Origin of the sequence: Amycolatopsis sp. lyj-108, assembly GCF_046549005.1 — a bacterium.
Classification (GTDB): domain Bacteria; phylum Actinomycetota; class Actinomycetes; order Mycobacteriales; family Pseudonocardiaceae; genus Amycolatopsis.
On record NZ_JAJPWQ010000014.1, the window covers coordinates 56414 to 171756 of the forward strand.

A 115343-nucleotide genomic window follows, 5' to 3' on the forward strand; every position below is an offset into this window, starting at 1 on the left:
GAAGACACAGAGATCGGCTTCCGCGATCCGGAGGAGCCTCGCGTGCTCGGCGATGTTCGCGGAAAGATCCGCGGGGACGGTGAACGGCTGCACGATCGCGACACGCATGGCGCGAGCCTAACCTGTGGACGTCCCCAGATACCCCCGTAATCCGTTTTGCCCTCGTCGCATCATGAGCGCGTGGTTGATCCGGAAAACCGGCCTCGCGACACGGTCGAGCTTGCGCAGCAACGGTTTCCGTGCCTCGACCTCCTGGGTGATGTCCAGCCTGGTGCCGCTTTCCACCGCGACGAGAGCGCCGGCCAGCGTCCCTTCCAGATCACCGCTGAGCAGGACCCGGACCCGGCCCTCCCGTTCGTCCTGCCGATCTCGGTGCATCCGCACGGTCAACGCGTACGGCAGCCTGGACCGGCAAACGAGCTCGGCGGTGTCCTCGTCGACCTGGCTGACCGAACGGACGTCACGCCACCACAGCGGATAAGCGGCCAGGTCGACGACGGCGTCGAACACCGCCTGGGGTGAGGCGGGGAGCAGCCACGTGTCGCGGAAGCGGTACCAACCGCCTCCGCGACCCGTGAGCGAACCCGTCATACCTCCGCCGACACCAGGTTCCGGCCGTCCATGGTCACGACCTCGACCGAGGCCACGTCGTCGGGGGCGACCAGTGCCGAACCGTCGACCCCGGTGCCCTCGCGCTGTCCCTTCTCCGAAACGAGCCAGCTGCCGGCGTTGACCCGCTCGCCGCTCCTGGTCACCACGACGAGCGCACATTTCTCGCCTTCGCGGACCCCTGTCGCCTTGGCGTGGAGCCGTACCCAGCCCGCGGCCGGGACCACCCGGACCGCCAGCTGTACTCCGGTGATCCGGTTGGTGGCCGCGAGATCGCGGGTGCCCGGCACCGGGGCGGTCACCGCGGGCACCGGCAGGGCCACCGTCGACGGCTCCGGTGTGCTCTGCCTGCCGACCAGCACCCCGGCGCCCAGCGCCACGACGACCAGTACGGCCGCACCGGCCACGGCGAGGAACCGGCGAGGCTTCCGCTCCTGCGCGCCTTCTTCGTCGCGGACCTGACGCAACGTGCGCTGCAGCAGCAGATCACCGCCGTCGGGAGGACCTTCGAGAAACGCCTCCGGCGGCACTTCGTCGAGGTCATACCGCAGCTCCGACAGCTCGCGAACCTCACGACGGCACGTGGCACAGTTCGCCAGATGTGTCTCGAAAGTGGCCGCTTCCGCCGGGGTCAGCCCACCGAGGACGTAGGCGGCGAGCTGGCCCTGGTCATGTCCGACCGCACTCATCGCGCCACCTCCTTCCCTGGTCCCGACATCACGGCTCTGAGCGCCCGTAACGCGTAATAAGATCTCGACTTAACGGTACCCGGGGCCACGCCCAGGGATCTCGCCGCTTCGGCCACCGTGCGGCCCCGGTAGTAGATCTCCACCAGTACCTCACGATGTTCCGTGGAGAGGCCGTCCATCGCCCCGAGCACGGCCATGGAGTCCACGACGCTCTGCGCGTGGTCCCGCTCCACCGCCGGGGTGGGCACGCCTTCCTCCGGCTCCGCCACTTCCGGCGGCCGTGCCGCCCTGGCCCGCGCGCGGTCGGTGATGATGTTCCGGGCGACCGTGAGCAGCCAGCCCCGCACCGATCCCTTCGCGTCGTTCTGCAGGTCTTCGGCGTGTTTCCAGGCCCGGACCAGTGTCTCCTGCACGACGTCCTCCGCGGCCGCGCGGTCCCCGGTCAGCCTCGTCGCGTACGCCAGCAGGCTTCGCCCGTGTTCGGCGTACAAGTGCCGGACCAAGTCCTCGCCTTTGGCCTTTTTGGGCCGCCAGCCTCCGATCGCCACTCGCGTCCTCCCGACGGTCTTCTGGGTCGGCGAGGACAGTACTGCAACCCGCATGGGCAGAGTGGATCGTTCGGCGCGCGCCGCGATCGAACTGTGCATCGGCACCGGCCTCTCCTCGGTTCTCCATGGCCGCCTCCTCTTGCCTCCCACACGGACGGCATCGCGGAACGGTTCACCCGGGGCCTTGTCGATCACCGGACGCGCTCGTATGCTGACGCCTCCGGATTCCGCCGCCGCCTGATTCCCGGGAGGGTTCGAGGCGTGCCAAGGAAACTCGCGGCCGTTCTGCTGGCCGTCGCTTTCGTGTCGGGATGCGGGGAGGAACCCGGTTTCAGCGCGACGCTGACCGATCCGGTGAACGTCGACCTGAGCTGGCCCGACGACGATCCGAACGTCGCGGGGCGGATCGTCGAGTACACCACCGATCCGCACGGCGAGTACACGATCCTGCGGTTCGTGCCGCCGCGGCAGACGACCTACCGGCATCCGGACCTGATGCCGGAAACGCGGTTCTACTACCGGATCCGGCCGTTCTACGGCGCCGTGTCGGACGCCGTCACCGTCTCCGGCCCCGCTACTCCGGCCGCGTCCGGGCCCGCCGGGTCACTGCGGGCGGGTGACCGATCGGCCGCGCCGGCCTCGTTCCGTGCCGAACCCGCGCCGGAGGAGATGGTGCGGTTCGGCTGGACGGACCACTCCACCGACGAGGACGGTTTCCTCGTGGAGATCAAGAAACCCGGCGCGGCCGAGTTCGTACCGGTCGAGGTCTCGGATCCGGGGACGACGTCGGCCGGGCTCGCTTCGATGCCGGGCGAGGAGGGCGCTTCGTACCGGCTGCGCGCGTTCTACTACGGGCCGGCCTCGCCGGTGCTGGACCGGACCACGGGGAAGGGGTAGTTCTCCCTCCGGATGCTATGAAAGGTCCTTTCCTTGCAAATTTTGCAAGGAAAGGACCTTTCATAGCATTGGTGACTCAGGCGAGAACGGTCTTCAAGAACTGCCCGGTGTAGCTCTCCTCGACCGAAGCGACATACTCCGGCGTGCCCTCCGCGATCACGGTGCCACCGCCGGAACCACCCTCGGGGCCCATGTCGATGATCCAGTCCGAGGTCTTGATGACGTCGAGGTTGTGCTCGATGACGATCACCGTGTTGCCCTTGTCCACCAGGCCGTTGATCACGCCGATCAGCTTGCTGATGTCCTCGAAGTGCAGACCGGTGGTCGGCTCGTCGAGGATGTACACCGTCTTGCCGGTGGACCGCTTCTGCAGCTCGCTGGCGAGCTTGACGCGCTGCGCCTCACCGCCCGACAGCGTCGGCGCGGGCTGCCCGAGCCGGACGTAGCCGAGGCCGACGTCGACGAGCGTCGCGAGGTGCCGGTGGATCGCCTTGATCGGCTCGAAGAACTCGGCCGCCTCCTCGATCGGCATGTTCAGCACGTCCGCGACGGTCCTGCCCTTGTAGTGCACCTCGAGGGTTTCGCGGTTGTACCGGTCGCCCTTGCAGACCTCACACGGGACGTAGACGTCCGGCAGGAAGTTCATCTCGATCTTGATCGTGCCGTCACCGGCGCAGGCCTCGCATCGGCCGCCCTTGACGTTGAAGGAGAACCGGCCCTGCTGGTAGCCGCGCACCTTCGCCTCGGTGGTCGCGGCGAACAGCTTGCGCACGTGGTCCCAGACGCCGGTGTACGTCGCCGGGTTGGACCGCGGGGTGCGGCCGATCGGCGACTGGTCGACGCGGACCAGCTTGTCGACGCCCGCCAGCCCGTTCACCCGGGTGTGACGGCCAGGGACCTGACGCGCGCCGTTGAGCTTGTTCGCCAGCACGGTCGCGAGGATGTCGTTGACCAGCGTGGACTTCCCGGAACCCGAGACACCGGTGACCGACACGAGGCAGCCGAGCGGGAACGACACGTCGAGCCCGCGCAGGTTGTGCTCGCGCGCGCCGACGACGGTCAGCTGACGCTTCTTGTCGATCGGGCGCCGGATCGCCGGGATCTCGATCTTGCTGCGGCCCGAAAGGTACGCGCCGGTGATCGAGTCCTTGTTCCGCAGGAGCTTCTTGTACGGTCCACTGTGGACGATGTGACCGCCGTGCTCGCCGGCACCGGGGCCGATGTCGACCACCCAGTCGCTGGAGCGGATGGTGTCCTCGTCGTGCTCGACGACGATCAGCGTGTTGCCGAGGTCACGCAGCCGGACCAGCGTCTCGATCAACCGGTGGTTGTCCCGCTGGTGCAGCCCGATCGACGGCTCGTCCAGCACGTACAGCACGCCGACCAGACCGGAACCGATCTGCGTGGCGAGCCGGATGCGCTGTGCCTCGCCGCCGGACAGCGTCCCGGAAGCGCGGTCGAGTGAGAGGTAGTTGAGCCCGACGTCGAGGAGGAAACGCAGCCGCGCCTGAATCTCCTTCAGCACCGCGCCGGCGATCACCGTCTCGCGTTTGCCGAGCTCCAGCTCGTCGAGGAACTGCGACGCCTCCGCGATCGAGAGGGCGCAGACCTCGGCGATCGACCGGTCGCCCTGCGTCTTGTGCTCCAGGGTGACGGCGAGGATCTCCGGCTTGAGCCGCGTGCCCTGACAGGCCGGGCACGGCACCTCGCGCATGTAACCCTCGTACCGCTCACGCATGTACTCGGACTCTGTCTGCTCCTGGCGCCGCTCGAGGAACGGGATGACACCCTCGAAGGCCGCGTAGTACGAACGCTGGCGGCCGTAGCGGTTCTTGTAGCGGACGTGGACCTGCTCATCGACGCCGTGCAGAACGGCCTTCTGCACCTTCGCCGGCAACTTGCGCCACGGGGTGTCCATCCGGAAGCCGATGGTCTCCGAAAGCGATTCGAGCAGGCGGATGAAGTAGTCCGCGCTCTGGCCGCCCGCCCACGGCGCGATGGCGCCCTCACCGAGGGACATCTCGTCGTCCGGGACCACGAGCTCCGGGTCGACCTCCTTGCGGACGCCGATACCGCTGCACTCGGGGCAGGCGCCGTAGGGCGCGTTGAAGGAGAACGACCGCGGCTCCAGGTCCTCGATCGCCAGCGGGTGGCCGTTGGGGCAGGCCAGGTTCTCGGAGAACCCGCGCACGCGATGCGGGTCGTTCTCCGGCAGGTCGACGAAGTCGAGCTCGATCAGGCCGTCGGCCAGCCGGAGCGCCGTCTCGACCGAGTCGGTGAGCCGCTGCCGCGAACCGGTCTTCACCGAGAGCCTGTCGATGATGACGGCGATCTGGTGCTTTTCCTGCTTCTTCAGCTTCGGCGGGTCGGTGAGCGGGTGGATCGTCCCGTCGACAACGACGCGTGCGTAGCCCTGCTGCTGCAGGTTCTCGAAGAGGTCGAGGTACTCCCCCTTGCGCCCGCGCACGACCGGCGCGAGCACCTGGAAGCGAGTGCCCTCTTCCATCGCGAGCACCTGGTCGACGATCTGCTGCGGGGTCTGCTTGCTGATCGCCTCGCCGCACTGCGGGCAGTGCGCCTTGCCGGCGCGGGCGTAGAGCAGACGCAGGTAGTCGTAGACCTCGGTGATCGTGCCGACGGTCGAACGCGGGTTGCGCGAGGTGGACTTCTGGTCGATCGACACCGCGGGCGACAGGCCCTCGATGAAGTCGACGTCCGGCTTGTCCATCTGGCCGAGGAACTGGCGCGCGTACGCCGACAGCGACTCGACGTACCGGCGCTGCCCTTCGGCGAAGATGGTGTCGAAGGCGAGGCTCGACTTTCCGGACCCGGACAGACCGGTGAACACGATCAGGCTGTCGCGGGGCAGGTCGAGATCCACACCGCGGAGGTTGTGCTCGCGGGCGCCGCGAACAACGAGGCGATCAGCCACGCCAGGGTCCCTTCAGGTTTCATTCTCAGCTGCGGTCGCCGACCCGGTCGATAGCTGCACGGGCGGCCGCCTCCATGCTACGAGGCACCACCGACAGAAACTGGTTCCGAGTCTTTGACCTGCGGTTTTCCAGGCTTATCGCGTCGATCCCGGCGAGCGGTGAGCCACCGGTGAACCGGTCGTTCCACGCCCGCGGTGATCGCCCAGCCCCCGAATACGGCGGCGGCCAGCACGATGGGGAGACGCAGCCAGCCGGGGACACCGACGTTCAGCAGGGCACGGGCCAGGATGTAACCGAGTTCCTGGTGCACCAGATAAAGACCATACGAGATGCCCGCGAGCCAGGTGACAGCCGGGGCGATCCGGGACAGACCGGGGAACCGCCAGTCCGGCCCGCGCGCGGCCAGGCACACCAGCAGCAGCATGATCGCGAACCCGACCGCCGACGGCCAGCGCTCGGGATCGTTCGGCAGGGCCTGATGGAACGGGAAGACCTGCAGATCCTGCGCCGCGCAGGCGGCGAGCACGAACAGCACGAGATGCCAGTGCGCCAGCCGTCGTTTCGCCCACAGCCAGATCGCGATCCCGATCGCGAAGACATGCACACGATGCAGGCCGAGCCCGTAGTAGAAGGTCTCGACGAGCTTCGGCGTGGAAACCGGGTCGAATACGGCGAACCGGATGACCAGCGGGACCAGGATCAGCGCCCACAGCAGCCCGACGGTGAGCCGATAGGTGCGCCACCGGCGCGGCCACAGCAGGGCCGCGGCGGTGAACGCGACGAGCTGGACCGGCAGCGTCCAATAGGCGCCGTCGAGGTAGTAGAAGAGTTCGTACCGCCAGCCCCATTCCTGGACCATGCCCAGGTTGGCGAGCAGATCGGCGCCGGTGGGGACGTACCAGGGCGACGGATCGGACGGCGGACCGTGCGGAACGCCGAACAGGAATCCGGTGAGGCCAGGCGGGAACGGCAGACCGCTGAACCGGATCGTCGCGTACCGGGCGATGACGTAAGTGACGAGCACCGCCACCAAGTACGCGGGCACCAGCCGTGCGACCCGGTTCCACAGCCACCGCCCCGGCCGCCCCTTGCGGAGGCTCGCGCAGACGAAGAACGCGGAAATCACCAAAAGGATGGCCGCGCCGAACTGAGCGGTTACCCGAAAGGGGTACCCCACCAGTTCCGGGTGCAGAAGTGCCCCCTGATGGGTGACGTGCCCGAGCATGACCGCGAAGACGGCCACAACGCGAAGGACGTCCCAGCTGATCTTGCGCGGGGCGCGTGGCGAGGCGTCGGGCACGAGCGTCCTGTGGTTCGGCTGGCGGGGCGACGCGAGCCTACGTCCTGCCCCTGTGCGTCACCTGTGCGGGTGGAACCGATTGCAGGCGAACGACTACCGTGTGCGGTGTGAACATCGTCGAGACCTACACCGGGCATGTCGACCCCGGCGGCGACGCCGCCCGCCGCACCCTGGACGCGCTCACCATCACGAAGCTGTCGGTCGGCCCGATGGACAACAACGCGTATCTGCTCGTCTGCCGCGCCGAGAACGAGGCGCTGCTGATCGACGCCGCGAACGACCCGGAACGGATCTCCGACCTCATCGGCCACGGCCCCGACCGGCCCGCGCTGAAGACCGTCGTGACCACCCACCAGCACCAGGACCACTGGCAGGCCCTCGGCGCCGTCGCCGGCGCGAACGGCGCGAACACCGCCGCCCACCCGCTGGACGCCGAACCGCTGCCGATCCCGCCGGACTTCCTCGTCGAACACGGCGACACGGTCAAGGTCGGGCAGGTCACCCTCGAGGTGATCCACCTGCGCGGCCACACCCCCGGCTCCATCGCGCTGCTGTACCGCGACCCGGCCGGGCACCCGCACCTGTTCACCGGCGACTCGCTGTTCCCAGGCGGCGTCGGCAAGACGAACTCGCCGGAGGACTTCAAGTCGTTGATCGACGACGTCGAGTCGCGGATCTTCGGTGAACTGCCGGACGAGACGTGGTTCTACCCGGGACACGGGGACGACTCGACGCTGGGTGAGCAGCGCGGGCATCTGGTGGAGTGGCGCGAACGCGGCTGGTGATCCGAAAGCGTTCCCGAATGGGGCTGCTGGCTCCGACATCAGCGCGGCTTGGTGGGCACCTTTCGGACGAACAACTCCCCCGGCCAGAAGGTGTCGCCCAGCGTCAGTTGATCGAAAAGCACGCAGACGGCTCCGGGCGTGTCCTCGGAGTCCCAGACGGCTGACACGCTCCGGCCGCGTTCGTTCCCGTACCGGCTCAGCCAGTAAATCCTGTCGCCCGGCCTGAGCTTGAAGGCCGATACCAACTCCCGGTTCGCCGACCTGCGAGTACTCGGTTGTCCGACCCGCGCGCCGAAACCGTATTCCGCAGTCGGCCGCGGGCATCGCCAAACGATCCGGAACTGCTCGTCGACCGGCAGCGCAGGTGAACCCACGCACACCTCTTTGACCAGGTAGAACGTGACGATACGACGCGCCTTTTCCGACATTTCGCGCCACGGTTTCGAGAGTGCCTCGGCATACGCTTCGGCATCCGACTCCAACTCCTTGGCGATAGCAATCAAATCGTGGTCGGCTGTGGTTTCGGCGCGGAACTCCTGGATCGACCGGGTCAAGACGTCGGGTTCAATCCGAAGACGGCGTTCAACTCGCCTGGCCACGTAGTTGTCACGTGCGTCGAAGTTGGTGTGAAGCGGTGGATCGTCGGCGGCCGGTTTGCGAGCCCACTGAGCCGCGTCGAAGCAGGCCGCCAGCCACTGTGCTTCGGCCGTGTCCAATATCGTGTCTGCCACTACGGACATGCCGGGAAGCAGGCCTGGTCGACCGTTAGGGTGGAAATGCTCAGGGCCAATGTGCTCCGGGTACCAGTCGAGGTCGCTGTGGAGCAAGGTCGCGAATCCCTCACCCCTGCGCTGCCAGAAGATCAGATCCTCGCCGTACACGTTCACATAGTGCTGCACGATGTCCGATGGACCGAATTCGACGCCTGCCATCTCACCTAACTTTGCCTGGATTATCCGGTTGCCCCGATAGCGGCTCAGGTAGCGTCTGACCTCGGCGACGAAGTTCGCAATGGATTCGTCGTCCAACTTCTGATCCGAGCTGATGGTGATCGTCTTGAGCACCTCGCCTTTACGCCGCGCCGCCAGCAGTTGCTTGGTGGCATTGGCCCAGTAGAGGCCATCAGTGTCCGGGTCGTGCACAACGCAGAGCACCGGGATGTTGCCGTCGGCCCAGGTGCCACCGTGGTCACCGATCGGCACGGCATACCAGTCGGCCCTGCGCCACGAACGGCCACCTTTAACCTGGATCTTGACCAGGTCGCCGGTGACCTCACCGTCCTCGGTGAACGTGACGTGTTGGTCCTCGCCGAAGTCGTTCTGACCGTCCACCTCCTGAACGATGTGATTGTGCCGCTCCAGAAGCGTCCGCAGAGCGTTGACCGCCGCACGGCTGGGTCTGCGAGCGTCAGGCACCTTAGGCAATGGCCCCCCCGAATCATGGCGTACGGAAGCCGGGAAGTTGGTCCGCGACTGGTTGGGCGCAGTCACAGGATAGTAGCCAGTGGCTCATTTCAGTACTCGCTCGACCAGGTTGGGATCCATTACTCGGCCCAAGATTGTGGAGACCATTTGCTCGCTGACAACAGATCAAGACGCCGCGGCCCCGCCCGCACGCATCAGGTCGCGGATAAGCTGAAACGCCCATAGGCGACCGGACCAACAAGTGACCGAAGCCGCTCAGACGGCGATGACCTCGATCATGTCCAGCCCCTTGAAGTCGTCCGCGCTTCGGTGTAGAGCGGCAACTCCAGCGAAGACACGATAGCGGCGATCATTAGATCAGTGAGTTCCGAGTAAGTGCAGGTGTCGAGCACACCCGTTTCACGACGGTCAGCCACGGCTTTGGTTCCACGGATAATCGGCGCCGACACGGTCCTCGGTACCGAAGAATTCGTCGGCTTCCTCGTGCATCCGGCCGACGTCCACTTGAGGCGACCTTCGGTGTCGCTCCACCAATTCCGCAACGGTAAAGCGACGCCTGCGCGATATGGGCCGCACCTCGGCGACCTCGACGCCGTTGCGTGTGACGTGGTACGTCTCGCCCGCCTCGACTGGGTCCATGACGGCAGCAGAATTGTTGCGTAACTCCCGCTGCGTGATCACCTTCACGAAACCCAGCGTAGCCACATGTAGCCCCAACGAGCTACGCCGTCCATCAGCCGCTGGCGACCTTCACGGCCGCGGCCAGTGAAAGGCGATCCCGTACTCCCCTCGCGGACGACACGGCTCCACGAAGGTGTGTTCGACGACGCCTCGCCTGATCTCCAGCAGATGCCGATCACCGGCGGGCGGCCGGACCACGCGCTCGCAGTCGGTCTGTTCCGCGTACCACCAGCAGGCCTCGGGGACGCAGTCGTCGAAGATGACACTGATGCTCAAGCCCCCGGTCACCTTGCCTTCGCCGTCGACCACACGCGGCGCGATTCCGTGATGGTCGACTTCGACGTTGACCCAATGCCGCTCGGCGTCGAGGTCGTCATCGCAGGCGAGGGAAATGAACTCGTGACGATCGCCCTCGCGTAGCGGTTGCGGGAAGCGCAGGTCTACGACGTCCGGCTCCCCCGGCCAAGTCTCGACACGGCAACCGAAGATCGCTTTGACGGGAATGGATGCCAGATCGCCGTCCCATCCGGTCAGGGCCCGCGCCGTGTAACCGTCGACGCCGTTCTCGCAAGCGACGACGTTCCTCACGGTCAGCCGGCGATGTACAGTCCGGCGCCGCATTTCCACGGCTATCAGCTGACGTTCCACGAAAACGGGTTGTGTGTCGTTCGAAGACGGCCGGCCGCCGGACGCACGAGGCTCCGAAAACGAGGCCCTGGCGATTTCCACATAGGGCCGCCAGGCTTCACCATCACCCGCGAGTGCCGCCAGCTTTCCCGACAGGACAGGGGAAAGCTTGTCGCTCACCACACGCCGCCAGGTTCTGTGCATCGGCGTCGTCGTGGTCGGCGGCGGTACTTCGAACCCGCCCGGCAAGTTCCTCAACTGCCTGAAACGATCGTCGAGGGTCGACCGCCACTCCACCCCGCCGAGCCGGAACGCGGCGCTCAAAGTGTCACACCGGATGGCCGCTCCGATCCGGCCGATCTCGTCCAGGAGCAATCCCCAGACCGCGAGCGCCCGCGTCTCCGGGGTCGCCCTCATCATCGACGCGGTCGGCCGGATCAGGCAACCGAGCACGGTGGCCGATTCACCGCCCGGGTCTTCGATCGCGTGGTGCAGGAACCTCAGCGGCCCGCCGTCCTTGCGGACCGCGAGCCAGCGCAACGCGGCTTCGACAGCCGCGGCGGAACAGGAAACGCGCTCGCCGGCCAACTGGATCGTCACGACGCCCTCCACGAGCAGTGGCGACACCCGGAGAGCCTCGCCCTACGGTGTACTAGTACACCACTCGGACGAGTTCGACAATGGTCACGACGATCCTGACAAAGAGTCGCTGGCGCAGGGCACGTTAAAAACCATTTTCCCGCCGACTTCGAGATCGTTCGACGCGAATTCGGCGATCAGTAACGATGACGCGATGAATACAACCTCCTCCGCGTCCGGACGTCTTCAAGGAATCAACTCTCCGTCAGGAGGTCATCGCCATGACCATCACCCTACGACGCGCACTCGCCGCCACCGCACTGATGTTGGCCGGCGCCCTCGCCGCGGTCACACCGGTTTCCGCGGCGGCACAACAGATTCCCACGATGACGAACATCCGCACCGGCCAGAACCCCGGGTTCGACCGGGTCGTGCTCGACCTGACCTCGGGTCCGGCTCCCGCCGTCCGGTACGACCTCGTCGACGAGTTGATCGCCGACGGATCGGGCGAAATCGTCTGGCTGACCGGGGAATACTTCGTCGCGGTCACCGCGACTCCGGCGGCCGCGCACGACGACGCCGGTAATCCGACCTATCCCGGCCCGCAGAAGTTCCGGACCCGCGCCCTGCGCAACGTCATGGCGGTCGCGGTCACCGGCGACTACGAAGGCACCTTGTCGATCGGTCTCGGCGTCCGGTCGAGGACACCGGTCACGGTGTTCACCTTGACGTCGCCGAACCGGGTCGTCATCGACGTCCGCCATTGATCACGGGCGGGAATCCGTGAATACTTTTCGCCGGTCGCGTGCTTTCCGGTGATCAAAGTCCTTTTCGGATTCCCGCGGTGAAAAACCCGGACCGCCCCAACGGGCGATTTTCGGAAAATCAGGTATCTGGCGTCCGGTATCGCGTTCCTTCCTTCCGTCAGCATCAACGCCGCTGCGAAGGAGAACCTCATGCCGACCCCACGCAATCCCGATACCCCGTCCTTGGGTTCGGGTGGCGACAATCTCGAAGCGGGCCCGGGCAGTTCGGGCCTGGGAAGCTTCTCGAACAGCGAAATCGGCGAACTGGTCACCCAGGCCGCCGAAACCATGGCCGCGTCCGGCGAGGACGCCGAACGCAATTACCAGCGCAGCCTCGACAGGCTTCGCGAGCGGGCGGACGACGTCGTCCCCGCGCTCGGCGCGCAGTACGACGCCCTGTCGGAGGAGCAGTACCTGGAGCGCTGGGGCCTGGTCCAGTTGCTCACCGACGTGCGGCACCCGGCCGCCGTCCCGGCGCTGGAAAACGTGCTGCGCCAGCCGATCCCGCCGGAGCGTTCCGACGACCCGGCACACGGGATCAGCACCGTCGGCGAAGAGGTGATCATCCGCACCACCGCTGTGGAAGCGTTGGCACGGCTGGCATCCGCCGGCGACGACGCGGCCAAGGAGCTGCTGCTGCGGCAGGTCCGGCACGAGGTGTTCACGGTACGGCGCGCGGCGGTCCAGGCCATCGCCGAGACCGGTGACACCGACCTCACCGCCCGGGTGCGCGAGGCGCTCAGCGGCACCGAGGACGAGCGGTTGCTGAACATCCGGCGGGTCGACGTCCGCGGTGTCCCGCAGGCGGTCGGCGGACGGTACGTGAAGGACTCGCGGACCGACGACGTGCCACCGCCGGAGCCCCCGCGCTCCTGAATCAGAACGAATTCCTTCTACGGACAGGTGATCTCCGATGGCCACTTGCAGTTACACCGTGCCGGACAAGAACGTGACCGGGGACAATTTCTACGGCGCCTCGATCTGCAATCAGACCTACATCGACTATTTCTGGAACACCTACGGCTTCGCCGGCAACAAGGACTACTGGGACGACGGCTTCGGCTGGGAAGACGCGTGCAACACCGACAAGCCGCTCGCCCGGACGTTCAACGCGTGCTACCTGCTGACCTATTCGGCACAGGACTACGCGAACGACGCCTATTCCGGGGCGATGCTGAACTGGGCGCGCCGCTACGTCCGCGACAACTGCGACGACCTCCGTTCGCTGTGCGGCGACGGCAGTGCCATCGCGCGCTCGTTCAGCGGGGCGTTCGTCGACGACCGGATCGAGGTGTACCTGGGTTTCTGGTACTCCAAGGACGTTCCCGGCCGGGCCGAGACGCTGATCCACGAATCTCGGCACCAGGGCGGGAAGCCGCACAACGCGAACTTCCCGGCGGGTTCGGTGTTCGGCGCCGGCAAGAGCGGCGCCGACTCCACCTGGGGTTACGAGGGCGCTTGGATGTACGGCGCGCTCTACCTGTGGTGGTTCTACGCCCAGGGCGCCCGCACGACGTCGGCACTGCGTGAACGGGCCCGCCAGCGCGGGAATCTCGTGATCGACAACGCCTTCGCGACCCACCCCGGCTTCAACATCTGAAGCACGACCGGCAAGGCCCTCTCGTACTGCAGACGAGAGGGCCTGGTCATGCGATACCTCCGATGACTTGGACTGCGTCCCACTCAATGGGGCTTGACCACCGGCATATCTGGCGCAATCATCGGATCTCTCGGTTACCACGCCCTGGATGAGAGCGGATGGTCATGAGAGTTCGAGCGCACCGCACCGCCTGGCTCGCCGTTGTCCTCGCCCTGGTGGCGGGCCTGCTCACCACGACGGCGGCGAGCGCGGAGGTGCACCATCCCCGCCAGCAGTGGCTGCGCGAGGCCACCGCGGGACTCTTCCTCCACTGGGGCATGTTCACCGCGCCACGCCAGACCGACTGCGCCGCTTGGGAACGCGCCGTCACCGACGGCGGCTGGAGCGCGGACTACTGGGTGGACGAGGCCCGCAAGCTCGGCGCCTCCTACATCGTGCTCGCCACCTTCCACAGCAGGCTGGGCTACGCGCGGCCGTGGCCGTCGGCGATCCCCGGCAGCTGCGCCACACGACGCGACCTCCTCGGCGAACTCGTCAAGGCCGGCAACGCCAAGGGTGTCCGGACGATCCTCTACATGACCGACGATCCCCAGTGGCACAAGGAAACCGGTGTCGAGTCGCTGGATTCCGCCGCGTACTCCGCCTACAAGGGCAAGCAGGTCGACCTGACCACCCGTCCCGGCTTCGGCGAATACAGCTACGACCTCTTCCACGAGGTCATGGACCGTTACGCGGACCTCTCCGGGTTCTGGATCGACAACGACAACGACTACTGGGAGAAGAACAAGCTCTACGAACAGATCCGGGAGAAGCGGCCGTCCTGGTTGCTGAGCAACAACAACGAGGACACCCCGATCATGGACACGGTCAGCAACGAGCAGAAGACCGGCATCACCCCGCCGTACGACTACCCGCAGGCGGCGTTCACCCCGATGCCACGGCTCACCGAAGCCGACTACAAACTGCCGACCAACGGCGCCTGGTGGTACGACGGCACCGATCAGGCCGTCGACTTCCGGCTGTCCACCGGGCGCTACATCGCCAACGCGGGTTCGTCGATGAAGTCCTTGATGGCCGAAACCCCGATGGTGAACGGGAAGTTCCCGCCGCGGCAGGAGGCGTACAACAACTTCATGGCGAGCTGGGTGCCGCCGATCAAGTCCTCCCTGCAGGGCAAAGAGGGTGGCGGGTACATGTACGGCGGCATGCAGCCCGGGTTCTGGAACGACGGCGCGCACGGTGTCATCACCGTCGAGCCCGGCGCCCGCACGCAGTACCTCCACGTGGTCACCCGGCCGAGCACCGACCTGCTCCGCTTGCGCGACAATGGCTACAAGGTGACCGGGGTGTCCGACGTACGCACCGGAAAACCTCTGCGCTTCAGTCAATCCGGCGGCTATCTGACCATTGTGGACATCAAGGACTGGGACACCTACGACACGGTGTTCAAGGTGGAGACGGCCGGGCAGCGGTACTTCCACGACTCCGGCACGATCAAGGCGACCGCTTCGTCTTCACGCGCCGGACATCCGGCGTCGAATCTCGTCGACGGGAACTTCGAGAACTACTGGGACGCCGACGGCAAGCAGCCGGTCTCGCTGACCTTGGACCTCGGCAAGCGGCGGTCGGCGACCTACCTCGCGGTGAATCAGCGCGAGATGTCGCCGACGCACGCGCGCGAATCGTTCGGCAGGCCGGAGGATTCGTCGCGGATCAAGGACTATCGCGTCTACGTCAGCGACGACGGGCGGAACTGGGGCAAGCCGGTCCGCACCGGCGCGATGCCGAGCGCCCGCGGTGTGCAGTTCATCGACTTCGGCGAACGGCAGACCCGGTTCATCAAACTCGAGGTACTGAACACCTGGTCCGGGCCGCAGGCGAAACCCTTCTACCGGCAATTGGCGATCGACGAGATCAAGGTGGCCTACGGCTACCCGAATTCGGTCTTGGGCGCGCAGGTTCCGCTGGAGGCCGAGTCCTTCCGCAACGACCACGACGGCCGCGCCCGCCTCGGCCGGTGTTCGTCCTGCTCCGGATCGTTCCAGGTCACCGGACTCGGTGGCGGCGCACGCAACTCGGTCACCTATCCGGGCGTGACGGTCGCGGAAGACGGCGACTACCGGCTCCAGCTCGACACCACAGGTGGTCCCGCCACTTCGGCGGTGGTGAGCGTCAACGGCGGTGCTCCCATCGAGACCGCGATCGACGCCGGCACACCGGGAGTCGTGACCTCAACGGCGATCCCCGTCGCACTGAAGGCCGGCGCCAACACCGTCAAGGTCTTCAGCAACGCCCCCTCGGGGCCGGGCCTCGACCGGATCGCGGTCGCTCCCCTGCCTCCGCCGTCCTACACGCCGAAGACGACCCTGACCGTCGAACCCGGTGGTGTCCAATGGCTTTCACCGGGACGGCAGTCCCTGCGCGTGACCGCGAAACTGCGGCTGGACGCCGACGACACGATCGGGAAGGTCACCATGGCGCCGGTCGTCCCGGCGGGCTGGACCCTTCAAGGTGCTCCGGCCGCGGCGGCGTCCATGCGGGTCGGAGACGAGCTCGAAGCCTCCTGGACCCTGGCCTCCCCCGAAGGCGTCACCGCGGCCGACATCCCGGTCACCGCGTCGTTCGACCTGCTCGGACGGGCGAAAACGGTGAGCAAGCCGGTGCGGGTGAGCCCACGACCCGCGGATCGGGTCTTCATGCGGGAGGCCGAAGACTCGGCGAACGACGTCGGTGACGCGGGCGTCACGAACTGCGGGGTGTGCTCGGGCGGGCAGAAGGTCCGTAACATCGGCGGCGATCCGGACTCGTCCGTGCGGTTCGACGACGTCATCGTGCCCGAGACCAGGCGCTACACCCTGTACATCGACTTCACCGTCAACGGGCCGCGCTCGTACTTCGTCACGGTCAACGGCGGCACGCCGATCGAAGTGAAGGTCGACGGCGCGGGCAACAACACCCGGCTCACGACGTCGGTGCCGGTCGAGCTGCGAGCGGGGGCGAACACGATCAAGCTGCACAACGACCACGCGTCCGCCCCGGATCTCGATCGGCTGTCACTGGGGTGAGGTACCGGCTTGACCCTCTCCCCGGGAGAGGGTTCAGGCTGGTCCCATGACGACCTTGATGCCGATCGGCGTGTTCGCGCACGCCACGAGGCTGTCGGTCCGCGCGCTGCGGAACTACGACCGGATCGGGCTGCTGGTGCCCGCGGAGATCGACCCCGGCACCGGGTACCGCCGGTATTCGCTCGACCAGTTCGCCCGCGCGAGCCTGATCCGGCGGCTGCGGGAGCTGGAGGTTCCGCTGGCCGAGATCGCCGAGATCCTCGACGCGGGTACGCCGGACGAGGTGAAGGCCGCGATCAAACGGCATCACGACCGGGTGGCGGCGCGGGCCGCGGAACTCGCGGCGATCAGCGGCAGGCTCGACTCCGTGCTCGCCGAACCGATACGGTGGCTGCATGTCTACGAACGCGTGCGCACGCCGCAGCCGATCGCCCGCCTGTCGATCCGGACGCCGCTGAGCGGCCTGGCCGAACTGATCGGCCCCGCGTACGGGCGGCTGTTCGCGGCGCTCGCCGCGCAAGGAGTCATGCCGTCCGGCCCGCCCGGGACCCGGTACCTCACCGATGATCCCGATGAGTTGACCGTCGAACTGTTCGTCCCGGTGAACGGGCCGGCGCGGGATGACGGCGAGATCGGCGCGGGCGAGCTTCCCGGAGGCCTGCTCGTCGCGACGATCCACGAGGGTGATTACGACGACGTCGAGACCGCGTACCGATCACTCGGTCGCTGGATCGCCGAACGCGACCTCGCCCCGGCCGGGCCCGCCGAGGAGCTGTACCTCGTGGCGCCCGGGCCGTCGGTCGCACCCGAGTCCTACCGCACCGAGATCGCCTGGCCGGTGACCTCGTGATCCTCGACGGCATCGACACCGCGGGCGGAGAGCACTGCGAGACCAGCACGCTCGACGTCCTCCTGCGGCACGCCGGGGTCGAACTGTCCGAACCGATGCTGTTCGGACTCGGCGAAGGCCTCGGCTTCATCTACTGGGACGGGAAGAATCTGCCGTTCCCTTTCCTCGGAGGGCGCAGCAAACCCTTCGAGATCACCCGAAGGCTGACCGACCGTCTCGGCTTGACCTTGCGGGTCAAGGAAACGACGTCGGCACGCACGGCGTGGCGGAACGTGGCCGAGGAGATCGACTCGGGTGCGCCGGTCGGGCTGCAACTCGACTCTTACCACCTGGAGTACTTCACGTCGAAAGTCCACTTCGGCGGGCACTTCGCCGCTTTATACGGCTACGACGAGGAAAACGCCTTCCTTGTCGACACGGCCCAGCAGGGTGGCTCCGAATCGACTTCACTGGAGAGCTTGGAACGCGCCCGCGGGGAGAAAGGCCCCATGACGGCGAAGAACCGCTCGTTCGCTCTTCGCGCCGACGAGCCTCTTAAGCCGCTTTCGGGCGTCATCCGGGATGCTGTGCGGGCCAACGCGGCGGAGTTCCTCGCCCCGCCCATCGCGAACCTCGGGTACCACGGGATCGGCAAAGCCGCCGTCCAGGTGCGGAAGTGGCTGGACCGCAGCGGCGATCCGGCACGCGACCTGCCGCAGGCCGCCGTCCTGATGGAACGCGCGGGCACCGGCGGCGCGCTCTTCCGCCGGATCTACCGCGACTTCCTCGAAGAATGCACAGCCTTCGTCGACGACGCCGGTCTCCGGACCGCGTATGAGAAGTACCGCGAGATCACTCCACTGTGGACCGAGGTCGCGCACTTGTTCACCCGGGCAGGGGAAACCGGCGACGCCCGGCACCTGGCCGACGCGTCCGCCGTCCTGTCCGAGCTGGCTCAGCGCGAACAGGAGGCGATGACGGCGCTCGCGACGGTTCAGCGTGGGCGCTCGTAAGGCAGTTTCTCCCCCGCTTCCACCGCGAACGGCAGATCGTTGCCCGCCGGCGGCAACGGGCAGGTGGCGAAGTCGGTGAACGCGCACGGCAGATTCGTCGCGCGGGTGAAGTCGAGGACGACGGTTCCGTCCTCGGCGGGCGGCGGCACCGCGAGCGACCGGTTCGCCGCGTAAGTGGTGACGCCGCTCGTGGCGTCGGTGAACAGGATGAGCAGGCCGTCCTTCTTGCCATTGAACGCGGTGAGCGTGTGCTCCACGCCGTCGTGCTCGAAACGCACGATGCCCGGCGAGACGTAGACGTGGCTGAGCCCTTCGACGACCGCTCCGACCGTGGTCGGCCGCGGCTCGTCGAAGGGCTCGAAGGTCCCGGACAGCACCCAAGCCGCGTCGGGCTCGTACGCCGGGACACCACGGAAAGCGTTCAGCACCGGTGCCTTCGGGTCATGCGTCCGGATCAGGTACCCGCCGCGACGCGCCACCTCGATCTCGATGTCACCGGCGACGACCCGGGTGGTCGCACCACTGTTGACCAGTTCGAAGCGACGAACTCCGGTGACCCGTTCGCCGTCGTGCGAGAGATCCGCGCCCTGCGGATCGAGGTACGCCGCGTCGGCGTCCTGCCACCACACGCCGGGCAGCCCCTCATACGCGCGCGGCTTGTCCTCGAGCCAGTCGAGCGAGACCAGAGCGAGCCAGCCGAGCGGGTCGGCGAGATCGCGCTCGCGCTCGGTCTTCCAGCCCTGCCAGTCCCGCGTGAACGTGTCCAGGCTTGTGCTCATCGCCGATCCCTTCCGTAACCTTGCTCGTTCTCCCAGGTCAACGGCTCGACGGCGACGATATTTCCCGTCCCGGCATGTGGGCTAGGCGTGATAGTCGCCGGTAGTGCCCTCCTCGGCCGAGACCAGCTCTGCGATCGGCGCGAAGAAGGCCTTGATCCCCGGCAGATTCGCCCCCTTCTCCCGCGACGCGGCGAAATCCTCGGAGGAACGCCACCACACGACGTCGAGCCATGTCTCGTCGTCGACCCGGATCAGCTGGGCATCGAGGAACCCTTCCCGGTCGGCCCGGAAGTCGGCGAGCATCGCGGGGCGGGCCTGGAGTAGTTCGTCCGCGCGGCCGGCCGGGACCTTGAAGCGGGTCAGTTCCACTGTCGTCATGAGGCCGATGCTAGGTGACCGCCGTTGTCGGCCACTCGGGACGTCTGCGGGGTCGATTCGGTGACGCAGACGTGGGCTCATTATCGGCGCTATCACCCTTCAGTGTTGTTCGTTCAATTTCATTGTCGCTTAAAATTACGAACGCGTGTTCGATTGTTTGCGGTATTCTTGTGGGGTGTCCGAGACTTTCCTTCCTGAGTTGCCGCAGGAGTTGTGGCGTGCCGGCAAGCTGGAGCTTGCTCATGGTGTGCAGCAGTCGTTGCAGGTGATCAGGATGGCCACTGCCGGTTTGGGGCGGTTCTTGGCGGAGGTCGAGTCTCGTGGTGTCAAAGACTTGTACGGGTATGGCCGTACGGCGAACTGGTTCGCTGATGTAGCGGGGTTGTCGGTCGGTGAGGCGGGTGCGGTGGTGAACCGGGCCATCGCCCTGAACCCGACCCGCGCGTTGGACGGCACGGAGGTTCCGGCTGTCGCGCCCGCTACGGCTGCTGTCGCTGCCGAGGGGCTGGTCGGGGATGAACGGATCGACCAGATCCTGGACATCTTGAAGAAGCTCCCCGCCGACACCTCTGTTGAGGACCGGGCGAGTGCGGAGAAGATCCTCGCCACCCTCGCCCGCGACGCGGGTCCCCGGCAGCTCGCCGACGCCGAAGCGAACCTGCTCGCCTGGCTCGACCCCGACGGCAACGAACCGAAGGATCCCGAACCCGCTCAACCGCGCCGCGAGATCACCCTGGAGCGCCGCAAAGACGGCTACTGGAAACTCATCGGCCTCCTCGACGACGAAACCGGTGCCCGCACCGCGGCTGCTCTGGAGGCCTACGCGCAACCGCGGCCGGTCGACGAGTTCGGCCAGGCGGATCTGCGGATGGCATGCGAACGCATGGGTGATGCCTGGGTCGACATCCTCGACCTGGCGATCGCCTGCCCCGACCAACCCGGCACCAGCGGCTACCGCACTCTGCTGCATGTCACCGTCGGACTCGACGCACTGCAATCCGGTCTCGGGACCGCGTGCCTCGACTTTGTCGGGACGATGACCGCCCGCGAGGCCCGGCTGGCGGCCTGCGACTGCCTGATGCTGCCGGTCGTGATGAGCGCCGCCGGTGAGCCGCTGGATGTGGGGCGGTTGCGACGGTTCGTCACTCCCGGTCAGCGGCGTGCGTTGAACATCCGTGATGGCGGCTGTGCGTTCCCCTGGGTGTCATCGGCGGCCGAAGCATTGTCACGCACACCACATTCATCACTGGGCAGACGGAGGCCCTACGGATCTCCGGAATCTGGTGCTGCTGTGCGGTTTCCATCACCGGTTGATCCACCACGGTGATTGGCAGGTCCGGATGGCGGGTGATGGGTTACCGGAGTTCATCCCGCCCCAGTACCGAGATCCGCTCCGACAACCTCGCCGCAACACCCTGCATCACCGCTGAACCCGAGGAGCCCGCCAGCCACACCGGCGACGGGCCCTTCGGCATGCCCGCACCTCGATGCTCTGTGAAGGCCTCCTTGCCTACCCTGAGGGTAGCGAAGGAGGCCCTCACTACCTGCCGATCCCAGCGGGCCGAAGTACATGCAGGCCCCTTCCTTGCGCCCAGGTACCTGGTCACGGTGAACCCTTTATCACCTCTGAGAACTGTTCGGTACCGGCGGAAACCCGAAGACCGATTGCGCCGTTCGGGCGTATTAGCGCAAGAGTTCTCGATTCCTCCGCAAAACCCGGAGCAAGATCGGCCGTTCCGGACTTGGGAGGGGACGGAGTACGTCATGGTGAATCAACCACGTGGCCCGGACGGTCGCTGGATCAAATACAAGTACGGTGCGGGCGCGCCGGCCACCGCGGGTGTGGTCGCGGCAACCACCAACGGAATAGGCGGAGGCACAGCCGCCTCCCTGGATTCCGCCGCGAGCCAGGCCCTCAAAGGCAAGGGCTCCAGCAAGAAGTCCGCGCAAAAAGGCCGTCACTCCGAAGCTTGGCAGCGCCTGGGCCGGCGTCAGCTCAAGAAAACCGCGAAACGGGAACTGAAATGCGGACCGCATTCCTTCGGTGAGGTCCAGCGTTTCTTCCTGCGCCACCCTTGCGTCGATCTCGATCGTGCCGGCAACACCATCATCGTGTCCGTCGCGTGGGTGAAGATGCCGGTGGCGAGCGAGGCGAGCGATCTGAGAAGGCTCGTCGACAGGGACGACACCGGCAACGTCGCGCTTTTCGGCGAGGTGCGGCACGGTAGCCGCTTCACCGGCAAGAACTACGACTCCCTTCTGGCCAGGAAGCTGGGCGTGATCGCCGAGTCCGCTTCCGAGGCCGGTCGGCCGAGTGAGGCGACGCTGGAGACCGCTGTCGAAGTCGCCGTCCAGGTTCCCGCGCCTTGACCCCGCATCAGCGGTCCACAATGGAGGCGACCACGACAGCCACTGACCGAAGAGGACCCATGGACGACCAGAGCGACCTGCCGCCCGGCATCGGCAAACCGGCGACGCGGGCCTTCACCGGCGCCGGTTACACGCGCCTGGAGGACTTCACGCGCGCCACCGAGGCCGAGCTCGCGAGCCTGCACGGCGTCGGCCCCAAAGCGCTCCGCATCATCCGCGAAGCCCTGGAAACGCGAGGTCAGACATACAAACCCACCGAATAATTTTTTTGTCTTGACAACTTGAACCATCGGCCGGTTAGCTGAACGCGGCACACCGACCGAAGGAGATCCAGTCATGGCCAAGTTCGCGAACGTCGACGACTACATCGCCGCTCTGCCCGAGAACCTGCGGGAAGTCGCCACCACACTGCGCCCGATCGTCAACGCCGCCCTGCCGGGTTCCGTCGAGGCGATGTACCACGCCTCCCCGACCTGGAGCGCGGGCGAAGCCGTCGGCAAGAACCTCGTCTGCCTGATGAAGGCGTACTCGTCGTACGTCACCTTCGCCCTCTGGAAGGGACAGCTCATCGACGACGGGTCCGGCAGACTGGAGGCGAGCGCGCGGGAGATGGCGCACGTCAAGCTGCGCTCCGTCGAGGATATCGACGCCGACCTGTTCGCCGGCTGGCTCAAGCAGGCGCGAGACCTCGAAGTCACCGCGACGGCGCGATGACACAATCGGCGGCGTGCCTGTGATCACCGACGGATCCCGCTGCCCGTGCGGTCTTGGCGAGCCATACGGCGTTTGCTGCGGCCGCTTCCACCGGGGAGCCGCGACCGCGCCGACCGCCGAACTCCTGATGCGGTCGCGGTTCAGCGCGTTCGCCGTCGGCGACACCGCGTATCTCACGAAGACCTGGCATCCGAAGACCCGGCCCGACGACCTCGAGCTCGATCCGGGACAGCGCTGGACATTCCTGGAGATCCTCGGCAAGACCGGCGGCGGACTACTGGAGAACGAGGGCACCGTGGAGTTCCGGGCCCACTACCGGCAGGATCGCCGTCCCGGCAGCATGCACGAGGACAGCCGCTTCGTCCGCATCGACGGACAGTGGATCTACGTGGCGCCCGTCAGCTGAGGAAGCGCTGACGAACCCGGTGCAAGGGTCTGTTCCCGGCGCGGAGTGGCGGCTACTATCTCCCCCAATATTGTTAGGGAACTTTCTTAACGATTTCCGCCCAGGTCCGCCGCCGTGTGCCCAAGGAGGCGCGCTCGTGAGTTTTCGGCAGAAGAGAACACGGATCCCGTTACTGGCTTTGACCGTCACCGCGCTGGCCGCCGCGGTCTGCGGGGTGACCACCGCTCCCGCCGCCACCGGCGCGGAGGTGGCCGTGCCGCTGTCCGTCGGCGCCGCCGCGGGCAACGCCACCCCGATCCCCGGCTACGTGATCCAGTCCTCGGCACAGGTCAGCGACGACTCGGCGGTCTCGAAGCCGGGCTTCCCTGCCACCGGCTGGTACCCGGTGTCGTCGCGCTCGACGGTCTACGCCGGATTGCTGCAGAACGGCAAGTACGCCGACCCGTTCTACTCGACGAACATGAAGAACGTCCCGGCCGCGCAGTTCGCCGTGCCGTGGTGGTACCGCACGGATCTGAACGTCGAGGACACCTCATCTCGCACCTACCTCGACTTCAGCGGCGTGCTCTCCAAGGCCGATGTCTGGGTCAACGGCACCAAGATCGCGACGAAGGACCAGGTCAACGGCGCCTACACCCGCCACGACCTGGACATCACCGCGCACGTGCGCCAGGGCGTCAACAGCGTCGCGTTCAAGGTCTACCCCAACGATCCCAACAACGATCTCTCCATGGGCTGGATCGACTGGGCGCAGACCCCGCCGGACCAGAACATGGGCATCGTGCGGGACGTCCTCGTCCGGCGCAGCGGCCCGGTCGCGCTGCGCAGCGCGCACGTGGTCCAGAAGCTGAACTCCTCGCTCGACCACGCCGACCTCACGGTGAAGGCCGACGTACGCAACGACTCGGCGAACGCGGTGCAGGCCACCGTCGCCGGCACGGTCGCGGGCAAGCCGATCACCCAGACGGTCTCGCTGGCCGCCAAGGAACGCAAGACGGTCACCTTCGGCCTGGTCGGCCTCGACAAGCCGAATCTCTGGTGGCCCGCCGGGATGGGCGGCCAGCACCGGTACGAGCTCGACCTGACCGCGAGTGTCGGCGGCACGCCGTCGGACACCTCCAAGTCGAAGTTCGGCGTCCGTGATGTCAAGGCGCCGCTGAACTCCAGCGGCGGACGGCAGTACAGCGTCAACGGCAAACCGTTGCTGATCCGCGGCGGCGGTTACACCCCGGACCTCTTCCTGCGCTGGAGCGAGACCGCGGCGGCCGACAAGCTCAAGTACGTGCTGAACCTCGGGCTCAACACGGTCCGGCTGGAAGGTCACATCGAGCCGGACGAGTTCTTCGACATCGCCGACGACCTCGGCGTGCTGACCATGCCCGGCTGGGAATGCTGCGACAAATGGGAAGGGCACGTCAACGGCGAGGAGAAGGGCGAGCCGTGGGTCGAGTCGGACTACCCGATCGCCAAGGCTTCGATGTTCTCGGAGGCCGAGCGCCTGCGTGACCACCCGAGCGTCATCTCGTTCCACATCGGCAGCGACTTCGCGCCGGACAGGCGGATCGAGCAGGGCTACCTCGACGCGATGAAGGCCGCCGACTTCCAGCTTCCCGTGATCCCGTCGGCGTCGAAGCGACCGTCCCCGATCACGGGCGCTTCCGGCATGAAGATGAACGGCCCGTACGACTACGTGCCGCCGGTCTACTGGTACGACAAATCGCAGAAGGACCGCGGCGGCGCATGGAACTTCAACTCGGAGACCAGCGCCGGCGTCGACATCCCGACGATGGACACGTTGAAGCGGATGATGTCGGCGAGCGAGCTGGAAACGATGTGGAAGGACCCGTCGGCACCTCAGTACCACCGTTCTTCGTCGACGACGTTCGCGAATCTGAAGCTGTTCGCCAACGCGCTCACCAAGCGCTACGGCGCGCCGGCCGACCTGGACGACTTCGTGCGGAAGGCGCAGCTCGCCCAGTACGAGAACGTCCGCGCGGAGTTCGAGTCGCACTCGCGCAACTACACCGACTCGACCAACCCGTCGACCGGGTTGATCTACTGGATGCTCAACAGCCCGTGGACTTCGCTGCACTGGCAGCTGTTCGACGCCTACATGGACCAGAACGGCGCCTACTACGGGGCGAAGAAGGCCAACGAGCCGCTGCACATCCAGTACTCGCACGACAATCGCTCGGTCGTGGTGATCAACCAGACGTCGAACGCGGCGAGCGGGCTGACGGCGACCACGAAGCTGTACAACCTCGACGGCACCGAGAAGTACAGCAACACCAAGACCGGCCTGTCGGTCGGCGCGCTGGGCGCCAAGGCCACCGCGGTCACCGTCCCGGCGGTGAGCGGGCTTTCGACGACCTACCTGGCGAAGCTGGTGCTCACCGACTCCTCCGGCAAGGAGGTCAGCCGGAACGTGTACTGGCTCTCCACCAAGGCCGACACGCTGAACTGGGCCGGCAGCGACTGGTACTACACGCCCCAGTCGGGCTACGCCGATCTGTCCGGGCTGAAGAACCTCGGGCAATCCGCGGTCAGCGCGACGGCGAAGTCGGTCGCCGGTGCCGACGGCACCACCACGACCACCGTGACGCTGAAGAACACCTCGGGCGGCAAGCTCCCGGCGTTCTACGTCGACTCGAAGGTCGTGGACGCCGCGGGCAAGCCGGTGCTCCCGGTGGAGTGGAACGACAACGCGGTGAGCCTGTGGCCGGGTGAAACGACCACGCTGACCGCGAAGTACCGCACCGCCGACCTCAAGGGCTCCAAGCCTTCGGTGCGGGTCTCGGGCTGGAACACCGGCACGCAGACCGTTCCGGCCGACGGCTCCGGACCCGGCAACCCGGTCGACTACCAGGCCGAGGACGCCTCGATCGCCCAGGGCGCGGTGGAGTCCAACCACGCCGGGTTCACCGGCACCGGGTTCGTCAACTACGACAACGTCGCGGGCAGCTCGGTCGAGTGGACCGTCAACGCCCCGGCGGCCGGCACCTACGACGTCGTCGTCCGGTACGCCAACGGCACCACGGCGAACCGGCCGCTCGACTTCTCGGTCAACGGCACGATCAGCGCGTCCGGTGTCGGCTTCGGCGGCACCGGGGCCTGGCCGAACTGGACGACCAGAACCGTCAAGGTGACACTGGCGGCGGGTGTGAACAAGATCAGGGCGGTCGCCACCACGGCGAACGGCGGTCCCAACGTCGACAAGATCACCCTCTAGCCCGGGGAGTCGCCTGAGGCCCCCTTCGCCGCCTGGCGAAGGGGGCCTTTCCCGTACTCGCGTGGGTTACGCTTTCCGGGTGACCGGCAAACCCGACCCGCGCCTGCGGGACCTCGCGATGCTGCGCCGCGTCCGCGACCGGATCGATCGCGACTACGCGCAGCCCTTGGACGTCGAGGCGCTGGCCCGCGGCGTGCACGTCTCCGCCGGGCACCTGAGCCGCGAATTCCGGGCCGCGTACGGCGAATCGCCCTACAGCTACCTGATGACCCGCCGGATCGAGCGGGCCATGATGCTGCTGCGGCGCGGGGACATGTCGGTCACCGAGGTCTGCTTCGACGTCGGTTTCTCGTCGCTGGGCACCTTCAGCACGCGGTTCTCCGAACTGGTCGGCAGCTCGCCGAGCGCGTACCGCAAACAGGCGGCGGAGGACGGCCGCGGCATGCCCGGCTGCGTCGTCAAACAGGTCATGCGACCGATCAGGAATCGAGAAGCGACCCCGCCGCGCGCCGACCTACCTTGAGTCGCATGACCCTCTCGATTCGAGCGTCCTACCTCCCCGCGGACGATCTCGATGCTTCACTTTCCTTCTATCGCGACATCCTGGGCTTCGAAGTACGTGCCGAAAGCCCGCTCCAGGCCACGGTCGGCCCGCCAGGGCGGCCGGAGACCTCGCTCGTGCTCCATCCCCCGGCCGGCGGCCCGGAGATCACCGACGAGGAACGCGCCACGATCGCCGAACTGATGGCCAAGGGCGTCCACGGGATCATCGTGCTGTCCACCCCGGATCTGATCGGGACCTTCGACCGGGTCCAGGCGGCGGGCGCGGACGTCGTCCAAGAACCGATGAAGCAGTCCTACGGCGCCTTCGACTGCTCTTTCCGTGACCCGGCGGGCAACCTGGTGCGGTTCGAGGAGCGGTAAGCCCGGCCTCGGTGCGCGCGCACCGAGGCTCCCGGGTGATGATGAGCGGCGTGGAGATCGCGGTAGAACTCGTGGCACTGGTCGTGGCCGTCCTCCTGGTCACCGCCGCGGCGCGGAAACTCGACTGGTCGGCGCCCCTGTGCCTGATCGCGGTCGGGGTCGTCGCCTCGTACGTGCCGGGCGTCCCGGAGTACGAACTGGATCCGGAGGTCGTGCTGCTGGGGCTGCTGCCCCCGCTGCTGTACGCCACCGCGATCCGCACGTCGCTGATCGACTTCCGCCGCAACCGCGGGCCGATCCTGCTGCTCTCGGTGGGGCTCGTCATCTTCACCACGGCCGCGGTCGGCGTCGTCGCGTGGCTGGTGATCCCCGGTCTGCCGCTGGCCGCCGGGCTCGCGATCGGCGCGGTGGTCGCACCGCCCGACGCGGTCGCCGCGTCCGCCGTCGCCCGCAAGGTCGGGATGCCGCGCAAGCTCACCAGGCTGCTGGAGGGCGAAAGCCTGTTCAACGACGCGGCCGCGCTGGTCGCGTTGCGGACCGCCATCGCGGCCATCGCGGGCTCGGTGAGCTTGCTGCAGGTCGGCGGGGATTTCCTGCTGGCCGCCGGTGGCGGGCTGGCGATCGGGTTCGCGGTCGGCGCGCTCGCCGCGCTGATCCGCACCCGGCTCGAAGATCCGGTCACCGACACCGCGCTTTCGCTGGTGGTCCCGTTCGTCGCCTATCTGGCCGCCGAGGCGATCCACGGTTCCGGCGTGATCGCCGTGGTCGTCGCGGGGCTGATCCTCGGGCACAAGGCGCCGAGCATGCTTTCGGGCAGTTCCCGGCTGGCCAGCAGGCTGAACTGGCAGACCATCCAGTTCCTGCTGGAGAACATCGTCTTCCTGCTGATCGGGCTCCAGGTCCGCCGGATCATGTCCGAGGTCGGCGACAGCGGGCTGACCGCGCTGGAACTGGTCCTGATCTGCGCCGCCACCCTCGCCGCGACCATCGTCACCCGGATCATCTGGATGGCGGGCATCGGCTTGGCACGGCGGCTGTTACGCCGTCACGCCTGGCCGTGGCGGTACTCGGCCGTGATCGCCTGGGCGGGCATGCGCGGGGTCGTCACGCTCGCGGCGGCGTTCGTGCTGCCCGCGGACACCCCGCAACGCGCCGTGCTGGTACTGGTCGCGTTCGTCGTGGTGGCGGGAACGCTGCTGCTGCACGGGACGACGCTGCCGGTGCTGGTCCGCCGCCTGAAACTGCCGCCGCCCGATCCGGCCGAGGACGCGTTGCAGGAGGCGGCCGTCCTCCACGACATGACCAGGGCCGCGCTCGAAGAGCTGGAGAGGATCCGGACTCCCGAAGACCCGGAAGACATCGTCGAACGCCTGCGCAGCCGTCTCCAGCACCGCTCGGACTCGGCTTGGGAAGAGCTCGGCAGGCAGAGCACGCTGACCGAAACCCCGAGCGACGCCTATCGGCGGCTGCGGTTGCGGCTGCTCGAGGTCGAACGGGAGAAGTTCCTGGAGGCGCGCGACTCCGGGATGGCCGATGATGATGTCCTGCGCCGGATCCTCGAACGCCTCGACATCGAGGAATCCATGCTGGACAGGGAGGAGGAGGCCGTGCCGGACTCCGATCGCGAACTGCGCACCCCCGCCGCGACGGCGGGATCCTGCAAACACCTGACCAAGGAGTGGCCCGCGGTAGAACCCAGCTCTCCTGACGAATGCGCCGTCTGCGTCGAGAAGGGGATGACCTGGGTGCATCTGCGCGAATGCGTCAAATGCGGGAACGTCGCCTGCTGCGACTCCTCACCGGGCAAGCACGCGACCGAGCACTTCCACGACAGCCTGCACCCGGTGATGCGCAGCCACGAAGCCGGTGAGACCTGGCGCTGGTGCTTCGTGGACAAACAGCTGGGCTGAGTCGGTATCGTCGCGCTCATGAGCACGCCTGAGCAGGAAGTCGAATACCGCCAGCACCGGTTCTCACCCCCGCCCGGCGCGACCGAGATCTTTCTTGTCCGCCACGGAGAATCGGCCCCCGCGAAGGGCAGCACGCCGTTCGACCTCGTCGACGGGCAGGCCGATCCGGACCTCGCGCCGGAGGGCGGGGACCACGCCGAGCGGGTGGGCCGCCGTCTGGCGGACGAGCGGATCTCCGCGTTGTACGTGACGACACTGCGCCGGACGTCGCAGACCGCCGCGCCGCTGGCCGCGAAACTCGGGCTCACGCCGGAACTCGAAGCCGACCTGAGGGAGATCCACCTCGGCGACTGGGAGAACGGGCTTTTCCGGCGCTACACCCACGAAGGCCATCCGATCGTCGAGCAGCTGTGGCGCGAGCAGCGCTGGGACGTCATCCCCGGCGCGGAGACGATGGAGTCGTTCGGCGGCCGGATCAGGGGCGCGATCGGCAGGCTCGCGGCGGCCAATCCGGACCGGAGGATCGCCGTGTTCACCCACGGCGGCGTCATCGGCGAGGTCTTCGCGCAGGCCAGCGCCGCGAAGAACCGGTTCGCGTTCCTCGGCGCGGACAACGGCTCGATCTCCCATCTGGTGGTTTCGGGCGACGACTGGATGGTGCGGCGGTTCAACGACACGTCGCATCTTCAGTCGCCTTTCGGCTGATCCGGCCCGCCGCGACGAGGTGCACGACGACCAGCACCGCGACGGCCTCCGCGGCCAGCAGCCCGATGAGCACCAGCACCTGGGTCACCCCGGCCTGCACCGGCCCGGCGCCACCGAGGAGGACACCGACGTAGGCGCCGGGCAAGGTCACCAGGCCGACCGTCCGGGTCTGGTCGAGGGCGGGGATCAGCGCCTGCCCCGCCGAGGGGCGGCAGATCTCCAGCGCGGCCGGGCGGCGCAGGAATCCCAGTGCCAGCGCGGCTTCGTACTCACCGTGCCGGGACACGAGTTCGTCAAGGGCGCGCCTGGCCGCCTGGGAGGTCGCGGACATCGCGCCGCCGATGACGATGCCGGCGATCGGCACGACCGCGATGGGCCGCCACGGGACCACCCCGGTCGCGAGGACGAGCGTCAGCACCGGCACCACACCGGAGGCGATGGCGAGCGCGACCCACGCCAGATCCTTCGCCACCCCGATCCGGCGTGCCGAGGTGACCGCCGCGATCACGAACATCAGCAGTACGAAACCGCCGGTCAGCCAGCCCGATTCCAGGATCCCGACGATCACCAGCGACACGGCGGCGAGCTGCACGACGGCGCGCGCGGCCGCGAACAGCACCGCCTTGCCCTGTCCCAATCGGCCGAACTGCACCACGGCCGCGCCGAAGATCGCCAGCACGGCCAGGACCACGGCGAGCACCGGGCCGAACGCGATCGCACCATCCGTCATGCGGATGATCCTGCCGCAGGGCCGGGGTCAGGCCGTGCAGGTCACCGAAGCGCCCGCGGCGGGGGCGGTGCGGTCGCTGACGACCTCACCGTCGACGAGGATCCGGCATCGCAGCGCGCCGCTGCCCGACCCCTGCGCGGAGACGCTGTAGAACTCGTCGCGGCCTTCCTGGCTCTCGCGCTCGAAGGTGGTGCTCCACGGCGCCGTCACCTCGGTCTTCTGCATGAGTTCCGAGCCCTGCGCGACATAGGTGACGTTCTGGGCGCCCTTCGCGCCGGAAAGTTCGTAGACGACCGAGTGGAGCACGGTGCGCACGGCGGCCGCGGCCTGTTCGACCTGCGGCGCGGGCGGGCTCTGCACCGGCCGCGACGAGGCCTTCGGCAGCACATAACCGGTCAGCGTGACGGCGACGGCCATCACCCCCAGCACGACCACGACCGTCCCCAGCGGCTTCAGCCTGCCGGGGGCACCCTGCCCCGGCGCCGATGCCGGAGGGGTCACGGTGGGAACACCCATGGAGAGGTCTTCTCTCGTCCGAGCGCACTCCCGTCGAGTGCGTCGACTACTTCTCGTTCGAAGGTGACTCCGCGTTAGCCGTTATCGGGAAGAAACCCGATATTCACCCTATTGGGTGTCCCAGTGAGTGGACAGTACCTGGTCATGGGGCGATCAGCGTAAACGTAGTGAGCCGAACAGCTCACTTTGAGTGATCCGGCCTCAGTCGACGAGACCCGCGTCGGCGAGCAGACCGAGCACCCGCCTGCCCGCCGGCGGGCAGCGGTGCGCGTCGGCGGAGGACAGCCAGGCGGACTCCGCGATCTCACGGCCGGGCGCGGGCTCCCCGCGATGGTCGGCGGTGTAACAGGTCATCCGGACGCGGCGGCCGTCCGCGTAGCCGTCGGCCTGCTCGTTCAGCACCGCGAAGAAGCGGAAGCTCAGCGGGTCGAGCTCGACTCCGAGCTCCTCCCTGATCTCCCGGCAGAGCCCGGCGACGTCGCCCTCTCCCGGCTCGCGTTTGCCTCCTGGCAGGTAGAACTTGACCTTTCCCTCGGTCCGCACCGACAGCAGGCGGCGGTCGCGGACGTGGATCCAGGCCAGTGAATCGATCTCTCCTTCGGACACGTCCCGATTCTGTCGTAGCCCGGGTGCATCATGGCAACCGTGTATCGGGAGACGACGACACCCGGCGAGCTGGGCGGCGTGGTGCGCTGCCTGTGGGAGGACGCGGGCGAGGCGCCGAAGCGGATCGTGCCCGACGGCTGCGTGGACCTGGTGGAATGCGGCGGCGAGGTGTTCGTCGCCGGGCCGGACACCACGGTCTGGACCTGGGAGACGCCACCCGGCGCCAAGGCTCGCGGCGTGCGGTTCGCGCCCGGCAGGGCAGGCGACGTCCTGGGGCTGGGCGCCGACGAGCTGCGCGATCAGCGTGTCCCACTCGGTGACCTGTGGGGAGGGGAAGGCGAACTGCTGGCCGAGCGAGTGCTCTCCGGCGCCGCTTCGCTGACCGACGTCGTCAGGGAACGCCGGGCCGGCCGAGCCGACCGGGAGATCGCGGCGTTGATCGCCAGGCTGGACAGCGGCGTTCCCCGGGTCTCGGCCGCGCTGGAGCGCTTCACGACCGGGGAACGGCAGTTGCGGCGACGGTTCACCCTCGCGGTCGGCTACGGCCCGGCGACGTACCTGCGCGTCAGCCGGTTCCAGCGCGCCATCGGCCTCGCGGAAACGGCGCCGGATCTCGCCTCGCTGGCGTTCTCGGCGGGCTACGCCGATCAAGCTCATTTGAGCCGGGATTGCCGGGAGTTCTCCGGGGCGAAGGCGAGCGAATTCTTCCGCGCCAGGAAGTGAGCGGTGTCCACTGTGGACTTGTACAACATTCGGTAGTGCGGGTAGAACTCGTCGTAGACATCGGCGTCCGCGCTCGGGCGGACGATCTCGGCGACGGGGTTCCAGGCTTCGACATCCGGCTCGCGCCCGATGGCGAAGGACGCGAGGACGGCGTCACCGAACGCGGCGCCGATGGTCTCGGCGGGGATCTCCTGCTCGATCCGCGCGACGTCGCTGACGATCCGCGTCCACACGCCGCCCCGTGTCCCACCGCCGACGGCGACGAAGCGGCGCGTGCCGCCACCGGCTTCCCGCATGGCTTCGAGGTTGTGCCGCACCCCGTACGCGGTGCCTTCCAGCGCCGCGCGATACAGATCGGCGCGATCGTGGGAAGTCGTGAGCCCGGCGATGATGCCCCTCGCGTCCGGATCCGGCACGGGTGTCCGTTCTCCCGCGAAGTACGGGAGCAACAGCAAACCGCGGCTGCCCGCCGGGACCTCGCCCGCCGCCGCGGCCAGTTCCCCGAAGTCGCCGCCGACGAGATCCCGCAGCCAGTCGGTGATCGCACCGGAGGTGGCCATCCCCGCCGCGAGCGAATAGGTGCCGGGGAAAGCACCGCGGGTCGCCCACAACCCCGGCGCGGGACGGGGATCGGCGAGCGTCTGGATCAGGAACATCGTGGTGCCGTACATGAGCATCGTGTCCCCGGGTGCGGCGACACCGACACTGGTCGCTTCGGCCCAGGCGTCCACCGTGCCCGCCGTCACCGGGATTCCTTGCGGCAGGCCGGTTTCCGCGGCCGCTTCGGCGGTGACCGAGCCGACCACCTCGGTCGGCCACGCTAGCCGGGGCAGCTCGATGCCGGGGGCGATCGCGGCGACCCGGTCCGGCGCCCAGCGGGCCTCGCGCAGGTCGTACATCGGGTCGCATTGGCTCGCGGAATGGTGGTCGAGGACGTATTCACCGGTCAGCCGCAGCACGAGGAACGAACTCGCCATCAGGAAGAGTTCCGCCCGTTCGAGCACCTCCGGCTCGTTTTTGGCGAGCCAGCGCCATTTCGGCCCGACAGCCTGCGAGCCGAGTGCGCTCCCGCCGCGTTCCACAATGGATTCTTCGCCGAATTCCCGGTTCAGTTCGCGGATTTCGTCGAATGCGCGGGTGTCGACGCCGTAAAGAATCGCCGGGCGCAAAGGTTTTCCGGAAGCGTCGGCAGGCAACAGCACCGGCCCGATCCCGCTGACCGACACTCCGATGATGGGATGATCCCCGGCGCCCGCGGAAAGCTCTCTTGTCAGCGTCAGGAAGTCATGCCACCACACGGTTTCGGCGTCGTGTTCGTACCAGCCTGGCCGGGGGCGGGAAGTGTCGTGCGGCTGGGAAGCCCGTGCCACCACGGTGCCCCGGGAATCGACGAGAACGCCTTTGGAGCTCGAAGTGCCGATGTCGATGCCGAGCACCAGGCCCGGATCCCCCACGGCACGTCCTCACTCCTCCGCGCGAGTAGCGCGATCAGCGGATGGTAACGATTGTCGGCCAAGCTATTCTTCCCGTGCGAAGGTGTCAAGACACCTGCAGAAGGGGAGGTCACGGTGGCCACCATCAACGACGTGGCGGCGAAGGCCGGGGTTTCGACGGCGACCGTGTCGAGAACACTCAACGGGAAGTCCACTGTGGACCCGGTACTCGCGGCACGGGTGCAGGCGGCCGCCGCGGAATTGGGCTATCACCCGAACGGGCTCGCGAGGAATCTGCGCCGTCAGGAGACCGCGGTGCTCGCGCTCATCATCTCCGACGTGGAGAACCCGTTCTTCACCGCGATCGCCCGCGGCGTGGAGGACATCGCGCAGACCGCGGGTTATTCGGTGGTGCTGTGCAACGCCGACGACAACGAGGAGAAGGAGCGGCGCTACATCGACGTCGCCCTCCAGGAGCGGGTCGCAGGCGTGGTGCTCTCCCCCACCGGCCGGGCCACCAACGTCGACCGGCTGACCGAGCGCGGCACGCCCGTGGTCGCCGTCGACCGGCCACTGTTGAAGAACACCGGCGACCAGGTGCTGGTCGACACCCGGCTAGCCGCCCGGGACGCCACACGGCATCTGATCGACGGCGGGTACCGGCGCGTCGCCTGTGTCAGCGGGCCTGCCGGGGTGCGCACGGCCGAAGACCGGCTGGCGGGCTACACCGACGCCGTCGGCGAGGAGAACGCGCTCACCCGGCGGGCCGAATTCCGCGCCGAGGGCGGCAGGCTCGCCGCGCTCAGCCTGCTCGACGAACCCGAGCCGCCGGACGCGCTGCTGGTCGGCAACAGCACGATGGCGATCGGTGTCCTGGAGGCCCTGGCCGCACGCGGCCTGCGCTCGGGGCAGGACGTGGGCATTGTGTCGTTCGACGACGCGCCGTGGACGACACTGATCGACCCGCCGCTGACGGTGGTCGCCCAGCCCGCGAACGAGGTGGGCAGGGTCGCCGCCGAACTGCTGCTCGCCCGGATCGGCGACAGCACGCGCAAGGCCACGACGACCACGCTGCAGGCGAAGCTGATCGTGCGCCGGAGTTCACGGCGCGGCTGAAACCGGAGATCCCGGTGCACGACGTGCCTGGGCGACCGGTTCGCACCGGCCGCCCAGGAACGCCCCACCCCCTTGTTCCCCCAAGCCGGCCCCACGCCAGCCGGGTTCTCCGAAGCGGTGGGAAGAAATCGTTTACCTTCCGGACGGTAAATTCCTACTTACGACCTGTCAAGCCGAAGCCCTGGACAAGGTCGCCCGACCCGGGCAAACTATGGCGACATTGCCTACTGCACGTGTTTGATTCCGTGCACTCTGTGTTCATCTCTGGTGAATTCCCCCACGAAACCGAGATGAGACCGCACGAACCCGCACAGACGCGTTACCCTAGGCGCTATGTCGATAGCGCTCGAGAACGTTCTCGCCAAGGCGGGCCTCAAGGTCGACGCCAACGAGTTCCTGAACCTCGTCGAGGACGCGGCGCGGAGGCTGACCCCACCGAACCCCGATCCGTCGCATTATTTCTCGGCGGACCAGCGCGCCGCGCTCACCGACGTCGGCCTGGACCTCTCCCCGCGCGAGGAGGACGAGCCGGACTTCCGTGCCCGCACGGTCGCCGCGCACGCCGTACTCGCCGATTCGGCACTGAGCGTGCTGGAGGCGGCGAAAGCACTCGGCGTGGACGACAGCCGCATCAGACACCGCTTGAAGGAGGGCAGGCTCACCGGCTGGAAGGACCAGGGCTGGCGGCTGCCCGCCTGGCAGTTCGCCGGCTCCGGGGTGCTGCCCGGCCTGGAGGTCGTGCTGCGCGCCGTCCCCGAGGACCAGCCCGCGCTCGTCGTCGCCGCGTTCATGAGCACCCCGCAGGCCGATCTGGTGATCAACGACCATCCCGCCACCCCGCGCCAATGGCTCCTCTCCGGTGGCGATCCCGAGCACGTCGCCAAGTTGGTGGCCATGCTCGGATCCCCGTTCTAAGGTGCTCTGCCCGACGACGGAAAATTTCAGTCGGGGGTAGGCCGTAGGCTGACCCCACCGAGCAAGATCACCCGACAAGGACGGACGACTCCCGAGGTATGGCCCGGCTCCCCCTGCCGCCCGCACGCTCTGTCCTGGTCAAGGAGCTGCACCGCACCAGCGACGTGGTGACGGTGCACCCCGGCACCAGGCTGGTCAGGATCTTCACCGCGCACGGCAACCACCCCCAGCAGTGGAACTCGTTCCGCTACAGCGGCCCGCTCCCGCACGGCCGCTTCGACCCGCAGACCCCCGGTCGCGGCGGTCGCCCGGTCACCGACCCCGGGAACGGCGTCCTGTACTTCGGCCTCACCGTGCGCACGAGCATCGCGGAGGTCTTCCAGACCACGTCGACGGTCGACCGCAAATCCCGCGGCCCGCGCCTGGTCGTCGTGCGGCCGACCCGCACGCTGCGGCTGCTCGACCTCGCCGGCCTGTGGCCGACCCGTGTCGGCGCCTCGCAGGAGATCTCCAGCGGCCCGAAGAAGATCACCCAAGCCTGGGCGCGTGCCATCCGCGCCGCCTTCGGTGACCTCGACGGTGTCTGGTACCGGTCGTCCATGGACTCCGGCGGGCCCGCGCTCGCGCTGTGGGACCCGCCCGCCGGGAACTCGCTGCCGGTCGCGCCGGACGTGCTGCTCCCGCTGGACCATCCAGGGCTCGACGTCCCGCTGGGCCGGGTGTGCGAAGAGCTGAACTACACGCTTCTCAGCTGACCTCTCGTGGTCCCGGCGAAGTCGCACAGCCACTGGTCAAGTGTGTGGCGAGTGACGCCTTCGGCCTCGGACGGCGGGCTCGACACGACACGTTTCATGACGGGGTCGTGAGTGACCAGGAGGGTCAGAACCGCCCTGATCACTCACGACTCCGGCCAAAATCGTACATATACGCATCAAGTGGACATCATCCCTCGCGTAACTCGCGACCCTGCCCCGGAGCGCCACCGGCCAGCGGTCCTGCGACTTTGCCAGGACCCTGACTGATCCCAATGCTATGAAAGGTCCTTTCCTTGCAAAATTTGCAAGGAAAGGACCTTTCATAGCACTACAAGGACCGAAAGATCAGAGGTGCCGCCCCCACCACTCCAGTACGGCGTCGAACCGCTGCACCCGGTGCCGCGGCAGCCCCGAACGCGTGAGTTCGTGCCCCTCGCCGGGGAACAGCAGGAACTCCGCCGGGACGCCGTTCTGCCGCAGCGCCACGTACATCCGCTGCGCCTGCTCCAGCGGGCATCGCCAGTCCTGTTCGGAGTGCGCGACCATGAACGGGATGTCGATCTTCCCCGCGTAGGTCAGCGGGCTGCGCTTGCGCTGCTCGTCGAGGTCGTCGCCGACGTAACCCCCGGCGAAGAACCAGCCGATGTCGGAACTGCCGACGAACGAGTCCCAGGCGTTGACGGCGCGCTCGCTCCACGCGGCGCGGAACCGGCCGCCGTGGTGCGCGGCGAGCCAGCTGGTCATGAAACCGCCGTACGAGCCGCCCATGACGCCGACGCGATCACTGTCCAAATTGGACATCTTCAGCGCTTCGTCCAGCAGTGCCAGCAGATCGTCCGCGTCCACGGTGCCGAAGCCGTGGACGATGCTCCGGCCGTGGCTTTCGCCGTAGCCCGCGGAACCGCGCGGGTTCCCCAGGATGACGGCGTAGCCCGCTTCCGCGAGCACCTGGGCCTCGTCGAAGACCTTCCATTCGTACGGCGCGAACGGTCCACCGTGGATCATCAGGACCACGGGATGCGGCCCCTCGCCCTCGGGCCGGACGACCCAGCCGTGCACCGGGTAGCCGTCGGGCGCGGTCGTGTCCAGCTCCTCCAGCGGCAGGATCCCGGTGTCCCGCAACGTCTTCGAGTAGTCGGTGAGCACGCGGGGGCCCTCGTCCGACAGCAGCACGACGTCACCGGAGCTCTCGGGCGTCCCGATCACCGCGACGATCCGCGTGCCGTCGACGGCGAACGACTTCACCGCGGCGCGCTCGCCGGCCAGGCAGCGCAACGACTTCAGCTCGGCGAGCTCGGCGTCGAGGGGAACGGCGTGCAGTTCGGCGGCGCCGCGGGTGCGGACCACGACGAGGACCTCGTCGCCGAGGACGACCGGAGGGCTTGCCGCGCTGTCGCAGTCCACCGTTTCGACGTCGGTCAGCCGCCGCGCGGGCGAGGGCTCGTCGCCCGAAGGCCACGGCGCGTGCCAGAGCCCGGTGTTGCGGGCGACGTCCTCCAGGCCGGGGAATTCGGTGCCGTAGAACAGGATCGAACCGTCCGGGGCGGCGACCGGCCGGTCCGCGGTGCCCGGGGTCCGGACCAGGAGCCGGGGTTCGCCACCACCGGCGGGCACGGCGTAGACGTCCGTGCGAACGGTGTCTTCGGCGGCCCAGTCACGCGGCGCGGTGATGAGGACGTGCTCGCCGTCGGCCGTCCACGAGGGATGGTCGACGTCGGCGCGGTCGTCGGTCAGCGGGGTGAGCTCGGCGGGCGCGTCCTCGTCCAACGCGGCGACCGCGTCCACGACGAACAGACGCTGTGGACGGTCGTTGAGGAAGCCGGCGTCGTCGACCCGGTAGAAGAGATTCGTGATGTGCCGCGGCGCTTCTTCTCCCGGCTCCGGCGTTTCGCCGTCCGCGTTCTCCGTGCCGTAGCGGCCCGGCTCGGGCACGCGGGCGACGAAGGCGATCCGGTGGGAATCGGGTGCCCAGACCGGGGCGCTCGCGCCGAGGGGAAGGTCGGTGATCCGCTTCGCGTCACCCCCGGCCGCGGGGATCACGTGCACCTGCGGCTTGGCCGCGCGGCCGGCCCCCTCCCCCGCGCGGAGGAAGGCGACCCACCGGCCGTCCGGGGAGATGGCGGGTGCGGAGTCCTTGGTCCCGTGAGTCCAAGGCCCTTCCCCGCCGCCGCCCTGGTCGACCCTGCGCAGGCCGCCGCGGTAGCTGTTCGTCTTCAGATCAGGCCTGCTCACCGCGGTGAGCAGCAGGTCGCCGCGCAGCGCGGGGATGCCGGGGACCGTCAGGGCTTCGATGTCAACGGGACGCACGGCCCCGACGGTACCCGATCCTTAGCAGCTCTAACTACTGATTGAAGACTCCCGCTCAGCGGCTTCCAGCTTCTTCGCCTTCGAGAGGCTGGCCACCGTCGTCACCGTCAGAACCACGACGATGACACCCAGGGAGACCCAGTTGTTGATGTCCAGCCAGTCCGGCACCACGTGGTACTCGTGCAGCGCGTGCAGGAACAGCTTGGCGCCGATGAAGGCGAGGATCACCGCGAGGCCGTAGGACAGGTACACCAGCTTGGTGACCAGGCCACCGAGCAGGAAGTACAGCTGACGCAGACCCATCAGCGCGAACGCGTTGGCGGTGAAGACCAGGAAGGCCTCCTGCGTGATGCCGAAGATCGCCGGGATCGAGTCGACGGCGAACAGCAGGTCCGCGCTGCCGATCGCGACGATCACCAGGAACATCGGGGTGATCCAGCGCTTGCCGTCCTTCTTCACGAAGGACTTGTGCCCGTGCCACTCGTTGGTGACCGGGAAGAGCTTGCGCACCCAGCGGGTGAGCGCGTTCTCCTCGTATTCCTCTTCTTCGTCCTTGTTGCGGACCATGCTGACCGCGGTCCAGATGAGGATGGCGCCGAAGAGGAAGAAGACCCAGACGAACTGCGCGATCAGCGCGGCGCCCACGGCGATGAACACACTGCGCATGGCGAGCGCGAGCAGGATGCCGATCAGCAGCACCCGGTGCTGGTGGATCGCGGGCACCTTGAACGAGGTCATGATGATCATGAAGATGAACAGGTTGTCGACACTCAGCGAGTACTCGGTGATGTACCCGGTGAAGAACTCGACACCCGGGTCGTGTCCCGCGAAGACCCAGACACCGATGCCGAACGCGACGGCGACGGCGATGTAGAAGACGACCCACCGGGCGGCTTCGCCCGTGGTGACCTCATGCGGCTTGCGATCGACGATGACCAGGTCGAGTGCGATCAGCGCGAGCAGACCGCCGACCGTGGCGATCCATAGCCACAGGGGAACAGACATGTAACCAACCCTCCGGAAAGTGCACAGCAGCAACTAACCGGAGGTCTCTTCCGCCGGTTGCGAAAACCGGCCGACGGTGCCGGGGGCCTATGAAGACCACCGTGCTGACGACACCGCCGCGAAGGAATACTCCCCTCACAGCCGGTCTAGTTTGACCTGTCTGTACGCATGACGCCAGTTAAGGTTGCCCTTGTCACCAAGATGATGGCGTAACTCCCGTCACATCCACCGCTTCTCCCACGTCGGATACCCGTTCTGGTGACGACCTAACGTCACGCTTGTGTGGTCCGTGTGTGCCGGGGAAGCGACTCTCAGGTTCGGTGAAATACGGTCATTCCGTGCCCCGAATCCCGCTCCCTCGTACGCGAGGCGCGAAGCTCATCGCGCTCGCCGCGGTCGTGGTGGTCCTGGCCGCCGCGGCCGTCGTGTGGACGAACAGCGAACCCGCCCCGTCCGCGGTCAAAACCCAGGAAGCGACCCTCGACCTGCCCGAAACCCCGGGTTCGTCCGAAGTCGTCAAGATCGACACGACCACGTACCTCCCCGAGCGGACGCCCGCTCCCGCCGTCCTGCTCGCCCACGGTTTCGGCGGTGACAAGAACAGTGTCGCCACCGAGGCCCGCGAACTCGCCGAAAAGGGCTTCGTCGTGCTCGCCTGGTCCGCGCGCGGCTTCGGCCGCAGCACCGGGAAGATCGCGCTGAACGACCCCGACCGTGAAGTCGCCGACGCCAGGAAGCTGATCGACAGCCTGGCCGCGCGGCCCGAGGTCCTCAGCGAGAACGGCGACCCGAAGGTGGCCGTGTCCGGCGCTTCGTACGGCGGCGCGCTTTCGCTGCTGCTCGCCGGGACCGACAAGCGGGTCGACGCGATCGCGCCGGTGATCACCTACAACGATCTCGCGCAGGGACTCTTCCCGAACGCCGCCTCGGCCTCGCCGTCGGCCGCCACCACCCCGGCCGCCGGCGCGTTCACCGCCGACGGTGTCTTCAAGAAGTCGTGGGCGGGCATCTTCTTCTCCGCCGGTTCCGGCGCGGCGCAGAGCGGCTCCCCCGCGAACGACGCCCCGGAAGCCGGTGACGAGACGAGTGAATCCGGCGCGGCACAGGGCGCGGGCGCGGCGGGTGCCGCGGCGCAGTCCCTGCCGCTCGGCGGCCCGAACGGACAGCGGCCGCCGTCCGGCCCCGCCGACCCTTGTGGACGGTTCACCGCCGACGTCTGCCAGGCCTACACCGAGCTCGCCACCACCGGCAAAGCGAGCCAGAAGACCGTCGACCTGCTCCGCAGGGTCTCCCCCGCGTCCGTGACGGACAAGATCACCGTGCCGACCCTGCTGGTGCAGGGCGAAAGCGACACCTTGTTCGGGTTGGACCAGTCCGACGCGACCGCGCGGCAGATCAGCGCGGCTGGCGGCAAGGTCCGCACGATCTGGTACACCGGCGGCCACGACGGCGGGAAACCGGGACAGAAGCTGCGCGGGCAGATCGCCGACTTCCTCAAGTTCTCGCTCACCGGTCAGGGCACCGACCCCGGCACCGGGTTCAGCTACGACATCCAGGGGACGCTGCGGGCCAACGGCGCGCCTTCGGTCCGGACCGTCACCGCCCCGGCGTACCCGGGTGCCACCGGCGACGCCACCGAACGACGGCCGTTCACCTTGGCAGGCCCGGCCCAGCCGGTCGTCCGGCCCGCCGGCGGCAACCCCGCGGCGGTCAGCGGGATTCCCGGACTGAACGGCGCGGTGGCGGGTTCGTCCCGGCTGTCCGGACTGTTCAGTCTGGACCCGCCGGGGCAGGCCGCGCAGTTCGCGACGCCGCCGCTCGACGCGCAGACGATCGTGGCCGGTTCGTCCACGGTCCGGCTGCGGGTCTCCGCGGATCCGTCCGCCGCGGCACCGCAGAAGGAAGCCGTCCTGTTCGCGAAGCTCTACGACGTCAACTCGGAAGGCGTCCGCACGCTTCCGGCCAATGCCGTCGCACCCTTCCGCGTTTCCGGGTTGCCCGCCGACGGCAGCCCGGTCGAGGTGACGGTGACCCTGCCGGGCATCGTGCGGCCACTGGAGGCCGGGCACACGCTCCGGCTGGTCGTCGGCACGACGGACCAGGCGTTCTCGACACCGGTCGAGCCCGCGGTGTTCCGGATCGAGCTGGCGGACGGCGGACAGCTCGGCGTCCCGGTCGTCCCCGGCAACTCGGTCGGCGCGGGCGCGCCCATCGCGCAGCTGCTCGGGATCGCCGGAGCGCTGCTCGCGGGCATCGTGATCACGGTGATCGCCGCGTTCCGCCGCCGCCGTGCCCACGACGTCGACGAGAGCCTGGCGAAGACGCCGCTGGTGATCGAAGGTCTCCACAAGGCCTACGCGGGCGGTTTCGTCGCGGTGAAGGATCTGTCCTTCCGGGTCGAACCCGGTCAGGTGCTCGGCCTGCTCGGGCCGAACGGCGCGGGCAAGACGACGACCCTGCGCATGCTGATGGGCCTCATCACGCCGACCGCGGGCACCATCCGCGTCTTCGGCCACCTGATCGCGCCCGGCGCGCCGGTGCTCTCCCGGATCGGGTCCTTTGTGGAGGGTTCGGGCTTCCTGCCGCATCTGTCCGGCAAGGAGAACCTGGAGCTGTACTGGGCGAGCACGGGCAGGCCGAGGGAGAAGGCGCACTTCGCCGAGGCACTGGAGATCGCCGGGCTCGGCGACGCGGTGAACCGGCGGGTCCGCACCTACAGCCAGGGCATGCGGCAGCGGCTCGCGATCGCACAGGCGATGCTCGGCCTGCCGGAGCTCATGGTGCTCGACGAACCGACCAACGGACTCGACCCGCCACAGATCCACCAGATGCGCGAGGTGCTCCAGCGCTACGCGGCGACCGGACGCACCGTGGTGGTCTCGAGCCACCTGCTGGCCGAGGTCGAGCAGACCTGTACGCACGTGGTCGTGATGCACCGCGGCATGCTGGTCGCCTCGGGTGAGGTCGGCGAACTGGCCGCGTCCAGCGGTGAAGCGACGTTCCGCGTCGACAAGCCCGCCGAAGCGGCCGAAGCGCTGCGGAAGGTCGGCGGCGTTTCCGGCGTCGACGTCGACGGCGAACTTGTCCACGCGGATCTCGACGGTCTCGCCCGCGCCGACGCGGTCGCCGCCCTGGTGCGAGCCGGGGTCGCGGTCGAGCAGGCCGGACCGCGGCGCCGTCTGGAAGACGCGTTCCTGCAGCTGGTCGGAGAGGACTCGAAGGGTGAGTAAGACCAATGGTTCCGGCCCGGCGACCCGGGTGGATCACGGCGTGCACACCGATCCGGCGGCACTGCTGGAGCTGACCGAGGTCGCGTCGCACGAACCGACCGAGGTCGGCCCGGACGGGGCGGTGGCGGGTTACCGCGCCGACCGGACGCTGCGGCTCGGCGTCGAACTGAAACGTCAGCTCAAACGCCGCCGGACCCAGTTCATGCTCGGGTTCGTCGCGTTGCTGCCGTTCATCCTGGTGATCGCGTTCGAGATCGGGCAGGCCAACCCGAACCGCCGCAGCGGCGGCTTCGTCGACCTCGCCACCGCGAGCGCACCGAACTTCGTGGTCCTCGCGCTGTTCGTCTCCGGGACGTTCCTGCTCCCGATGATCGTGGCGTTGTTCTACGGCGACACGATCGCGAGCGAGGCGTCGTGGTCGAGCCTGAAGTACCTGCTCGCGATGCCGGTTCCCCGGCATCGGGTGCTGCGGCAGAAGGCGATCGTCTCCGGCATCCTCTCCGCGGTCGCGCTGATCCTGTTGCCGCTGGTGTCGCTGGTGGTCGGCGTCGTCTGGTACGGCGCGGGCGACGCGATCAGCCCGACCGGCGACGCGGTGTCGTTCGGCGACAGCCTCGTGGCCATGGGGCTGGCGACGATCTACATCATCCTGCAGCTGGCATGGGTGGCCGGGCTGGCGATGCTGCTCTCGGTCGCCACCGACGCCCCGCTGGGCGCCGTCGGCGGCGCGGTGATCGTCGCGATCGTTTCGCAGATCCTCGACCAGATCACCGCCCTCGAAGGGCTGCGGGACTATCTGCCGACGCATTTCGCGTTCTCGTGGATGGACCTGATCTCCACCGACATCGACTGGACGAACATGGCCAACGGCATGTTGTCGGCGGCGTTGTACGGCACGGTGTTCTTCCTCCTCGCCGGTCGCCGGTTCGCGACGAAGGACATCACCAGCTGAGAGCGTTTCCGCACCGGAAAAGCACCGGGGTCCACCGGGAAGACGAAAACTTCTTCCCAGGTGGGCCCCGGTTTTCACTGGCCGTGGCGACCTTCACCCATTAGCGCCGGTAACCGGTGTTTCATGCGCATGAGAACATCGATTTTCCGATCATCGACTCATTGGGTGAAAACCTCGCTTTCATCTTCGGAGACCTCCGGGAAATCCTTATCTTCAGTGAAAGGTGCCAACGCGAGAAGAAAGCGGGGACTCACGCCATGACCCAGTCGATCGAGATCCCGGTCCAGGAATTCTCTCTTGATTGGACGATGAGCTCCGGCAAGGGCGGCCGGGTCGGCTTCGCCGTCTCGGGTCAGGTGACACTCCTCGACAACAAGCGGTTCTACAAGATCGACGGGGTCCTCTACATCTCCGAGGGCAGCGCCTACTGCCGCGACATCGGCAACCCGCATCTGTTCGTGCGCCGCAACGGCGTCGAGGAAAGCGGCAGGCAGTGGGGCTGGGAGACCATCTGCAACCGCAAGTCCAGCAGCAGGCTCTGCGCGATGGACGCGTACTTCGTCCGCACCGGCTACTGGGCGCCCGCCGACCGGGCCATCCAGCTGAGCATCGGCGCCGAGACCGGCTGGAACCGCAAGCGGTCCTACAGCCCGACGATCACCGTGCGCCTCGCGGACTGAGACGTGACCTCGAACTGGGGTCGGCCGGTCAGGTAAGGGCACGCGCGCGCGTTTCTCTTCGGCCGAAGGCCTCGGGTTTGCGGAGGCGGGCCGCTGATGCGGCTGGGTGAGTGGACAGCCCACGCCGCGGCCCGGCTGCGGAAATCCGAAAGCGCGCTTGAGAGACACGGACTGAGACCGATCCACTGTAGATCTCCGCCTGCTCCGGTACGGTCGGCCCATGGCCACCTCCTCGATCCACGTGGACGACGAAGGCGGGATCGCCGTCGTCACCCTGCGGCACGGCAAGGCGAACACCCTCGACACCGAGTTCTGCCAGGAACTGGCCGTCCGGCTCGAAGACGTACAGCTCGGCGGGTATCGCGGTGTCGTCTTGACCGGTACCGGCGGCATCTTCTCGGCGGGGGTCGACCTGCGGCGGGTGCACGACGGCGGCGCGGGCTACCTCGAAGACTTCCTGCCCGCGCTGTCGGACGCGTTCCTCTCGGTGTTCGGCTTCCCCGGCCCGGTGGTCGCGGCCGTCAACGGCCACGCGATCGCCGGCGGGGCGGTACTCGCCGCCGCCTGCGACCGCCGGATCCTCGCCGACGGTCCGAGCCGGGTCGGGATCACCGAGTTGCTCGTCGGTGTGCCGTTCCCGTTGGCGGCGCTGGAGATCCTGCGCTCCGGGTTCGGCGCGGACGTCCTCGCCGAACTCGCGTTCCTCGGCGAAACCCACCTTCCCGAGGACGCGCTCCGGCTCGGCCTGGTGAACGAGGTGACCACGCCCGAGAACGTCGTCGGGCGGGCGGTGGAGGTGGCCAAGAAGCTCGCCGAGATCCCCGCGGCCGCGTACGCGCACACGAAGGCGCAGCTGCACCGGCCGTTCCACGAGCGGATCGCCGAACACCGCACCGGCGACGACGCCCACGTCCTCGAACTTTGGAGCTCCCCCGAAGCACTCGCGGCCATCAAGGCCTACGTGGACCGGGTGCTCGGCGGCCGGGCCTGATCTTCAGGCTCGACCGGATAGGCGATTGCCCACCGACGGCGACTCTGTGAGTATCCGACCGCTCAACAGGTCCCGATGGGGAGGGCATGGATGCGGAAGCTCACGGCCGCGTGGTCGGTTCTGGCGATCACCGTTCTCGCACTGGCCGGGCTCACCCCGGCCGCGCAGGCGGCACCCGAGGACGTCAAAGACGCGTTGGGCCGGATCCCCGGCCTGACCGTCGTCTCGGAGAATCCGGCGCCGACCGGGTACCGGTTCTTCAAACTCACCTACACCCAGCCGGTCGACCACCGCAGGCCCGACCGCGGCAGCTTCCAGCAGCGATTCACCTTGCTGCACAAGGAATACCGCTCGCCGACCGTGGTGTACACGAGCGGGTACAACGTCTCGCAATCGCCCAACCGCTCGGAGCCGACACAGCTCGTCGACGGCAACCAGCTGTCGATGGAGTACCGGTTCTTCACCCCCTCCCGGCCGGAACATCCCGACTGGGGCAAGCAGCTGACGATCTGGCAGGCCGCCGCCGACCAGCACCGCGCCGTCGAGGCGTTCAAGCGGATCTATCCGGGCAAGTGGCTCGCGACCGGCGGCAGCAAGGGCGGCATGACGGCGACCTACTTCCGTAGGTTTTTCCCGGACGATGTCGACGCGACGATCCCGTACGTCGCGCCCAACGACGTCATCAACTCGCACGATCGCTACAACCGGTTCCTGGCGAACGTCGGCGACGATCCGGCCTGCCGTTCGGCGCTGAAGGCGATCCAGCGTGACGTGCTGACCCGGCGTCCGGAGTTCACGGCACTCGCCGCCGCCGACGCGGCCAAGAACGGCTACACGTTCAAGACCGTCGGCTCGGCCGATGTGTCGCTGGAGATCTCGGTGATCGACTCGTACTTCGCCTTCTGGCAGTACCAGAGGCAGGCGGACTGCGCGACCATCCCGAAGGCCGGGTCTCCGGCGGCCGAGGTCTACGCCTGGTTCGAACGCGTCGAGAGTCTCAACACCTACTCCGACCAGAACCTCGAAATCTATGTCCCGTACTACTTCCAGGCTTCCTACCAGCTCGGCGCCCCCGAGTCCTATGAGGGCTATCTCCGGGATCTGCTGCGCTACCCGGGCTCCAACGTGTCGCGGACGTTCGTGCCGAAGTCCGTCGACATCCCGCGGTTCGACCACCTGGCGATGCCGGACATCGACTTCTGGGTGAAGTCGCAGGGGAAGCGGCTGATGTTCGTCTACGGCGGGAACGACCCGTGGGGTGCCGAACCGTTCCGGCTCGGCTTCGGCACGAAGGATTCCTACAGCTACACGGTGGAGGGCGGGAACCACGGCGCCCGGATCTCGCAGCTTCCCGCGGCTCAGGCCGCGGAGGCGACGAACACCGTACGGCGCTGGGCCGGGCTGCCTCCGGTTTCGCCCGGCGTGACCACCCGTTCGGCGCCCGCCGGCTTCCCGGACTTCGACGCCGACCTGACCATGCTGGAACGCCGCCGCCTCTGACCGGCCGTCGTGAGTGGCAAGGACGGTCAGGGACAAGGGGTACGTGCTGCCGGTGCGCGGGTGGCGGTTTCGCGTGACTGAACGGACGACACACGTGTTGGGAGGGACGACACGCGTGTCGTCCGGCTAGTCACGTGACATCGCTGGTGCTGGACCTTGTGAGTGGTGAGGACGGTTAGAGCAAGGGCGGCTCAGGTACTCATGTGGATTCCGGCCGCGATTGATGCCAGGCCCGATCCGACCTTCACGCCTTCCCCAGTACATGAAGGACCCCTTCCTTGCGCCTGGCGCAAGGAAGGGGTCCTTCATGTACCTCAGGCGGGCAAGGTCACCGGTGCCGAGCCGTGCGGCTACTTGATGCCTGCCGCGTCCATTCCGCGCAGTTCCTTCTTGAGGTCGGAGACCTCGTCGCGCAGCCGGGCGGCCAGTTCGAACTGCAGGTCGCGCGCGGCCTGCATCATCTGGTCGGTCATCTGCTGGATGAGGTCGGCGAGTTCGGCGCGCGGCATCCCGGCGACGTTCTTGTCGGCGAGCATCCCGGAGCTGCGCACGCGATCGCCCTGCTCGGGCTTCTTGCCGCGTGAGGAGTTCCGGCCCGAACCGCCGACGGCGACGGATTCCGTGTCCTCGGCTTCGCTGTAGACGCGGTCCAGGATGTCGGCGATCTTCTTCCGCAGCGGCTGCGGATCGACGCCGCGCTCCTCGTTGTAGGCGACCTGCTTGGCGCGGCGGCGATCGGTCTCGTCGATGGCGTGCCGCATCGAGTCGGTGATCTTGTCCGCGTACATGTGCACCTCGCCCGACACGTTTCGCGCCGCGCGGCCGATCGTCTGGATCAGTGACGTGCCGCTCCGGAGGAAGCCCTCCTTGTCCGCGTCGAGGATCGCGACCAGCGAGACCTCGGGCAGGTCGAGACCCTCACGGAGCAGGTTGATGCCGACCAGCACGTCGTAATCGCCCGCACGCAGCTGCCGCAGCAGCTCGATCCGGCGCAACGTGTCGACCTCGGAGTGCAGGTACCGCACCCGGATCCCCAGCTCGAGCAGGTAGTCGGTGAGGTCCTCGGACATCTTCTTGGTGAGCGTGGTGACCAGGACGCGCTCGTCCTTCTCCGCCCGGTCGCGGATCTCGTGCACCAGGTCGTCGATCTGGCCTTCGGTGGGCTTCACGACCACCTTCGGGTCGATCAGGCCGGTGGGCCGGATGACCTGCTCGACGAACTCGCCACCGGCCTGGCCCATCTCGTACGGCCCCGGCGTCGCCGACAGGTACACCGTCTGCCCGATCCGGTCGCTGAACTCCTCCCAGGTCAGCGGCCGGTTGTCGACCGCGCTGGGCAGCCGGAAACCGAACTCGACCAGGTTCCGCTTCCGCGACATGTCGCCTTCGTACATGCCGCCGATCTGCGGGACGGTCTGGTGCGACTCGTCGATGACCAGCAGGAAGTCGTCCGGGAAGTAGTCGATCAGGGTGGCGGGCGCGGTTCCCGCACCGCGGCCGTCGATATGCCGTGAATAGTTCTCGATCCCGGAGCAGAAGCCGACCTGGCGCATCATCTCGATGTCGTACGCGGTGCGCATCCGCAGCCGCTGGGCCTCGAGCAGCTTGCCCTGCTTCTCCAGCTCGGCCAGCCGCTGCTCCAGCTCGGCTTCGATGCCGTGGATGGCCTTCTCCATCCGCTCCGGACCCGCGACGTAGTGCGTGGCCGGGAAGATGCGGACCTCGTCGACCTCTTTCACGATGTCGCCGGTGAGCGGGTGCAGGTAGTACAGCTTCTCGATCTCGTCGCCGAAGAACTCGACGCGGATCGCCAGCTCCTCGTACGCCGGGATGATCTCGACCGTGTCGCCGCGGGCGCGGAAGGTGCCGCGCGCGAAGGCGATGTCGTTGCGGGTGTACTGCACGTCCACCAGCGCGCGGAGGAAGACGTCCCGGTCGAGCTGCTCGCCGACCTTCAGCTTCGAAGACCGGTCCAGATACGACTGTGGCGTGCCGAGGCCGTAGATGCACGAGACGCTCGCGACCACGATGACGTCGCGCCGCGACAGCAGGTTCATCGTCGCCGAGTGCCGCAGCCGCTCGACGTCGTCGTTGATCGACGAGTCCTTCTCGATGTAGGTGTCCGTCTGCGCGATGTACGCCTCGGGCTGGTAGTAGTCGTAATAGCTGACGAAGTATTCGACCGCGTTGTGCGGGAACAACTCCCTCAGCTCGTTCGCCAGCTGCGCGGCCAGCGTCTTGTTCGGCGCCATCACCAGCGTCGGACGCTGGACGCGCTCGATCAGCCAGGCCGTCGTCGCCGACTTGCCGGTGCCCGTGGCGCCGAGCAGCACGACGTCCTTCTCACCCGCGTTGACCCGGCGTTCGAGCTCGTCGATGGCCGCCGGCTGGTCACCGGCGGGCTTGTAGTCACTGACGACCTCGAACCGGCCGCCGGTCCGGGGGATGTCGGTGACGGGCCGGTGGTCCGAGTGGGCGAGTACGGGGTGTTCGGTTGCGAAAGCCACGTCCTCAAGAGTAAGCGCTGGGTCCGACAGTTTCCGTTTCGCCTGGTCGGATCAGCAGGAACAGTCACAGCAGTTACAGCAGTCACAACCGTCACAGTTGTTGCACCAGGCCTCGTGTGGCTTCCCGCTCCACGCCCCGGGGAACGGGTCCCGGCAGCAGAACTGGCACGAACAGCACATGTAGGTCGCCACCGCGCAACCGAAGAAGAACCCCCTCGGCCGAGCGGGCACCCGGAACTTCGGCGTCCAGCAGCAACCGCCCTGACCGTCGGTCGGCGCGCCGCCGTGCTTCCGTTTCTTCTTCGGCGGTTCCTGCGGCGGGCCTCCGCCACCGGGAGCGCCCGGCGGCGGAGGCGGCGGCTGGTAACCGCCCTGCGGGTACTGCTGGGGCGGATAGGGCTGGTGGGGATGCTGCTGCGGCTGGGGGCCGGGCCCGATCCAGCCCGGCGGCGGCTGCTGCGGACCGTGGCCGTGGCCGGTGAGGTTGTGCCCGAAAGCGCGCCGCACCGCCTGCCGCAGTTCGTGGACCAGCAGCGCGTGCACCAGCTTGGGCTGATCGAACCTCACCTCGCGAAGGGCGAGTTCGACGCCGAGCACGGCGTCGTCGCACAGCCGTCGTGCCTCGGCGAGCCCGGTCCCGGTGGCCGTCAGCGGGTTCCACGCGCCGGCGGCCTCGTCCTCGGCGAGGTCCTCGACGGCGTCGAGCAGATGCGCGGCCCTGCCGAACAGGCGTCCGGCCTCGGCCAGCGGCGCGGCGTTCTCCGGACGGCCCGCCAGCACGGCGGTGTGGGCGAACGCGGCGGCCGTCGCCAGTTCGGCGGGTTCGGTGGCGAGGACGGCCGAATCACCGAGGCGGACGGCGTTTTCGATCTCGGCCTGACGGTCGACGGCCTCGGTCAGGACCGCCGTGTCGAATCCGACCCGGATGCCCGTGCGGCTCCCCTGATCCGCCCATCGCGTCGCGACCCGCCTCGCGGCGAGAGCGACGGAACGCCGCGCGAAGGCACCGTCACGGTCTTCGACGTGGTCACTGATCTTGGCCGACGCCAGCACCAGGGAGACCGCCGCCGCGAGCTGGGCCCCGCCGCCCTTCGCGACTGACGTTCCCTTCATCGCGCGAAGCGGGCAAGGGCCGGCGTCGCGCCGTCCCTCCGCACGCGGCGACTGGGCTTCGACGAGCGCCGAGATGATCAAGCCGTCGTAATTCGTCACCATTCGGGCGAGTTGTCCGTGTTCGTCGCGCAACGCCAGGCAAAGGCCGCACAGGTGGGCGAGCCAGTCCGCGTGCAGGCCCGCGGAAAGCCGGTGGCGGCACGGCCTGATGATCCCGAACATACTTTGACTCCCACTCACCCTTATGGCGGAACCAGCGCACCTTATCCGGCCGTGCGGCGCTACTCCCCCGGAACCGCGAAACCGTGATCGTCCACCCGGTTGGGCGGTGTTCGCGGACGTCGGCGCCTTCCAAGATGGGCGCATGACCGCGCTGCACCCGCCCAAGGTCGAGTACTTCGACCCGGCCGCGAAGACCAACACCGACCCCAAGGGCGTCGTGAGGGACGTCGACGAATACCGCGAAGAGCCCTTTGGCCTCTACATGGCGCGGCCTGCCCCTGGGCGGCGACAGTTCCACTACATCGAGTCCTGGCTGCTGCCGGAACTCGGCCTCCGGATCACCGATTTCTGGTTCAACCCCGGCCACGAACGCGATCAGGACTTCTATCTCGACGTCGTCGATGTCCGCCGCGAGGACGGTGTCTGGGTCGCCACCGATCTCTATCTGGACCTCGTCCTGCGGGACAAGAAGTCCGTCCAGGTGATCGACACCGACGAACTCCTCGCCGCGGTCACCGGCGGGCTGCTCTCCCCCGCCGACGGCGAACGGGCACTCGGGGTCAGTCACACGACCGTCGACGGGCTGGCCTCCCACGGCCACGACCTGCGCGACTGGCTGTCCACAAAGGACATAGCACTCGGCTGGCGACGGCACTGACCGGCCGTCATCCATCGTTCGGTTGATTCCGCCTCATCCCTTCGATGAGCGGATCCCGACCGGCCGACGGATTCCCGGGAAGCCGCCCACGCGGGACTCTCGATCACGGGTGAAACCGATCGAGAGGGGGCGGATACCCGTGGTCATCGAGACCGAGGGACTCCGGGAACGGTCCGGTGAGCGGGAACGTACGGAAGTCGCGCCGTTCGCCAGGGCACCGGTGCTGGCGATCGCCGGGGCGATGGGGGCGGTACTGGCGGCGACGGCCGGCCGCTACGGCTACTTCGGCGACGAACTGTACTTCCTGGCGGCCGGTCGGCATCTGGACTGGGGGTATGCCGACCAGCCGCCGTTGTTGCCGCTCCTGGCGCGGCTGATGGACACGTTCGGCGCCGATTCTCCGTTCGTCCTGCGGATCCCGGCGATGCTGGCGATGGTCGCGGGCGTCGTGCTCACCGCCTTGATCGCCAGGGAACTGGGCGGCGGCCGCAGGGCGCAGATGATCGCGGCGGCGGCCTTCGCGGTGTCCCTCCAGATGCTCGGCAGCGGGCACTACCTGGCGACCAGCACGATCGACCCGTTCCTGTGGACGCTGCTGCTCTGGCTGCTCGTCCGATGGATACGGATCCGCGCGGACAGGCTCCTGATCTGGAGCGGCGTGGCGACCGGATTCGCGCTGAACACGAAGTTCCTCATCGGGGCGTTCTGGATCGTCGCGCTGGTCGCCGCGGTGGCCTTCGGTCCCCGCGATCTCCTCCGCCGTCCGGCGCTCTGGCTCGGCGCGCTGATCGCCGCCGCGATGATCGCGCCCACCCTCGTGTGGCAAGCGGCCAACGGCTGGCCACAGCTGACGATGGGCGCGGCGATCTCCCGGGAGGTCTCGGCAGGCTGGGGCGGACGGGCCACGTTCGTCCCGACCTTGGTGATGAGCGCGGGTGTGCCGATCGGGATGATCCTGGTCTGCTACGGACTGTGGCGGCTGCTGCGATCCGAACGCCTGCGGCCGTACCGGTTCCTGGGGTGGACGGCGCTCGGCGTGCTCGCGGTGTTCCTGCTGGCGAACGGCCGTTACTACTACGCGGCGGGGATGTTCGCCCCGCTGTTCGCCGCCGCGGCGGTGGAGATCGAAGCGGGCCGGGCGTCGAAGTACTGGCGCTGGATCGCCACCTGGCCGGTGTATCTGGTGGCCGCGGTGATCGCGATCCCGCAGGCGCTTCCGATCCTCCCGCGGTCGGCCATGGCGACCGCACCGGAGTGGGTGCGACCGATCTTCGCCGACGAGGAGATCGGCTGGCGGGAGATCACGGAGTCGGTGGCACAGGCGTACCGGGCCGCTCCCGATCCACCCCATACGGGCATCATCGCGGCGAGGTACTGGCAGGCCAGTGCGATCGACCACTATGGACCGGAGCTCGGGCTTCCGTCGCCGTCGAGTCCGAACCGCGGCTACGTGACGCTGCCGAGGCCGCCGGAATCGGCACGCGACATCCTGTTCGTCGGGAACGACCCTTCGGGACTTGTGCCGTACTTCACGCGAGTGCGCGAGGTCGGCGCGCTCGACAACCGGGCGGGGATCCGGAACGTGAGTCAGGGCATGAAAATCTGGCTGGCCACCGGCCGGAACGGGCCCTGGGACACGATCTGGCCGAAGCTCGCGGACTGGGGCTTCTGAGCCTCGCCGGTCCTCTCACGACCGACGCGCCACGTCGGTGGCACGTAAGGTGCGAGAGGACCGGCACCCGAGTGATCTGCGAGGAATGGATGGAAGCCGCCCACGCGGCCGAAACACCGACCGTGTCCGGCGCGGCGTTCGCCCGGCTCCCAGTGGCGTTGCTCGCCGCCGCGGCCGCGGCGGCCCTGCTGGCGACGGCGTGGCGGTACGGCTACTTCGGCGACGAACTGTACTTCCTCTCGGCCGGCAAGAGGCTGGCCTGGGGGTACGCCGACCAGCCGCCGGTGCTCCCGTTCCTGGCTCTGCTGATGGATTCGCTCGCACCGGGCAACGTCTTCGTCTTCCGGCTCCCCGCCGTCCTCGCGACGGCCGCCGGTGTGGTGTTCACCGGGCTCATCGCCTACGAGATGGGCGGGGATCGCCGGGCACAGACCCGCGCCGCCGCCGCGTACGCGATCTGCGGACAGTTCCTCGGCAGCGGGCACTACCTGGCCACCTCGACGATCGACCCGGCCCTGTGGGCACTCATCGTGTGGCTGCTCGTGCGGTGGATGCGGACGCGGGACGACAACCTGTTGCTGTGGCTGGGCGTGGCGACCGCCGTCGCGCTCAACGTCAAGCTCCTCGTCGCGACGTTCTGGGTCGCCGCCGGGGTCGCGATCCTGGTCTTCGGGCCGCGGGTTCTCTTGCGCAGGCCCAAACTCTGGATCGGCGCGGGTATCGCCGCGCTCTCCCTCGTGCCCACCCTCTGGTGGCAGGCCGCGAACGACTGGCCGCAACTGGAGATGGGCGACGTCATCGCCCACGAGACCACCGGCGGCTGGAGCGGCCGCGCCGGCTTCCTGCCCGCCCTGCTGACCGGCGCCGGGCTCGGCATCGGCGTCGTCGGCGTCCTTTATGGACTCTGGGTCCTGCTGTTCTCGGCGAGGATGCGCGAGTTCCGGTTCCTCGGCTGGACCGCCGTCGGCGTGATCGCGCTCTTCATCCTGTCCAACGGCCGGTACTACTACGCGGCGGGCATGTTCGGCGTCCTCTGGGCGGGTGCGGCCGTCCATTTCGGACAGGTGAAGCCGTCCCGATGGTTCCGCTGGGTCCCGACCTGGCCGGTGTTCCTGCTTTCCGCGCTGTACACCCTCCCCTACGCGTTGCCGGTGTGGCCCGCCGCTTGGCTCGCGGAAGGCCGGGACGTACCGCGCCCGGCGTACGCGCTGGAGGAGATCGGCTGGCCGGACCTCGCCCGTTCGGTCGCGGACGCCTATCACCGGCTCCCGCCGGAACAGCGGGAGCGCACCACACTCGTCACGGCCGGGTACTGGCAGGCCGGCGCGCTGGACCGGTACGGCGCCGACTACGGGCTGCCCGCCGTGTACAGCCCCAGCCGGGGTTTCTGGTACTTCGGGCACCCGCCGGAGACCGCGGACAGCGTCCTGTTCGTCGGGCCCGATCCGGCGCGGCTGCTGCGTTCGTTCACCGACGCCCGGATCGTCGCCCGCGTGGACAACGCGGCAGGCGTCCGCAACGTGAGCCGCGGGATGCCGATCTGGCTGGTCACCGGCCACACCGAAGCCTGGGCGACGGCGTGGCCGGGTCTGCGGGAATTCCGGGTCTGACCAGGGTTACGGGGTCCAGCCGGTCGACTTGGCCCAGGCATCGGCCCGTGTGAAGGCCGCGTCGACCCAGAACTGCTTCTCGTCGGTGTACTGCTCGACAGTCCCGTCGCCGGCGTGCTTCGCGGCCATGGCGTTCTTGACCGCGGCGTAGGCGTCGCGTTCGTCCGGGTTCCGCCGCAGCCATTCCGGGAACAGCAGCGCGAGCCGCCAGGCCGGTGTCTCCTGGGAGCGGACGTGCAGGTTGACCGGGCGGCGCGGATCTCCACCGAAGTGGAACCGCTTCGGCCAAGTCCCCTCTTCGCCGTGCGCGTCGTCGAACCATTCGCCTTCCGCGCGCGGGAACCCGGCGTCGGACAGCCGTTCGGCCAGCTCATCGGCCTTGTCCAAAGTGGACACCGTCAGCTGGAGGTCGAGGATGTCCTTGGCGGGCAGCCCCGGCACGGAGGTCGAACCGATGTGATCGACCCGCACGGCGTCGTCACCGGTCACCACACGGATCCGCGCGAGCGCCCGCTCGGCCTGCACCGGCCAGGTCTCGTCGTACGGCGCGATCTTCGGCGACATCGGCGCACGCGGCTTGCGAAGCCGCACGTTCGCCTCGAACGGGGTCAGCCTGTCCGCCCACAGCGCGTCGACGTCGGCGAGCACGATGTCGGGCGCTCCGCTGTTGTCGAACCAGACGTCGGCAACGGCCCGGCGCTGATCGGTCGTCGCCTGCGCCTTGATCCGGGCACGCGCGTCGGTCTCGGCCATGCCCCGCGCCTCGACCAGGCGGCGGACGCGGACCTCCTCCGGCGCGTCGACCATGACGACGAGGTGGTACATCGGCGCGAGCCCGCCTTCGACCAGCAGCGGGATGTCGTGGACGATGATCGCGTCCGGCGACGCGGCCGCCATCAACTCCGCGGTCCTGGCGCCGACCCTCGGATGGACGATCGAGTTCAACCGCTTGCGGGACTCCTCGTCGGCGAACGCCTTGGCGGCGAGCGCGCCCCGATCGAGCGAACCGTCGGAGGTGAGAATGTCTTCGCCGAACGCCTCGACGAGCTCGGCGAGCCCCGGCGTCCCCGGCTCGACGACCTCCCTGGCGATCTTGTCGGAGTCGATGAGGACGGCGCCGTGCTCGGAAAGCCGGTTCGCCACCGTCGATTTTCCGGCGCCGATTCCGCCGGTCAGGCCCACACGCAGCATGCCGGTCAGCCTAGTGGCGCGACCCTGGCCGACCGCTCAGGGTCACGGAACGGCCACTCCGGGCACAGCCGGATGCAAAACGCAAGTTCATAGTGACGCGTTACACGACCTTTATGGGTGACACGCCGGGCGGTTACGCGGCTTCGGAAGCTTGATTGCGTACCGTGCGCGGCGAAGGTAGCCCACACGGAGGAAAGATGGCAGACGGTAAGCACGTCGGACGGCACCGGCTCGGAACGCCGGGGCTGGTGCACTGTGTCCTCCATCGTCCCGTGGCCGAGGCCCTCGCCGAATATCGGCGCACGTGGCTGAGCGCGCTCCTGGTCCCCGCCAAGCACAGCTTCGCCGGACTCCGTCGCAGGGCGCGCGCCGCCGCGCTCGACCGCATCTGGGTGCCGGCCGTCCGGCCCGCCACCTCCTGATCTCCCCCGCGCAACCAGTCACCTACTTGCGCTGATCTTTCCCGCAATTCGGCACCTGGTTGCGTTCCTTGCGCGCGCAAGGAACGCAACCAGGTGCCGAATTGCGTAAGAAAGCGGCCCCGGTCCGTGGAGGACCGGGGCCGCTTTCTGTCAGCTACTGGCTGAGCGCCTGGATCAGGCAGCGCCGCCCGAGAGCTTCTCGCGGAGAGCCGCGAGCTGCTCGTCGCTGGCGAGCGTGCCACCACTCTTGGCCTCGGCCGGAGCGGAGGTGTAGCTCTGCTCGCCCGAGTCGCTCGAGGAAGAAGTGACACCGGTCGCGGCGTCCGCAGCGGCCTCGGCGTCGGCCTCGGCGGCCTTGACGACCTGCTTCATGTGAGCCTCGTAGCGGGTGTGAGCCTCGGCGTACTGACGCTCCCACTCCTCACGCTGCTTGTCGAAGCCTTCCTGCCACTCCTGGGTGTCCGGGTCGAAGCCTTCGGGGTAGATGTAGTTGCCCTCGGCGTCGTACTCGGCGGCCATGCCGTACTGAGTGGGGTCGAACTCGGTCTCCGGCGTGACGCCCTCGTTCGCCTGCTTCAGCGACAGCGAGATGCGACGACGCTCGAGGTCGATGTCGATGACCTTGACCATCACGTCGCCGTTGACCTGGACGACCTGCTCCGGGATCTCCACGTGGCGCTCGGCCAGCTCGGAGATGTGCACCAGGCCCTCGATGCCCTCTTCGACGCGCACGAACGCACCGAACGGAACGAGCTTGGTGACCTTGCCCGGCACGATCTGGCCGATCGCGTGGGTGCGGGCGAACTGACGCCACGGGTCTTCCTGGGTCGCCTTCAGCGACAGCGAGACGCGCTCGCGGTCCATGTCGACGTCCAGAACCTCGACCGTGACCTCCTGGCCGACCTCGACGACCTCGGACGGGTGGTCGATGTGCTTCCAGGACAGCTCGGAGACGTGCACCAGGCCGTCGACGCCACCCAGGTCCACGAAGGCACCGAAGTTGACGATGGACGACACGACACCCTTGCGGACCTGACCCTTGGCGAGCGCGTTGAGGAACTCGCTGCGCACCTCGGACTGGGTCTGCTCCAGGTAGGCGCGGCGGGACAGGACCACGTTGTTGCGGTTCTTGTCCAGCTCGATGATCTTCGCCTCGAGCTCGCGGCCGACGTACGGCTGCAGGTCGCGCACACGGCGCATCTCGACCAGCGACGCCGGCAGGAAGCCGCGCAGGCCGATGTCCAGGATGAGGCCGCCCTTGACGACCTCGATGACGGTGCCCTTGACGGGCTCGTCCTTCTCCTTGAGCTCCTCGATCGTGCCCCAGGCGCGCTCGTACTGCGCACGCTTCTTGGACAGGATCAGACGGCCTTCCTTGTCCTCCTTCTGGAGGACCAGGGCTTCGACCTCATCGCCGACGGTGACAACCTCAGCCGGGTCGACATCGTGCTTGATGGAGAGCTCGCGCGAGGGGATGACACCCTCGGTCTTGTAGCCGATGTCGAGCAGGACCTCGTCACGATCAACCTTGACGATGGTTCCTTCGACGATGTCGCCATCGTTGAAGTACTTGATCGTCTTGTCGATCGCTGCGAGGAAATCTTCCTCCGACCCGATGTCGTTGATAGCGACCTGCGGGGCCCCAGTGGGGGCGGTCGGGGCGGTGGCGGTGTCGGTCGTCATTAGGCGGGTTGCTCCGGTGGATGGGAAGTAGTGGGTTTGCGGTTAGTGCACCATGGGCTCTCCGGCATGAGGTGACCACACAAGCAAACGTCCACAGGGAACGACCGCGAGCATCACCGCATCCGGTGCGCGACCCCCTGACCCGGACGCTGAGCGAACCGGGGGAAAGAGCAGCGCGAACCCACTGCGCTAACAGATATCCTACGCGGCCCCCTGTACACGGCACAATCAGGGTCGCCCCCACGATCACGGCGGGCGGATAAACTGTCCCGCGAAGCCCTGACCTGGGGAAAGGATATCGGTTTGAGCCAGCAGTCCGCCACCGAGCCCGAACGGCACGCAGAGGCCGAGGAGCGGCTCGGCACCGCGGGGGTCGCCTACCGGGCGGTTTCCGCTCCCGAGGCGACGGCCGCGAACCTGGCGTGGTGGGACGCCGACGCCGACGACTACCAGGCGACCCACGGCGGTTTCCTCGGCGACGCGGACTTCGTCTGGTGCCCGGAGGGCGTCCGCGAGGCCGACGTGGCACTTCTGGGTGAACTCGGCGGCAAGCGGATCCTGGAGGTCGGCTGCGGGCAGGCGGCGTGTTCGCGCTGGCTCGCGGCGCAGGGCGCCGAGGCGGTCGCGACCGATCTGTCGGCCGGCATGCTGCGGCACGCGAGGGAGGGCAACGAGCGCACCGGCACCCCCGTGCCGCTCGTGCAGGCGACGGCGGAGTCGCTCCCGTTCGCCGACGCGAGCTTCGACGCGGCCTGCTCGGCCTTCGGCGCGGTCCCGTTCGTGGCATCGGTGGATGTCGTGTTCGCCGAAGTCCACCGGGTGCTCAAGCCGGGTGCCCGCTGGGTGTTCTCGGTGACCCATCCGATGCGCTGGATCTTCCCCGACGATCCCGGTCCGCTGGGCCTCACGGTCACCCAGCCGTACTTCGACCGCACGCCGTACGTCGAGGTCGACGAAGAGGGCGTCGCGACCTACGTCGAGTACCACCGCACCGTCGGCGACTACGTCCGCGCGCTCGCCGACGCCGGGTTCGCGCTGACGGACCTCATCGAGCCCGCCTGGCCGGAGGGGCACTCCCGCACTTGGGGACAGTGGAGCCCGTTGCGCGGCAAGCTCTTCCCTGGCACCGCGATCTTCTGCACCCAGCGGGGATGACGTCGGCGGCGGAGCGGCAACGGGCGCGGTTCGCCGCGCTCGACCCGCTGCTTCCGTCGCCGCCCCCGCTCCCGCCCGGCGACCCCCTGGAGGCGGGCGGCGCCATCGGGACGGTCGCGCACGTGCGGTTCGCCGCGGGTTCCTGGCAGCGGCTCTGGGGTCCGGCGCGGCTCCAGATCCTGTCGGCGGTCCTCCCCGCCGACGCCGGCGCGGGAATGAGCGCGCTGCTGTCCGCCTGGCGTGAGCGGATCGCGCTCGCCGACGCCGAACCCGATTCGGCGTGCACGGTCACCTGGCCCAGCCGGGACGTCGCCGTCATGCGTGCTTTTCTCGACCACGGGCTCGTGCCGCAGCTGGCGCTGGCCGTCCGCGCGCCCGCCAAGGGTGACGCCCATACCGTGCCCGGCGTGACCGTCCGGGAGTCCTCGGGCGGCGACCTGGAGGAGATCGTCGAGCTCCGGTTCGAAGAACTTCGCTACACCTCGTTCGTCGGCCACGGTGTCGTCCGGCCAGGGGCCAAGGCCCTGCTCGCGGAGGAGGTCCGGCGCGGCCTGCAGTTCGGCGGCCGCGTCTGGATCGCCGAGGAGGAAGGGGTCACGGTGGGGATGGTGACCAGCGGAAAGCGCTCCCCGATCCCCGGTGACGCACTCGCCGGGCGACTGCCGCCGGGCGAGTGGGGCTATGTCGGGACGCTCGCGGTCACCGGCGCCGCACGGGGCCGCGGCATCGGGCGCGCGCTGACCGCCGTCGCGCACGACGAGCTGTTCTCGCCGTCGCTGCGCGGTACCTTCGTCTCGTACAATCCCACCAATCCGCTTTCCCCGGTGTTCTGGCACCGGCAGGGTTATCGTCCACTGTGGACGACGTGGGCGGCGGGCCCCGCGGCGGCCCTGCGGTAGCGGTGCCCGGCGCGGTCGACCCTGGGGACGGGATGGAAATCGAGAAGAAGTTGCTCGACGCGCACCGCACCCGGTTCGCGGCGATCGACCGGCTCCTGCCCGAAGCGGCTCCACCCCCGGTCGTCGGCGAACGCGTGGACGCCGCCACGGCCTCGGGCGTCCAGGTCACCGGCGTGGTGCAGCGGCAGTTGCACGGTCCGGACGACGTCCCCCTGCTCTGGTCGGCCGCCGACGTGCGGCAGCTGTTCCCGTTCATCGGCGGCGCCGGCACCGAGGGCATGGACGTGCTGCTGCGCGCGTGGCGGACGTGGATGGACGCCGAATCCCCCGGCGAGGATTCGTCGTGCGTGGTCAACTGGCCGAGCCGGGACGCCGAGGCGATCCGCGCCTTCCTCGACCACGGCCTGGTGCCGATGTCCGCGCTCGCCGTACGCACCGGCCACCGCCGCGAAGACCCGGCAGGCGACGGGGTGACCGTCCGCCGGGCCCGGTACGAAGACTTCGACGACGTACTCGCGATGGCCGTGTCGACCCACGACTACATCGGCCAGGTCGCCACCCGGCACCGCTCGAACGCCGCCGAACTGCTCGCCCCGGCACTGGAACGCGCGCTCGACAAGGACGCCCCGCTGCTGTGGCTTGCCGAACGGGACGGCACGGTCGCCGCGTTCGCACACGCCGCCTGGGTCATTTCGTCACCGGGGTCGGCCGAGGCCGAACTGCTCCCCCACGGCCGCTGGGGCTACGTCAACAACGTCGTCACCGTGGCGGGACTGCGCGGGAGCGGGCTCGGCCGCGCTCTGATGTCCGTGGTGCACGGGGAGTTCGCAGGCGACGGCGCGGACGGCACGTACCTCTATTACAACCCGACCAACCCGCTCTCTTCGGTGTTCTGGCACCGGCAGGGTTATCGTCCACTGTGGACGTCCTGGGAGGTCCATCCGGCGTCGGCGCTGCGCTAGCCGAAAGTCACGGCGAGTCGTCCGGTTTGCGGAGGTTTCGTCACTCTTGCGTGTGACATGGGCCCCCCACGGTTGTATACCTCCCAGGTCAGGGCTAACTTTTGAACTGACCAGTCAGTTTAAGTTCCGCGAGTCACCGACCTGGGAGTTCTTCGTGCGGGTTCAAGCCGACAGGGTGTCCGTGACCGGACCCCACGGCACGTTGCTGTCGCCTACTTCGCTCACGGTTTCGGGCGGTGAGCTGGCGATCGTGCACGGCGAGCCAGGGGTCGGCGTCACCGCCTTCGGGCTGGCGCTGGCGGGCAGGCTGAAGCCCGCCACCGGGACGGTGACCGTCGAGGGCGGCGACCCGCGGAAGGTCGTCGTGATCGTCGACTCCCCCGGCGTGAGCGAACCGGACGGCGCGTTGTCGCTGCAGGTCGTCGTCGGCGAGGAACTCGAACTCGCGAAGCGCCCGGCGAACAAGGCCGCCGTGGCGAGCTGGCTGGCCGAGCACGACGCCGCCGCCTTCGCCACCACCCGGTTCGAGAACCTCGAAGCGGTGACGCGCACCCGGCTGCTCACCGCGCTGGCCGCTAGTCGCGAGGGCGTCGGCGTACTGGTGCTCGACACCCCGGACAGGCACACCAGCGACGTCGACAGCTGGGCGAAGCTCGCCCGCGAGCACGCCGGGCGCGGCCTCGCCGTGATCGTGCTGACCGCCACCACCCCGGTTTCGGCCCTGCCGGAGAAGCCCGCTCGCTGCGGCGCTCTCGAGCAGCCCGACCCTGTGCGCTGCGCGCCCGTCGAGGCGGAGGCCGAGCCGGAGGAAACCGAAGAGACCGCGAAGACTTCAGGAGACCAGGAATGAACCCCGTCCGGATCGCCGCGAACGAGCTGCGCCGGCTGAGCAGCGGCACCCTGCCGAAACTCGCCATGGCCGCGCTCGTCCTGGTGCCGCTGCTGTACGCGTCCTTCTACCTCTACGCGAACTTCGACCCGTACTCGCGCCTGGACAAGCTGCCCGCCGCCGTCTTCACCTCGGACGCCGGTTCGAAGGACTCCGCCGGTGCGGAGCGCAACGTCGGCCGCGAGGTGACCGACGAGCTGGTCAAATCCGGCACTTTCCAGTGGCACGAGGTCTCCCCCGAGGAGGCCGCCAAGGGCGTCCGCGACGACAAGTACTCGTTCGCCATCGGCATCCCGCGTGACTTCTCCGCGGCGTTGCTGTCCTCGGGCAACTTCCAGCCCCAGCAGGCGACCATCACGCTGACCACCAACGACGCCAACAACTACCTGTCGGGGACCATCGCGAAACAGGTGGCCGAACAGGTCCGCAAGACGATCGCGGAGAAGGTCGGCAGCGAGGCGGCGGACAAGTTCCTGGTCGGTTTCTCCACGATCTACGGCAAGATCCAAGAAGCCTCGACAGGCGCTTCGCAGCTCGCCGACGGCGCGGGCAAGCTCAAATCGGGTCAGCAGCAGCTGGCCGACGGCGCCTCCCAGCTCGCCTCCGGCAGTTCCCAGCTGGCGACCGGGCTCGGCACCCTGAAATCCAGTACCGCCCAGCTCCCGGCCCAGACGAAGAAACTCGCCGATGGCGCCGGTCAGGTCGCCGACGGGAACCAGAAGGTCGCCGACGCGGCTTCGCTCGCGGCGACGGCCTCCGGGGACATCCAGGCCAAACTCGACGGCTACCGCACCCAGCTCGCGCAGGACCTGCGCGACGCCGGCCTCCCCGAGACGAAGGTGCAGGAGATCCTCAGCCGCCTCGACACCCTCCGTTCGCCGGTCGACCAGGCGAACACGAAGATCCAGGGCGCGAACAGCCAGCTCATCCAGCTCGCCTCCGGCGCGCGGCAGGTGTCCGACGGCGCACACCAGCTGGCCTCCGCCACGCCGCAGCTCACCAGCGGCATCGCGCAGGCCGCCGACGCTTCGGTGCAGATCCGGGACGGCGCCGCGAAGCTGAACGACGGCGAGAAGACCGCGGTGACCGGCACGAACCAGCTCGCCGACGGCGCCGTGCAACTGCGTGACGGACTCGCCGCCGGGCTCAAGGAGATCCCGAACCCCGACGATCCCACCCGCGCGGCGACCGCCAACACCATCGCCGACCCGGTCGCGGTCAGCTCCTCCGGCGTCGCCTCGGCGGGGACCTACGGCGCGGGGCTCGCCCCGTTCTTCATCTCGCTCGCGACCTGGATCGGCGCGTTCGTGCTGTTCCTCTTGCTGCGCCCGCTCTCGACCCGCGCGCTGACCGCCGGCGCTTCGCCGTTCAAGGTCGCGCTCGGCGGCTGGCTGTCGTCGGCTCTGCTGGGCATCGCGCAGGTGATCGTGCTGTTCGGCGCGGTGACCTGGCTGGTCGGCATCGACGTCGCGCATCCGCTCGGCGCGATCGGGTTCGCCATCCTCGTCTCGCTCACCTTCACCGCCGTGGTGCACGCGCTCAACGCCTTCTTCGGTGCCGTCGGGAAGTTCCTCGGCCTGGTGCTGTTGGTGCTTCAACTGGTCAGCGCGGGCGGCACGTTCCCGTGGCAGACGATCCCGGACGCGTTGTACCCGTTGCACATCGTGCTGCCGATGGGTTACGCGATCGACGGGTTCCGGCACCTGCTCTACAGTGGCGCCTCGATGGAGATCCTCGGTGACATCGGTGTCCTGGTCGCGTATCTCGTCGGCGGGATCCTGGTTTCGACGCTGGCGGCGCGGAAACGGCGCACCTGGACGGTGTCGGCGCTGAAACCCGAGCTGGCGTTGTGAGTCCCCGGGGTGAGGCGACGAAGCAGAAGCTGTTCGAGGCGACGCTGAGGCTGTCCGCCAGCCGCGGCCTCGTCGGGCTGACGGTGGACGACATCGCGGCCGAGGCGAAGGTCGCCAAAGGCACCGTCTACTACAACTTCGGCAGCAAGGACGGTCTCGTCGACGCACTGCTGCGCTACGGCGTCGGCGTGCTCGCGGACCGGCTGCGCGCGGCCACCGGCGACGGCGACCCGATGGACGTGATCGAGTCGCAAGTGGACGGTGCGCTGGAGTTCATCGCCGAATACCCCGGTTTCTCGCAGATCCTGGTGAGCGAGATGTGGCGCACGCCAGGGACCTGGCACGAGACGCTGACGTTGCTGCGCGAGGAGATCATCTCGATCGTGCGCGACCAGCTCCACCGGCTGGACGCCGCCGGGCGGCTGCCCGACGGCGTCCAGATCCCGACGGCCGCGGCCGGGTTGTTCGGCACGATGCTGGTGGTCGCCCTCGACTGGCAGGTGTTCCAGCCGAAGCGGACACGGGCGGACGTGCGGGAATCGGTGATGGTGCTGGTCCGGGGCCTCGGGCGCTAGCTGAAGGACGCTTTCCCCGCATCGCATGCGACGAAAGCGTCCTTCACCGCGTCTTATGCGGGGAAAGTCCCCTTCAGCTCTCGGTGTCCCGGGCCCACTTCAGCTTGACCTCGAAGTTGCCTTCCAGGCCCGTTTTCGCGATCACCGCACCTGCTTGAGCGGTCAGCTTGACGCCGAACTTGAGCTCGACCTCGTCCGGTCCCCTGGTCATCGACCGGAAAGTGTCCAGTGCCGCCGTGGCCGCCTCCTTCACGTTCGCCAGCGCCGCCTCGAACGACCCCTTGGCGTCCTCGACCAGGTCGTCGCGCCGGGAGACGCGGGAGGTGCCAGGGACGGGGTCGATCTCGACGACCACCGAACCTCCGCCTTCGAGCGGGAACCGAGCCAGGTCGTTCACCGATGCTCCTTCACTGTCCACAGGGGATCTTCAACCATTCGCCCGGCTGGATGCTCTTCCGGACGTCTTCGAGTTGCTTCAGCAGGATGTCCAGCCGGTCGCGGTTGCTCAGGTACTCCAGGACGGCGCGGTGGAAGGCGCCGGTCATCGTCGCGGGCATCAGGTCCGAGGCGTCGAAGCACAGAGCGGAAGCCGAGGTGATCCTGTCCGCGACCCGCCTGCTCACCTGATCCGGATAGACGTCGAGGCCGAGTTGCCGGTTGGCGGAAAACGCGTTCGCGCGGGGAATCGACGGCCAGATCCGCTGTGCCTTCTCCGAGGCCAGGAATTCGATCAGCTTCCGCGCCTGGGGCGTGTCCTGGAACATTCCGGCGAGGTCGGCGGCGACCTCGGAGACGTCACGTCCCGGGAAGGACAGGAAGTCGAAATCGATGCCCGGCTTGGGGAACGACCCGTCGGGTCGCTTGAAGTTCTGGTAGCGGCTCATGATGAACGACGCCTGGTGTTCGAGCGCGCATCCCGGCGGCTCGGTGAACATCGCCTTGCCCGCGTCGCCGAAGTCCGTCAGCAGCGCGGCCGCGGTGCCGCCGCGGATGGCGGCGGGCTCGAGCACGGAACCCCAGTCGCGCCAGGCCTGTTCGACCTCCGGCGACGTCCACTGCAAGCCGCCGGACGCCCACTGCCGGTACTTGTCCGGTCCCGCCGAGTGCAGCAGGATGTCCTCGATCCAGTCGGTTCCCGGCCAGCCCGAGGCCGGCGGGGCGCCCATCCCGACGCACCAGGGCGTGCCGCCCGCCGCCGTCAATCCGGCGGAATACGTGCGAAGCCCCTCGAACGTCGTCGGGCGGATCCCGGTCAGCCGCGCCGGGTTGTACCAGATCAGGCTCTTCAGATCGGCCTTCACCGCGACGGCGTACAACTTCTGGGTGCCGATCTGCTGCAGGGTGACCCATTGCTGGCTGAACGACCGCGTCACCGCGGCGGAGAGTGCGTCGTCGAGCGGCAGCAGATCGCCCGACTTCTGGTACTTCGCCAGCACCCCGGCGTTGGGCAGGACGGCCACGTCCGGCGGTCGACCGCGTTGGACGTCCGAAGCGAGCACCTGGTCGACCGCGCGGGTGCCTTCGTAGAGGTAGTCGATCCCGGTGTCGGCCTTGAACGCGTCCAGCACCTGCCGGAACGCCTTCTCCTCTTCCCCTGTCCAGGACGCGAGGACGACGACCGGCCCGTCGTCCGCCGACGCCGAACAGCCGCCCGCGACCAGCGAGAGCGCCATCAGCACGGCCAGCAGGCGGTTCACGGGCGGTACCGGTACTCGTCGATCCGGGCGTGCAGCCCGAGCAGGACCAGCGCGCCCGCGAGCAGGGTGCCCGCCGGGATCAGGAACTCCCGCCCGCCGGATTCGGCCGCCGCGGAGGCGTCGGCCGCCACCGCCTTCGCGCCCGCGGTGGCCACCCGGGTGTTGTCCGTCGCCACCGTGGTGGCCTGCCGCGCCCGCGCCCGGAACTCGTCGACGGTCACTCCGCATCCCTGCTCCTCGTCGCAGTACTCGGCCAGCAGGTCGGCGAGCCGTCGCTGGCCGGCGTCGTCGGCCGCCTTGATCTGCGCGGACCTCGCGGCGGCGACGCCGTCGAGCCGTTCCCCGACCGAGTCCAGCCGGTCACGGCTGACCAGGGTGAACACCAGGGCGACCCCGATGGCGGCGATCAACGCGGTCGCCACGAGCAGCGGGACGTTCGCCACGCGGCGGAACCGTTTCCGCAGATACAGCTGGGTGAGGACCAGCAGCACCAGGAGGGCCAGCACCGGCAGCAACCAAAGCGGAAGCATCGCGGGGCTCATCCCGGTGGCCGACAGTTGCCGGTTCAGCGCCTCGCGTTGCCTGGTCTGCAACGCTTCCAGCTCCTCCAGGACACCGCCCGCGGCGTGCAGGAGCCGTGAGGCGTGCCAGAGGTCGACAGCGCCGAGCACGGCGGCGTCCGGCTGACGGAAGTGCACGTCGGCCTGCCCGATGGAGCCCGAGTAGGCCGCGACCTGGCTTTCCACCACCTGCAGCGCGTTACCGCCCGCCTCACCCGCCTGGTTGAACTCCGCGACCCTCGCGAGGCTCTGGCTCGCCAGCGCCAGCTGATTCGAGTACTCCTGCCCCGGACCGGCGAGTCTCGCCTCGCCGGAGGCGAAACTCGTGATCGCGGCGGCGTCGGCGGCCACCAGTGCGGCCCGCGCGGCGGTCACTTCGAGTACCGCCTGCGCGGTCCGGTCGCGGACGGTCTCGGCCGTCTTCTGGACGTTCTGGAACGCCCACAGCGAAACCACCAGGACCGCGAGGGTGAGCGCGAGCAGGGCGGTGCGGAGCCGGACCAGCCGTACGCGGGTCGCCGTCACGAAACGGCCTCGCCGAACGGTCTTCCGCAGCCGACGCAGAAGTTCGCCCCGGCGGGGGAAAGAGCGGGGCAGTCGGCACAGGCGACCGGTGACGCGTCGGGCATCGGCCGATCTTCCTGCGGAAGGGCGATTTCCGAAACCCTCGACGGGATGACGACGTGCAAGGCGTGGCTGCGTGTCGCGTCCGGGCGCAGGCGCACGACCCCTTTCTCCGCGTCCACGATCTCCACGACCCCCGCGAGACGGGTGAGCGTTTCTTCGTCGCCCGCGGCGGTGGCCAGCGCGACCGCCCGGCCCCACTCCCGTTCGGCCCCTGCCCGGTCACCCGCCGCGTAGGCGTCGCCGCCCGCGGTCAGCGCGTCGCCGAGATCGGCCTGCGCCGCGTACTTCGAGACCATCGGGTGAATCAGCGTCGGCGGGATCGGGTCGTGGGTCCATCGCCCCGCGATGGCCAGCGCGTCCTCCTCGATCGAGGCGCCGGGAACGGGAACGAGTTCCGTCCAGGCGAGCTGACGGTCCTGCCCGTGGCTGGGTTCGAGGTCCGGATCGAGATCGAGGATCAGCTGGTAGTCCCGCGTCTCGTCACTCGCGAACGAGCCGAGCGAGAGCTCCAGTTCGCGGACGGCGACCTCGTGGCACCGGTCGGTGAGGTCGTACTCGTCGGGGAACACCTGCTTGATCGACCGCAGCCTGCTGAACGGCATGGTGCCGACGCGCAGCCGGACCTCGGGCAGCACCTTCGTCATCGCGTTCTCGATCAGCTGCCGGAAATCCTCCGCGAGCTTGTCGTCCTCGACGACGGAGTCGACGTTCCCGCGCAGCACCCGGCCGATCTGGGTGAGTTCGGCGGGTTCCCAGCCATCGCCGATCCCCCTGGCGTCGCAGACGAACCGGCCCTCGCAGCCGTTCAGCACACTCATCAGGTCGGCCCTGGTCTGCGAATCGTTGCGGCCGTCGGTGAGCAGGATCGCGTGGCGGACGGCGTCGGGTACGCCTTCGAAGAGGTCGCGCGCCTTCGCGAGCCAGGCGCCCATCGCAGTGCCGCCGACGGCCGCCAGGTGCTCGACCGCGGCGCGTGCCTCCGCCCGGGTCGCCGCGGACGCGGTCACCAGGCCGTCCTCGGCCGGGTAGATCATCTTCGCGCGGTCGGTGCCCTGGATGACGGCGAACCGCACGCCGTCGGGCAAGACGTCGATGGCCGCCACCGCGGCTCGCCGTGCCTCGCCGATCTTGGTGCTGGGAAAGCGCATCGAACTGGAGCAGTCGATCATCAGGACTTCGGCGGCCGTCCTGGCGACGGCCGCCTCACCGCCGCGGGAGACCACCCGGACGATCGCCGTCATCGCCCGGTCCCTCTCGGCCAGGAACTTGTTCTGGTGCACCTCAAGACCCAGACTCGGCTCCCCGCTCATCAGTCCCCTTTCTTCCCAGGTGAACCCGCGACCGCGATCGACCTCGGCAAGGCGCTCACACCAAGGTCACCGGTCTCACCGAGTTGGCGAGGTCGATCAGCACGTCGTGCGCTTCCGGCGCGGGCGCGTGGTGGGCGAGCCGCCGGTACGACTTGTCGAGCACGGTGCGGGCGCCCGTCTCGTCCGCCCGCAGGATCTCGCCGCCGGTGATCCCGTCCTGCCCGAGGAGCACGGCCGCCAGTCCCGTCTCGCGCACGGCCGTCACCAGCCTGTCGAGGGAGTCTCCGTCGAGGTCCAACGCGGTCAACCGGACCACGGCGTCGTCGAGTTCGGCCGACGCGGGGAGGTCCCCCGTGCCCGGCATCGGCGCGGACAGCACCCGCACCCCGGCGATCCGCGCGGCCTCGTCGTAGCGCGAGAACTCCGGGACCTGGTCGAGGATTTCGACGGCGGCGGCCCGGTTTCCCCGCTGCAGCCGGACCCGCGCGAGCCCGAACGCCGCGCTGACCTGGGACCGGTCGCGCACCCACAGGGCGTCGTAGTACCGCTCGGCGGCGGCCGCGCCGTTGAGGTGCTCTTCGCAGAGGCCCAGCGCGAGTTTCGGCGGCTCCTCGCCGGGGATGTCGCGGTACACCGCGGTGAACTTCTCCTTGGCCGCGGCGAAATCGCCCGCGCCGAGCGCGAGCAGTCCCCGATGCCACGCCACCCGCCAGTCATGGGCGGCGCGCTCGCCGAGCAGCCGTTCGGCCGCCGCCACCGCCAGTGCGCCCTCGACGGTCGCGCCGAGTTCCAGCTGTGCCCGGCACCGGCGGAATCCGACCTCCACCGAACCCGGCACCTTGTCGAGTTTCTTCAGCAACCGCGCCGCGTCGGGGGCCCGGACGGCACGGAGGAAGTTCGCCTGCGGATCGTCCGGATCCTCACGCGGCACCGGCAGGCCGAGGGCTATCTCCACGGCTGTCGGGCGCGCGCCGAGCGAGACCGGTGTCCCCCGCGTCCAGTGCTCCAGCGGCGGCGCCTGGCCGAGTCCCGCGTCGAGCAGGACCGCCCCTTCGGCGAACAGCGTCGATCCGGCTGGCCGGGATTGCTTGTCCCGCAAGGAAAGGATTTCGCTGAGTACGCCGTCGAGCTGGGCAAGCATCTCGCGCGCGGTCGCGAACCGCTGCTCGAACGGAGCGGTCGCCCGGTCGAGGACGCGGATGAACGATTCGATGCCGAACCGGACGCCGCGCGCGTCCGTGGTGACCGACCAGCCGTCGCTGGCCTGGAAGAGCTCCCGCAAGGTCACGCCGACGGTGTGGATGTCGGACCGGACGGTGAGGCCGTGTTTCGCCCGTTCGCGCGGGGTCACCTGATAGTGCTCGGTCCCGACGGTCGGGCTCTCGTCGTCGGAGATCTTGCGGATGGCGCCGAAATCGATGAGCTTGATCCGCTTCTCGCCGTGGATCACGTTGTCCGGCTTCATGTCGCAGTACAGCAGACCCTCGCCGTGCAGGTAGTCGAGCGCGGTCAGGATCTCGCGCCCGTACGCCACGACGTGCTCGACCAGCAGCCGCCCTTCGCTCGAATCCAGCCCGGCCCGGCCGCGGTTCTTGATCTCCCGCAAGGAAAGCCCGTCGACGAACTCCATGACGATGTAGCGGAACTCCTCGTGCTCGACCACGTCGAGGATCCGGACGACGTTCGGATGGTCCAGCGCGGTGAGCACCTGGCTTTCGGTCTCCGCGATCCGCACGGCGGCGGTGTTGTTCGTGTTGATCAGGCCCTTGAGCGCGACGTACCGGTCGCCGAGCCCGGAATCCGTTGCCAGGTAGACGAAACCGAGTCCGCCGCGCGCGACGCAGCCGAGTACGTGATAGCGGCCGTCGACCACGTCACCCGCCGCGAGCTTCGGCGAGAAGGAGAACGGCGTCCGGCAGACCGGACAGAATCCCTCGGTGGGCGCGGGACCGCCGCCGATCGAGCGGCCGACCGGGGTGGCCGTGCACCCGTGCTTGCCGCAGAACCGTTCCTCCTCCGGGACATGCGGTTCGGTCAGCAGGCGGCCCGCGAGGTCGGGCAGTTCGACGATCGGCAGCGGGACCCGGTCGTCCGCGGTCGCGTGGCCCGCGATCTGCTGGGAGCGGGTGACCACGGTGCTGGTGATCCTGGTCGGCGCCTCGCCGGGACCGGGGATCACCAGGGTCGGCTTCTCCCGGGGCGCGGGCTCTTCGGGCGTTCCGGGTGGCAGCCCGCAGATCTTGCAGAAGCCGGTCCTGCCCAGCATGCCGGGGCAGCCGTCGTGTCCGCAGGCCGTCATCCGTCGATCCGTTTCCGTACGGTGTCCGCGTATCGCTCGACGGCGGCCGCCGCGGCCGCGAGGTCGCACGGTCCTTCGAAGAGCGTCCGCCACGCGGGGGCGTAGGCGGCATCCAGTTCGACGTCTTCGACGAAGCCGCTGTTACGGGCCATTTCCCCGTACGCGTCGAGCCGGGCGCGCAATTCCGCGCGCCGGGCGAGGTGCTCGTCGAGAAGGCGGCGGAAGTCGCGGGCGCGGTCGATGGTCCTGGCGACGGCTCGCTCGCAGACCGGAAGCTGCCGTTTCACCCACTCGGAGTCGCCGTCCTGCTCCGCCGACCGCAGTTGCGTCAACGCGCCTGTCAGCCGTCGTGCCTTGGCATGGACTTGCTGGACGTCGGTGAAGCGGGGCGCGTCGCCCAGATTGTCCTTCTCCAGCCGGGCAAGTTCACCCAATCGGATTTCCAGCAGGGCGAGACGGCCCTCGATGTCGTCGTCGCCGGCGGGCAGGACGTCGGTGCTCGACCGGACCACGCTCACCCCCGGCGAGGTCTCCTCGCGGAAGGCCAGCGCGAGCCGCAGCCCGAGTTCGTGCGCGCGCTGGGCCAGCGGCACGAGCACGTCACCGACGAGTTCGTCGGGTTCGGCCGCTTCGTCGATCCCGTAGACGACGACCGTGCGGCCGGACCCGTGACGGCCGGCGGGCGAGTCCGCAGCGACGTCGAGCCGGTCGGAGATGCGGCGCCGGACCTCGTCCGCGGTCTTGCCGACCGCGTCGACGGCGAGCACGACACTGCCCACGGGCGGCACCGTCGGCCCGGTCGCGCTCCGGCCCGCTCCGTGTTCGCGGTCGGCGAGGACGACCGCGCGCCGCAACGAGGCGGCGACGGCGGAATCGTCCTCGCCCATGATGATCACCCGGACATCCGCCTGGCCGTGGCCGCCGAGCCAGCGGGCGAATTCGCGGGCGAACAGCACGTCCATCGCGGGCGGCTCCGGGTACTGCACGAAACCGGGGTCGATCGCGGGGCTGCCCTCGGCCCAGCGGCGCAGTTCCGGCAGGTAACCGAGCATGGTCTCGACCGGGATCATCCAGGAGACGCGGGCGGCCTCGGTCGCGTACCGGGTCGCGACCATGCCGACGACGTGCCCGGTCTTGTCGGCGATCACCGCGGAACCGCTGAATCCGTGGGTGATCGGCTCGGTGTCGGGAGTGCGGTGCAGCTGGACCCGTTCGAGACCGTGCCCGCCGTCGCCGACGACGGTCGCCAGCGACCACATGCCGTCAGAACCGGACGGGAAGCCGAACGCGCGGACGCGCTGGCCGTCCTCGAGTGCGGTCCGGTGGAGCGGGGCGCCGGTGATCTGCTCCTCGGCGTCACGCAATCGGAGCAGTGCGATGTCCCCGCCGTCGTCGCCGATGGGTGCCGCCTGCGCGACGATTGTGGCGATTCCCGGCTCCACACCGGGAAGCGCCACGAAATCCACCGCGACGCCGTCGTGGCCTTCGATCACATGAGCGCAGGTGAGGAGGTGTTCACCGTCGAGCATGGTCCCGGCGCCCAGGATCCGCCCACGATGATCGCGCAGCCGCACCCGCCAGCGTCTGCGCTCGGAAGTCACGCGGAAGACCCTACCGATCGTGAGTGGTAATGACGGTTCTGACCGTCATTACCACTCACGAAGCCTAATGCGCGGCGTCGTTCCAGGACCGTCCGTACCCGACCGAGACCTCCAGCGGCACGGCCAGTTCGTAGGCCGAGCCCATTCCCTGGCGCACCAACGCTTCCAGCTGCTCGCGCTCGCCATCGGCGACTTCGAGGACGAGTTCGTCGTGGACCTGCAGCAGCACGCGGCTCTTCAGCTTCGCCTCGGTCAGCGCCTTGTGCACGTTGAGCATGGCGACCTTGATGATGTCGGCCGCGCTGCCCTGGATGGGGGCGTTGAGCGCCATCCGCTCGGCCATCTCGCGGCGCTGCCGGTTGTCGCTGTTGAGGTCCGGCAGATAACGACGGCGGCCGAAGATCGTCTCGGTGTAGCCGACCTTCGCCGCGTCACCCACGACAGAGTGAAGGTAATCGCGTACGCCGCCGAAGCGGGAGAAGTACGCCTCCATCTGTTCCTTGGCGTCTTCGGTCGAGATCCGCAGCTGCTGCGAAAGCCCGTACGCCGAAAGCCCGTACGCCAGGCCGTACGACATCGCCTTGACCCGGAACCGCAGTTCCGGCGTGATCTCCTCCGGCGGCAGCGAGAACGCGCGCGACGCCACGAACGTGTGCAGGTCCTCGCCGCTGTTGAAGGCCTGGATCAGGCCCTCGTCCTGCGAGAGGTGCGCCATGATCCGCATTTCGATCTGGCTGTAGTCCGCCGTCATCAGTTCGGCGTATCCGTCGCCGACGATGAAGGCGTCGCGGATGCGGCGGCCTTCCTCGGTGCGGATCGGGATGTTCTGCAGGTTCGGGTCGACCGAGGACAGCCGGCCCGTGGCGGCGATCGTCTGCAAAAGCGTTGTGTGGATGCGGCCGTCGTCGGCGACCGACTTGATCAGGCCCTCGACGGTGGTGCGCAGCCGGGTCGCGTCCCGGTGCTCCAGCAGATGCTGCAGGAACGGGTGCTCGGTCTTCTCGAACAGGCTCTGCAGCGCCTCGGCGTCGGTGGTGTAACCGGTCTTGGTGCGCTTGGTCTTCGGCATGCCGAGCTCGTCGAACAGGATGACCTGGAGCTGCTTCGGCGAACCGAGGTTGACCTGCTTGCCGATGACCGCGTACGCCTCGTCCGCGGCCTGCGTGACCCGGTTGAGGTAATGCGCTTCCAGATCGGTCAGATGCTCGATGTCGACCGCGATCCCCGCCGCTTCGAGCCCGGTGATCACCTGCAGGAGCGGCAGTTCGAGCTCGGCGAGCAGCTGCGCGCCGCCGAGTTCTTCGAGTTCCTTGGTCAGCGCGCCCGCGAGCTCGGCGACCGCGCGGGCCTTGACCAGCTCGGCCTGGATCTCCTTCTGTTCCATGTCCTCGGCGCCACCGTCGAGCAGCGAAAGCTGCCCGTCCCCGGTGTCGGCCTCGGAACGCAGCTCGCGGTGCAGGTACCGCAGGGCCAGGTCGTCGAGCTCGAAGGTGCGCTGCCCAGGGCGGACCAGGTACGCCGCGAGCGCGGTGTCCATGACGAGCCCGGCGAACGTCCAGCCACGCGCCCGGACGGCGTGCAACGGGACCTTGAGCTCGTGGCCGATCTTCTGGATCTTCTCGTCGGCGAGCCAGGCCGTGAGCGCCTTGTCGTCTTCGGCGTCCATCAATGTGACGTCGACATACGCGCCTTCGCCATCCGCGGCCGCGAAGGAGATGGCCTTCAGATCGGCGCGGACCGAGGCCCCCGTGGTGCGGAACGCCAGGCCGACCGGCTGGTCCTGGCCGGTGTGCGAAGACAGCCATTCCGTCAGTGCGCCCGGGGCGAGCTTCGAGCCGCTGACCTCGAAGCCCTCTTCGGCTTCGGGCTCGGCGCTCTGCAAAGTGGCGAAGAGGCGGTCTCGCAGGACACGGAACTCGAGCTCGTCGAACAGCGCGTGCACGGCCTCGCGGTCCCACGGGCGAAGTTCGAGCATGGTCGGGCCGAGCTCCAGCTCGACGTCGCGGATCAGCTCGGTGAGCTGGCGGTTCAGCATGACCGCGCCGAGATGCTCGCGCAGCGCGTCGCCGACCTTGCCCTTGACCTCGTCGACCCTGTCGATCAGCTCGTTGAAGGAGCCGAACTGCCTGATCCACTTCGCGGCCGTCTTCTCGCCGACGCCCGGGATGCTGGGCAGGTTGTCCGAGGGGTCTCCGCGCAACGCGGCGAAGTCCGGGTACTGCGCCGGGGTGAGGCCGTACTTCTCCTCGACCGCCTCCGGGGTGAACCGCGTCATCTCCGACACGCCGCGCTTCGGGTACAGCACGGTGACCTGGTCGGTCACCAGCTGGAGCGCGTCACGGTCGCCCGTACAGATGAGGACGTCGAAGCCTTCGGCGGTCGCCTGTGTCGTGAGCGTGGCGATGATGTCGTCGGCTTCGTAGTTCTCCTTGGTCAGCGCCGGGATGCCGAGGACCTTCAGCACGTCCTCGACCAGCCCGACCTGGCCCTTGAACTCGTCCGGCGTGGCGCTGCGGTTGGCCTTGTAGTCCTTGAACGTCTCCGAGCGGAACGTCTTGCGGGAGAGGTCGAACGCCACGGCGAGGTGGGTCGGCGCCTCGTCGCGCAGCAGGTTGATGAGCATCGAGGTGAACCCGAATACCGCGTTCGTCGTCTGCCCGGTCTTCGTCTTGAAGTTCTCCGCGGGCAGCGCGAAGAACGCGCGATACGCCATCGAATGGCCGTCGATCAGCAGCAGTTTGGGCCGCTCGGCCTGTGCGGTGACGGGTGTGGCGTTGGCAACGGTCGTGTTCTCACTCGGGCTCACGGGAGCGAGTCTAGGGTGAGGGTCTGACAGTTCTCCTGTCGTGTCGGTTGCGGGCTGTCGGCGACGCTGCCCGGCCCTCTCGGCACAGGAAACCGCCAGGCCCCGCGATCGGGGCGGCAGGGCGTCCTGAGGGCAGGACGTGAGAAAAACTCGATAACGTGCGCCCCGGCGACGCGGTCGCGGGTCGCACGAATGTTAAGGAGCGCTGCGTGACCGAACAAGCCCTCGAATCCTTCGCCGGGATCGACCCGGCCTTCGCCGGACAGCAGCTCAACGACAAGCTCGGGCTCGAAATCAGCGAATTCGGTCCCGAACGCGTCGTGGGCAGCATCCCGGTCGAGGGCAACCTCCAGCCGTACGGCCTCCTCCACGGCGGAGCGAACGCCGTCGTCGCCGAGGCGCTCGGCTCGATGGTGTGCGCGCTCAACGCCGGCACCGACAAGGCGACGATGGGCCTCGAACTCTCCTGCACCCACCACCGGGCGGTCCGGTCCGGGCGGGTGACCGGGGTCGCGACCCCGGTGCACGTCGGCCGCGGGACCGTCACCGCCGAGATCGTGCTGACCGACGACCAGGGGCGCCGCTCCTGCACGGCGCGGCTGACGTGCGTGGTGCGGGAACGGCCGCCGGGCGCCTGAGGCGCCAGCGGGTGCCTGCGGGAAGTCCGTGAAGGCCTCCTTCACTACCTTGAGGGTAGGCAAGGAGGCCCTCACTACGTCCGAAGGACGGCGCTGGGGCTCCAGGTCGCACCGGAGGTACATGAAGGAGTCCTTCATTGCGCCTAGGTGTATTGACCTGCGAAAAGGGAGCGGGGGACCTTTGGTGTCGCGTTCCCGGCGGGCGGGGTGTGTGGATATAGGGACGTTGAGTGTCCCTATATCCACACACCCCTCACTCGCTGTCAGGACCATCGCCGACCGTGTGGATTTTGGTGCGTTGGATGACCAGAAATCCACCCGGTCACCGCGCGGGCGACCGCGAACAGACTTGCAGGACACGGCCTAAGTACGTGAAGGGGTCCTTCACGTACTTTGAGGGCGTGGATCTCGACACGGCTCAGGTGCGGGCGTTCGCCGCCGCCGCCGACCACGGCCATTTCGGTCGCGCGGCAGAATCTCTGTTCCTCACCCAGCAGGCGCTGTCGAAGCGGATCCGGAAGCTCGAGGACGCCCTGTCGGTCCAGCTCTTCAGGCGCACCAACCGGTCCGTCGAACTGACCTCCGACGGTGACCGCTTCCTCCCGCACGCGCGCGAGCTGATCCGGGCCGCGGACGCCGCCGTCGCCGCGATGGGCCTGCAGGACCGCCCGCCGCGCCTCGACGTCATCGACCCGCGCCTGTCCCCCTTGTTCATGCTGCGGCGCATCGCCGAGCGCGACCCGGCCCTCGCGGTCGAGCGTGTCGCCGGGCGTGGGCTGGCCAACGCCCTGGACCCGCTGGTCCGCGGCGAGATCGACCTCGCGTTCGGCCGGGTCGCGGACCTCGGCCGCGAGGTGCCCGCGGAACTCGAGCACCGGCTCGTCCGGCTCGAACCGCTGGTCGCCCTTCTCGCCCCGGAACATCCGCTGGCGAGCAACGAAACGTTGAAACTGTCGGATCTGCGGAACGACGGTATCTGGATTCCGCAATTGGGCGGGCCGATCGAATGGCTTTCTTATTTGCAACGCCTATGCAAAGAATTCGACGTCCCGATCGACGACTCCGGGGTCAGTTACGACCTCCGGCACACACTGGAACAGACCCGTTACGGGAAGCAGCGGGTGACTCTCGCCGGCGCCGACATGGACCTCGCCTCCGATCTCAATCTGCGCGTCCTGCCCTTCGAGCCATCGCCGCTGTTCCCGTGGTCGGTGGTGTGGCGGCGCGGCGAAGGCCCGGCCCTGCGGCGCCTGCTGGCGCTCGCCGGCCGGACCAGCCACGAAGAAGGTTGGTGCGACTACGATCCCGCGCGATCCTGGCTGCCGGACGACGACCTCAGGCAGCTAGGCGCTGCCCGGTGAGTCCGGTCAACGCCTAGGTGCCGGGCGAACCAACGCGTGAGCTCGGCGTCGACCAGCTTCGCGTGTTCCGTCTGCGGAGCGGGTTCGAGGCCGGGCGCCTCGGCGAACTCGTGCGCCATCCCGGGGATGGTGACGAGTTCGGATCGCCGCTCCCCCAACGCCTTGTGCAGGGCTTCGGCCGGTTCGGTGATCGAGACGTCGTCCTCCTCGCCGATGACGAGCAGCACCGGCGCGGTCAGTTCCTCGGCCCGCCGCACGTAGTCGTACTCGTTCGCGACCGCGCGGGACCGGTCCGACCAGTGGTAGGTGATGTCGTAGACCCGTTCGTTCGCCGCGATCACCGGCGCCAGCTGCGTCACCGGGTTCACCAGCGCGGCCGCCGCCACCTCGATCTCGGCGTGGGTCAGCATCTGCAGTGCGACCGCGCCACCCTGCGAACCGCCGACCAGCCCGACCGGACCGTCCTCAATGGACAAGCTCGAGCGCAGCTCCGCCACCGCCGCCGGGAACTCCGCCTCGACCTGCTTGGTGAGCGGTTCGACGACGTTGAGCACGTTGTCCTCGCTCGCGAGGCGGAAGAACCCCTCGAAACCGCCTTCGGGAAACCGTTTCCCGGTCAGTGGCAACCCGAGGTGCACGCGCCACGCGTGCAGTCTCCGCATGGGCAGCGCCGCCGCCATGGCCGCCTCGCTGAACGGCGCGCCCAGCAAATGCCAGGTCAGCACCAACGGCGCCGGGCGCTCCCGGTCCGACGGCGGCAACGCCACGAACGGAACTCCCGCCGCCACGCCTTCGATCGCTTCGACGCTCATCGTCATGTTCTCCCCTGTCTTCGTTTTCGGCTCTGGTGACAGCTAATCGCGAGGTCAGGGCCGAGATCCAACAGCCGTTCGGACCGCGACGACAACCATCGGTTGTCACGCGCAAGAGAAGCGGGGGCACGGTTGACGCCCTTTGGGGCAGCATTGCTACGACGAACGGCCGCCCACGAAGGAGCTGAAAAAGTGCAAGATACGCGGCCGAAACATGATCATTACCCACGAGCATGATCGACGTGGTACCGGTGAATCCCCAGCGTGACCAGCGAAGACTCGCCAACCGGCAACATTCGCCTTTTCGTGCAATTCGTTCTGGTTTCGACCGTCACGATGTGGACACAGAGTGATGGGCGTCTGGGCAGATCATGGCGTAGGGGGATATCTTCCTGCCCTAACCTAGCCCCTGTGTCGGGGGCAACGCCTACCGGCGGCTGGTTGGTCATGGGAGGTAGTCGGTGTCAGGAGTGCGTTTTGGACGGGTTTTCGCCGTCGCGGCGGCTGCGTCGCTGGCGCTGGCGGGCTGTGCCGGCGGCAGCAGCTCGTCCGGCAGCGGTGACAGCAGCACGCTGAAGATCGGGTTCATGGGTGACCTCACCGGTGAGAACTCCGGGATCGTGATCCCGCCCCGCAACGGCGCGAAGCTCGCTATCGACGAGTACAACAAGACGAACCCGGCGACGAAGCTGGAACTGAAGGAGTACGACAGCCAGGGCAAGCCCGAGCAGGCGACGTCGCTGATCGCGACCGCCGTCGGCCAGGACAAGATCACCGCGCTGATCGGCCCGGCCTTCTCCGGTGAGTCGAAGGCCATCGGCGGACAGCTGGAGCAGAACAAGATCCCGAGCGTCTCGCCGTCGGCCACCAACGCGGGTCTGTCCTCGAACGGATGGAAGTACTGGCACCGCGTCGTCGCGAGCGACGCCAGCCAGGGCCCGGCCATCGCCAACTTCCTCATCACGGCGAAGTCGCCCAAGAAGGCCTACATCATCTCGGACGACCAGGAATACAGTGTCGGCCTGGCCGACAACTTCGAGAAGACCTTGAAGGAGAAGAACGTCCCGTCCGAGCGCGACAAGTTCGCCAAGGACGCGTCGGACTACTCCTCGACCGTGCAGAAGGTCAAGGCCGCGAACCCGGACATCATCCTCTTCGGTGGCTACTACGCCCAGGGTGGCCGTCTGCTCAAGCAGCTGCGTGACGGCGGCGTGACCGCCACCTTCGCCACCGGCGACGGTTCGCTCGACGCCCAGCTGGTCAGCGGTGCGGGTGCCGCGGCCGCCGAGAAGGCCGTCGTCGGCTGCCCCTGCAACATCCCGGACGCCGGCTCCACCGACGAGTTCAGCACCAAGTACAAGGCCGCGTACAACGTCGACCCGGCGATCTACTCGAGCGAGGGCTACGACGCCGCGACCGCCATCATCAACGCGGTCAAGGCGGGGGCCACCACCTCGGAGAAGATCAACGAGGCCCTCAAGACGATCGACTTCAAGGGTGCCTCGAAGCAGATCAAGTTCAAGGAGAACGGCGAACCGTCGACGGACGCGATCAACATCTACCAGGTCACCGGTGGCGTCCTCAAGAACCTCGGCGTCTCGACCGAAGCCAAGCTCAACGGCTGACGGAGCAGATAGGAACACCTAACGGAAGCGGGGGCGCTGTGCGAACACAGCACCCCCGCTTCCCGCAAATGTGGCGAAAGAAATCCTCGCCCCGTCCCGTAAGGCATCCACGTCATGCTTCAAGATCTGCAAGCCCAGTTCCTCGGTAGCACCATCGGCGGACTGGTCGCCGGAAGCATCTACGCCCTCATCGCCCTCGGCTACACAATGGTCTACGGCGTACTCCGGCTCATCAACTTCGCGCATTCCGAAATCTTCATGATCGGGACGGTCACGTCCCTGTTCGTCCTGATCACGATCGCGGGCGGTACCGCCCCGATCACGCTCGGCGTGTTCGGGATGATCGCCGTACTGCTGTTGATCATCATCGCTTCGGCCGCCGTGTCCGGCGGCGCGGCGGTGCTGCTGGAGCAAGTGGCGTACCGGCCGCTCCGCAAGAAGGGCGCCACCCGGCTGGCCGCCCTGATCTCCGCCATCGGCGCCTCGCTGTTCCTGCAGGAACTGTTCGGCCTCGAGATCATCGAATGGATCACGGACAAGTCCGGCCGCGTGCAACAGAACGCGCCGCGCTTCATCCCGCACGACCCGCTGTTCCACATCGGCAACGGTGTCGTGCGCACGGACCACGTGTTCGTCGTCGTCGGTGCCGTGATCATGATGGTCGTCCTCGACCAGCTGGTCAGCCGCACCCGCATCGGCCGCGGTATCCGTGCCACCGCACAGGATCCCGAAGCCGCCGTGCTGATGGGTGTCAGCATCGACAAGATCGTGCGTCTCACCTTCCTGCTCGGTGGCGCGATGGCCGGTGTCGCCGCGGCGCTGTACGTCATGGAGTACGAGAACACCGATTACCGCATCGGCTTCCTCCTCGGCATCAAGGCGTTCACCGCGGCCGTGCTCGGCGGTATCGGCAACCTGCGCGGTGCCCTACTCGGTGGCATCGTGCTCGGCCTGGTGGAGAACTGGAGTTCCATCTTCTTCGGTTCAGCTTGGAAGGACGTCACCGCCTTCGTGGTTTTGGTGCTGGTCCTGATGTTCCGACCCACCGGCATCCTCGGTGAATCGCTGCAGCGGGCACGCGCATGAAGGGCAACGAAGAAGTGTCTACAGAAAACGGAAAGCCCGCGCGCGCCGGGTTTCACCCCGTCGACGGCATGCGGGATTGGTGGGCACGCGCCCCGCATTGGCAACGTTATGGCGTGTACCTGGCCCTGATCATCGGCGCGCTGATCCTTCCCGCGCCCGCGATCGGTTCGTTCATGTCGCCGGAATCGGACTGGACCACGGTCCTGATCTTCCCGGTCGGGGTGTACATCCTGCTGGCGATCGGCCTGAACATCGTCGTCGGTCACGCGGGCATGCTCGACCTCGGTTTCGTCGCGTTCTTCGCGATCGGCGCCTACACGCTCGCCGTGATGGGCACCCAGCACGGCTGGGGATTCTGGGGCACGCTCGTGCTCGGCATCTTCCTGGCGGCGATGTCGGGGGTGATCCTCGGCGCTCCGACGCTCCGGCTTCGCGGCGACTATCTGGCCATCGTGACCCTCGGCTTCGGCGAGATCGTCCGGATCACCGCGACGAACACCGACGCCATCGGTGGCGCCCGCGGTATCACCAACATCCCGCACCCGGAGCCGATGTTCGGGACCGAGTTCCTGCTCGACCCGGCGCCGTACTACTACCTGATCCTCGCGGCGATCGTGATCGCGATCATCTTCTCGGTGCGGCTGCACAAGAGCCGCGTCGGACGGGCGTGGGCGGCCATCCGCGAGGACGAGGACGCCGCCGAGCTGATGGGCGTCCCGACGTTCAAGTTCAAGCTGCTGGCGTTCGCCATCGGCGCCATGCTCGGCGGTATGGCCGGTGTGGTCTACGCCAGCAAGGCCGTCTTCATCGAGCCGAACAACTTCCCGTTCATCCTGTCCGCGACCATCCTCGCGGCCGTGGTGCTCGGTGGTGCGGGCAACCTGCCCGGTGTCATGCTCGGCGCCTTCCTGGTGGCCTGGCTTCCGGAGCGGTTCCGGTTCCTGTCCGAGTACCGCATCCTGATCTTCGGTGGTGTGCTGGTGCTGATGATGGCGCTGCGGCCGGAGGGTCTGCTGCCTTCGCGGCAGCGCAAGGCGGAACTACATGAAGGAACGGGCGGGATGGGTGCCATGGGCGCCGAAGTCGCGGGTCCGGATTCCGAGGCTTCGGCGGAGGTGACGAAATGAGCGCACTGCTCGAGTTCGACAACGTGACGATGCGCTTCGGCGGTGTCACGGCCCTGAAGGAAGTCAACCTCACCATCAACCAGGGTGAGATCTTCGCCCTGATCGGCCCGAACGGCGCGGGAAAGACCACCGTGTTCAACGTGGTCACCGGCGTCTACCGGCCGACCGAAGGCCAGGTGCGTTTCGGCGACACCCGGGTCGACGGGACGAAGCGGTTCAAGATCAACCAGGCCGGGATCGCCCGCACCTTCCAGAACATCCGGCTGTTCCACAACATGTCGGCGCTCGAGAACGTGATGGTCGGTGCCGATTCGCACCACAAGACCGGCGCGATCTCGGCGACGCTCGGCCTGCCGAGGCACCGCAGCGAAGAGAAGCGGGGCCGCGAGCTGGCGAGGGAACTGCTGGACTTCGTCGGCATCGGCCGGGTCGAGCACAACACCGCGAAGAACCTTTCCTACGGCGACCAGCGCCGTCTGGAGATCGCGCGTGCGCTCGCGACCGGCCCGAAGCTGCTGCTGCTCGACGAGCCCGCCGCCGGAATGAACCCGGCGGAGAAGAACTCGCTGCAGCAACTGATCCGCAAGATCCGTGATGACGGCCGCACCGTGCTGCTCATCGAGCACGACATGGGCTTGGTCATGCAGATCGCCGACCGGCTGGCCGTGCTCGACTTCGGCCAGAAGATCGCAGAAGGGCTCCCCCACGAGGTGCAGAACAACCAGAAGGTGATCGAGGCTTACCTGGGGGTGGCGGAAGATGCTTCTTGAGGTTCAGGACATCAACGTCCACTACGGGAAGATCGCCGCGCTCAAGGGAATGACCATCGAGGTCGACGAGGGCGAGATCGTTTCGCTCATCGGGGCCAACGGCGCCGGCAAGACCACGACGCTGAAGACGATCTCGGGGCTGCGTCCGCTGACCAGCGGGCGAATCCTCTTCGACGGCAAGGACATCTCGAAGACCCCCGGTCACAAACGGGTCGAACTCGGGATCGGCCAGTCACCGGAAGGCCGGGGTGTGTTCCCCGGTATGACGGTGCAGGAGAACCTCCTGATGGGTGCCTACACCCGCAAGGACGACCTGAAGGCCGACCTCGACGAGGTCTACGAGCTGTTCCCGCGGCTCAACGAACGCAAGACCCAGTTCGGCGGCACGATGTCCGGTGGCGAGCAGCAGATGATCGCCATCGGCCGCGCGCTGATGACCAAACCCAAGGTGCTGCTCCTCGACGAGCCGTCCATGGGCCTGGCGCCGATGCTGATCGCACAGATCTTCGACATCATCCGCGAGATCAACAAGCGCGGGACCACGGTCCTGCTGGTGGAGCAGAACGCGCAGCAGGCGCTGAAGCTCTCCGACCGCGCGTACGTGCTGGAGACCGGTCACGTGGTCAAGAGCGCCCGCGGTGCCGAGCTGCTGGACGACCCGCAGGTGCGGGCCGCCTACCTCGGTGGTGACCTGGGCGTCTGACGCCTTCCGAAAGGGCCCCGTCGCTTTCGCGGCGGGGCCCTTTCTCATCCCAGCTTGATGTCGGTTCCGGTGACGTTCTTCATGTCGGTCAGTGTCGGGCCGCCGAAAGCCCGCAACACCACGGGTTTCGCCTCCTTCGGAAGGTCGAAGTAGAGGTCGAACTCGACCCGCACGCCGCGCCCGAGCTCGAACTTGTCCGGCTGCCGTTTGATCGTCATCGCCTGGTTGTCGACCGGGATCACCGCGCCGGAATCGGTCACCAGTTGCTGGCGCCGGGTGTCGAAGAGAATCCCGGACACGCCTTTCCCGGTGACCACCAGCCGGAGCCGGACGAACTGTCCCTTGGCGTCGAACTCGGCGTGGCTGCCGGCGAGGCTGGGGAGCCCGGCGGCGAGTCCGATCACCGCGAACTCGGTCTCCCCGTTGAGCGCCGGTGGCAAGTGCAGGGCGGTCTCGTCCGGGCGGACCTCGCGGGCGGGGAGGTCGTAGACGGGTTTGGCGGGCGGCTGTTCTTGCTCGGCGGAGCACCCGGCGAGCAGGAGGACGGCCGCCACGAGACTCCGAACGAATCCGATGCGCACCCCGCCGATTCTGCCTGTTCCGGAGCTACTCTGCGGCTGTGGAGTTACGACGTCTTCGATATCTGTGCGCCGTCGCCGAGGAAGGGCATCTCACCCGCGCCGCGGAGCGCCTCGGCATCCGGGCGTCGTCGCTCAGCCAGCAGATCATCGCCTTGGAACGGGAACTGGACGCGACCCTGTTCGTCCGCACCCAGGCTGGGATGACGCCCACCGCCGCCGCGCTGGCGTTGCTCCCCCACGCCCACCGGATGCTGGAGGAGGCCGACCTCGGCGCGCGGGCCGTCCGCGACACCGTGGACCGGCCGCTCCGCATCGGCGTGACACCGGGCGCGCCGCCGTCCGTGTTCCCCGCCCTGTACTCGGCCGGGGCGGAGATCGACGACGTCTCCGCCACACGGCAGCTCGAACTCCTCCGCCGCGGTGCGCTCGACGCCGGTCTGCTCGCCCTGCCGGAAGACGTGGACGGCCTGCGGGTCGTCGTCGTGAGCGAGAGGCCGTTGGGAGTACTCGTCTCCGACGCTCATCCACTGGCCCGGTTCGAGGACGTGGGTTGGGAGGACCTCGCTGGGCTGGACCTCCTTCTGTACGAACGAAAGCTGGCTCCGGGCTATCACGACACGCTCCTCGCGGACTGCGCCGACGCGGGCTGGCGGCCGGCTCACGTGCGCGCCGGGCCGCCTCGGCGGTCGTTGTTCGTCGCCGGGTTGCGGCACGGCGGTGACGTCGTCGCCTTGCGTCCCAGGGAGGAACCGGCCGAAGGTCTGCGCTGGCTGGCGTTGCGGGAGGCGCCTGTCGTCCGGCACGCGCTCGTCTGGGATCCGGCGCACGAGTCTTCGGGTCGGATCGCGGCATTGGTATGACAGCGCCCACATCGGTGCTACGCGCCGACCGTTGGACGTCGCCTCTCAGGTGATCCCGAACGGCCGTTCGGATCCGCCTCGTGGACAGCGTCCTCCGTCTCGCGGTTACCTCAGGGTGTCCGACAACGGAGGAGGAATGTCATGCGACAGTGGGGTTTCGTGTACTTGGCCGATGGTTGCGAGCCGGCACGCGACGTGTCCCGTGTGGACAGTGGGGAATGCCTGACGGTGCTGATCGGGGTCGGCCGCATGGACCAGGTCGTCGCCGCGGCCCGGCGACTGGTCGACGAAGGGGCGCAGTTGATCGAGCTGTGCGGCGCGTTCGGTCCGGTGTGGACGGCACGGGTGATCGACGCGGTGGGAAGCGAGGTCCCGGTCGGAAGCGTCATGTACGGCGCCGAGGCCACGAAGCAGCTTCACGACCTGTTCGAGCTTGGGACCTAGCAGTCCTCGAGGTGTGCGGCGTCGACGCAGGCGGCGGGCTCGGTCCGGCTGGTCACCTGGTACAGCAGGGTGTACAGCGTCTCGCGCTGATCCTTGTCGAGCGCTCCGAGCACCTCGTCCTCGACGGCGGCGAGGGCGAACTCGGCCTTGGCGAGTTGCTTGGCGCCGACGTCGGTGAGTTCGACGATGTGCCGCCGCCGGTCCTCCGGTGACCGCCTGCGTTCGATCAGGTTCGCGGACTCGAGGTCGTTCAACAGCCCGACGACGTTCGTGCTGTCCATCTCCAGCGTCTTCGCGAGGTCCTGCTGCGAGCAGCCGCCCAGGTCGCGCAACACGGTCAGCGCGACGAGATGCCGGGGCCGCAGACCGAGCGGCGTCAGGACGGACTCGCTGCGCAGCCGGATCCGGCGGGTGACGTGGTCGAGCAGCGCGCCACAGCGATGCGAGGGCTGGTTCACGACCGGGAGCTCGGGCACTCGTCAAGTGTACGTTCCTCCATGATGACCGCCACAGCATCAATGGTTTGCGTTACACAAACTATCTGTGCAAGATAATAGACATGACGAACCTGCTGCACATCGACTCGAGCATCACGGGCGAGCACTCGACCAGCCGCCGCCTCACCGCGCGGGCGGCGGCCGCGTGGCGCGCCGCGCATCCGGAGGGCACCGTCACCTACCGCGACCTGGGCACCGACCCGCTGCCACATCTGGGCGCGGCGGCCAACACCGCCAAGTTCGTGCCGCCGGAGCAGCACACCCCGGAGCAGGCCGCGGCGTGGCGGCTCATCACGGAACTGGTCGACGAGGTGAAGGCGGCCGACACGATCCTGCTGGGCCTGCCGCTGTACAACTTCGGCCCGCCGAGCACGGTCAAGGCCTGGGTCGACCACCTGATCGTGCCCGGGCTGACGCTCGACGCCGAGACCAGGGAAGGCCTGCTCGGCGACCGCGACTTCATCGTCGTGACCTCACGCGGCGGCGGATACGGCGAAGGCACCCCGCGCGAAGGCTGGGACCACGCCCAGTCGTGGATCCCGCATGGCGTCTCGCTGACCGGCCTCGAACCGCGGTTCGTCACCGCCGAGCTGACCATGGCGAAGACCAACCCGGCGATGGCGGACCTCATCCCGCTGGCCGAGGCCAGCCAAGCCGAGGCCGAACGCGTCATCGACGCGCTGTGGGCGCCCGTCGCAGCCTGACTCGTGGCCCGGCGTCGAACTCTTATGTCGTGAAGGGCCCCTTTGAGACGATGATCGTCTCAAAGGGGCCCTTCACGACATCCCCACGACCGGGGACCCTGGGTCCCTAGCCGTCCTTACCACTCACGAGAACTCAGCCGATGCCCGCGGCGAACACGTGCATCGCGGTGTTCGACGGCAAGGTCACCGCGACGACCTCCTTCCCAGCGGTCAGCGGGACGGAGTTCGCGAACACCCGGTACGGCGTGGTCGGATACGCCGCCCCGGCGCGGGTGTTCTTGCCCAGCACGGTCGCCACCGTGGTCGCGCCGTACTGGGCGGGATCGGCGCAGCACCAGTTGGGGAACCCGAGCTCGGCTTGACTGGTACTACCGTCGGCATAGCGGACGACGACAGTGCCCTTCGCCGTGCCCGTACCGGTTCCCGCCAGCACCAGCTTGGCGCCCGTCCCCCGCACCGCGACGGTCTGGCCGGACGCGAGGACGTTGTCCTTCTGCCCGGTACCGGTTCGCGGCCAGGTGAGCTGAGCACCGAGCGCGGAGAAGCCGGTACCGGGTTTGAGACCGGCTTCGGCGAGCCCTTCCGCACGGAAGCTGCTGCCGCCGCCGTCGATGTCCCCCACCGCGACGTGGGCCGCGTCGGTGACGCCGACATTGCCGTAGGCCGCGGCCAGCGAAGCGTGCGGCACGGTGACCGTCACCGAGTCGGTGACCCGGTTCTCCCCGAGCCGCGCCTGGTACGACGCCGACGCGGTGAGCTGGTAGTCGTCCGGTTCGATTCCCGCGTCCGGCGTCACCTTCACCGGGACCCGTGCGGTCTCGCCGGGCATCACCAGTCGCGGCCCGGCCGGCACCTCGGCGCGGAATCCGTTGGCGGGCAGGGAGAACTTGACGTTCCGGACCGGCAGGGGTGTGCCGTTGGTGAAGCTCAGCGTGCCCGTCGCGGTCTGCCCGGGACCGGCGACCGCCGGCACGGAGAGGGCGACCGAGCCGTTGCGGTCCTCGGGGAAGATCCCGCCGACCGCGCTCGTGCCGAACAGCCGGACGTCCTGGCGGTCACCGGCGCCGATCTTGCCGGTCTTGACCCGCGCGACCCCGCCGACGGCCGGATCGAACCACCAGCCCGACGCCGCCGCGTCCAGTTCGGCCTTGCTGCCGTACTGCCGCAGGATCGAGGTCCCGGCCAGTACGGTCGCGGGCTTGCTTCCCGTGTGGACGGTCAGCTGGTAGTTCCGCGACGCCGGTTTCCCGGCGTAGGAACCGGAACTGGCGCCGATCCCAACCGTCACCGTGCCCAGCCCCGACGTCGGCGCGTCGACGGTGAACGTCTGCTTCGCCTGGTCGCCGTTCTTGTAGGCGCGAGTCACGCCGTCGTCCTCGGTGAGCGTGAACGAGCCCTTGCCCTGCGGGTAGACGTCGAGATCGAGCACGCCCTTGTCCCTGGTCTGCCACGACTTCGTGCCCTCGGCCCACATCGGCACCACGGCCCCGGCGCGAACGAACAGCGGCAGCGTGTCGAGCGGCGCGTCGTAACCGTCCACAGTGGTCGGTCCGGTGTAGGTCTTGCCACTCCAGTAGTCGACCCAGGTTCCCTTCGGCAGATAGATGCCGTTGCGCACGGTCGAGTTCTCGTACACCGGGGCGACCAGGAAGTCCCTGCCGGACAGGAACTCGTACTTCGCCTTCTCGCCCCAGACGTTCGGGTCGTCCGGGTATTCGAGCGCCAGCGGGCGGACCTGGCCGACGCCGGTCTTGTGCGCCTCCACCGAATGGCTGTAGGTGTAGGGCAGCAGCCGCTCCTTGAGCAGCAGGTACTTGCGGTTGATCGAGGTGTACGGCTCGCCGTAGCGCCACGGCTGCTTGTCCGACGCGGCCCAGCCGTCCATCGTCATCGAGACCGGCAGGAACGCCTTCCACTGCAGGTCGCGAACATAGGTCTGCGGGCTGCCGCCGAAGATGCCGTCGATGTCGCCGGTGTTGTACGCGATCCCCGACGTCGTGGCGCCGGCGTAGGTCGGGATCTGCCACTTGATGTAGTCGTAGGAACCGGCCTGGTCTCCGCTCCAGAGCACGCCGCAGCGCTGCGCGCCCGCCCAGCTGACCGGCGTCCAGACGAAACCGCGCGCGTCGCTGTTGTCCTCGATGCCCTTGTGCGCGGTGTCGCAGGCGTCCAGCGCGAACTGGTATCCCGGGCCGACCCACGCGACGTCGAGTTTGCGCACCCGGACCCCGGCCTTGACCTCTTCGACCTGGTTCGGCACGCCGTTCTCGGTCCACAGCCCGAGTTGCATGTTGTTCTTGCGCAGACCTTCGCCCGTCTTCTGGAGGTTTTCGTACCCGCAGCCGTAGCCGTCGTTGACGAGCATCCAGCCGTTGGGCATCCCGTGCTCGGTGTATCCCTCCGCGACCTTCACCGCGTCGAGGGTGTGGCGCTCGCCGCGGTTGGCGTTGTGCAGGTAGCAGTCGGCGTCGCCGTGTTCGAGACCGTAGAGCGGTGGCAGGAAAGGCTTCCCGACGAGATCGGTGTAGCCGGTGATGACGTCCTTGAGCCCGTCGCCGACGACATACGTCGCGTCGAAACGGCGCTCGTCGTGCGTGGTGCGCACCGGCTCGGTGAAGGCGTAGGTGCCTTGTGCGAAGGTGTTGCGCAGCACGCCGTATCCCGCCGTGGAGGCGTAGAACGGCTGCGAATTCGGGGCCCCGCCGTCGTTCCAGTTGTAGTCGGCGAAGATCCGGATCGTCTGGTCGCGGTGGCTGAACCGGCCGTTCTGCTCACCGCCGCCGACGAACTGCTCGGCCGCGGTTCGTGCCAGGGTCTGCGTGGTCTGCTTGCCGGTCCAGGACAGCGGCGCCGACTCCTCCCAGAGCCGCTTGCGGTCCGCGCCGTCGTACAACGCGAGCCGCAACGGGTGTTTGTACGCCCGCAGCGTGGCCTTCGCCGTGGAAACCGCCCAGTAGTCCCCCTTGTCGGTCCTCTTCGGCGTCACCGGGTCGCCGGTGCGCGGCAGCACGATCTTGCTCCCGGCCGGATCGCTGAACGTGCCGTCCGGCGCCAGCCAGACCCGGACGGCGCCTTCTGCCGGGAAGCTGACGCGCACCGCGGCGCTTCCCGAATTCAGGGTGACCGTGGCGCCGTCGCCGGAGATCCCGGTCAGGTCACCCAGTTTGCCGGACGACGCCGCGGCCGGATCGGCGTGGGCGGCGACCGGGGAAAGCCCGAGTAAGGCCACTGCGGCCAAACAACTCAGGGATTGCGCAACTCTGCTCATTCGAGACACCTTTCGCGCATGAATACGCAAGATGGTCTCTGTATAGCGCACGGTTCGCGCAAAGTCATCCGCCGAAGCGGTGCTGCCGACTTTCGTCGGGTCGTACGAAGATCCTTATGGGGCAACGGGTACCTAGGTACATGAAGGCCCCCTTCCTGTACCTAGGCGCAAGGAAGGGGGCCTTCATGTACTTGGACGGGAAGAGTCAGACGGCTTGGACCTCGACGCCTGCGGCCTCGAACGCCGCGAGCACCTTTGGGTCGGCGTTCGAATCGGTGACCAGCGCGTGCACCTGCGGGGTGGCGCAGATCCGCGCGAACGCCCGACGGCCCAGCTTCGAACCGTCGGCGACCGCGACGACGCGTTCGGCCCGCTCGACCATCAGCCGGTTGATACTCGCCTCGCCCTCGTGGTGCGCGAAGGCGCCGGCGTCCGCGTCGAACGCGTCGACGCCGAGGAAAAGCAGGTCGATCGTCAGTTCGCTGAGGACGCGGGTGGCCAGCGGACCACTGAGCTCGAACGACTGCGGACGCGCGACCCCGCCGGTGACCACGATCTTCACATGTGGCCGCACCGCCAGTTCGTGCGCGATGTTCAGCGCGTTGGTGACCACCGTCAGCCCGGGTGAATCACGCAGGCTCGCGAGATCGGAGCGCGTGGCCAGCGACCGCGCGACCCCGGCCGTGGTCGTCCCGCCGTTGAGGCCGACCACCATGCCCTGTGCCACGAGCGCCGCCGCGGCGACGCTGATCCGCTGCTTCTCGGGCACGTGCCGCGCGGTCTTGTAGCGCAACGGCAAATCGTAGGCGAGGTCGTTGGCCACCGCACCACCCCGGGTGCGGGTGAGCAACTGCTGCTCCGCCAGATGATCGAGGTCGCGCCGGATCGTGGCCGCGGAGACGTTCAACTCCTCGGCCACGTCCTCGACGTCGATCTTTTCCCGCTGCCCCAGCAGGTCCAGCAGGGTGCTCAGCCGTTCGTGCCGGGCCATCGGCGCCACTCCTAGCTCGCTGCGGCCTATCGCGCATGACGTTGCGCTGTTGGCCACTGTTTCGAGCAGTATGCTGCATCGCGGTTGTCCGCCGCGAGCGGCACGCCGGTCGAGTGGCCCGGCCGCTCACTTCATCCGGAAGTCAAGGTGTTCCGGCAGCGGTTCGTTCGAAACCGCCGCCCAAGTGTCCGATAAAGACGTTTCCCCTTCCCTGATGTTCGCGACTTCGAAACCGGTGTCGTACACGGCCTTGGCCCCGGCGACGTCGCCTTGGGCGAGCAGGGTGCGGGCGGTCAGCAAGGCGATCCGCCCTTCCCGGGGAAGCCCCTCCAGCAGTGCGCTCGCCTCTTCCGGGAGGCCCGCCGCGAGTTGCGCCGCGATCGCCTCGACGACCAGTGGCCGCACCGACGGCGCGAGAGTGACCGCTCGCCGGTACAGCCAGGCGGCCTCGTGCCCGGCCGTGGCGACCGCGAGATTCCGCAGTGCCCAAGGGTTCTCGTCCATCGAGACCGATTCACGCCAGGCGCGGACCGCGTCCGAATGCCGTCCGGCCGCCCACTGCGCGACACCGCGGTGATACCAGGTCAGCCAGTTCTTCGGGGCGTACTCCATGAGATCCGCCCAGTACCGGTTCACCAGCGTCGGCGGGGGCACGGCGAGCGGGTCCCCGTCCGGCGGCGTCCCGTCGAGCAGCGCGAGCCACGGCTGTTGGTCAGGCCCGAGCGATTCGTCCGGGAACGGCGTGCCGGGCAGGCACATCGGCGCGCGCCGGTTCTCCAGCGCACCCCAGCCGGAACCGGTGGCCAGGAAGGATTCCGGGGTGACGTCGGCGATCTTCCGCCAGTCGCCGTGGTACTCGTCCATGACTTCCGCCGACGGCAGACCGGCGGCGACGGCCTCACACGCCGTCGCCCAGTCTTCCCCGTGCGCCGCCGCGGGATCCGCGGCGACCGGGCCATAGGCCTCCAGCCAGTCCCAGCTCTCCCCCGGCGGCAAACGCAGATGCTCCAGCTGGGTGCGGGCCAGGCCTGCTTGGATCTCCAGGTAGCCGCCGGCATCTGGGGCAAGCCACTCCTGCCAGCGGCGCCCACCGGTGGATTCGCCCCACAGGAACAGTTTCCGGCCGCGCAACCGGCCGGTGGACAGCTGGGCCAGCCCCGCCCCGTCCGCCTCGACGGCCGCGACCCACGGCCTTCCGGTCACCTCGAAGAAGTAGTCCGCCGCGGCTTCGGCGCGGGCCGGATAGGTCAGCTCGCCGGGGACGTCGACCAGATCGAGCCGTCCCGAATAGCCGTAGTGCCAAGCCTGTGTCGCGGGCGCGAGCACGCGGGTGCCTTCGTTCCGCGGCACCGCGATGTTCGACCACCAGTACACCGGGACGTCGTAGGGATGCGGGTTCCGCACCCGCACGGCGACGAGCAGCTGATCCGACTCCTCCGGCAGCCAGAAGTCGATCTGGTACGGCAGGTCGCGGGTGCGTTCCCACTCCCACAACCGCAGCACCGGCGTGCCGTCCGGGCCCTCGATCTCGGCGGCGAACATCGGCTCGCAGGTCAACGTCGTATGCCCGGTGCTCCCGAGGTTCCACTCGACGCCGCCGGCGAACCACGCGTCCCGCAGGGCGAGGTTCGCGGGCTGGAACACCGGATTGCGATAGAGCAGTTCGCGTCCGGACGGCTTGTGCACCAGCGAGTACAGCCGCCCGCCCAGCGACGGCAGCACCGTGGCGCGCAGCTTGTCGTTCTCCAGCACCAACGCCGGGAGCTCGCGTTCCGTGCGCTCCCGGGTGTAGCCGTCCTGCAGCAGGCACGGCAAAGGTGTGTCCAGACGGCCGTAGCCGATGTTCTCCGCCAGGTCCGGTGGCAGCTCGTCCACATTGGACACTTTGGCCACCGCTTCGGGTTTCCGGAGCGGCGGCAACGGGTTCTCCGGCCCCAGCTCGGCGGCCGGGAGCAGCAGACCGGTGCGGTACAGGCGTGTCATGCGTCCGGGAGCCTGTCACCGGTCGCGGCGTCGAACAGGTGCACCGCACCCGGTTGCGGGGTCAGGGAGATCGGCTCACCACGCTGCCACGGGGACATCCCCGGAGTGCGAACGGTCAGCACGCGATCGCCGTCCCGGCAGTAGAGGTACTGGTCGCTGCCCAGTTCCTCGACGACCTCGACGACGGCTTCGAAACCGCCGTCGCCGATCGTCCAGCCCTCGGGCCGGACGCCGACGACGATGCCGGGGCCGGTCAGCGCCGACCGCTGCGCCGCGGTCAGCGGCAGCCGCGTGCCACCGGCGACGGCACCGCCACTGTCCACAGTGGTCTCCAGCAGGTTCATCGCCGGCGAGCCGATGAACCCGGCGACGAAGACGTTGACCGGCTTCGCGAACAGCCCGACGGGCGTGTCGCACTGCTGCAGGATCCCGTCCTTCAGCACGGCGACCCGGTCCCCCATGGTCATCGCCTCGACCTGGTCGTGCGTGACGTAGAGCGTCGTGATGCCCAGCCGCCGTTGCAGGGAGGCGATCTGCGTCCGCGTCTGCACCCGGAGCTTGGCGTCCAGATTGGACAGTGGTTCGTCCATCAGGAACACACTCGGCTCGCGCACGATCGCTCGCCCCATCGCGACGCGCTGCCGCTGGCCGCCGGACAGCTTCGCCGGTTTGCGGTCGAGGTACTCGGTCAGGTCGAGCACGGCCGCGGCCTCGCGCACCTTGCGTTCGCGTTCGGCCTTCGCCATTTTCGCCAGCTTCAGGTGGAAGCCGATGTTCTCCCCCACCGTCATATGCGGGTAGAGCGCGTAGTTCTGGAACACCATCGCGATGTCCCGTTCCTTCGGCGGCAGTTCGGTGACGTCGCGATCGCCGATGTGGATGGAGCCGTCGTCGACGCCTTCCAGCCCGGCGAGCATCCGCAGCGTGGTCGACTTCCCGCAGCCGGACGGGCCGACCAGCACCAGGAACTCGCCGTCGGCGACCTCGAGGTCGAGGCCGTCGACCGCGGGACGTTCCACGCCGGCGTAGAACCGGGTGGTGTCGGAGAAGGTCACGGTGGCCATCAGGTCCTACTTTCCGGCGCCGAGGGTCATGCCGGTGATGATCCGGCGGGCGAGTACGAGGTAGAGCACGAGCATCGGGAGCACGACGATCGCCACACCGGCGATCAGGCCGCCGTACTCCGACTGGTAGCTCGCGGCCCCGTAGAAGGTGAACAGCGCGCGGGACAGTGTGAAATGCGCCTGGTCCTTGAGGAACACGATCGCCAGCAGCGTCTCGTTCCACAGGCCGATGGCGTTCAGCGTCAACGCGGTGATCATGCCGCCGCGGGTCAGCGGCAGCATCACCGAGAAGAACGTGCGCGTCGGCGAGGCGCCGTCGAGGGCGGCCGCCTCCTCCAGTTCGTCCGGCAGCGACCGGAAGAAACCGGTCATCAGGAACACCGTGAACGGGATGGACAGGGCCACGTACAGCACGAACAGGCCGTACTCGTTGTCCATGTGCACTTTGCTGAGCACCACGAACAGCGGGATGATCACGGTCTGGAACGGCACGCCCATCCCGATCGCGACGACGTTCGTCATCGGCCCGGCGCCGCGGACGCCGAGCCTCGTCAGTGCGTACGCGCAGGGCGCCGAGACGACGACGGTCACGACCGTCGCCAGCCCGACCAGGACCACGGTGGTCAGCACCGCGTCGCCGAAACCGGCGTTGTTCCAGGCGTAGATGAAGTTCCGGAACGGCTTGCCGTTCTTGAACCATTGGTACGGCAGGTCGAACGGCTTGGTGAAGATCTCCACCGGTGTCTTGAACGACGCCGTGAGCAGCCAGTACAGCACCAGGATGTTGCCCGCGGTGAACAGCCACACGATCGTGGTGCCCAGTACCCGCAACGGGCTGAACCGTTTGGAGCCGGGCGCCGGGCGCGGTTTGCGTGGCGGCTTGCGCACCGGTTTCGCCGGTCGCCGCGCGGGCGCCTCGACGTCGGTGACGGACATGGGATCTCCCTCAGAACTGGATCGCGTCACGGCGCATCAGACGGCGGAGCAGGACGACGAGCACGGACACCAGCGCGATCATCGCCACCGCGCAGGCACAGGCGGCACCGAAGTCCGGCGTGCCGTTCGAGCCGAACGTCCGGTCGAACACGTAGATCCCCAGCGTCCACGCCTCGTTGGGCGGGGCGTAGGTGCCGGGACCGGCCAGCACGAACACCAGCTCGAAGATCTTGAGCGCGTTGATCGTCCACAGCACCCCGGCGACGCCGACGACGTCCCAGGTCATCGGCAGCGTGATGTTCCTGAACTTCTGCCACGGCGACGCGCCGCCAAGCTCGGCGTCCTCGTAGAGGTACGGCGGGATGCGGTCGACCGCGGCCATCAGGATGGTGATGTAGAAGCCCGAACTGGCCCAGATCAGCGAAGCCGTCACCACACCGGTCACATTGGACGGTGCGAGGAACTTCGCCGCGTCCGCGCCGAGGCTTTCCAGCACGTAGTTCGCCAGCCCCTGTTTCCCCGGCTGGTACTTGAACACGAAGCCGAGGAACATGCCGAGCGCCACCGGCGCCACGATGTTCGGAAAGAACAGGATGGCGCGGACGATCTTGCCGCCCTTCATGTCCCTCAGCACCATGGTGAACAGGAAGGCCAGCGCGAACGTGCCGATCCCGCCGAGGAACACGTAGATCAGCGTGTTGCGGAAGGCGTACTGGAACGAGTCGCTCGCCCACATCTGCGTGTAGTTGGTGACGCCGTTGGGTTCGGGGGTGTCACCCGCACCCGCCCAGCTGGTGAAGCTCAGCACCACGGTCGCGAGCGTCGGCAGGACCAGGAAGGCCAGGTACAGCACCAGCGCCGGCGCGGCGAACGGCCAGAACAGCCGTTTCTTGCGGCGCAGATGAGCCCCGGCCTTCACGGCCCGCGCCGGCGGTGTTGTCGGCGTTGTCGGCGTCGTGACCGTCGCCATCAGCCCTGGTTCTTCCAGAACTCGGCGCTCTTGACGGCGAGCTGGTCCACGAACTGCTGCGGCGTGAGCTGGCCCTTCAGCAGCGCGATGTCTGCGGGGTCGAAGACGTCGGTCTGCCATTTGCCGCCGGCGACGCCGTCGATCCCGTCGTACTGCAGGACGTGTTCCTTCTTCGGGTCGTCCAGCGCGGCCTTGACCTGCTTGAGGTCGTCCGGCACGGCGAGGTCGGCACGCGGCACGAGGTTGTCGGCCACGATCGGGATCCCGGCGAGCAGGTCCTTGTTGAGGAAGTAGGCGATGAACGCCTTGGCCGCCTCGGCGTGCTTGGCCTTCTTGGTCACCGAGAAACCGATCGACATCTGTTCGACGGTGTCGTGCGTGGCGCCTTCGGGCATCGGGAACTGGAAGGAGCTGTAGTTGATCTTCGTCCCGGCGCCCTGCTTGTCCAGGTACTCACGGGTCTCACTCGGCGCCCAGCTGCCGACGTAGAGGAACCGGGAGTCGCCGTCGGCCCAGCGCTGCTGCACCTGCGGGAACTTCGCCGCGTCCCAGCCGTCGATGAAGTACTTGGGCAGCTTCGCGGTTTCGGTGGCGGCCTTGAGGAAACCGGGCTCGGTCTTCCACGCCTGGCCGGTCTTGTCGGTCGCCGCCTTGTACAGCCCGCCCGCGCCGACGAACCGCTCGGCGAGCTGGGTGTAGTAGTACATGTTGTAGAACGGGATGTCGCCGTCGAGGCTGATGGCGGCCTTGCCGTCGGCCTTCGCCTTGTCGAACAGGGCGATCAGCTCGTCCATCGTCTTGGGCTGCTGGATGTCGCCGGCGGTGTCCTTGTTGAACCACCATGCGCTCGACTGGATCGTGTACGGGACCATGAAGTTGTGGCCCTCGCGGTCCTTGTTCTGCGGGAAGTCGTACGAGCTCGGCGAAAGCACGTCCTTGACGGTCTTGTCGCCCTCGCCGACCTTCATCGCGAACACGTCGTCGACGCTCTGCGTGCCGCCCGGCGTCATGACCGCCGCGCCGACCTTGCTGACGTCCTGGTCGAACAGATCCGGCACCGCGTCGGTGTTCAGCGCGGGCACCAGGTTCTGGGTGTAGGCCTTGCGGCCCAGCCACTGCACGTCGACCTTGACGCCGGTCTTCTCCTGGAAGCATTTGAAGGCCTTCTGGAGGACCTTGCCCTGGGGCTCGTCGGCCGTCCACATGGACCAGTACGTGAATTCCTTGTCCGTCGCGGGTTTCACTCCCGCTTCCGGACAGGGCGCGTTGAGGAACTGGTCGACGCCGGGGAGCGCGTTCTCGCCGGTGCCACCGGCCACGTCCCCGCCGCCGCATCCCGCGAGCAGGAGCGCCGCCCCTGCCGTCAATGCCGTCAGCCTGCCTACCCGCATCCGCCACCACCTGGATCGAAGATCACACAAGTTCTGCTTGTTGTTGCGCAGTTTTGTGAGGTTTCACGCACATGTCAACACTCAATCGCGCAAAGTCTGCTCAATCGTCACCTTGACCGGTTCAACATGATCAAGCGTGAGCACTCCCAGCAGCCGCCGCACCTCGACGGCCACCGCCGCCCTTCCCGCACCGAGGTACTTCCGCGGGTCGACGCGCTCCGGATGCGCGCGCCAGTCTTCCGCGGCCGCGGCGGTGAACACCTTGTTGAGCTGGGTGGCGATGTTGATCTTCGTCATCCCGGCCCGCACGGCTTCGGCCAGCCCCTGGTCCGGCACGCCCGACGAACCGTGCAGCACCAACGGCACCGGCACCCGCTCCCGCAGCCTTGCGATCAGTTCGAAGTCCAAGGCGGCGTCACGGGTGAGCATGGCGTGCGAACTGCCCACCGCCACCGCGAGGGCGTCGATGCCGGTGGCCGCGACGAACTGCGCCGCCTCGTCCGGATCGGTGCGCGCGCCGGGCGCGTGGACGCCGTCCTTGCCCCCGACTTCGCCGAGTTCGGCCTCGACCCAGACCCCGTGGTCGTGGCAGTACGCGGCGACTTCCCTGGTCACGCGCACGTTGTCGGTGTAGTCCAGTTTGGACGCGTCGAACATGACGGAGCCGAAGCCGAGCGAGACCGCCTCACGGACGAGATCGGCCGATTCGGCGTGGTCGAGATGCACCGCGACCGGAGCGACGGCGCCTCTCGCCGCGGCCAGCGCCGCCGTGCCCACCGGCGCCAGTGAACCGTGGTACTTCACGGCGTTCTGGCTCAGTTGCAGGATCACCGGCGCTTCCGCCGCGGCCGCGCCGTCGACGATCGCGGTGATGTGTTCGAGCTGGATCGCGTTGAACGCGCCGCAGCCGTGCCTGGCCGCCGCGGCGGCACCGACGATCTCCCCGGTTCCCACCAGAGGCATGATGTCTCCTAATCCGGGCGGGCGCGCACGGCGACCAGCCCCTGTTCGGCTTCGTAGTGCGCGAGGTCGACGTCCCCGGCCAGCGGGCCCAGCACGGCCGCCCCGGACAACGCGACGGCGCGGCGCAGGATGTCCGGCCACGGTTCGGCGCGGCTCAGCCCCAGCGCCAGCGCCGCGACGACGGCGTCACCGGCGCCGGTGGTATTGCCACTGAGCACAGTGGACGGTGCCGCGTGCCAGGTGCCGGATCCGGTCACCGCCAGCAGCCCCTCCGGGCCCAGCGAGACGACGACGGCGCCCGCCCCGGCCTTGCGTAGTTCGGTCGCGGCGGCCACCGGATCCCGCAGGCCGGTGACCTCGCGCAGTTCGTCGGCGTTCGGTTTGACCACGGACGGCCGCCCGGCCAGCCCGGCGAGCAGCGCCTCGCCGGAAGTGTCCAAGATGGACGGTGTCCGGCCGAGGAATCCGGCGTATCCGCCGGCGCCCGGCGGCAGGCTGCCCGAGCAGACGAGCACGTCCGGTTTCCGGGCTCGGACGGCCGCCGCAAACGCTTGCCACTCGTCTTCGGTGAGCCGCGGCCCCGGCTCGTTCAGCAACGTGACCGAGCCGTCGTCCGCCAGAACCGTGGTGGTGCGCCGGGTCTCCCCGCCGATCGGGACCGCGGCGGCCGGGATGCCCGCCGCCGCGAGGTCGCCGACGACGGCGGTTCCCGTCGCGCCGCCTGCCGTGAAGATCGCGCGGACGTCGGCACCGAGCGTGTGCAGCACGCGGGCGACGTTGACGCCCTTGCCGCCCGCCCGGTGCCGCACGTTCCTGACCCGGTGCACTCCGCCAGGGCACAGACCGTCCACTGTGTACGTGACGTCCAGCGCGGTGTTCGGCGTGACGGTGACGATCACGACGGCCTCATTGTCTGTAGGTGAACCCGCGACCGCGATCGACGTCGGCAGGACGCTGCCTGGTCTTTCCTGTCACGGATGCGGATAGGGCGCCCCGCCACCGCGATAGCGGGGCCTTCGACCGGGGCGGGTTCACACGTCCGGTCACTTTTCCGAGTACCTCACAGCTCCGCCAACGGGCTTTCAGGTCAGGACGACGGAACGGGTGAGACTGCGGGGCTTGTCCGGGTCGAGTCCCTTGCGGGCGGCGATGGCCCCGGCGACACGCTGCGCGCGGACGAGGTCGGCGAGCGGATCCAGGCCGCTCTCGACGAAGAGGCCGCCCGCGCGGGCGACGTCGTCGGCCAGCCCTTCCGGCGCCTGCCCGAACATCCACGTCACGCGGCCGGGTTCGCTGATGCTGATCGGCCCGTGCCGGTAGTCCCACGCCGGATACGACTCCGTCCACAGCAGACACGCCTCGCGGAACTTGAGCGCGGCTTCGTTCGCGATGCCCACCGACCAGCCGGTGCCGAGGAAGCTGAACTGCTCCGCGGCGACCAGTTCGTCGGGCAGCGGTTCGGCGAGCACGCGTTCGGCCTGGTCGGCGACCGTGGCGAGGTCCTCACCGAGGTGCGCGCGCAGCATCGCCAGCGCCGTCGTCGCGAACCGGGTCTGCACGACCGAACGTTCGTCCACGACGGACAGGTCGACGATCGTGTCCGCGGCGGCGTCGATCTCGCGGGGTACGCCGGTGATCGCGATGGTCGGCGTCCTGCCCCGCAGTTTCGCCAGCAGGGCGTGGACCTCGGTCGTCGTACCCGACCGGGTCAGCGCCACGACGTGGTCGTAACCACGGCCCTCCGGGAACTCGGAAGCAGCGAAGGCGTCGGTCTCGCCGAGCCCCGCGGACTCGCGAAGGACGGCGTACGCCTGGCCGATGAACCACGACGTGCCGCAGCCGACGATCGCGACCCGCGCGCCCGGCGGCGGCAGCAGATCACTGTTCGCCGAGGCCAGCGCCGCCGCTTCCCGCCAGCAGCCGGGCTGGCTCGCGATCTCCGCCGCCATGAAGGTCCCGCTCATGAACTCCCCATCCGTGCCAGTTGTGCGCAATAGCTGTCACGTTAGGTGCAGTTTTGTGCAACGTCAATGCTCTGTTAGCGCACTTTCACGCATTTGACTCGCGCAGATGTGCAGGATGGGCCGGTCGCCTACCGTGGACGGATGCGACCTCCGCCCGGTCCGACCTCCTCCACTCGTGACAGGCGTCACATGCGAAGCTGTCACAACCTCTCCGGTCCCCTCGTCATGTGTGCAGGAACCGACGGAGAGGAAAGATCATGGAACCGCGCGTCAACCTGTTCGAGAACGAGGTCATCCTCAAGTACGCCAAGCGTCTCGGCGCCGCGAACCGGCCGATCGAAGAGTCCTCGTTGCCGCACGCGACCCAGGAACTGGTGAAGCTGCGCGCCAGCCAGATCAACGGCTGCGGCTTCTGCACCGACATGCACAGCAAGGACGCCGCGCACGCCGGCGAGACCTCGGTCCGGCTCAACCTGGTCGCCGCCTGGCGGGAGGCGAACGTGTTCACCGAGCCTGAGCGCGCGGCGCTGGCGCTCACCGAGGAGGGCACCCGCATCGCCGACGCGCACCACGGCGTCAGCGACGAGACCTGGGCGCAGGTGCGCAAGCACTACGACGAGGAGCAGATCGGCGCCCTCATCGCGCTGATCGCCACGATCAACGCGTACAACCGGCTCAACGTCATCGCCAGGACGCCGGCGGGCGACTACCAGCCCGGCATGTTCGACTGATCCTCGCGTCCAGCGACAACAGGATCGCTTCTCCGGGCAACGATCGAGCTGCCACGGGCTGATAAACCTGCGGAAACACGCGATCCGGAGGTTCAGCCCGTGCAACTCGACGTCCGTTTCTTCCCGGTGACCGGGACTCATCCGCTCAGCACCGACCTAGTCGGGCTCCGCGCGAACTTCCATTACGGCTCCGGGAACGTGCTGGAGCAGCACTACGCGGACCGGACGACGATGATCTGGACGGGTGTGTCCGGCGACTTCGCCGGTGTACGGCAGAAAGAGGCGACGCTGCGTGTCTTCGAGACCGGACCGGCGCAGTACTTCGTCACCTGGTACGAAACCGGGACAGTCGCGACGGCCGCGCACGGTGAGATTTTCGACGGCGGTTACCCCATCGCGGTGATGGCCGACTTCGGCCGTCTGATCGCGACGGCGGCGTATACGAATCCGCGCGAGGACGGCGGGCAGTATTTCCTGGTCGACCAGGCGACCATCGAGATTCTGGAGCGGCCGCACGGGTGGCCGTCCTTTCCCGCGACAAAGTCCTCCGCCGAAAGTTAACCCGGCGCGCTCGCCGGGTACCAGCTGAACATGAATCGATCAACGGTCGAGAATCCGTCCCGATCGAAGAGCTCTACCCTCGAAGGTAAGGCAAACGTGGCGTGTCCTGAAGGGTCCCTTTGAGACGTTGACGGTCTCAAAGGGACCCTTCAGGACATCGGGATTCGACGCGGGGCCACCGGTTCACGAGATGTCCATTCTCCCGTGTACCCCGAATCGCGCCACCGGCGTGACCATTCGCGAGAACTCTGAACGCGTCGATTCCGGTCAATCCTCGCGGACTCGGCACCTCCGTCGTCACCCAGCGCTGACGGGCAAGCGATACGCGCACAGAGACAAAGGGCGCGGGGCAGGCCGCTCCCATACTGGCCGTCCAGCGGAGATGAGGAGCAGCGAATGAGCCGAGACGACACGTCGCTCGCGAAGAACGTCTTGGGCGTGCCGGGCATCGTCTTCCTCGTGCTCGCCGCGGTCGCGCCCCTGACCGGGATGATCGTGATCGCGGCCATCGGCATCGCGCTCGGGAACGGCGGCGGGATGGTCGCGGCCTTCCTGCTGGCCACGGTCGTCCTGTTGCTGTTCGCGGTCGGCTACGCGCAGATGTCGCGGGTGCTCACCAGCGCGGGCGGCTTCTACGCCTTCGTGGTCAAGGGGCTCGGCAGGACGCCGGGGCTCGTCGCCGGTTTCGTCGCGATGCTGGGCTACAACTGTTTCGTCGCGGGCGCGATCGGCACGAGCGGGTTCTTCACCTCCACGGCGATCGACGACGTCTTCGGGCTGCACCTCGATTGGCTCTTCTGGAGTGCGGTTTCGGTGGTGCTGGTCCTTCTGCTCAGCCGCCGGGGAATCGCGGTGAGCGCGAAGGTGCTGGGAGTCTCGCTGATCCTCGAGGTGTCGATCCTGCTGGTCATGGACTTCAGCGTGCTGTTCCGGCACGGCTTCTCGTTCGCCGCCTTCAGCCCCTCCGTGCTGTTCCAGGGTGCCGGCGGACTGGCGTTGTTGTTCGCCGCCAACGCTTTCATCGGTTTCGAGGCGACGGCGCTGTTCGGTGAGGAGGCCAAGGATCCCAAGCGGACGATCCCGCGGGCGACCTACATCGCCATCGGGTTCATCGGGGTGTTCGCCGCGTTCACGACCTGGGCCGTGGTCAGCGCGATCGGCGCCGAACAGGCGCAGGACGTGGCCGTCGCGCACCTTTCGAGCGGGGATCTCGTGCTCTCGGTCGCCCAGGAGTATCTCGGCGGCCCGCTGACCAAGGTGATGTTGCTGCTTCTGGTGGTCAGCCTGTTCGCGGCGTTGCTGGCGCTGCACAATTCGGCGACCCGGTATCTGTACGCGCTGGGCCGGGTCGGCGTGCTGCCACGCTTGCTGGGCAGGACCAGTCCGCGCAACGGAGCACCGCGCTACGCCTCGATCGTCCAACTGGTCTTCGGCTCGGTGGTGGCACTGGCGTTCCGCCTCGCCGGGCTCGATCCGGTCGCCGACCTCACCGCGAGCATGACCGGCTTCGGCACGTTGGGCATTCTCACCCTGCAACTGTTCGCGGCGGTCGCGATCCTGGTCCATTTCCGCCGGACGCGGGATCGCCGGGTGGTGAAGACGCTGATCGCCCCCGGGCTGGGCGCGGTGGGGCTCGGGATCATCGTGACGCTGGCGATCCTCAACTTCCCGACGCTCGCCGGGTCGAGCAACGGCGTCGTCCCGCACTTGCCGTGGCTGCTCCTGGTGGTCGCGCTGGCCGGGCTGGCGCTCGCCGGCTGGCTGCGCAAGTTCCGGCCCTCGGTGTACGCGGCGCTGGAGACCGATCTGGAACGCGACGCCGCGCCGAAGCCGTCAGAGGCTGTTGGTCAGTGAGAGGTTGAACGAGTAGCGCGAGGCGCGGTAGACGTGCCAGCCGTATTCCACGACCTTGCCGGAGTCGTCGTAGGTGGTGCGCCGCATGGTGAGCAGCGCCGCGCCCGGCTCCTCGTCGAGCAGTTCGGCGTCCTCCTCGGTCGCCTGCCGGGCGCCGACGTTCTGCTGCGCGGCGTGCAATCGGACACCCGCCGAGCGCAGTAACTGGTAGAGCCCCTTGTCCCGCAGTTCGTCATCGGCCGGGTCGATGAGACCGTCCGGCAGGTAGTTGTTCATGATCGCCAGCGGTTCGCCGCCGGTCGAGCGCACCCGCTTCAGCCGCCGGACGTGGGTCAGGCCCGGTGTCTCGAGGTGCTCGATCGCCTCGTCGTCCGCGGGCTCGACCCGGTTGACGAGGACGACGGACTCCGGCCTGTCCCCGAGTTCGCTGAGGTCGTCGAAGAGGCTGCTCAACCGCAGCGGGCGGGCGACCTTGGTGCGGACGACCTGGGTGCCGACACCGCGTTTGCGGACGAGCAGCCCCTGGTTGACCAGCGACTGGATCGCCTGGCGGATGGTCGGCCGCGACAGGTGCAGCCGCGCGGCCAGGTCCAGCTCGTTGTCCAGCCGGGCGCCGTTCGGCAGCCTGCCGTCTTCGATCGCGGCGCCGAGCTGCCTGGCGACCTGCGAGTACAGCGGCTCCGGGCCGTTCGGATCCACCACGATCTCACCGGGTGCCCAGGGTTTCATGCGCGGAGCCTACCGCGACGAGCCACTATGACCTTATGTCCATATGTCTTGACAAAGTCTCTGAGCGCTTGCGAAGGTCGAAGCACCACGCGAGCCTGGAGGAACGAAAGTGTCGGACACAGTGCGCCGGATAGTCGCCGCGCGGGTGCGCGATCCGGGGGCCGTCGCGGTGGCCGCGGCCACCCGGGTCCGGGCGAAATCGCCGTTCAACGACAACGGCCGAATGATGATCATCGCCGCGGACCATCCGGCGCGCGGCGCGAACGGTGTCGGCGCCGATCCGCTCGCGATGGCCGACCGCGGCGAACTGCTCGACCGCCTCGGCCTTGCACTGGAACGCCCCGGGGTCACCGGCGTGCTGGCGACGCCGGACATCATCGACGATCTGCTGCTCCTCGGCGCCCTCGACGGCAAGACCGTCATCGGGTCGATGAACCGCACCGGCCTCGCGGGATCGAGTTTCGAGATCGACGATCGGTTCGCCTGCTACGACGCCGAAACGATCGAGCGGATGCGGTTCGACGGCGGCAAGACGCTCACCAGGATCTGCCTGAGCGACCCGGCGACGCCGAGCGCGCTCGAGAACACCGCGAAGGCGGTCGACGACCTCGCCGACCGGAAGCTGATCGCGATGGTCGAGCCGTTCCTCTCCGAGTGGGTCGACGGACGTCTCCGCAACGACCTCTCCCCCGATGCCGTGATCCGGTCGATCACCATCGCCTCCGCGCTCGGCCGCTCGTCGGCCTACACCTGGCTGAAACTCCCGGTGGTCGAGGACATGGAGCGCGTGCTGGCCGCCTCGACGCTGCCCGCCGTGCTGCTGGGCGGCGAGGTCAAGGATCCCGACGCCGCGTTCGCCGCCTGGCAACGGGCGCTCGCGCTGCCGACCGTGCAAGGCCTCGTGGTCGGCCGCTCCCTGCTCTACCCGCACGACGGCGACGTCGCCAAGGCCGTCGACACGGCCGTCGGACTGCTGTGAACACCTGTGGAGGACAACGCGTGAAGACCATCGACCACTGGATCAACGGCACCGCGACCACGGCGGGCTCCACCCGCACCGCGCCGGTGTTCGACCCGGCCGCGGGGCGCCCGCGGGCACAGGTGCTCCTCGCGGAACCGTCCGATGTGGACACAGCGGTGTCCGCCGCGGGCAAGGCCTTCGAGACGTGGGGTGATTCGTCGCTCTCGCAGCGGACCAAGGTGATGTTCGCCTTCCGCGAGTTGCTGGTGAAGCACGAGGACGAACTCGCCAGGATCATCTCCTCCGAGCACGGCAAGGTGATCGACGACGCGCGCGGCGAGATCGTCCGCGGCCGCGAGATCGTCGAGTACGCCTGCGGGATCGCCGACGCGCTGAAAGGCGGCTTCTCCGACCAGGTCTCTCGCGACGTGGACGTGCACGACTTCCGGCAGCCGCTCGGGGTCGTCGCCGGGATCACGCCGTTCAACTTCCCGATCATGGTCCCGCTGTGGATGCATCCGATCGCCATCGCGGCCGGCAACACGTTCGTGCTCAAACCCAGCGAGCGGGTCCCGTCCGCGTCCCGGCTGGTCGCCGAGCTGTACGCCGAGGCGGGCCTTCCCGACGGCGTGTTCAACGTGGTCAACGGGGACAAGGTCGCGGTCGACGCGATCCTGGAGCATCCCGGTATCGCCGCCGTTTCGTTCGTCGGCTCGACGCCGATCGCCAAGTACGTCCACGAACGCGCGACGGCCACCGGCAAACGCGTGCAGGCGCTGGGCGGGGCCAAGAACCACGCCGTCGTCCTGCCAGACGCCGATCTCGAGTACGCCGCGAACCATCTCACGGCCGCCGCGTTCGGTTCCGCCGGACAGCGCTGCATGGCGATCTCCATCGGCGTCGCCGTCGGTTCGGCGGGTGACAAGCTGGTCGAGATCCTCGAGCGCAAGGCGGCCGAGATCAAGGTCGGCCCCGGTCACGAAGCCGGCAACGACATGGGCCCGGTGGTCACCGAGGCCGCGCGGCGGCGCGTGATCGACTCCGTCGCCCTCGGTGCGGAGCAGGGCGCGACCGTGGTGGTCGACGGCCGGGAGCTGAGCGTCGCCGGTCACGAGAACGGGTTCTTCGTCGGACCGTCCCTTTTGGACAAGGTGACCACCGGGATGTCCGCGTATCGCGACGAGATCTTCGGGCCGGTGCTCGGGATCGTTCGAGTGTCCACTCTGGACGAAGCGATCGAGCTGATCAACGCCAACCCCTACGGCAACGGGACCGCCGTCTTCACCGGCAGTGGCGAGGCGGCGCGGCGCTTCCAGCGGGAGGTGAAGGTGGGAATGATCGGGGTGAACGTGCCCATCCCGGTGCCGATGTCGTACTACTCCTTCGGCGGCTGGAAGGACTCCCTCATCGGGGACAGCCCGATCCACGGCCCGGCGGGCGTCCGGTTCTACACGCGGGCGAAGGTCGTCACGACGCGATGGCCGCACTCCGCCGCCGGCTTCAACTTCCCGACGTCCAGCTGACCCACGCAATTGGTCACCTACTTGCGCCCGCGCAAGTAGGTGACCAATTGCGGAGTGGGGTCAGCCCACCTCTTGCCGTTGCCGTTTCCCGACGAACCGCCAGCCGACCGCGAGTACCACGGCCAGCACCGGGATCGAGTAGAACGCGATCTTCTCGGCACCGTCGGAGAAGCCCATCAGGACGACCACCAGCGCGAGGAAACCGAGCGTCGCCCAGCCGCTGTAGGGCGCCCACGGCATCCGGTAGGACGGCCGTTCCAGCTCCCCGCGCAGCGCCGCCTGGCGCATCCGCATCTGGCAGAAGATCAGCGTCGCCCAGGTGGTGATCACGCCGAGCGAGGCGATCGCGATCGCGATGTCGAAGGCGTCCTTCGGCACCAGGTAGTTGAGCACCACGCCGAGCACGTACGCACCCGAGGTGAACAGGATCCCGCCGTAGGGCACGTGACGGCCGCTCATCTTGCCGACGAACTTCGGCGCCTCGCCCTTGTCCGCGAGCGCACGCAGGATACGGCCGGTCGAATAGAGCCCGGAGTTGCAGCTCGACAGCGCGGCGGTGAGCACGACCGCGTTCATCACGTCGCCGATCCCCGGGATCCCGAGCCTGCTGAACACGGTGACGAACGGGCTCTCGCCGCCGTTGTAGAACGGCCACGGCAGCAGCATCGCCAGCAGCAGCACGGATCCCACGTAGAACACGCCGATCCGCCAGACCACCCCGTTGATCGCCTTCGGCAGCACCTTGCGGGCGTCCTTGGTCTCACCGGCGGCGATGCCGACGACCTCGATCGCCGAGTACGCGAAGATGACCGCCTGCAACGTCATCAGCGCGATGCCGATGCCCGCCGGGAAGAAACCGTTGTGGGCGGTCAGGTTGTGCACGCCCGCCGTGGCGCCGCCGATGTCCGCGCTGGTGAGCACCAGCCCGGTCGCGGTGACCAGGAAGACCACGATGGCCAGCACCTTGACCACCGAGAACCAGAATTCCAGCTCGCCGAACAGTTTCACCGACAGCAGGTTCACCAGGATCAGCACGCCGAGCGCGACCAGCGCGGTGATCCACTGCGGCACGTCGGGCAGCCACTTGTGCACGTAGATCGCCACCGCGGTGATCTCCGCGATGCCGGTCATCGCCCAGTTCACCCAGTACATCCAGCCGGAGGCGAAACCCGCCCACGGCCCGATGAACTTGCGGGCGTAGGTGACGAAGCTGCCGGAGGTCGGCTCGTGCAGCACGAGCTCACCGAGGGCGCGCATCACGAAGTAGGCGGCGATACCGCAGAGCGCGTACGACAGGACCAGCGAAGGCCCGACCTGGTGGAGCTTGCCACCGGCACCGAGGAACAGCCCGACGCCGATCGCACCGCCGATGGCGATCATCTGCACTTGGCGGTTGCCCAGTGCTTTTGAGTAGCTTTCACCCTTTTCGGTGAGCAGCGAGGAATCCATGGTTGCCAGACGCTAGAGCGTGTGCGGCACGTCACCAACACTGCTAAGGAAGACTTAAGGTGTGCGGGACGTCACTCAGGTGGTTTAACCGGATTTTCCCATTTCGATTTGACAAGTTCACCCGCGAACCCCGATCTTCGCGCGCGAAGACGCACTTCTACGCTACGGCCGTGGACCTCGCAGCGCTGCTGGACCGGATCGCCGACGACGTCGCGCCGGAGATCGGCCGCGGCTCCGTCGCGGACTACATCCCCGCCCTCGCCAGGGTCGAGCCCCGGCAGTTCGGCATGGCGGTGGCCGAAGTGGACGGTCGGGTGCACGGCGTCGGCGACTGGGAGGTGCCGTTCTCCATCCAGAGCATGTCGAAGGTCTTCACCTTGGCGCTCGCGCTCTCCCATGGCGACGGGGTGTGGGAGCGGGTGGGCCGCGAGCCGTCCGGTAACCCGTTCAACTCGCTGGTGCAATTGGAGAACGAGGACGGAATCCCCCGCAATCCGTTCATCAACGCCGGCGCACTGGTGGTGACCGACGAATTGGCACATCACGGCGACGCGGCGGAAACACTGCTTCGGTTCCTCCGTGCGGAAAGCGGCCGCGCGGACATCGGCATCGACGACGAGGTCGCCGCTTCGGAGGCCGCGCACGCCGATCGCAACCGCGCGCTCGCCTATTTCATGGCGTCGTACCGGAACATGCGTCATCCGATACCCGCCGTGCTCGATCAGTACGTGCGTCAATGTTCGATCGCGATGAACTGCGGCGACGTCGCGCGCGCGGCGGTGTTCCTCGCCCGCCACGGCGTTCGCAACGACGGCACCCGGCTGCTCGAGCGCAGCGCGGCCAAGCGGGTCAACGCGGTGATGCTGACCTGCGGCACCTACGACGCGGCGGGTGAATTCGCCTACCGGGTCGGGCTTCCCGGCAAAAGCGGCGTCGGTGGCGGCATCGTCGCGATCGTCCCGGGCCGATGCGCGATCTGCGTGTGGAGCCCCGGACTGGACCCGCGCGGCAACTCCGTCGCGGGCGTCGCGGCGCTCGACCGGTTCACCACCCTGACCGGCTGGTCGATCTTCTGATCGGTTTGACCCCCACGGCGCCCAGCGTGCAGACCTTTCTCAGGTGCTGGGCCGCCCCATTTCGTGTCCCGGCCGTCCTTCGGTCCGCCGTTGCCGCTTGATCCGCTCTTCGTGCAGGTGCCGCCGCCCTCCGGTCAGGTCTTCGGCGACGTCCCGGGTCAGGTCGCGGTAGGCCCGGTAGTAGCCGTCGTCGTACTCCTCGATCAGCTGGAAGGTCCACCGGTCCGACAGCACGTTGAGCCCGATCAGCTCGGTCTCGATCCGCGCGGCCCAGTCCGCGTGCCCGGCCTTCCGGAGCCCTTCGACGGCCTCGCCGAGGGCGAAGTCGGCGGTTCCCGTGAGGTGGTGGAAGGCGTACAGATGGCCGCGCGCCTGTTCGACCGTTTCGAGCGCGAAGACCAGCTTTCCGACCGCGTCGACGGTCGCGTCATCGGGTTCTGGGGATGAGTCCGGCATAGGCGATGACTTCCCCCGAACCGGCCTCTTTACACCCCGGCGACGGCGATCCGGACGAACGAGCGGATCAGCGGGCTCTCCCGCCCGGTCGCCCACGCGACGACGAGCGGGCTCGGCGGCATATCGGCCAGCGGTACCCAGGTGAGCCCGTCGGGCAGCGCGTGCCCGAGCGGCGCGATCCCGGCCGAGCCGTTCCACAGGACGGCCTGAAGGCATTCGATGACCGTGCGCACCACCGGGCCGGCGGGCCGCTCCCCGATGGGCGCCGCCCCGTTCCAGTACTCACGCCACCGAGGATCCGTCCCGTCCGGCAGCTGGAACCAGGGCCGATCGGCGACGTCGGCCAGCGTCAGCGATTCACGACCGGCGAGCGGGTCGCCGGTGCGCAGGACCAGCCCGACCGGGTCGGAGCGCAGGACGCGGACGCTGATGCCGGTCTCGTCGAACGGTGAACGGGTCAGCGCGACGTCGGCCAGCCCGGCGAGCAGGCCGGTGGTGGGATCGGTGAAATCCGCCTCGCGGAAGCGGATCGAGACCTCGGGATGGCGTCGCCGGAACGCCTCGGCCAGCCGGATGCCCGACTCCCCCGCTCCGTCGGCGAGGGTGCCGATGGTGAGCGTGGCGGGGCCTGCCGCCGCCGTCACCAGGGCGCGGGCGCGTTCGGCCTGGTCCAGCAGGGCGCGGGCCTCGTCGTACAGGATGGTCCCGGCGGCGGTGGGTTCGACGCCGGCGGCCGAGCGGAGCAGCAGGACGACGCCCAGCTCGTTCTCCAGCTGCCGGATGGCCCGGCTCAGCGGGGGCTGGGTCATGTGCAGCCGCGCGGCGGCCCGGCCGAAGTGCCTCTCCTCGGCGACGGTCACGAAGTAGCGCAGCAGTCGGAGCTCCATCACCAGCGATGATACCCATCAGGTATCGAGGCCAGCGGATCGGACTTGGACGGCGGGCGGAAACCGGCGGAACAGTGAGGTCATGCCCTTCGAACCCCTCACCCACGAACCCGCCGTCGAACCCGGCCGGGCCCGCGAGATCGCTCGCGACCTCGTGGTGATCCCGAATCTCGGTGTCGACCTCGTCCCCAACATCGGGGTCATCGGCGGATCGCACTCGGTGCTCGTCGTCGACACAGGACTCGGTCCCCGCAACGCCGAGAAGGTGCTCGCCTTCGCGGCGGAACACGCCCGCGGCCGCAGGCTGTACCTGACCACGACGCATTTCCATCCCGAGCACGCTTTCGGCGCACAGGCCTTCGCGGACCAGGCGACCTACCTCGTCAACAGCGCACAGGCGGCCGATCTGGTCCACAAAGGACCGGGCTATCTCGAGATGTTCCGCGGTCTCGGCACCCCGGTCGCCCGGGCACTGGACGGCGTCGACCTGGTCACCCCGGACGTGGTCTACGGCGAAACCTACGACCTCGATCTCGGCGGCCGGATCGTGCGCATGGCGGCCACCGGACGCGCCCACAGCAAGGGTGATCAGGTGGTGACCGTGCCCGACGCGGGGGTGCTGTTCACCGGGGATCTGGTCGAGACCGGCCAGTTCTCGATCTTCCCGTGGTTCCCGCCGTACGACACCGATGTCTCGGGAGGGCGCTGGATCGAAGTGCTGCGGCGGCTGGCCGCCGCCGGGCCGGACATCGTCGTCCCCGGCCACGGCGACGTCTCCGGACGCCGGATCCTGACCGACGTCCGGGAGTACCTCGAACTGCTGCGTGACGAGACCTGGACGCGGCGCGACTCGTCCCTCCCCGAAGAGACCATCGCCGCCGAGGTCGAAGCGCTGATGATCGAACGCCACCCCGAATGGGAGGGCCGGGACTGGATCGCGAAGGGCGTCGGTTGCTTCTGTGCCGATCACTCAGGCCATGAGGCAGCAGGCACCGGTGAAGCAGCCGAAGGTGCCTCCGCTTGACGTGTTCTTCCAGTTGTCGAAGTGATCGATCACGATCTCGACGTCGGCCTGCCCGGCGGCGGTGACATCGATACCCGAGTCGGCGAAGAAGCTGCGGATATCGTCGGAAACGGCGCTCTTCATGGAAGATCTCCCTCGAACCTGCGGTGTTTGATACCGAAATCGTGCAGGTTCACCCCCGTCGGCCGACAGTGCGAAGCGCTATGGACGGGGTGTGGCTTTCGACTGCTCCACTCGTGTCAACCGGGTGGCGCGAGTGGAGCAGCCGAGCACTATTTGAAGATCGCGATCGGATGGACGACGAGTTCCCCGGTTTCGGGATCCCAGTCCTCGACCTTGCCGAGGCACCGCGCCCGGAACGCGCCGGCCGGGGCGGAGTCCCGCAGGTCGCTGGTCACACAGGTGAAGCGGATACTCCTGCTCTTCGACGGATCGTCCGGGTTGCCGTACGGCGCGACGAAAACCGTCTCGGTGTCGGTCTGGGAGCGTTTACGGAACAGGCCCTTCACGGAGACGAACGCCTCGACACCACGCAGCCGGGTCTGGAGCTGCCGGGTGCTCTCGGGACCGTCGGACCAGCCGAGTTCCTTCACCAGCGCGCGATTGTGGACGAGTTCCTGCTTCGCCAGGTCGACGTGGATGATGTCGTGGTGCTTCTCCAGCACCTTCGTCACGATGCCGATCACCGTGATCGGTTCGGCCTTGCGGATGTACCGCCGGAACTCCTCGTCGGTGTCGGTGCGCTCCGATTCCCCTCTGAGCGGACCGATACCGCCCGATCCCAAGAACCGCCAGCCCCGGCTTTTCCGTTTCTCCACCTCCTGTTCCAGCGCCTCGTTGTAGCGATGCAACTGGTACAGGCCCATCACGGATTTCGTGTGCAGGTAGAAGCCGATGCCCCGGATCATCCCCTGATCACCGTCTGAGCGCGCGCGGCGCCAATGCCGTACGAAGATGACGATCGCGACGACGAAGGCGACCACGGTCAGCACCCAGATTGCGAGCCACAGTCCCCAGACTTCCCACCACAGATTATCGGCAGCCACGGATCTCCTTGAAGGCGTCGAGCAGGGATGTCGCGTTCGCGTCGACCATCCGGCCACCGGTGGCCACGGCCGCGCGGTCCAGTTCGGCGGGATTCGCCTCGCCGAACCGGATCGTGTACGTGTGCACGCCGGGATCCCTTGGCGCGCGCAGGAATTCTTCGATGCCGGGGCCGGTGTTGCTTTCCCCGTCGGTCATCAGGACGATCGAAACGCCGCTGCCGGGCTCGGCACGGCGATGGGCACCGGCCTTCGCGTACGCCTCGCCGAGCGCGGACCAGACCGCCGTGTTGCCGTCGAACTCGTCGGCGGCGATGAAGGCCCGCAGCGCGTCGAGATCCTGCGGCCCGCCGATGGTGAACTCCTTGTCCCCCAGTATCTTCCCGCCGAAGCGGAGGACCGTGAGCCGCTCACCGCGGTAGAAGCGGTCGAATCCGCCGTCCGGTCCGCCGCTCAGCCCGGCGAAGGTCGCCCGGAGCGCGGCGATCCGCTGCCCCTTCATCGAACCGGAGAAGTCGAGTACGAAGATCACGCGTCCTGGTGTCCGGCCGGCGGGGGCCGCGTAGTCGTCGAGCAGTTTGTCCACGACGGCCTGCTCGTCGGGGAAGTACAGCGAGTTCCCGATCGAGGCGGGCAGCCTCGGGTCGAGCGCCACCTCCCCGGCGATCGGCCGCCGGAGAGTCCGCTCCATCAGCTTCTTCTGTGTCGCCGGGCTTCTCAGCCAGGAGACGACCTTGTCGTACGCCTCCCGTTTGGCCGGGTCGAGCAGGAGGAGCGGGTAGTCGGACTGGACGATGCCGTCCCTCGGGTACACCAGCTCCAGCGGCGTCTTGAGCCTGCCGCTCGCGTTGAGGGTGAGCAAAGTGGACTCGTACCCGATGATCGCGTCCACGTCCTGGCGCTCGGCGAACCGGTCGGTCACCGCGGCCGACGTGTCCGCCGTGAGCGTGTGCCCGGTGCGGAAGCCCTGCAGCTTGTCGCATTTCACGTCCTGGAGCCGCAGTGCCGCTCCGGTGCCCGAGGCGGCCGTCGCCACCCCGACGAGTGAGGTCAACCCGCTGGTCGACTTGGCCGGATCCGCCATCGCGAACCGGAACCCGCCACCGGCCGCCGCGTCCGCCAGATCGGCCCACGATAGCTTGCCGTCCGGTTTGCCGCGGCGCAGCTCCGCCGCCTTCGCCGGGGTGATCCCGACGATGACCGGCGACACCATGGTCTTGGTCGCGAGCGGCCGCTCCCCCTTGTCCGCGGACTGCCGGTACTTGAGCTGGAAATACCGGTCGGTGGAAAGCCAGGCGAGATCGTGTGTGGCCTTCCCCGGCGTGAGGGAAGTGGTCGCGTCGACGGTTCCCCGGAAATCCATTTCCAGTTCGATTCCCGTTTCCCCGCGAAGGTCGTCGAGAATCGGCCCGAGGTCGGCCAGTTCGGAACTGGCCAGCACGCGCAGTTTCACCTTCTGCCCGCCGCTCGTACAGGCGGCGACCACCAGGAGCAGGCAGCACAGGACCGCGAGGAGCCGCTTCACGGGCAGTCCCCGACGGTCTTGATCATCTCTTCCAGCACCGGATTGTCCGGTAGCGGCGTGGTGCTGTCGTCGTCCGCGACCTCCGGGGCGGTCAGCCCCTGTTCGCGCAGGAAGTCGTACAGCCGCGCGCTTTTCGTGGTGCCCGCGGGGGTCGCGACGCCGAATCCGAGCTCCATCGCCCGGCGTTGCAGCTCGGGATCGAAGGTGATCAGCTCGCCCAAACGTTCCGCTTCCGGTTTCAGTGCCAGGAACTGCGGTTTCGTCAGGATGTTGTCCTTCGGGTACAGCAGGACCCGGTCGAGATCCGGCCGCCCGCTCTGCGCCTTGGCGCGCAACTGCATCGCGAGGTACTGATGCTCGTAGATGACGACGATCGGCTTGTCGCCCTCGGCGAGATTCGCGTACGACTCGGACAGATCCGCCGACGGGAAGCCTTGCGCCGCCACGAGCGGTTTGACCCGGTCGGCCAGCGCCTTCGCGCTCGTCAGGTTCGGCGGCCCGGCGGGCGCGCCCGCCGGCCGCGGATCGACGACCGGGACCTGACGGCCGTTCTCCAGGAACGCCAGCAAGATCAGATACGTCGCGCCCGAGTTGGAGTCGCAGATGTTCGACGTCTGCGCCAGCACCCTGTTCCCGTTCTCCGCGCCGAGCTTGCCGACGCCGAGTGAATCCCAGGTGCGCTCCTGCCGCATCGTCTGGATGAACTTCTCGGTGTCCAGCGTGTAGTACAGCGGATCCTGCTGTCCCGGCGGCTTCGTGGCGATCTTGTTGCTCGCCAGCGTTTCCGCGTAACGGCGATAGGTGGCGAGGACGATCGGGCTGGTGAACGGCTGCCGCGCGCTGCCCGTCCACTCGTTCGCCCTCGACCGCCGGACGAGACTCGCGGCGGGCTCGCCCGACATGAAGACGAAGTCGTACTGGCTGAGGTCGTGCGTGGCGACGTCACGCGATCCCGCCCTGGTCACGTGGACGCGGATGCGGTGGCGCATCAGGATTTCCTGGACCTTCGCGTCCTCGAAGAGATCCGATTTGGAGCCCATCTTGCCGCGCAGGACCAGGGTCTGCTGGAACGGCACCACGATCGTCCCGCTCAGGAGCAGGGCGATCAGGCCGCTCACGGCCAGCGCGAACGCGGGCCCGAAAGTGCGGAGAAAACGACGGCGAAGAAAGAACGCCGAGGGTTTTGGTCGGATGGTGAGCTGGGGTTCTTCACGAA

General features: G+C 68.2%; 102 protein-coding genes and 1 pseudogene (2 of these 103 running past the window's edge). 54 read left to right on the forward strand and 49 right to left on the reverse strand.

The features are described from left to right. The 4 genes in view from ACLJO0_RS37400 to ACLJO0_RS37415 are tightly spaced (at most 9 nt apart) and all read right to left on the reverse strand, a layout consistent with a single transcriptional unit that may run on beyond the window. Positions 1 to 108 carry the start of a carbon-nitrogen hydrolase family protein gene (locus ACLJO0_RS37400; protein ID WP_410584081.1) on the reverse strand. The gene continues 597 nt to the left of window position 1, outside the view, so the window shows 108 of its 705 coding nt (coding positions 1–108); the start codon lies at positions 106 to 108; its stop codon lies off the left edge, out of view. A gap of 9 nt (positions 109 to 117) precedes the next feature. Next, positions 118 to 591 carry an SRPBCC family protein gene (locus ACLJO0_RS37405; RefSeq protein WP_410584083.1) on the reverse strand — a complete coding sequence of 158 codons (474 nt, stop codon included), beginning with the start codon at positions 589 to 591 and terminating at the stop codon, positions 118 to 120. Further along, positions 588 to 1298 (reverse strand): anti-sigma factor family protein, encoded by a 711-nt coding sequence (locus tag ACLJO0_RS37410; RefSeq protein ID WP_410584085.1) that lies wholly within the window; start codon positions 1296 to 1298, stop codon positions 588 to 590. The genes ACLJO0_RS37405 and ACLJO0_RS37410 overlap by 4 nt, the downstream gene beginning before the upstream one ends. Next, entirely contained in the window at positions 1295 to 1846 is a 552-nt protein-coding gene (locus ACLJO0_RS37415) for a sigma-70 family RNA polymerase sigma factor (RefSeq protein ID WP_199746609.1), read from the reverse strand. Before ACLJO0_RS37415 ends, ACLJO0_RS37410 begins: the two co-directional genes overlap by 4 nt. A 261-nt stretch (positions 1847 to 2107) precedes the next feature. On the opposite strand from ACLJO0_RS37415, the gene ACLJO0_RS37420 reads away from it, so the two are divergent. Next, positions 2108 to 2743, forward strand: coding sequence for a fibronectin type III domain-containing protein (locus tag ACLJO0_RS37420; protein WP_410584087.1), 636 nt, complete (start codon positions 2108 to 2110; stop codon positions 2741 to 2743). A gap of 76 nt (positions 2744 to 2819) precedes the next feature. Here the strand turns inward: ACLJO0_RS37420 and uvrA are convergent, their stop codons facing one another. Together uvrA and ACLJO0_RS37430 are read right to left on the reverse strand one after the other, a co-directional pair. Then, entirely contained in the window at positions 2820 to 5675 is a 2856-nt protein-coding gene (gene uvrA, locus ACLJO0_RS37425; RefSeq protein ID WP_410584089.1) for an excinuclease ABC subunit UvrA, read from the reverse strand. Positions 5676 to 5752: 77 nt separating this feature from the next. Continuing rightward, positions 5753 to 6976, reverse strand: a complete 1224-nt coding sequence (locus ACLJO0_RS37430; protein ID WP_410584091.1) for an acyltransferase family protein — start codon at positions 6974 to 6976, stop codon at positions 5753 to 5755. A 107-nt stretch (positions 6977 to 7083) separates the two neighbouring features. Here ACLJO0_RS37430 and ACLJO0_RS37435 point away from each other — a divergent pair, with 107 nt between their 5' ends. Further along, positions 7084 to 7761, forward strand: coding sequence for an MBL fold metallo-hydrolase (locus ACLJO0_RS37435; protein WP_410584093.1), 678 nt, complete (start codon positions 7084 to 7086; stop codon positions 7759 to 7761). A 38-nt stretch (positions 7762 to 7799) separates the two neighbouring features. Here ACLJO0_RS37435 and ACLJO0_RS37440 read toward each other — a convergent pair whose 3' ends face one another. The 3 genes from ACLJO0_RS37440 to ACLJO0_RS37450 all read right to left on the reverse strand — a co-directional run bounded on the left by ACLJO0_RS37440 (position 7800) and on the right by ACLJO0_RS37450 (position 11093). Then, positions 7800 to 9251 carry a DUF4365 domain-containing protein gene (locus ACLJO0_RS37440; protein WP_410584095.1) on the reverse strand — a complete coding sequence of 484 codons (1452 nt, stop codon included), beginning with the start codon at positions 9249 to 9251 and terminating at the stop codon, positions 7800 to 7802. Positions 9252 to 9593: 342 nt separating this feature from the next. Then, a complete protein-coding gene (locus tag ACLJO0_RS37445; protein WP_410584097.1) occupies positions 9594 to 9872 on the reverse strand; it encodes a type II toxin-antitoxin system Phd/YefM family antitoxin in 279 nt (92 codons plus the stop codon). Positions 9873 to 9935: 63 nt separating this feature from the next. Continuing rightward, on the reverse strand, positions 9936 to 11093 hold the full coding sequence (locus ACLJO0_RS37450; protein WP_410584099.1) for a hypothetical protein: 1158 nt from the start codon (positions 11091 to 11093) through the stop codon (positions 9936 to 9938). A 260-nt stretch (positions 11094 to 11353) separates the two neighbouring features. Here ACLJO0_RS37450 and ACLJO0_RS37455 point away from each other — a divergent pair, with 260 nt between their 5' ends. From ACLJO0_RS37455 to ACLJO0_RS37480, 6 genes are all read left to right on the forward strand, one after another. After that, positions 11354 to 11839, forward strand: coding sequence for a hypothetical protein (locus ACLJO0_RS37455; protein ID WP_410584101.1), 486 nt, complete (start codon positions 11354 to 11356; stop codon positions 11837 to 11839). Positions 11840 to 12028: 189 nt separating this feature from the next. Beyond that, the gene (locus ACLJO0_RS37460) at positions 12029 to 12754 is read left to right on the forward strand and encodes a HEAT repeat domain-containing protein (protein WP_410584103.1); all 726 of its coding nucleotides are present in this window, start codon (positions 12029 to 12031) and stop codon (positions 12752 to 12754) included. Positions 12755 to 12791: 37 nt separating this feature from the next. Then, the gene (locus ACLJO0_RS37465; protein ID WP_125783142.1) at positions 12792 to 13478 is read left to right on the forward strand and encodes a hypothetical protein; all 687 of its coding nucleotides are present in this window, start codon (positions 12792 to 12794) and stop codon (positions 13476 to 13478) included. A 158-nt stretch (positions 13479 to 13636) separates the two neighbouring features. Beyond that, complete coding sequence (locus tag ACLJO0_RS37470; RefSeq protein ID WP_410584105.1) at positions 13637 to 16543, forward strand: alpha-L-fucosidase; 2907 nt, start codon at positions 13637 to 13639, stop codon at positions 16541 to 16543. Positions 16544 to 16589: 46 nt separating this feature from the next. Continuing rightward, positions 16590 to 17393 (forward strand): MerR family transcriptional regulator, encoded by an 804-nt coding sequence (locus ACLJO0_RS37475; RefSeq protein WP_410584107.1) that lies wholly within the window; start codon positions 16590 to 16592, stop codon positions 17391 to 17393. Then, complete coding sequence (locus ACLJO0_RS37480) at positions 17390 to 18385, forward strand: BtrH N-terminal domain-containing protein (RefSeq protein ID WP_410584109.1); 996 nt, start codon at positions 17390 to 17392, stop codon at positions 18383 to 18385. The genes ACLJO0_RS37475 and ACLJO0_RS37480 overlap by 4 nt, the downstream gene beginning before the upstream one ends. Here ACLJO0_RS37480 and ACLJO0_RS37485 read toward each other — a convergent pair. Then, positions 18367 to 19164, reverse strand: coding sequence for a DUF1684 domain-containing protein (locus ACLJO0_RS37485; protein WP_410584111.1), 798 nt, complete (start codon positions 19162 to 19164; stop codon positions 18367 to 18369). The genes ACLJO0_RS37480 and ACLJO0_RS37485 overlap by 19 nt on opposite strands. A gap of 81 nt (positions 19165 to 19245) precedes the next feature. Next, positions 19246 to 19542 (reverse strand): antibiotic biosynthesis monooxygenase family protein, encoded by a 297-nt coding sequence (locus ACLJO0_RS37490; RefSeq protein WP_410584113.1) that lies wholly within the window; start codon positions 19540 to 19542, stop codon positions 19246 to 19248. A gap of 175 nt (positions 19543 to 19717) precedes the next feature. On the opposite strand from ACLJO0_RS37490, the pseudogene ACLJO0_RS37495 reads away from it, so the two are divergent. From ACLJO0_RS37495 to ACLJO0_RS37540, 10 genes and pseudogenes are all read left to right on the forward strand, one after another. Beyond that, positions 19718 to 20972 (forward strand): annotated as a pseudogene (locus tag ACLJO0_RS37495) (DUF222 domain-containing protein). 235 nt (positions 20973 to 21207) lie between these two features. Further along, positions 21208 to 21912 carry a hypothetical protein gene (locus tag ACLJO0_RS37500; protein ID WP_410584115.1) on the forward strand — a complete coding sequence of 235 codons (705 nt, stop codon included), beginning with the start codon at positions 21208 to 21210 and terminating at the stop codon, positions 21910 to 21912. Positions 21913 to 21971: 59 nt separating this feature from the next. After that, positions 21972 to 22175: a DNA-binding protein gene (locus ACLJO0_RS37505; RefSeq protein ID WP_410584117.1), complete on the forward strand. Its 204-nt coding sequence runs from the start codon at positions 21972 to 21974 to the stop codon at positions 22173 to 22175. Positions 22176 to 22248: 73 nt separating this feature from the next. After that, positions 22249 to 22626, forward strand: coding sequence for a DUF1801 domain-containing protein (locus ACLJO0_RS37510; protein ID WP_410584119.1), 378 nt, complete (start codon positions 22249 to 22251; stop codon positions 22624 to 22626). Between the two features lie 19 nt (positions 22627 to 22645). Further along, complete coding sequence (locus tag ACLJO0_RS37515) at positions 22646 to 23032, forward strand: YchJ family protein (protein ID WP_410584509.1); 387 nt, start codon at positions 22646 to 22648, stop codon at positions 23030 to 23032. Between the two features lie 136 nt (positions 23033 to 23168). Next, positions 23169 to 26261 carry a glycosyl hydrolase 2 galactose-binding domain-containing protein gene (locus ACLJO0_RS37520; protein ID WP_410584121.1) on the forward strand — a complete coding sequence of 1031 codons (3093 nt, stop codon included), beginning with the start codon at positions 23169 to 23171 and terminating at the stop codon, positions 26259 to 26261. Positions 26262 to 26379: 118 nt separating this feature from the next. After that, positions 26380 to 26784, forward strand: coding sequence for a helix-turn-helix transcriptional regulator (locus tag ACLJO0_RS37525; protein WP_410584511.1), 405 nt, complete (start codon positions 26380 to 26382; stop codon positions 26782 to 26784). Positions 26785 to 26789: 5 nt separating this feature from the next. Then, complete coding sequence (locus ACLJO0_RS37530) at positions 26790 to 27185, forward strand: VOC family protein (RefSeq protein WP_410584123.1); 396 nt, start codon at positions 26790 to 26792, stop codon at positions 27183 to 27185. A 41-nt stretch (positions 27186 to 27226) separates the two neighbouring features. Next, positions 27227 to 29095, forward strand: coding sequence for a Na+/H+ antiporter (locus tag ACLJO0_RS37535; RefSeq protein WP_410584513.1), 1869 nt, complete (start codon positions 27227 to 27229; stop codon positions 29093 to 29095). Positions 29096 to 29113: 18 nt separating this feature from the next. Beyond that, positions 29114 to 29800, forward strand: coding sequence for a histidine phosphatase family protein (locus ACLJO0_RS37540; protein ID WP_410584125.1), 687 nt, complete (start codon positions 29114 to 29116; stop codon positions 29798 to 29800). Here ACLJO0_RS37540 and ACLJO0_RS37545 read toward each other — a convergent pair. The 3 genes from ACLJO0_RS37545 to ACLJO0_RS37555 form a co-directional block, all read right to left on the reverse strand. Continuing rightward, positions 29763 to 30530, reverse strand: a complete 768-nt coding sequence (locus ACLJO0_RS37545; protein WP_410584127.1) for an ABC transporter permease — start codon at positions 30528 to 30530, stop codon at positions 29763 to 29765. The two genes, ACLJO0_RS37540 and ACLJO0_RS37545, sit on opposite strands and share 38 nt — an antisense overlap. 27 nt (positions 30531 to 30557) lie before the next feature. Continuing rightward, positions 30558 to 31046: an MmpS family transport accessory protein gene (locus ACLJO0_RS37550; RefSeq protein ID WP_410584129.1), complete on the reverse strand. Its 489-nt coding sequence runs from the start codon at positions 31044 to 31046 to the stop codon at positions 30558 to 30560. A gap of 201 nt (positions 31047 to 31247) precedes the next feature. Next, positions 31248 to 31652, reverse strand: a complete 405-nt coding sequence (locus tag ACLJO0_RS37555) for an NUDIX hydrolase (RefSeq protein WP_410584131.1) — start codon at positions 31650 to 31652, stop codon at positions 31248 to 31250. Between the two features lie 30 nt (positions 31653 to 31682). Between ACLJO0_RS37555 and ACLJO0_RS37560 the strand changes: the two genes are divergently transcribed. After that, positions 31683 to 32375, forward strand: coding sequence for a helix-turn-helix domain-containing protein (locus ACLJO0_RS37560; protein WP_410584133.1), 693 nt, complete (start codon positions 31683 to 31685; stop codon positions 32373 to 32375). Here ACLJO0_RS37560 and ACLJO0_RS37565 read toward each other — a convergent pair. Further along, complete coding sequence (locus ACLJO0_RS37565; RefSeq protein ID WP_410584135.1) at positions 32306 to 33829, reverse strand: FGGY-family carbohydrate kinase; 1524 nt, start codon at positions 33827 to 33829, stop codon at positions 32306 to 32308. The genes ACLJO0_RS37560 and ACLJO0_RS37565 overlap by 70 nt on opposite strands. Before the next feature lie 114 nt (positions 33830 to 33943). On the opposite strand from ACLJO0_RS37565, the gene ACLJO0_RS37570 reads away from it, so the two are divergent. The 3 genes from ACLJO0_RS37570 (at position 33944) to ACLJO0_RS37580 (ending at position 36594) form a co-directional block, all read left to right on the forward strand. Next, a complete protein-coding gene (locus tag ACLJO0_RS37570; protein ID WP_410584137.1) occupies positions 33944 to 34924 on the forward strand; it encodes a LacI family DNA-binding transcriptional regulator in 981 nt (326 codons plus the stop codon). A 333-nt stretch (positions 34925 to 35257) separates the two neighbouring features. Beyond that, entirely contained in the window at positions 35258 to 35839 is a 582-nt protein-coding gene (locus ACLJO0_RS37575) for a DNA-binding protein (protein ID WP_410584139.1), read from the forward strand. A 98-nt stretch (positions 35840 to 35937) separates the two neighbouring features. Next, positions 35938 to 36594, forward strand: a complete 657-nt coding sequence (locus tag ACLJO0_RS37580) for an RES family NAD+ phosphorylase (protein ID WP_037313256.1) — start codon at positions 35938 to 35940, stop codon at positions 36592 to 36594. 345 nt (positions 36595 to 36939) lie between these two features. Here ACLJO0_RS37580 and ACLJO0_RS37585 read toward each other — a convergent pair whose 3' ends face one another. Both ACLJO0_RS37585 and ACLJO0_RS37590 read right to left on the reverse strand, forming a co-directional pair. Then, positions 36940 to 38901 (reverse strand): S9 family peptidase, encoded by a 1962-nt coding sequence (locus tag ACLJO0_RS37585; protein ID WP_410584141.1) that lies wholly within the window; start codon positions 38899 to 38901, stop codon positions 36940 to 36942. 30 nt (positions 38902 to 38931) lie between these two features. Continuing rightward, positions 38932 to 39906, reverse strand: a complete 975-nt coding sequence (locus ACLJO0_RS37590; RefSeq protein ID WP_410584143.1) for a TerC family protein — start codon at positions 39904 to 39906, stop codon at positions 38932 to 38934. Between the two features lie 320 nt (positions 39907 to 40226). On the opposite strand from ACLJO0_RS37590, the gene ACLJO0_RS37595 reads away from it, so the two are divergent. The 5 genes from ACLJO0_RS37595 to ACLJO0_RS37615 all read left to right on the forward strand — a co-directional run bounded on the left by ACLJO0_RS37595 (position 40227) and on the right by ACLJO0_RS37615 (position 47259). Then, positions 40227 to 43136, forward strand: a complete 2910-nt coding sequence (locus ACLJO0_RS37595; protein WP_410584145.1) for an alpha/beta fold hydrolase — start codon at positions 40227 to 40229, stop codon at positions 43134 to 43136. Continuing rightward, on the forward strand, positions 43129 to 44088 hold the full coding sequence (locus tag ACLJO0_RS37600; protein ID WP_199746595.1) for an ABC transporter permease: 960 nt from the start codon (positions 43129 to 43131) through the stop codon (positions 44086 to 44088). The genes ACLJO0_RS37595 and ACLJO0_RS37600 overlap by 8 nt, the downstream gene beginning before the upstream one ends. 257 nt (positions 44089 to 44345) lie before the next feature. Next, positions 44346 to 44768 (forward strand): hypothetical protein, encoded by a 423-nt coding sequence (locus ACLJO0_RS37605; RefSeq protein ID WP_125783180.1) that lies wholly within the window; start codon positions 44346 to 44348, stop codon positions 44766 to 44768. Between the two features lie 220 nt (positions 44769 to 44988). Further along, positions 44989 to 45759, forward strand: coding sequence for an enoyl-CoA hydratase/isomerase family protein (locus ACLJO0_RS37610; RefSeq protein ID WP_410584148.1), 771 nt, complete (start codon positions 44989 to 44991; stop codon positions 45757 to 45759). Positions 45760 to 45849: 90 nt separating this feature from the next. Continuing rightward, on the forward strand, positions 45850 to 47259 hold the full coding sequence (locus tag ACLJO0_RS37615; RefSeq protein WP_410584150.1) for a S28 family serine protease: 1410 nt from the start codon (positions 45850 to 45852) through the stop codon (positions 47257 to 47259). Positions 47260 to 47609: 350 nt separating this feature from the next. Here ACLJO0_RS37615 and uvrB read toward each other — a convergent pair whose 3' ends face one another. After that, positions 47610 to 49766 carry an excinuclease ABC subunit UvrB gene (gene uvrB / locus ACLJO0_RS37620; protein ID WP_125795343.1) on the reverse strand — a complete coding sequence of 719 codons (2157 nt, stop codon included), beginning with the start codon at positions 49764 to 49766 and terminating at the stop codon, positions 47610 to 47612. A gap of 51 nt (positions 49767 to 49817) precedes the next feature. Beyond that, a complete protein-coding gene (locus ACLJO0_RS37625) occupies positions 49818 to 51101 on the reverse strand; it encodes a DUF5685 family protein (protein ID WP_410584153.1) in 1284 nt (427 codons plus the stop codon). A 142-nt stretch (positions 51102 to 51243) separates the two neighbouring features. Here ACLJO0_RS37625 and ACLJO0_RS37630 point away from each other — a divergent pair, with 142 nt between their 5' ends. From ACLJO0_RS37630 to ACLJO0_RS37640, 3 genes are all read left to right on the forward strand, one after another. Continuing rightward, positions 51244 to 51759 carry a DUF402 domain-containing protein gene (locus ACLJO0_RS37630; protein ID WP_410584155.1) on the forward strand — a complete coding sequence of 172 codons (516 nt, stop codon included), beginning with the start codon at positions 51244 to 51246 and terminating at the stop codon, positions 51757 to 51759. A gap of 139 nt (positions 51760 to 51898) precedes the next feature. Next, on the forward strand, positions 51899 to 53431 hold the full coding sequence (locus ACLJO0_RS37635) for an ArnT family glycosyltransferase (protein ID WP_410584157.1): 1533 nt from the start codon (positions 51899 to 51901) through the stop codon (positions 53429 to 53431). Positions 53432 to 53520: 89 nt separating this feature from the next. After that, entirely contained in the window at positions 53521 to 55041 is a 1521-nt protein-coding gene (locus ACLJO0_RS37640) for an ArnT family glycosyltransferase (protein ID WP_410584159.1), read from the forward strand. A gap of 6 nt (positions 55042 to 55047) precedes the next feature. On the opposite strand, the gene coaE is transcribed toward ACLJO0_RS37640, so the two are convergent. Then, positions 55048 to 56232: a dephospho-CoA kinase gene (coaE, locus tag ACLJO0_RS37645; RefSeq protein ID WP_410584161.1), complete on the reverse strand. Its 1185-nt coding sequence runs from the start codon at positions 56230 to 56232 to the stop codon at positions 55048 to 55050. A gap of 197 nt (positions 56233 to 56429) precedes the next feature. Between coaE and ACLJO0_RS37650 the strand changes: the two genes are divergently transcribed. Beyond that, positions 56430 to 56654, forward strand: a complete 225-nt coding sequence (locus ACLJO0_RS37650; protein WP_125783199.1) for a hypothetical protein — start codon at positions 56430 to 56432, stop codon at positions 56652 to 56654. A gap of 174 nt (positions 56655 to 56828) precedes the next feature. Here the strand turns inward: ACLJO0_RS37650 and rpsA are convergent, their stop codons facing one another. Then, entirely contained in the window at positions 56829 to 58337 is a 1509-nt protein-coding gene (rpsA, locus tag ACLJO0_RS37655) for a 30S ribosomal protein S1 (RefSeq protein ID WP_125795337.1), read from the reverse strand. A gap of 303 nt (positions 58338 to 58640) precedes the next feature. On the opposite strand from rpsA, the gene ACLJO0_RS37660 reads away from it, so the two are divergent. From ACLJO0_RS37660 to ACLJO0_RS37685, 6 genes are all read left to right on the forward strand, one after another. Beyond that, positions 58641 to 59492 carry a class I SAM-dependent methyltransferase gene (locus ACLJO0_RS37660; protein WP_410584164.1) on the forward strand — a complete coding sequence of 284 codons (852 nt, stop codon included), beginning with the start codon at positions 58641 to 58643 and terminating at the stop codon, positions 59490 to 59492. Then, on the forward strand, positions 59489 to 60391 hold the full coding sequence (locus ACLJO0_RS37665) for a GNAT family N-acetyltransferase (protein ID WP_410584166.1): 903 nt from the start codon (positions 59489 to 59491) through the stop codon (positions 60389 to 60391). The genes ACLJO0_RS37660 and ACLJO0_RS37665 overlap by 4 nt, the downstream gene beginning before the upstream one ends. Positions 60392 to 60423: 32 nt before the next feature. Continuing rightward, positions 60424 to 61353 carry a GNAT family N-acetyltransferase gene (locus tag ACLJO0_RS37670; protein ID WP_410584515.1) on the forward strand — a complete coding sequence of 310 codons (930 nt, stop codon included), beginning with the start codon at positions 60424 to 60426 and terminating at the stop codon, positions 61351 to 61353. Positions 61354 to 61507: 154 nt separating this feature from the next. Further along, on the forward strand, positions 61508 to 62203 hold the full coding sequence (locus ACLJO0_RS37675; RefSeq protein ID WP_410584168.1) for an ABC transporter ATP-binding protein: 696 nt from the start codon (positions 61508 to 61510) through the stop codon (positions 62201 to 62203). Beyond that, complete coding sequence (locus ACLJO0_RS37680) at positions 62200 to 64095, forward strand: YhgE/Pip family protein (protein WP_410584170.1); 1896 nt, start codon at positions 62200 to 62202, stop codon at positions 64093 to 64095. Before ACLJO0_RS37675 ends, ACLJO0_RS37680 begins: the two co-directional genes overlap by 4 nt. After that, complete coding sequence (locus ACLJO0_RS37685; RefSeq protein WP_125795332.1) at positions 64092 to 64670, forward strand: TetR/AcrR family transcriptional regulator; 579 nt, start codon at positions 64092 to 64094, stop codon at positions 64668 to 64670. The genes ACLJO0_RS37680 and ACLJO0_RS37685 overlap by 4 nt, the downstream gene beginning before the upstream one ends. Before the next feature lie 73 nt (positions 64671 to 64743). Here the strand turns inward: ACLJO0_RS37685 and ACLJO0_RS37690 are convergent, their stop codons facing one another. The 7 genes from ACLJO0_RS37690 to polA all read right to left on the reverse strand — a co-directional run bounded on the left by ACLJO0_RS37690 (position 64744) and on the right by polA (position 75570). Next, positions 64744 to 65067 carry a CU044_2847 family protein gene (locus ACLJO0_RS37690; RefSeq protein WP_410584173.1) on the reverse strand — a complete coding sequence of 108 codons (324 nt, stop codon included), beginning with the start codon at positions 65065 to 65067 and terminating at the stop codon, positions 64744 to 64746. 10 nt (positions 65068 to 65077) lie between these two features. Next, the gene (locus ACLJO0_RS37695; protein WP_410584175.1) at positions 65078 to 66367 is read right to left on the reverse strand and encodes an ABC transporter substrate-binding protein; all 1290 of its coding nucleotides are present in this window, start codon (positions 66365 to 66367) and stop codon (positions 65078 to 65080) included. Next, the gene (locus ACLJO0_RS37700; protein WP_410584177.1) at positions 66364 to 67452 is read right to left on the reverse strand and encodes a hypothetical protein; all 1089 of its coding nucleotides are present in this window, start codon (positions 67450 to 67452) and stop codon (positions 66364 to 66366) included. Before ACLJO0_RS37700 ends, ACLJO0_RS37695 begins: the two co-directional genes overlap by 4 nt. After that, a complete protein-coding gene (locus ACLJO0_RS37705; RefSeq protein WP_410584179.1) occupies positions 67449 to 68864 on the reverse strand; it encodes a VWA domain-containing protein in 1416 nt (471 codons plus the stop codon). The genes ACLJO0_RS37700 and ACLJO0_RS37705 overlap by 4 nt, the downstream gene beginning before the upstream one ends. A gap of 55 nt (positions 68865 to 68919) precedes the next feature. Then, positions 68920 to 71163, reverse strand: a complete 2244-nt coding sequence (locus ACLJO0_RS37710; protein WP_410584181.1) for a tetratricopeptide repeat protein — start codon at positions 71161 to 71163, stop codon at positions 68920 to 68922. Beyond that, positions 71160 to 72764, reverse strand: a complete 1605-nt coding sequence (locus ACLJO0_RS37715) for a serine protease (RefSeq protein ID WP_410584183.1) — start codon at positions 72762 to 72764, stop codon at positions 71160 to 71162. Before ACLJO0_RS37715 ends, ACLJO0_RS37710 begins: the two co-directional genes overlap by 4 nt. Before the next feature lie 64 nt (positions 72765 to 72828). Next, positions 72829 to 75570 carry a DNA polymerase I gene (gene polA, locus ACLJO0_RS37720; RefSeq protein WP_410584185.1) on the reverse strand — a complete coding sequence of 914 codons (2742 nt, stop codon included), beginning with the start codon at positions 75568 to 75570 and terminating at the stop codon, positions 72829 to 72831. 209 nt (positions 75571 to 75779) lie between these two features. Here polA and ACLJO0_RS37725 point away from each other — a divergent pair, with 209 nt between their 5' ends. Next, positions 75780 to 76208: a PaaI family thioesterase gene (locus ACLJO0_RS37725; protein ID WP_038511292.1), complete on the forward strand. Its 429-nt coding sequence runs from the start codon at positions 75780 to 75782 to the stop codon at positions 76206 to 76208. Positions 76209 to 76609: 401 nt separating this feature from the next. Next, positions 76610 to 77569: a LysR family transcriptional regulator gene (locus ACLJO0_RS37730; protein WP_410584188.1), complete on the forward strand. Its 960-nt coding sequence runs from the start codon at positions 76610 to 76612 to the stop codon at positions 77567 to 77569. Here the strand turns inward: ACLJO0_RS37730 and ACLJO0_RS37735 are convergent. After that, entirely contained in the window at positions 77506 to 78387 is an 882-nt protein-coding gene (locus tag ACLJO0_RS37735; protein WP_410584190.1) for an alpha/beta hydrolase family protein, read from the reverse strand. The genes ACLJO0_RS37730 and ACLJO0_RS37735 overlap by 64 nt on opposite strands. A gap of 464 nt (positions 78388 to 78851) precedes the next feature. Between ACLJO0_RS37735 and ACLJO0_RS37740 the strand changes: the two genes are divergently transcribed. From ACLJO0_RS37740 to ACLJO0_RS37760, 5 genes are all read left to right on the forward strand, one after another. Continuing rightward, on the forward strand, positions 78852 to 80006 hold the full coding sequence (locus tag ACLJO0_RS37740; protein WP_396554905.1) for a branched-chain amino acid ABC transporter substrate-binding protein: 1155 nt from the start codon (positions 78852 to 78854) through the stop codon (positions 80004 to 80006). 114 nt (positions 80007 to 80120) lie between these two features. Then, a complete protein-coding gene (locus tag ACLJO0_RS37745) occupies positions 80121 to 81092 on the forward strand; it encodes a branched-chain amino acid ABC transporter permease (protein WP_125795321.1) in 972 nt (323 codons plus the stop codon). Next, a complete protein-coding gene (locus ACLJO0_RS37750; protein WP_410584192.1) occupies positions 81089 to 82219 on the forward strand; it encodes a branched-chain amino acid ABC transporter permease in 1131 nt (376 codons plus the stop codon). Before ACLJO0_RS37745 ends, ACLJO0_RS37750 begins: the two co-directional genes overlap by 4 nt. Next, a complete protein-coding gene (locus tag ACLJO0_RS37755) occupies positions 82216 to 82989 on the forward strand; it encodes an ABC transporter ATP-binding protein (RefSeq protein WP_410584194.1) in 774 nt (257 codons plus the stop codon). Before ACLJO0_RS37750 ends, ACLJO0_RS37755 begins: the two co-directional genes overlap by 4 nt. Beyond that, entirely contained in the window at positions 82979 to 83692 is a 714-nt protein-coding gene (locus ACLJO0_RS37760) for an ABC transporter ATP-binding protein (RefSeq protein WP_410584196.1), read from the forward strand. Before ACLJO0_RS37755 ends, ACLJO0_RS37760 begins: the two co-directional genes overlap by 11 nt. Positions 83693 to 83736: 44 nt before the next feature. Here the strand turns inward: ACLJO0_RS37760 and ACLJO0_RS37765 are convergent, their stop codons facing one another. Next, the gene (locus ACLJO0_RS37765; protein ID WP_410584518.1) at positions 83737 to 84267 is read right to left on the reverse strand and encodes a hypothetical protein; all 531 of its coding nucleotides are present in this window, start codon (positions 84265 to 84267) and stop codon (positions 83737 to 83739) included. A 44-nt stretch (positions 84268 to 84311) separates the two neighbouring features. Between ACLJO0_RS37765 and ACLJO0_RS37770 the strand changes: the two genes are divergently transcribed. Together ACLJO0_RS37770 and ACLJO0_RS37775 are read left to right on the forward strand one after the other, a co-directional pair. Next, positions 84312 to 85133 carry a LysR family transcriptional regulator gene (locus ACLJO0_RS37770; RefSeq protein ID WP_410584198.1) on the forward strand — a complete coding sequence of 274 codons (822 nt, stop codon included), beginning with the start codon at positions 84312 to 84314 and terminating at the stop codon, positions 85131 to 85133. Positions 85134 to 85274: 141 nt separating this feature from the next. Continuing rightward, a complete protein-coding gene (locus tag ACLJO0_RS37775) occupies positions 85275 to 85577 on the forward strand; it encodes a DUF6506 family protein (RefSeq protein ID WP_410584200.1) in 303 nt (100 codons plus the stop codon). Here the strand turns inward: ACLJO0_RS37775 and ACLJO0_RS37780 are convergent. Beyond that, the gene (locus ACLJO0_RS37780; RefSeq protein WP_410584202.1) at positions 85574 to 86053 is read right to left on the reverse strand and encodes a MarR family winged helix-turn-helix transcriptional regulator; all 480 of its coding nucleotides are present in this window, start codon (positions 86051 to 86053) and stop codon (positions 85574 to 85576) included. The genes ACLJO0_RS37775 and ACLJO0_RS37780 overlap by 4 nt on opposite strands. Positions 86054 to 86136: 83 nt before the next feature. On the opposite strand from ACLJO0_RS37780, the gene ACLJO0_RS37785 reads away from it, so the two are divergent. Continuing rightward, positions 86137 to 86778 (forward strand): FMN-dependent NADH-azoreductase, encoded by a 642-nt coding sequence (locus ACLJO0_RS37785; protein WP_410584204.1) that lies wholly within the window; start codon positions 86137 to 86139, stop codon positions 86776 to 86778. A gap of 133 nt (positions 86779 to 86911) precedes the next feature. Here ACLJO0_RS37785 and ACLJO0_RS37790 read toward each other — a convergent pair whose 3' ends face one another. The 10 genes from ACLJO0_RS37790 to ACLJO0_RS37835 all read right to left on the reverse strand — a co-directional run bounded on the left by ACLJO0_RS37790 (position 86912) and on the right by ACLJO0_RS37835 (position 100308). Then, the gene (locus ACLJO0_RS37790; RefSeq protein ID WP_410584206.1) at positions 86912 to 90046 is read right to left on the reverse strand and encodes a TIM-barrel domain-containing protein; all 3135 of its coding nucleotides are present in this window, start codon (positions 90044 to 90046) and stop codon (positions 86912 to 86914) included. 205 nt (positions 90047 to 90251) lie between these two features. Continuing rightward, entirely contained in the window at positions 90252 to 91037 is a 786-nt protein-coding gene (locus tag ACLJO0_RS37795; protein WP_125795312.1) for a DeoR/GlpR family DNA-binding transcription regulator, read from the reverse strand. 126 nt (positions 91038 to 91163) lie between these two features. Further along, on the reverse strand, positions 91164 to 93020 hold the full coding sequence (locus ACLJO0_RS37800) for a DUF5107 domain-containing protein (RefSeq protein ID WP_410584208.1): 1857 nt from the start codon (positions 93018 to 93020) through the stop codon (positions 91164 to 91166). Next, positions 93017 to 94084: an ABC transporter ATP-binding protein gene (locus tag ACLJO0_RS37805; protein ID WP_410584210.1), complete on the reverse strand. Its 1068-nt coding sequence runs from the start codon at positions 94082 to 94084 to the stop codon at positions 93017 to 93019. The genes ACLJO0_RS37800 and ACLJO0_RS37805 overlap by 4 nt, the downstream gene beginning before the upstream one ends. A gap of 6 nt (positions 94085 to 94090) precedes the next feature. Beyond that, entirely contained in the window at positions 94091 to 95020 is a 930-nt protein-coding gene (locus ACLJO0_RS37810) for a carbohydrate ABC transporter permease (protein ID WP_410584212.1), read from the reverse strand. Positions 95021 to 95030: 10 nt separating this feature from the next. Further along, positions 95031 to 95990 carry a carbohydrate ABC transporter permease gene (locus ACLJO0_RS37815; protein WP_410584214.1) on the reverse strand — a complete coding sequence of 320 codons (960 nt, stop codon included), beginning with the start codon at positions 95988 to 95990 and terminating at the stop codon, positions 95031 to 95033. Then, entirely contained in the window at positions 95990 to 97381 is a 1392-nt protein-coding gene (locus ACLJO0_RS37820; RefSeq protein WP_410584217.1) for an ABC transporter substrate-binding protein, read from the reverse strand. The genes ACLJO0_RS37815 and ACLJO0_RS37820 overlap by 1 nt, the downstream gene beginning before the upstream one ends. A gap of 81 nt (positions 97382 to 97462) precedes the next feature. Next, positions 97463 to 98344, reverse strand: coding sequence for a class II fructose-bisphosphate aldolase (locus ACLJO0_RS37825; RefSeq protein WP_410584219.1), 882 nt, complete (start codon positions 98342 to 98344; stop codon positions 97463 to 97465). A gap of 8 nt (positions 98345 to 98352) precedes the next feature. Further along, complete coding sequence (locus tag ACLJO0_RS37830; protein WP_410584221.1) at positions 98353 to 99243, reverse strand: 1-phosphofructokinase family hexose kinase; 891 nt, start codon at positions 99241 to 99243, stop codon at positions 98353 to 98355. 183 nt (positions 99244 to 99426) lie between these two features. Beyond that, positions 99427 to 100308: an SIS domain-containing protein gene (locus ACLJO0_RS37835; RefSeq protein ID WP_410584223.1), complete on the reverse strand. Its 882-nt coding sequence runs from the start codon at positions 100306 to 100308 to the stop codon at positions 99427 to 99429. 257 nt (positions 100309 to 100565) lie between these two features. On the opposite strand from ACLJO0_RS37835, the gene ACLJO0_RS37840 reads away from it, so the two are divergent. The 3 genes from ACLJO0_RS37840 (at position 100566) to ACLJO0_RS37850 (ending at position 103454) form a co-directional block, all read left to right on the forward strand. Continuing rightward, positions 100566 to 101039, forward strand: a complete 474-nt coding sequence (locus ACLJO0_RS37840) for a carboxymuconolactone decarboxylase family protein (RefSeq protein ID WP_125795303.1) — start codon at positions 100566 to 100568, stop codon at positions 101037 to 101039. A gap of 99 nt (positions 101040 to 101138) precedes the next feature. Continuing rightward, positions 101139 to 101600: a MoaF C-terminal domain-containing protein gene (locus ACLJO0_RS37845; RefSeq protein ID WP_410584226.1), complete on the forward strand. Its 462-nt coding sequence runs from the start codon at positions 101139 to 101141 to the stop codon at positions 101598 to 101600. 396 nt (positions 101601 to 101996) lie between these two features. Further along, on the forward strand, positions 101997 to 103454 hold the full coding sequence (locus ACLJO0_RS37850) for an APC family permease (RefSeq protein WP_410584228.1): 1458 nt from the start codon (positions 101997 to 101999) through the stop codon (positions 103452 to 103454). Here the strand turns inward: ACLJO0_RS37850 and ACLJO0_RS37855 are convergent. Further along, positions 103434 to 104183, reverse strand: a complete 750-nt coding sequence (locus tag ACLJO0_RS37855; RefSeq protein ID WP_125795292.1) for a GntR family transcriptional regulator — start codon at positions 104181 to 104183, stop codon at positions 103434 to 103436. The two genes, ACLJO0_RS37850 and ACLJO0_RS37855, sit on opposite strands and share 21 nt — an antisense overlap. A gap of 109 nt (positions 104184 to 104292) precedes the next feature. Here ACLJO0_RS37855 and ACLJO0_RS37860 point away from each other — a divergent pair, with 109 nt between their 5' ends. Both ACLJO0_RS37860 and ACLJO0_RS37865 read left to right on the forward strand, forming a co-directional pair. Then, positions 104293 to 105162, forward strand: a complete 870-nt coding sequence (locus ACLJO0_RS37860) for an aldolase (protein ID WP_410584230.1) — start codon at positions 104293 to 104295, stop codon at positions 105160 to 105162. A gap of 20 nt (positions 105163 to 105182) precedes the next feature. Further along, positions 105183 to 106667, forward strand: coding sequence for a CoA-acylating methylmalonate-semialdehyde dehydrogenase (locus ACLJO0_RS37865; protein ID WP_410584232.1), 1485 nt, complete (start codon positions 105183 to 105185; stop codon positions 106665 to 106667). Positions 106668 to 106727: 60 nt separating this feature from the next. Here ACLJO0_RS37865 and ACLJO0_RS37870 read toward each other — a convergent pair whose 3' ends face one another. Then, the gene (locus ACLJO0_RS37870) at positions 106728 to 108116 is read right to left on the reverse strand and encodes an amino acid permease (protein ID WP_410584234.1); all 1389 of its coding nucleotides are present in this window, start codon (positions 108114 to 108116) and stop codon (positions 106728 to 106730) included. A 170-nt stretch (positions 108117 to 108286) separates the two neighbouring features. On the opposite strand from ACLJO0_RS37870, the gene ACLJO0_RS37875 reads away from it, so the two are divergent. Beyond that, positions 108287 to 109192, forward strand: a complete 906-nt coding sequence (locus tag ACLJO0_RS37875) for a glutaminase (protein ID WP_410584236.1) — start codon at positions 108287 to 108289, stop codon at positions 109190 to 109192. A gap of 39 nt (positions 109193 to 109231) precedes the next feature. On the opposite strand, the gene ACLJO0_RS37880 is transcribed toward ACLJO0_RS37875, so the two are convergent. Together ACLJO0_RS37880 and ACLJO0_RS37885 are read right to left on the reverse strand one after the other, a co-directional pair. Continuing rightward, positions 109232 to 109648, reverse strand: coding sequence for a hypothetical protein (locus ACLJO0_RS37880; protein ID WP_410584238.1), 417 nt, complete (start codon positions 109646 to 109648; stop codon positions 109232 to 109234). A 29-nt stretch (positions 109649 to 109677) separates the two neighbouring features. Further along, complete coding sequence (locus ACLJO0_RS37885) at positions 109678 to 110535, reverse strand: LysR substrate-binding domain-containing protein (RefSeq protein WP_410584240.1); 858 nt, start codon at positions 110533 to 110535, stop codon at positions 109678 to 109680. Positions 110536 to 110617: 82 nt separating this feature from the next. Between ACLJO0_RS37885 and ACLJO0_RS37890 the strand changes: the two genes are divergently transcribed. Then, positions 110618 to 111559 carry an MBL fold metallo-hydrolase gene (locus ACLJO0_RS37890; protein WP_410584242.1) on the forward strand — a complete coding sequence of 314 codons (942 nt, stop codon included), beginning with the start codon at positions 110618 to 110620 and terminating at the stop codon, positions 111557 to 111559. On the opposite strand, the gene ACLJO0_RS37895 is transcribed toward ACLJO0_RS37890, so the two are convergent. The 4 genes from ACLJO0_RS37895 to ACLJO0_RS37910 all read right to left on the reverse strand — a co-directional run. Then, complete coding sequence (locus ACLJO0_RS37895; RefSeq protein ID WP_410584244.1) at positions 111506 to 111682, reverse strand: hypothetical protein; 177 nt, start codon at positions 111680 to 111682, stop codon at positions 111506 to 111508. The two genes, ACLJO0_RS37890 and ACLJO0_RS37895, sit on opposite strands and share 54 nt — an antisense overlap. A 149-nt stretch (positions 111683 to 111831) precedes the next feature. After that, positions 111832 to 112605, reverse strand: coding sequence for a hypothetical protein (locus ACLJO0_RS37900; protein WP_410584246.1), 774 nt, complete (start codon positions 112603 to 112605; stop codon positions 111832 to 111834). Further along, positions 112592 to 114127, reverse strand: coding sequence for a substrate-binding domain-containing protein (locus tag ACLJO0_RS37905; protein WP_410584248.1), 1536 nt, complete (start codon positions 114125 to 114127; stop codon positions 112592 to 112594). Before ACLJO0_RS37905 ends, ACLJO0_RS37900 begins: the two co-directional genes overlap by 14 nt. Continuing rightward, a protein-coding gene (locus ACLJO0_RS37910) for a hypothetical protein (RefSeq protein WP_410584250.1) crosses the window boundary here: on the reverse strand, positions 114124 to 115343 show its 3' portion. The gene runs 19 nt beyond the window's last position; only the last 1220 of its 1239 coding nucleotides appear in the window; the start codon falls outside the window, past its right edge — the gene reads right to left on this strand; the stop codon is at positions 114124 to 114126. Before ACLJO0_RS37910 ends, ACLJO0_RS37905 begins: the two co-directional genes overlap by 4 nt.

What these genes read in the sequence shown, in the direction of transcription:
- ACLJO0_RS37535 (WP_410584513.1), top strand. Translation starts at nt 27,227, where the DNA reads ATGAGCGGCGTGGAGATCGCGGTAGAACTCGTGGCACTGGTCGTGGCC.
- ACLJO0_RS37540 (WP_410584125.1), top strand. Translation starts at nt 29,114, where the DNA reads ATGAGCACGCCTGAGCAGGAAGTCGAATACCGCCAGCACCGGTTCTCA.
- ACLJO0_RS37530 (WP_410584123.1), top strand. Translation starts at nt 26,790, where the DNA reads ATGACCCTCTCGATTCGAGCGTCCTACCTCCCCGCGGACGATCTCGAT.
- ACLJO0_RS37470 (WP_410584105.1), top strand. Translation starts at nt 13,637, where the DNA reads ATGGTCATGAGAGTTCGAGCGCACCGCACCGCCTGGCTCGCCGTTGTC.
- ACLJO0_RS37735 (WP_410584190.1), bottom strand. Translation starts at nt 78,387, where the DNA reads ATGACGATGAGCGTCGAAGCGATCGAAGGCGTGGCGGCGGGAGTTCCG.
- ACLJO0_RS37465 (WP_125783142.1), top strand. Translation starts at nt 12,792, where the DNA reads ATGGCCACTTGCAGTTACACCGTGCCGGACAAGAACGTGACCGGGGAC.
- ACLJO0_RS37835 (WP_410584223.1), bottom strand. Translation starts at nt 100,308, where the DNA reads ATGAGCGGGACCTTCATGGCGGCGGAGATCGCGAGCCAGCCCGGCTGC.
- ACLJO0_RS37640 (WP_410584159.1), top strand. Translation starts at nt 53,521, where the DNA reads ATGGAAGCCGCCCACGCGGCCGAAACACCGACCGTGTCCGGCGCGGCG.
- ACLJO0_RS37460 (WP_410584103.1), top strand. Translation starts at nt 12,029, where the DNA reads ATGCCGACCCCACGCAATCCCGATACCCCGTCCTTGGGTTCGGGTGGC.
- ACLJO0_RS37550 (WP_410584129.1), bottom strand. Translation starts at nt 31,046, where the DNA reads ATGGGTGTTCCCACCGTGACCCCTCCGGCATCGGCGCCGGGGCAGGGT.
- ACLJO0_RS37850 (WP_410584228.1), top strand. Translation starts at nt 101,997, where the DNA reads ATGAGCCGAGACGACACGTCGCTCGCGAAGAACGTCTTGGGCGTGCCG.
- ACLJO0_RS37665 (WP_410584166.1), top strand. Translation starts at nt 59,489, where the DNA reads ATGACGTCGGCGGCGGAGCGGCAACGGGCGCGGTTCGCCGCGCTCGAC.
- ACLJO0_RS37475 (WP_410584107.1), top strand. Translation starts at nt 16,590, where the DNA reads ATGACGACCTTGATGCCGATCGGCGTGTTCGCGCACGCCACGAGGCTG.
- ACLJO0_RS37870 (WP_410584234.1), bottom strand. Translation starts at nt 108,116, where the DNA reads ATGGATTCCTCGCTGCTCACCGAAAAGGGTGAAAGCTACTCAAAAGCA.
- ACLJO0_RS37750 (WP_410584192.1), top strand. Translation starts at nt 81,089, where the DNA reads ATGAAGGGCAACGAAGAAGTGTCTACAGAAAACGGAAAGCCCGCGCGC.
- ACLJO0_RS37880 (WP_410584238.1), bottom strand. Translation starts at nt 109,648, where the DNA reads ATGCCGGACTCATCCCCAGAACCCGATGACGCGACCGTCGACGCGGTC.
- ACLJO0_RS37525 (WP_410584511.1), top strand. Translation starts at nt 26,380, where the DNA reads ATGCTGCGCCGCGTCCGCGACCGGATCGATCGCGACTACGCGCAGCCC.
- ACLJO0_RS37650 (WP_125783199.1), top strand. Translation starts at nt 56,430, where the DNA reads ATGGCAGACGGTAAGCACGTCGGACGGCACCGGCTCGGAACGCCGGGG.
- ACLJO0_RS37785 (WP_410584204.1), top strand. Translation starts at nt 86,137, where the DNA reads ATGACGAACCTGCTGCACATCGACTCGAGCATCACGGGCGAGCACTCG.
- ACLJO0_RS37575 (WP_410584139.1), top strand. Translation starts at nt 35,258, where the DNA reads ATGTCGATAGCGCTCGAGAACGTTCTCGCCAAGGCGGGCCTCAAGGTC.
- ACLJO0_RS37485 (WP_410584111.1), bottom strand. Translation starts at nt 19,164, where the DNA reads ATGAGCACAAGCCTGGACACGTTCACGCGGGACTGGCAGGGCTGGAAG.
- ACLJO0_RS37455 (WP_410584101.1), top strand. Translation starts at nt 11,354, where the DNA reads ATGACCATCACCCTACGACGCGCACTCGCCGCCACCGCACTGATGTTG.
- ACLJO0_RS37790 (WP_410584206.1), bottom strand. Translation starts at nt 90,046, where the DNA reads ATGAGCAGAGTTGCGCAATCCCTGAGTTGTTTGGCCGCAGTGGCCTTA.
- ACLJO0_RS37410 (WP_410584085.1), bottom strand. Translation starts at nt 1,298, where the DNA reads ATGAGTGCGGTCGGACATGACCAGGGCCAGCTCGCCGCCTACGTCCTC.
- ACLJO0_RS37630 (WP_410584155.1), top strand. Translation starts at nt 51,244, where the DNA reads ATGACCGCGCTGCACCCGCCCAAGGTCGAGTACTTCGACCCGGCCGCG.
- ACLJO0_RS37855 (WP_125795292.1), bottom strand. Translation starts at nt 104,183, where the DNA reads ATGAAACCCTGGGCACCCGGTGAGATCGTGGTGGATCCGAACGGCCCG.
- ACLJO0_RS37490 (WP_410584113.1), bottom strand. Translation starts at nt 19,542, where the DNA reads ATGACGACAGTGGAACTGACCCGCTTCAAGGTCCCGGCCGGCCGCGCG.
- ACLJO0_RS37745 (WP_125795321.1), top strand. Translation starts at nt 80,121, where the DNA reads ATGCTTCAAGATCTGCAAGCCCAGTTCCTCGGTAGCACCATCGGCGGA.
- ACLJO0_RS37820 (WP_410584217.1), bottom strand. Translation starts at nt 97,381, where the DNA reads ATGCGGGTAGGCAGGCTGACGGCATTGACGGCAGGGGCGGCGCTCCTG.
- ACLJO0_RS37405 (WP_410584083.1), bottom strand. Translation starts at nt 591, where the DNA reads ATGACGGGTTCGCTCACGGGTCGCGGAGGCGGTTGGTACCGCTTCCGC.
- ACLJO0_RS37895 (WP_410584244.1), bottom strand. Translation starts at nt 111,682, where the DNA reads ATGAAGAGCGCCGTTTCCGACGATATCCGCAGCTTCTTCGCCGACTCG.
- rpsA (WP_125795337.1), bottom strand. Translation starts at nt 58,337, where the DNA reads ATGACGACCGACACCGCCACCGCCCCGACCGCCCCCACTGGGGCCCCG.
- ACLJO0_RS37510 (WP_410584119.1), top strand. Translation starts at nt 22,249, where the DNA reads ATGGCCAAGTTCGCGAACGTCGACGACTACATCGCCGCTCTGCCCGAG.
- ACLJO0_RS37890 (WP_410584242.1), top strand. Translation starts at nt 110,618, where the DNA reads ATGCCCTTCGAACCCCTCACCCACGAACCCGCCGTCGAACCCGGCCGG.
- ACLJO0_RS37670 (WP_410584515.1), top strand. Translation starts at nt 60,424, where the DNA reads ATGGAAATCGAGAAGAAGTTGCTCGACGCGCACCGCACCCGGTTCGCG.
- ACLJO0_RS37775 (WP_410584200.1), top strand. Translation starts at nt 85,275, where the DNA reads ATGCGACAGTGGGGTTTCGTGTACTTGGCCGATGGTTGCGAGCCGGCA.
- ACLJO0_RS37615 (WP_410584150.1), top strand. Translation starts at nt 45,850, where the DNA reads ATGCGGAAGCTCACGGCCGCGTGGTCGGTTCTGGCGATCACCGTTCTC.
- ACLJO0_RS37625 (WP_410584153.1), bottom strand. Translation starts at nt 51,101, where the DNA reads ATGTTCGGGATCATCAGGCCGTGCCGCCACCGGCTTTCCGCGGGCCTG.
- ACLJO0_RS37710 (WP_410584181.1), bottom strand. Translation starts at nt 71,163, where the DNA reads ATGACGGCCTGCGGACACGACGGCTGCCCCGGCATGCTGGGCAGGACC.
- ACLJO0_RS37795 (WP_125795312.1), bottom strand. Translation starts at nt 91,037, where the DNA reads ATGGCCCGGCACGAACGGCTGAGCACCCTGCTGGACCTGCTGGGGCAG.
- ACLJO0_RS37580 (WP_037313256.1), top strand. Translation starts at nt 35,938, where the DNA reads ATGGCCCGGCTCCCCCTGCCGCCCGCACGCTCTGTCCTGGTCAAGGAG.
- ACLJO0_RS37760 (WP_410584196.1), top strand. Translation starts at nt 82,979, where the DNA reads ATGCTTCTTGAGGTTCAGGACATCAACGTCCACTACGGGAAGATCGCC.
- ACLJO0_RS37810 (WP_410584212.1), bottom strand. Translation starts at nt 95,020, where the DNA reads ATGTCCGTCACCGACGTCGAGGCGCCCGCGCGGCGACCGGCGAAACCG.
- ACLJO0_RS37825 (WP_410584219.1), bottom strand. Translation starts at nt 98,344, where the DNA reads ATGCCTCTGGTGGGAACCGGGGAGATCGTCGGTGCCGCCGCGGCGGCC.
- ACLJO0_RS37545 (WP_410584127.1), bottom strand. Translation starts at nt 30,530, where the DNA reads ATGACGGATGGTGCGATCGCGTTCGGCCCGGTGCTCGCCGTGGTCCTG.
- ACLJO0_RS37840 (WP_125795303.1), top strand. Translation starts at nt 100,566, where the DNA reads ATGGAACCGCGCGTCAACCTGTTCGAGAACGAGGTCATCCTCAAGTAC.
- ACLJO0_RS37560 (WP_410584133.1), top strand. Translation starts at nt 31,683, where the DNA reads ATGGCAACCGTGTATCGGGAGACGACGACACCCGGCGAGCTGGGCGGC.
- ACLJO0_RS37610 (WP_410584148.1), top strand. Translation starts at nt 44,989, where the DNA reads ATGGCCACCTCCTCGATCCACGTGGACGACGAAGGCGGGATCGCCGTC.
- ACLJO0_RS37505 (WP_410584117.1), top strand. Translation starts at nt 21,972, where the DNA reads ATGGACGACCAGAGCGACCTGCCGCCCGGCATCGGCAAACCGGCGACG.
- ACLJO0_RS37605 (WP_125783180.1), top strand. Translation starts at nt 44,346, where the DNA reads ATGACCCAGTCGATCGAGATCCCGGTCCAGGAATTCTCTCTTGATTGG.
- ACLJO0_RS37705 (WP_410584179.1), bottom strand. Translation starts at nt 68,864, where the DNA reads ATGAGCGGGGAGCCGAGTCTGGGTCTTGAGGTGCACCAGAACAAGTTC.
- ACLJO0_RS37680 (WP_410584170.1), top strand. Translation starts at nt 62,200, where the DNA reads ATGAACCCCGTCCGGATCGCCGCGAACGAGCTGCGCCGGCTGAGCAGC.
- ACLJO0_RS37755 (WP_410584194.1), top strand. Translation starts at nt 82,216, where the DNA reads ATGAGCGCACTGCTCGAGTTCGACAACGTGACGATGCGCTTCGGCGGT.
- coaE (WP_410584161.1), bottom strand. Translation starts at nt 56,232, where the DNA reads ATGCTGCGTGTGGGCCTGACCGGCGGAATCGGCGCCGGAAAATCGACG.
- ACLJO0_RS37885 (WP_410584240.1), bottom strand. Translation starts at nt 110,535, where the DNA reads ATGGAGCTCCGACTGCTGCGCTACTTCGTGACCGTCGCCGAGGAGAGG.
- ACLJO0_RS37815 (WP_410584214.1), bottom strand. Translation starts at nt 95,990, where the DNA reads ATGGCGACGGTCACGACGCCGACAACGCCGACAACACCGCCGGCGCGG.
- ACLJO0_RS37800 (WP_410584208.1), bottom strand. Translation starts at nt 93,020, where the DNA reads ATGACACGCCTGTACCGCACCGGTCTGCTGCTCCCGGCCGCCGAGCTG.
- ACLJO0_RS37590 (WP_410584143.1), bottom strand. Translation starts at nt 39,906, where the DNA reads ATGTCTGTTCCCCTGTGGCTATGGATCGCCACGGTCGGCGGTCTGCTC.
- ACLJO0_RS37805 (WP_410584210.1), bottom strand. Translation starts at nt 94,084, where the DNA reads ATGGCCACCGTGACCTTCTCCGACACCACCCGGTTCTACGCCGGCGTG.